The organism is Thermosynechococcus sp. (assembly GCF_046299655.1).
Classification (GTDB): domain Bacteria; phylum Cyanobacteriota; class Cyanobacteriia; order Thermosynechococcales; family Thermosynechococcaceae; genus Thermosynechococcus.
Map to the genome: position 1 here is coordinate 1 of NZ_JBKBHZ010000005.1, position 111334 is coordinate 111334.

Annotated in this window: 113 protein-coding genes, 1 other RNA gene, 3 pseudogenes and 1 CRISPR repeat array (1 of these 118 cut by a window edge); of the genes and pseudogenes, 65 read left to right on the plus strand and 52 right to left on the minus strand. The window is 53.6% G+C overall.

Annotated features, from left to right (window positions below; genetic code table 11):
• Positions 1 to 84 (plus strand): annotated as a pseudogene (locus tag ACK4HN_RS04635) (photosystem II protein D2); the annotation flags it as partial.
• 56 nt (positions 85 to 140) lie between these two features.
• Here ACK4HN_RS04635 and rfbC read toward each other — a convergent pair.
• From rfbC to rfbB, 3 genes are read right to left on the minus strand one after another with little or no spacing between them, the layout of a single operon-like run.
• Positions 141 to 689 (minus strand): dTDP-4-dehydrorhamnose 3,5-epimerase, encoded by a 549-nt coding sequence (gene rfbC / locus ACK4HN_RS04640; RefSeq protein WP_409877286.1) that lies wholly within the window; start codon positions 687 to 689, stop codon positions 141 to 143.
• The gene (gene rfbA, locus ACK4HN_RS04645; protein ID WP_409870044.1) at positions 658 to 1569 is read right to left on the minus strand and encodes a glucose-1-phosphate thymidylyltransferase RfbA; all 912 of its coding nucleotides are present in this window, start codon (positions 1567 to 1569) and stop codon (positions 658 to 660) included. Before rfbA ends, rfbC begins: the two co-directional genes overlap by 32 nt.
• Positions 1566 to 2645, minus strand: coding sequence for a dTDP-glucose 4,6-dehydratase (gene rfbB / locus ACK4HN_RS04650; RefSeq protein WP_409870046.1), 1080 nt, complete (start codon positions 2643 to 2645; stop codon positions 1566 to 1568). Before rfbB ends, rfbA begins: the two co-directional genes overlap by 4 nt.
• A gap of 102 nt (positions 2646 to 2747) precedes the next feature.
• On the opposite strand from rfbB, the gene ACK4HN_RS04655 reads away from it, so the two are divergent.
• Positions 2748 to 3197 carry a nucleoside deaminase gene (locus ACK4HN_RS04655; RefSeq protein WP_409870048.1) on the plus strand — a complete coding sequence of 150 codons (450 nt, stop codon included), beginning with the start codon at positions 2748 to 2750 and terminating at the stop codon, positions 3195 to 3197.
• Positions 3198 to 3203: 6 nt separating this feature from the next.
• Here the strand turns inward: ACK4HN_RS04655 and alr are convergent, their stop codons facing one another.
• The gene (gene alr / locus ACK4HN_RS04660) at positions 3204 to 4355 is read right to left on the minus strand and encodes an alanine racemase (RefSeq protein ID WP_409849849.1); all 1152 of its coding nucleotides are present in this window, start codon (positions 4353 to 4355) and stop codon (positions 3204 to 3206) included.
• A 302-nt stretch (positions 4356 to 4657) separates the two neighbouring features.
• Between alr and murI the strand changes: the two genes are divergently transcribed.
• Both murI and ACK4HN_RS04670 read left to right on the plus strand, forming a co-directional pair.
• Complete coding sequence (murI, locus tag ACK4HN_RS04665; RefSeq protein ID WP_409877287.1) at positions 4658 to 5551, plus strand: glutamate racemase; 894 nt, start codon at positions 4658 to 4660, stop codon at positions 5549 to 5551.
• Positions 5552 to 5628: 77 nt separating this feature from the next.
• Positions 5629 to 6351: a Bax inhibitor-1 family protein gene (locus ACK4HN_RS04670; RefSeq protein ID WP_409877288.1), complete on the plus strand. Its 723-nt coding sequence runs from the start codon at positions 5629 to 5631 to the stop codon at positions 6349 to 6351.
• Here ACK4HN_RS04670 and aroC read toward each other — a convergent pair.
• The 6 genes from aroC to rimI form a co-directional block, all read right to left on the minus strand.
• Entirely contained in the window at positions 6348 to 7439 is a 1092-nt protein-coding gene (gene aroC / locus ACK4HN_RS04675) for a chorismate synthase (protein ID WP_409870054.1), read from the minus strand. The two genes, ACK4HN_RS04670 and aroC, sit on opposite strands and share 4 nt — an antisense overlap.
• Before the next feature lie 15 nt (positions 7440 to 7454).
• Positions 7455 to 7793, minus strand: coding sequence for a HesB/IscA family protein (locus ACK4HN_RS04680; RefSeq protein ID WP_409849857.1), 339 nt, complete (start codon positions 7791 to 7793; stop codon positions 7455 to 7457).
• 11 nt (positions 7794 to 7804) lie between these two features.
• A complete protein-coding gene (locus ACK4HN_RS04685; protein WP_409870055.1) occupies positions 7805 to 8743 on the minus strand; it encodes a TIGR01777 family oxidoreductase in 939 nt (312 codons plus the stop codon).
• Positions 8744 to 8749: 6 nt separating this feature from the next.
• Entirely contained in the window at positions 8750 to 9193 is a 444-nt protein-coding gene (locus ACK4HN_RS04690) for a ChuX/HutX family heme-like substrate-binding protein (RefSeq protein ID WP_409849861.1), read from the minus strand.
• A gap of 78 nt (positions 9194 to 9271) precedes the next feature.
• Entirely contained in the window at positions 9272 to 10447 is a 1176-nt protein-coding gene (locus ACK4HN_RS04695; protein WP_409870057.1) for a transaldolase, read from the minus strand.
• 99 nt (positions 10448 to 10546) lie between these two features.
• Positions 10547 to 11089 carry a ribosomal protein S18-alanine N-acetyltransferase gene (rimI, locus tag ACK4HN_RS04700; protein WP_409870059.1) on the minus strand — a complete coding sequence of 181 codons (543 nt, stop codon included), beginning with the start codon at positions 11087 to 11089 and terminating at the stop codon, positions 10547 to 10549.
• Positions 11090 to 11150: 61 nt separating this feature from the next.
• Between rimI and ACK4HN_RS04705 the strand changes: the two genes are divergently transcribed.
• The 5 genes from ACK4HN_RS04705 to ald all read left to right on the plus strand — a co-directional run bounded on the left by ACK4HN_RS04705 (position 11151) and on the right by ald (position 14413).
• On the plus strand, positions 11151 to 11528 hold the full coding sequence (locus ACK4HN_RS04705) for a DUF2996 domain-containing protein (protein WP_409870060.1): 378 nt from the start codon (positions 11151 to 11153) through the stop codon (positions 11526 to 11528).
• 6 nt (positions 11529 to 11534) lie between these two features.
• The gene (locus ACK4HN_RS04710; protein WP_409870062.1) at positions 11535 to 12008 is read left to right on the plus strand and encodes a peroxiredoxin; all 474 of its coding nucleotides are present in this window, start codon (positions 11535 to 11537) and stop codon (positions 12006 to 12008) included.
• 30 nt (positions 12009 to 12038) lie between these two features.
• Positions 12039 to 12403, plus strand: an RNA gene (gene rnpB, locus ACK4HN_RS04715) — RNase P RNA component class A.
• Between the two features lie 62 nt (positions 12404 to 12465).
• Positions 12466 to 13314, plus strand: coding sequence for a prephenate dehydratase (pheA, locus tag ACK4HN_RS04720; RefSeq protein ID WP_409870064.1), 849 nt, complete (start codon positions 12466 to 12468; stop codon positions 13312 to 13314).
• Between the two features lie 7 nt (positions 13315 to 13321).
• Positions 13322 to 14413: an alanine dehydrogenase gene (ald, locus tag ACK4HN_RS04725; RefSeq protein WP_409877289.1), complete on the plus strand. Its 1092-nt coding sequence runs from the start codon at positions 13322 to 13324 to the stop codon at positions 14411 to 14413.
• Positions 14414 to 14672: 259 nt separating this feature from the next.
• Positions 14673 to 15213: direct repeats of the CRISPR family, unit length 37 nt; unit sequence GTGCTGGGGCTTGTCCCCAGCCGATTAAATGGAAACT.
• Positions 15214 to 15217: 4 nt separating this feature from the next.
• Here the strand turns inward: ald and ACK4HN_RS04730 are convergent.
• Positions 15218 to 16075 carry a phosphatidate cytidylyltransferase gene (locus ACK4HN_RS04730; RefSeq protein WP_409877291.1) on the minus strand — a complete coding sequence of 286 codons (858 nt, stop codon included), beginning with the start codon at positions 16073 to 16075 and terminating at the stop codon, positions 15218 to 15220.
• A 268-nt stretch (positions 16076 to 16343) separates the two neighbouring features.
• Here ACK4HN_RS04730 and ACK4HN_RS04735 point away from each other — a divergent pair, with 268 nt between their 5' ends.
• On the plus strand, positions 16344 to 17009 hold the full coding sequence (locus ACK4HN_RS04735) for a sigma-70 family RNA polymerase sigma factor (RefSeq protein WP_409877292.1): 666 nt from the start codon (positions 16344 to 16346) through the stop codon (positions 17007 to 17009).
• Between the two features lie 45 nt (positions 17010 to 17054).
• Entirely contained in the window at positions 17055 to 17597 is a 543-nt protein-coding gene (locus ACK4HN_RS04740) for an anti-sigma factor family protein (protein WP_409870379.1), read from the plus strand.
• On the opposite strand, the gene ACK4HN_RS04745 is transcribed toward ACK4HN_RS04740, so the two are convergent.
• The 6 genes from ACK4HN_RS04745 to ACK4HN_RS04770 all read right to left on the minus strand — a co-directional run bounded on the left by ACK4HN_RS04745 (position 17575) and on the right by ACK4HN_RS04770 (position 22384).
• Entirely contained in the window at positions 17575 to 18507 is a 933-nt protein-coding gene (locus ACK4HN_RS04745) for an NAD(P)H-dependent glycerol-3-phosphate dehydrogenase (RefSeq protein WP_409870377.1), read from the minus strand. The two genes, ACK4HN_RS04740 and ACK4HN_RS04745, sit on opposite strands and share 23 nt — an antisense overlap.
• Before the next feature lie 12 nt (positions 18508 to 18519).
• A complete protein-coding gene (locus ACK4HN_RS04750; protein ID WP_409853640.1) occupies positions 18520 to 18840 on the minus strand; it encodes a hypothetical protein in 321 nt (106 codons plus the stop codon).
• 121 nt (positions 18841 to 18961) lie between these two features.
• On the minus strand, positions 18962 to 19816 hold the full coding sequence (locus tag ACK4HN_RS04755) for a DUF6671 family protein (protein WP_409877293.1): 855 nt from the start codon (positions 19814 to 19816) through the stop codon (positions 18962 to 18964).
• On the minus strand, positions 19809 to 20579 hold the full coding sequence (locus ACK4HN_RS04760) for an ABC transporter ATP-binding protein (RefSeq protein WP_409877294.1): 771 nt from the start codon (positions 20577 to 20579) through the stop codon (positions 19809 to 19811). Before ACK4HN_RS04760 ends, ACK4HN_RS04755 begins: the two co-directional genes overlap by 8 nt.
• Positions 20580 to 21626, minus strand: coding sequence for a serine hydrolase (locus ACK4HN_RS04765; protein WP_409877295.1), 1047 nt, complete (start codon positions 21624 to 21626; stop codon positions 20580 to 20582).
• A gap of 5 nt (positions 21627 to 21631) precedes the next feature.
• Positions 21632 to 22384, minus strand: coding sequence for an RNA methyltransferase (locus tag ACK4HN_RS04770; RefSeq protein ID WP_409868870.1), 753 nt, complete (start codon positions 22382 to 22384; stop codon positions 21632 to 21634).
• Positions 22385 to 22816: 432 nt separating this feature from the next.
• On the opposite strand from ACK4HN_RS04770, the gene ACK4HN_RS04775 reads away from it, so the two are divergent.
• The gene (locus tag ACK4HN_RS04775) at positions 22817 to 22984 is read left to right on the plus strand and encodes a hypothetical protein (RefSeq protein WP_409877296.1); all 168 of its coding nucleotides are present in this window, start codon (positions 22817 to 22819) and stop codon (positions 22982 to 22984) included.
• Between the two features lies 1 nt (position 22985).
• Here ACK4HN_RS04775 and ACK4HN_RS04780 read toward each other — a convergent pair whose 3' ends face one another.
• Both ACK4HN_RS04780 and proB read right to left on the minus strand, forming a co-directional pair.
• Complete coding sequence (locus tag ACK4HN_RS04780; RefSeq protein ID WP_409868871.1) at positions 22986 to 23993, minus strand: GntR family transcriptional regulator; 1008 nt, start codon at positions 23991 to 23993, stop codon at positions 22986 to 22988.
• 151 nt (positions 23994 to 24144) lie between these two features.
• Positions 24145 to 25272 carry a glutamate 5-kinase gene (gene proB, locus ACK4HN_RS04785; RefSeq protein WP_409868872.1) on the minus strand — a complete coding sequence of 376 codons (1128 nt, stop codon included), beginning with the start codon at positions 25270 to 25272 and terminating at the stop codon, positions 24145 to 24147.
• 79 nt (positions 25273 to 25351) lie between these two features.
• Here proB and ACK4HN_RS04790 point away from each other — a divergent pair, with 79 nt between their 5' ends.
• The 4 genes from ACK4HN_RS04790 (at position 25352) to ACK4HN_RS04805 (ending at position 26913) form a co-directional block, all read left to right on the plus strand.
• A complete protein-coding gene (locus ACK4HN_RS04790; RefSeq protein ID WP_409868873.1) occupies positions 25352 to 26155 on the plus strand; it encodes an inositol monophosphatase family protein in 804 nt (267 codons plus the stop codon).
• A 65-nt stretch (positions 26156 to 26220) separates the two neighbouring features.
• On the plus strand, positions 26221 to 26334 hold the full coding sequence (locus ACK4HN_RS04795) for a DUF29 family protein (protein ID WP_409868874.1): 114 nt from the start codon (positions 26221 to 26223) through the stop codon (positions 26332 to 26334).
• Positions 26335 to 26351: 17 nt separating this feature from the next.
• A complete protein-coding gene (locus ACK4HN_RS04800) occupies positions 26352 to 26678 on the plus strand; it encodes a DUF29 domain-containing protein (protein WP_409868875.1) in 327 nt (108 codons plus the stop codon).
• On the plus strand, positions 26644 to 26913 hold the full coding sequence (locus tag ACK4HN_RS04805; protein WP_409868876.1) for a hypothetical protein: 270 nt from the start codon (positions 26644 to 26646) through the stop codon (positions 26911 to 26913). Before ACK4HN_RS04800 ends, ACK4HN_RS04805 begins: the two co-directional genes overlap by 35 nt.
• On the opposite strand, the gene ACK4HN_RS04810 is transcribed toward ACK4HN_RS04805, so the two are convergent.
• Positions 26910 to 27494, minus strand: coding sequence for an L-threonylcarbamoyladenylate synthase (locus tag ACK4HN_RS04810; RefSeq protein ID WP_409868877.1), 585 nt, complete (start codon positions 27492 to 27494; stop codon positions 26910 to 26912). The two genes, ACK4HN_RS04805 and ACK4HN_RS04810, sit on opposite strands and share 4 nt — an antisense overlap.
• Before the next feature lie 9 nt (positions 27495 to 27503).
• The gene (gene ggt / locus ACK4HN_RS04815) at positions 27504 to 29231 is read right to left on the minus strand and encodes a gamma-glutamyltransferase (RefSeq protein ID WP_409877297.1); all 1728 of its coding nucleotides are present in this window, start codon (positions 29229 to 29231) and stop codon (positions 27504 to 27506) included.
• A gap of 98 nt (positions 29232 to 29329) precedes the next feature.
• Here ggt and ACK4HN_RS04820 point away from each other — a divergent pair, with 98 nt between their 5' ends.
• The 10 genes from ACK4HN_RS04820 (at position 29330) to ACK4HN_RS04865 (ending at position 39931) form a co-directional block, all read left to right on the plus strand.
• Positions 29330 to 31159 (plus strand): NAD(P)H-quinone oxidoreductase subunit F, encoded by a 1830-nt coding sequence (locus ACK4HN_RS04820; protein ID WP_409868879.1) that lies wholly within the window; start codon positions 29330 to 29332, stop codon positions 31157 to 31159.
• Positions 31144 to 32640 carry an NADH-quinone oxidoreductase subunit M gene (locus ACK4HN_RS04825; protein WP_409877298.1) on the plus strand — a complete coding sequence of 499 codons (1497 nt, stop codon included), beginning with the start codon at positions 31144 to 31146 and terminating at the stop codon, positions 32638 to 32640. The genes ACK4HN_RS04820 and ACK4HN_RS04825 overlap by 16 nt, the downstream gene beginning before the upstream one ends.
• Positions 32637 to 33782 carry a CO2 hydration protein gene (locus tag ACK4HN_RS04830; RefSeq protein ID WP_409868881.1) on the plus strand — a complete coding sequence of 382 codons (1146 nt, stop codon included), beginning with the start codon at positions 32637 to 32639 and terminating at the stop codon, positions 33780 to 33782. The genes ACK4HN_RS04825 and ACK4HN_RS04830 overlap by 4 nt, the downstream gene beginning before the upstream one ends.
• Positions 33783 to 33848: 66 nt before the next feature.
• On the plus strand, positions 33849 to 35126 hold the full coding sequence (gene glyA / locus ACK4HN_RS04835) for a serine hydroxymethyltransferase (RefSeq protein WP_409868882.1): 1278 nt from the start codon (positions 33849 to 33851) through the stop codon (positions 35124 to 35126).
• A 28-nt stretch (positions 35127 to 35154) separates the two neighbouring features.
• A complete protein-coding gene (locus ACK4HN_RS04840; protein ID WP_409868883.1) occupies positions 35155 to 36201 on the plus strand; it encodes a glycosyltransferase family 4 protein in 1047 nt (348 codons plus the stop codon).
• Between the two features lie 4 nt (positions 36202 to 36205).
• The gene (locus tag ACK4HN_RS04845) at positions 36206 to 37456 is read left to right on the plus strand and encodes a competence/damage-inducible protein A (RefSeq protein ID WP_409868918.1); all 1251 of its coding nucleotides are present in this window, start codon (positions 36206 to 36208) and stop codon (positions 37454 to 37456) included.
• Positions 37453 to 37869, plus strand: a complete 417-nt coding sequence (locus ACK4HN_RS04850; protein WP_409868884.1) for a hypothetical protein — start codon at positions 37453 to 37455, stop codon at positions 37867 to 37869. The genes ACK4HN_RS04845 and ACK4HN_RS04850 overlap by 4 nt, the downstream gene beginning before the upstream one ends.
• A 13-nt stretch (positions 37870 to 37882) precedes the next feature.
• Positions 37883 to 38845 (plus strand): glycosyltransferase family 9 protein, encoded by a 963-nt coding sequence (locus ACK4HN_RS04855; RefSeq protein ID WP_409868885.1) that lies wholly within the window; start codon positions 37883 to 37885, stop codon positions 38843 to 38845.
• Complete coding sequence (locus ACK4HN_RS04860; RefSeq protein ID WP_409868886.1) at positions 38838 to 39428, plus strand: D-glycero-alpha-D-manno-heptose-1,7-bisphosphate 7-phosphatase; 591 nt, start codon at positions 38838 to 38840, stop codon at positions 39426 to 39428. Before ACK4HN_RS04855 ends, ACK4HN_RS04860 begins: the two co-directional genes overlap by 8 nt.
• A gap of 2 nt (positions 39429 to 39430) precedes the next feature.
• Positions 39431 to 39931, plus strand: a complete 501-nt coding sequence (locus ACK4HN_RS04865; protein WP_409868887.1) for a hypothetical protein — start codon at positions 39431 to 39433, stop codon at positions 39929 to 39931.
• Here the strand turns inward: ACK4HN_RS04865 and ACK4HN_RS04870 are convergent.
• Both ACK4HN_RS04870 and ACK4HN_RS04875 read right to left on the minus strand, forming a co-directional pair.
• A complete protein-coding gene (locus ACK4HN_RS04870) occupies positions 39920 to 40615 on the minus strand; it encodes a Crp/Fnr family transcriptional regulator (RefSeq protein WP_409868888.1) in 696 nt (231 codons plus the stop codon). The two genes, ACK4HN_RS04865 and ACK4HN_RS04870, sit on opposite strands and share 12 nt — an antisense overlap.
• A 5-nt stretch (positions 40616 to 40620) precedes the next feature.
• Positions 40621 to 40854, minus strand: a complete 234-nt coding sequence (locus tag ACK4HN_RS04875; protein WP_409868889.1) for a hypothetical protein — start codon at positions 40852 to 40854, stop codon at positions 40621 to 40623.
• A 567-nt stretch (positions 40855 to 41421) separates the two neighbouring features.
• On the opposite strand from ACK4HN_RS04875, the gene ACK4HN_RS04880 reads away from it, so the two are divergent.
• Genes ACK4HN_RS04880 through ACK4HN_RS04890 form a run of 3 tightly spaced genes read left to right on the plus strand, consistent with a single transcriptional unit; the run spans position 41422 to position 42478 of the window.
• The gene (locus tag ACK4HN_RS04880; RefSeq protein ID WP_409849357.1) at positions 41422 to 41628 is read left to right on the plus strand and encodes a DUF2997 domain-containing protein; all 207 of its coding nucleotides are present in this window, start codon (positions 41422 to 41424) and stop codon (positions 41626 to 41628) included.
• A 19-nt stretch (positions 41629 to 41647) separates the two neighbouring features.
• Entirely contained in the window at positions 41648 to 42034 is a 387-nt protein-coding gene (locus tag ACK4HN_RS04885; protein WP_409868890.1) for a DUF1257 domain-containing protein, read from the plus strand.
• Between the two features lie 24 nt (positions 42035 to 42058).
• Positions 42059 to 42478: a ferredoxin gene (locus ACK4HN_RS04890; RefSeq protein WP_409868891.1), complete on the plus strand. Its 420-nt coding sequence runs from the start codon at positions 42059 to 42061 to the stop codon at positions 42476 to 42478.
• On the opposite strand, the gene ACK4HN_RS04895 is transcribed toward ACK4HN_RS04890, so the two are convergent.
• The gene (locus ACK4HN_RS04895) at positions 42456 to 42896 is read right to left on the minus strand and encodes an NfeD family protein (protein WP_409868892.1); all 441 of its coding nucleotides are present in this window, start codon (positions 42894 to 42896) and stop codon (positions 42456 to 42458) included. The genes ACK4HN_RS04890 and ACK4HN_RS04895 overlap by 23 nt on opposite strands.
• A gap of 205 nt (positions 42897 to 43101) precedes the next feature.
• On the opposite strand from ACK4HN_RS04895, the gene ACK4HN_RS04900 reads away from it, so the two are divergent.
• Genes ACK4HN_RS04900 through ACK4HN_RS04910 form a run of 3 tightly spaced genes read left to right on the plus strand, consistent with a single transcriptional unit; the run spans position 43102 to position 44819 of the window.
• Positions 43102 to 43278 carry a hypothetical protein gene (locus ACK4HN_RS04900; RefSeq protein WP_409868893.1) on the plus strand — a complete coding sequence of 59 codons (177 nt, stop codon included), beginning with the start codon at positions 43102 to 43104 and terminating at the stop codon, positions 43276 to 43278.
• Positions 43279 to 43318: 40 nt separating this feature from the next.
• A complete protein-coding gene (locus ACK4HN_RS04905; RefSeq protein WP_409868894.1) occupies positions 43319 to 44083 on the plus strand; it encodes an EI24 domain-containing protein in 765 nt (254 codons plus the stop codon).
• Entirely contained in the window at positions 44064 to 44819 is a 756-nt protein-coding gene (locus ACK4HN_RS04910) for a DUF429 domain-containing protein (protein WP_409868895.1), read from the plus strand. Before ACK4HN_RS04905 ends, ACK4HN_RS04910 begins: the two co-directional genes overlap by 20 nt.
• Here ACK4HN_RS04910 and ACK4HN_RS04915 read toward each other — a convergent pair.
• Complete coding sequence (locus ACK4HN_RS04915) at positions 44816 to 45109, minus strand: DUF6825 family protein (RefSeq protein WP_409868896.1); 294 nt, start codon at positions 45107 to 45109, stop codon at positions 44816 to 44818. The two genes, ACK4HN_RS04910 and ACK4HN_RS04915, sit on opposite strands and share 4 nt — an antisense overlap.
• Before the next feature lie 298 nt (positions 45110 to 45407).
• Between ACK4HN_RS04915 and ACK4HN_RS04920 the strand changes: the two genes are divergently transcribed.
• On the plus strand, positions 45408 to 47108 hold the full coding sequence (locus tag ACK4HN_RS04920; RefSeq protein ID WP_409868897.1) for a SulP family inorganic anion transporter: 1701 nt from the start codon (positions 45408 to 45410) through the stop codon (positions 47106 to 47108).
• On the opposite strand, the gene ACK4HN_RS04925 is transcribed toward ACK4HN_RS04920, so the two are convergent.
• From ACK4HN_RS04925 to dnaK, 4 genes are read right to left on the minus strand one after another with little or no spacing between them, the layout of a single operon-like run.
• The gene (locus ACK4HN_RS04925) at positions 47099 to 47677 is read right to left on the minus strand and encodes a DNA-3-methyladenine glycosylase (RefSeq protein WP_409868898.1); all 579 of its coding nucleotides are present in this window, start codon (positions 47675 to 47677) and stop codon (positions 47099 to 47101) included. The genes ACK4HN_RS04920 and ACK4HN_RS04925 overlap by 10 nt on opposite strands.
• Positions 47658 to 48743 carry an acyl-CoA dehydrogenase family protein gene (locus ACK4HN_RS04930; RefSeq protein ID WP_409868899.1) on the minus strand — a complete coding sequence of 362 codons (1086 nt, stop codon included), beginning with the start codon at positions 48741 to 48743 and terminating at the stop codon, positions 47658 to 47660. The genes ACK4HN_RS04925 and ACK4HN_RS04930 overlap by 20 nt, the downstream gene beginning before the upstream one ends.
• A gap of 3 nt (positions 48744 to 48746) precedes the next feature.
• Positions 48747 to 49727, minus strand: a complete 981-nt coding sequence (locus ACK4HN_RS04935) for a DnaJ C-terminal domain-containing protein (protein ID WP_409849302.1) — start codon at positions 49725 to 49727, stop codon at positions 48747 to 48749.
• Between the two features lie 49 nt (positions 49728 to 49776).
• Positions 49777 to 51801, minus strand: coding sequence for a molecular chaperone DnaK (gene dnaK, locus ACK4HN_RS04940; protein WP_409868900.1), 2025 nt, complete (start codon positions 51799 to 51801; stop codon positions 49777 to 49779).
• A 287-nt stretch (positions 51802 to 52088) separates the two neighbouring features.
• Here dnaK and ACK4HN_RS04945 point away from each other — a divergent pair, with 287 nt between their 5' ends.
• Together ACK4HN_RS04945 and ribD are read left to right on the plus strand one after the other, a co-directional pair.
• Complete coding sequence (locus ACK4HN_RS04945; protein ID WP_024125163.1) at positions 52089 to 52403, plus strand: DUF6679 family protein; 315 nt, start codon at positions 52089 to 52091, stop codon at positions 52401 to 52403.
• Positions 52404 to 52412: 9 nt separating this feature from the next.
• On the plus strand, positions 52413 to 53552 hold the full coding sequence (gene ribD, locus ACK4HN_RS04950; RefSeq protein WP_409868901.1) for a bifunctional diaminohydroxyphosphoribosylaminopyrimidine deaminase/5-amino-6-(5-phosphoribosylamino)uracil reductase RibD: 1140 nt from the start codon (positions 52413 to 52415) through the stop codon (positions 53550 to 53552).
• Here the strand turns inward: ribD and ACK4HN_RS04955 are convergent.
• The gene (locus tag ACK4HN_RS04955) at positions 53524 to 53994 is read right to left on the minus strand and encodes a hypothetical protein (protein ID WP_409849295.1); all 471 of its coding nucleotides are present in this window, start codon (positions 53992 to 53994) and stop codon (positions 53524 to 53526) included. The two genes, ribD and ACK4HN_RS04955, sit on opposite strands and share 29 nt — an antisense overlap.
• A 1512-nt stretch (positions 53995 to 55506) precedes the next feature.
• Between ACK4HN_RS04955 and ACK4HN_RS04960 the strand changes: the two are divergent.
• The 3 genes and pseudogenes from ACK4HN_RS04960 to ACK4HN_RS04970 all read left to right on the plus strand — a co-directional run.
• Positions 55507 to 55938, plus strand: a pseudogene (locus ACK4HN_RS04960) (M23 family metallopeptidase); the annotation flags it as partial.
• Positions 55939 to 55941: 3 nt separating this feature from the next.
• Entirely contained in the window at positions 55942 to 57462 is a 1521-nt protein-coding gene (gene cobA, locus ACK4HN_RS04965) for a uroporphyrinogen-III C-methyltransferase (RefSeq protein WP_409868902.1), read from the plus strand.
• Positions 57463 to 57523: 61 nt separating this feature from the next.
• Positions 57524 to 58114: a chromophore lyase CpcT/CpeT gene (locus tag ACK4HN_RS04970; RefSeq protein WP_409868903.1), complete on the plus strand. Its 591-nt coding sequence runs from the start codon at positions 57524 to 57526 to the stop codon at positions 58112 to 58114.
• Here the strand turns inward: ACK4HN_RS04970 and lgt are convergent.
• The 3 genes from lgt to rpmI are packed head-to-tail and all read right to left on the minus strand — an operon-like array spanning position 58111 to position 59518.
• Entirely contained in the window at positions 58111 to 58917 is an 807-nt protein-coding gene (gene lgt / locus ACK4HN_RS04975) for a prolipoprotein diacylglyceryl transferase (RefSeq protein WP_409868904.1), read from the minus strand. The genes ACK4HN_RS04970 and lgt overlap by 4 nt on opposite strands.
• A gap of 14 nt (positions 58918 to 58931) precedes the next feature.
• The gene (rplT, locus tag ACK4HN_RS04980) at positions 58932 to 59282 is read right to left on the minus strand and encodes a 50S ribosomal protein L20 (RefSeq protein WP_409868905.1); all 351 of its coding nucleotides are present in this window, start codon (positions 59280 to 59282) and stop codon (positions 58932 to 58934) included.
• 38 nt (positions 59283 to 59320) lie between these two features.
• The gene (gene rpmI / locus ACK4HN_RS04985) at positions 59321 to 59518 is read right to left on the minus strand and encodes a 50S ribosomal protein L35 (protein ID WP_409849285.1); all 198 of its coding nucleotides are present in this window, start codon (positions 59516 to 59518) and stop codon (positions 59321 to 59323) included.
• 65 nt (positions 59519 to 59583) lie between these two features.
• On the opposite strand from rpmI, the gene ACK4HN_RS04990 reads away from it, so the two are divergent.
• The 3 genes from ACK4HN_RS04990 to ACK4HN_RS05000 are packed head-to-tail and all read left to right on the plus strand — an operon-like array spanning position 59584 to position 61510.
• On the plus strand, positions 59584 to 59982 hold the full coding sequence (locus ACK4HN_RS04990) for a hypothetical protein (protein ID WP_181494379.1): 399 nt from the start codon (positions 59584 to 59586) through the stop codon (positions 59980 to 59982).
• Positions 59983 to 60714 (plus strand): photosystem II S4 domain protein, encoded by a 732-nt coding sequence (locus ACK4HN_RS04995; protein ID WP_409877299.1) that lies wholly within the window; start codon positions 59983 to 59985, stop codon positions 60712 to 60714.
• Between the two features lie 4 nt (positions 60715 to 60718).
• Entirely contained in the window at positions 60719 to 61510 is a 792-nt protein-coding gene (locus ACK4HN_RS05000; protein ID WP_409868907.1) for a YdcF family protein, read from the plus strand.
• Here ACK4HN_RS05000 and ACK4HN_RS05005 read toward each other — a convergent pair.
• The gene (locus ACK4HN_RS05005; RefSeq protein WP_409868908.1) at positions 61507 to 62394 is read right to left on the minus strand and encodes an alpha/beta fold hydrolase; all 888 of its coding nucleotides are present in this window, start codon (positions 62392 to 62394) and stop codon (positions 61507 to 61509) included. The two genes, ACK4HN_RS05000 and ACK4HN_RS05005, sit on opposite strands and share 4 nt — an antisense overlap.
• 270 nt (positions 62395 to 62664) lie before the next feature.
• On the opposite strand from ACK4HN_RS05005, the gene ACK4HN_RS05010 reads away from it, so the two are divergent.
• From ACK4HN_RS05010 to ACK4HN_RS05045, 8 genes are all read left to right on the plus strand, one after another.
• Positions 62665 to 63675 (plus strand): PstS family phosphate ABC transporter substrate-binding protein, encoded by a 1011-nt coding sequence (locus tag ACK4HN_RS05010; protein WP_409868919.1) that lies wholly within the window; start codon positions 62665 to 62667, stop codon positions 63673 to 63675.
• A gap of 107 nt (positions 63676 to 63782) precedes the next feature.
• On the plus strand, positions 63783 to 64796 hold the full coding sequence (gene pstC / locus ACK4HN_RS05015) for a phosphate ABC transporter permease subunit PstC (RefSeq protein WP_409868909.1): 1014 nt from the start codon (positions 63783 to 63785) through the stop codon (positions 64794 to 64796).
• Entirely contained in the window at positions 64796 to 65743 is a 948-nt protein-coding gene (gene pstA / locus ACK4HN_RS05020) for a phosphate ABC transporter permease PstA (protein WP_409849271.1), read from the plus strand. Before pstC ends, pstA begins: the two co-directional genes overlap by 1 nt.
• 17 nt (positions 65744 to 65760) lie before the next feature.
• Complete coding sequence (gene pstB / locus ACK4HN_RS05025; RefSeq protein WP_409868910.1) at positions 65761 to 66564, plus strand: phosphate ABC transporter ATP-binding protein PstB; 804 nt, start codon at positions 65761 to 65763, stop codon at positions 66562 to 66564.
• A 314-nt stretch (positions 66565 to 66878) separates the two neighbouring features.
• A complete protein-coding gene (locus ACK4HN_RS05030) occupies positions 66879 to 67535 on the plus strand; it encodes a Uma2 family endonuclease (protein WP_409868911.1) in 657 nt (218 codons plus the stop codon).
• Between the two features lie 22 nt (positions 67536 to 67557).
• A complete protein-coding gene (locus ACK4HN_RS05035; RefSeq protein ID WP_409868912.1) occupies positions 67558 to 68526 on the plus strand; it encodes a cyanophycinase in 969 nt (322 codons plus the stop codon).
• 92 nt (positions 68527 to 68618) lie between these two features.
• Positions 68619 to 71309, plus strand: a complete 2691-nt coding sequence (cphA, locus tag ACK4HN_RS05040; RefSeq protein WP_409868913.1) for a cyanophycin synthetase — start codon at positions 68619 to 68621, stop codon at positions 71307 to 71309.
• A gap of 32 nt (positions 71310 to 71341) precedes the next feature.
• A complete protein-coding gene (locus ACK4HN_RS05045; RefSeq protein ID WP_409868914.1) occupies positions 71342 to 75001 on the plus strand; it encodes a hydantoinase B/oxoprolinase family protein in 3660 nt (1219 codons plus the stop codon).
• Here ACK4HN_RS05045 and ACK4HN_RS05050 read toward each other — a convergent pair.
• Complete coding sequence (locus tag ACK4HN_RS05050; protein WP_409868915.1) at positions 74998 to 75399, minus strand: AbrB family transcriptional regulator; 402 nt, start codon at positions 75397 to 75399, stop codon at positions 74998 to 75000. The two genes, ACK4HN_RS05045 and ACK4HN_RS05050, sit on opposite strands and share 4 nt — an antisense overlap.
• A 678-nt stretch (positions 75400 to 76077) precedes the next feature.
• On the minus strand, positions 76078 to 76683 hold the full coding sequence (locus tag ACK4HN_RS05055) for a Uma2 family endonuclease (RefSeq protein ID WP_409868916.1): 606 nt from the start codon (positions 76681 to 76683) through the stop codon (positions 76078 to 76080).
• 105 nt (positions 76684 to 76788) lie between these two features.
• Between ACK4HN_RS05055 and ACK4HN_RS05060 the strand changes: the two genes are divergently transcribed.
• Entirely contained in the window at positions 76789 to 79800 is a 3012-nt protein-coding gene (locus ACK4HN_RS05060) for an AAA family ATPase (protein WP_409877301.1), read from the plus strand.
• Positions 79801 to 79888: 88 nt separating this feature from the next.
• On the plus strand, positions 79889 to 81145 hold the full coding sequence (locus tag ACK4HN_RS05065) for a vWA domain-containing protein (protein WP_409877303.1): 1257 nt from the start codon (positions 79889 to 79891) through the stop codon (positions 81143 to 81145).
• Here the strand turns inward: ACK4HN_RS05065 and ACK4HN_RS05070 are convergent.
• From ACK4HN_RS05070 to ACK4HN_RS05090, 5 genes are read right to left on the minus strand one after another with little or no spacing between them, the layout of a single operon-like run.
• Positions 81137 to 81913, minus strand: a complete 777-nt coding sequence (locus ACK4HN_RS05070; RefSeq protein ID WP_409870420.1) for an S-adenosyl-l-methionine hydroxide adenosyltransferase family protein — start codon at positions 81911 to 81913, stop codon at positions 81137 to 81139. The two genes, ACK4HN_RS05065 and ACK4HN_RS05070, sit on opposite strands and share 9 nt — an antisense overlap.
• Before the next feature lie 5 nt (positions 81914 to 81918).
• The gene (locus tag ACK4HN_RS05075) at positions 81919 to 82653 is read right to left on the minus strand and encodes an SDR family oxidoreductase (protein WP_409870418.1); all 735 of its coding nucleotides are present in this window, start codon (positions 82651 to 82653) and stop codon (positions 81919 to 81921) included.
• Positions 82650 to 84008 carry an FAD-dependent oxidoreductase gene (locus ACK4HN_RS05080; RefSeq protein WP_409877305.1) on the minus strand — a complete coding sequence of 453 codons (1359 nt, stop codon included), beginning with the start codon at positions 84006 to 84008 and terminating at the stop codon, positions 82650 to 82652. The genes ACK4HN_RS05075 and ACK4HN_RS05080 overlap by 4 nt, the downstream gene beginning before the upstream one ends.
• Positions 83986 to 84393: a GtrA family protein gene (locus ACK4HN_RS05085; RefSeq protein ID WP_409877306.1), complete on the minus strand. Its 408-nt coding sequence runs from the start codon at positions 84391 to 84393 to the stop codon at positions 83986 to 83988. The genes ACK4HN_RS05080 and ACK4HN_RS05085 overlap by 23 nt, the downstream gene beginning before the upstream one ends.
• A complete protein-coding gene (locus ACK4HN_RS05090) occupies positions 84390 to 85802 on the minus strand; it encodes a UbiA family prenyltransferase (RefSeq protein ID WP_409877308.1) in 1413 nt (470 codons plus the stop codon). Before ACK4HN_RS05090 ends, ACK4HN_RS05085 begins: the two co-directional genes overlap by 4 nt.
• A gap of 176 nt (positions 85803 to 85978) precedes the next feature.
• Between ACK4HN_RS05090 and ACK4HN_RS05095 the strand changes: the two genes are divergently transcribed.
• From ACK4HN_RS05095 to ACK4HN_RS05140, 10 genes are all read left to right on the plus strand, one after another.
• Positions 85979 to 87247 carry an FGGY-family carbohydrate kinase gene (locus tag ACK4HN_RS05095; RefSeq protein ID WP_409877309.1) on the plus strand — a complete coding sequence of 423 codons (1269 nt, stop codon included), beginning with the start codon at positions 85979 to 85981 and terminating at the stop codon, positions 87245 to 87247.
• A gap of 212 nt (positions 87248 to 87459) precedes the next feature.
• Positions 87460 to 88020, plus strand: a complete 561-nt coding sequence (locus ACK4HN_RS05100) for a protoglobin domain-containing protein (protein ID WP_409877311.1) — start codon at positions 87460 to 87462, stop codon at positions 88018 to 88020.
• Positions 88021 to 88045: 25 nt separating this feature from the next.
• Positions 88046 to 88441: a roadblock/LC7 domain-containing protein gene (locus tag ACK4HN_RS05105; protein ID WP_409869746.1), complete on the plus strand. Its 396-nt coding sequence runs from the start codon at positions 88046 to 88048 to the stop codon at positions 88439 to 88441.
• Between the two features lie 12 nt (positions 88442 to 88453).
• A complete protein-coding gene (locus ACK4HN_RS05110) occupies positions 88454 to 89002 on the plus strand; it encodes a GTP-binding protein (RefSeq protein WP_409877313.1) in 549 nt (182 codons plus the stop codon).
• Between the two features lie 29 nt (positions 89003 to 89031).
• Positions 89032 to 89901: a DUF4388 domain-containing protein gene (locus ACK4HN_RS05115; protein WP_409877314.1), complete on the plus strand. Its 870-nt coding sequence runs from the start codon at positions 89032 to 89034 to the stop codon at positions 89899 to 89901.
• A gap of 116 nt (positions 89902 to 90017) precedes the next feature.
• Entirely contained in the window at positions 90018 to 90977 is a 960-nt protein-coding gene (locus tag ACK4HN_RS05120; protein WP_409877316.1) for an SPFH domain-containing protein, read from the plus strand.
• 3 nt (positions 90978 to 90980) lie between these two features.
• Positions 90981 to 91250, plus strand: a complete 270-nt coding sequence (gene purS, locus ACK4HN_RS05125) for a phosphoribosylformylglycinamidine synthase subunit PurS (protein WP_409850368.1) — start codon at positions 90981 to 90983, stop codon at positions 91248 to 91250.
• A gap of 2 nt (positions 91251 to 91252) precedes the next feature.
• Positions 91253 to 91861 (plus strand): hypothetical protein, encoded by a 609-nt coding sequence (locus ACK4HN_RS05130; protein WP_409877317.1) that lies wholly within the window; start codon positions 91253 to 91255, stop codon positions 91859 to 91861.
• The gene (gene purQ / locus ACK4HN_RS05135) at positions 91858 to 92577 is read left to right on the plus strand and encodes a phosphoribosylformylglycinamidine synthase subunit PurQ (protein ID WP_409869754.1); all 720 of its coding nucleotides are present in this window, start codon (positions 91858 to 91860) and stop codon (positions 92575 to 92577) included. Before ACK4HN_RS05130 ends, purQ begins: the two co-directional genes overlap by 4 nt.
• A gap of 31 nt (positions 92578 to 92608) precedes the next feature.
• A complete protein-coding gene (locus ACK4HN_RS05140) occupies positions 92609 to 93283 on the plus strand; it encodes a C40 family peptidase (RefSeq protein WP_409869756.1) in 675 nt (224 codons plus the stop codon).
• On the opposite strand, the gene ACK4HN_RS05145 is transcribed toward ACK4HN_RS05140, so the two are convergent.
• From ACK4HN_RS05145 to ACK4HN_RS05165, 5 genes are all read right to left on the minus strand, one after another.
• Positions 93280 to 94443 (minus strand): GuaB3 family IMP dehydrogenase-related protein, encoded by a 1164-nt coding sequence (locus ACK4HN_RS05145; protein WP_409850360.1) that lies wholly within the window; start codon positions 94441 to 94443, stop codon positions 93280 to 93282. The two genes, ACK4HN_RS05140 and ACK4HN_RS05145, sit on opposite strands and share 4 nt — an antisense overlap.
• Positions 94444 to 94555: 112 nt before the next feature.
• Complete coding sequence (locus ACK4HN_RS05150) at positions 94556 to 95467, minus strand: hypothetical protein (RefSeq protein ID WP_409869758.1); 912 nt, start codon at positions 95465 to 95467, stop codon at positions 94556 to 94558.
• 154 nt (positions 95468 to 95621) lie between these two features.
• Positions 95622 to 97805 (minus strand): glycine--tRNA ligase subunit beta, encoded by a 2184-nt coding sequence (glyS, locus tag ACK4HN_RS05155; RefSeq protein ID WP_409877318.1) that lies wholly within the window; start codon positions 97803 to 97805, stop codon positions 95622 to 95624.
• Positions 97806 to 97817: 12 nt separating this feature from the next.
• Positions 97818 to 99965 (minus strand): polyribonucleotide nucleotidyltransferase, encoded by a 2148-nt coding sequence (locus ACK4HN_RS05160; protein ID WP_409869762.1) that lies wholly within the window; start codon positions 99963 to 99965, stop codon positions 97818 to 97820.
• 70 nt (positions 99966 to 100035) lie between these two features.
• Positions 100036 to 101061 (minus strand): hypothetical protein, encoded by a 1026-nt coding sequence (locus ACK4HN_RS05165; RefSeq protein WP_409869764.1) that lies wholly within the window; start codon positions 101059 to 101061, stop codon positions 100036 to 100038.
• A gap of 628 nt (positions 101062 to 101689) precedes the next feature.
• Here ACK4HN_RS05165 and menA point away from each other — a divergent pair.
• Complete coding sequence (gene menA, locus ACK4HN_RS05170) at positions 101690 to 102598, plus strand: 2-carboxy-1,4-naphthoquinone phytyltransferase (RefSeq protein WP_409869766.1); 909 nt, start codon at positions 101690 to 101692, stop codon at positions 102596 to 102598.
• Here the strand turns inward: menA and ACK4HN_RS05175 are convergent.
• From ACK4HN_RS05175 to thrS, 4 genes are all read right to left on the minus strand, one after another.
• A complete protein-coding gene (locus ACK4HN_RS05175; RefSeq protein WP_409869768.1) occupies positions 102586 to 102852 on the minus strand; it encodes a DUF5340 domain-containing protein in 267 nt (88 codons plus the stop codon). The two genes, menA and ACK4HN_RS05175, sit on opposite strands and share 13 nt — an antisense overlap.
• 43 nt (positions 102853 to 102895) lie before the next feature.
• Complete coding sequence (locus tag ACK4HN_RS05180; protein ID WP_409869770.1) at positions 102896 to 103510, minus strand: GNAT family N-acetyltransferase; 615 nt, start codon at positions 103508 to 103510, stop codon at positions 102896 to 102898.
• Positions 103511 to 103573: 63 nt separating this feature from the next.
• Positions 103574 to 104230: an NAD(P)H-dependent oxidoreductase gene (locus ACK4HN_RS05185; protein WP_409869772.1), complete on the minus strand. Its 657-nt coding sequence runs from the start codon at positions 104228 to 104230 to the stop codon at positions 103574 to 103576.
• Between the two features lie 128 nt (positions 104231 to 104358).
• Complete coding sequence (thrS, locus tag ACK4HN_RS05190) at positions 104359 to 106176, minus strand: threonine--tRNA ligase (protein ID WP_409869774.1); 1818 nt, start codon at positions 106174 to 106176, stop codon at positions 104359 to 104361.
• Positions 106177 to 106411: 235 nt separating this feature from the next.
• Between thrS and ACK4HN_RS05195 the strand changes: the two are divergent.
• A pseudogene (locus ACK4HN_RS05195) lies at positions 106412 to 106951 on the plus strand (response regulator); the annotation flags it as partial.
• Between the two features lie 166 nt (positions 106952 to 107117).
• On the opposite strand, the gene recR reads toward ACK4HN_RS05195, so the two are convergent.
• Positions 107118 to 107726 carry a recombination mediator RecR gene (recR, locus tag ACK4HN_RS05200; RefSeq protein WP_409850338.1) on the minus strand — a complete coding sequence of 203 codons (609 nt, stop codon included), beginning with the start codon at positions 107724 to 107726 and terminating at the stop codon, positions 107118 to 107120.
• A gap of 7 nt (positions 107727 to 107733) precedes the next feature.
• Entirely contained in the window at positions 107734 to 109359 is a 1626-nt protein-coding gene (gene prfC / locus ACK4HN_RS05205) for a peptide chain release factor 3 (RefSeq protein WP_409869776.1), read from the minus strand.
• 44 nt (positions 109360 to 109403) lie between these two features.
• Between prfC and galE the strand changes: the two genes are divergently transcribed.
• Together galE and ACK4HN_RS05215 are read left to right on the plus strand one after the other, a co-directional pair.
• Positions 109404 to 110432 carry a UDP-glucose 4-epimerase GalE gene (gene galE / locus ACK4HN_RS05210; protein WP_409877320.1) on the plus strand — a complete coding sequence of 343 codons (1029 nt, stop codon included), beginning with the start codon at positions 109404 to 109406 and terminating at the stop codon, positions 110430 to 110432.
• 36 nt (positions 110433 to 110468) lie between these two features.
• Positions 110469 to 111334, plus strand: the 5' portion of a protein-coding gene (locus ACK4HN_RS05215) for a hypothetical protein (RefSeq protein WP_409877321.1). It continues 418 nt past the right edge of the window; only the first 866 of its 1284 coding nucleotides appear in the window; it begins with the start codon at positions 110469 to 110471; its stop codon lies beyond the right edge, outside the window.

A 111334-nucleotide genomic window follows, 5' to 3' on the forward strand; every position in this document is an offset into this window, starting at 1 on the left:
CGTGCTTGGATGGCGCCCCAAGACCAACCCCATGAAAACTTTGTCTTCCCAGAAGAGGTACTCCCCCGTGGTAACGCGCTGTAGGGCGTAATCGTATCCTCATCTGAGTGTCCCTCTCCACGTGGGGAGGGATTTTTATCTCAAGCAAATAGGGGAAGTTCGTTGAAAGACTTGCCCTGCTGATCCTTGGCAGAAAGGCGGGGTTCGCTATCAATCGGCCATTGAATGCCGATGGTTGGATCATTCCACAGCAATGTGTATTCATCCCTTGGATTGTAGTAGTCCGTTGTTTTATAAAGTACCTGAGCAGTGGCTGATTGCACCCAGAAGCCGTGGGCAAAGCCGGGGGGAATCCACAGTTGCTGGAACGTGTCTGCACTGAGCCAGACCCCTACCCATTGGCCACAGGTGGGTGAGGAACGCCGCAAATCAACTGCGACATCAAAAATTTTTCCCTCGATGACGCGAATGAGTTTGCCTTGGGGCTGCTGGTGCTGGTAGTGTAATCCCCGTAGCACACCTTGTTGGGAGGCAGAGTGATTGTCTTGGACAAAGGTCACGTCTAAGCCTGTAGCGGCCATAAAAGCCCGTTGATTAAAGCTTTCTAGGAAAAAGCCCCGCTGATCGCGAAAGACACGGGGTTCTAAGAGGAGAATATCAGGAATCGCCAGCGGTTGTACCTTGAGCATGCATACCTCCTGTGGCTTCTGCCCACACCTGCAAGAGATATTGGCCGTAGCTACTTTTGCGCAGGGGTTGGGCGAGTTCATACAGTTGCTCTGGGGTAATGTAGCCCTGCTGCAGAGCAATTTCCTCTAGACAGGCAATTTTTACCCCCTGCCGTTCCTCGAGGGTGCGAATGAAGCTACTGGCCTGTTGCAGCAGCTCGTGGGTACCGGTATCCAGCCATGCATAGCCGCGCCCGAGTAATTCCACCCGTAGTTGCCCCTTGTCGAGGTAAAGGCGGTTGAGATCAGTGATTTCCAGTTCTCCCCGCGCTGACGGTCGCAGTTGGGCTGCTAGGTCACACACTTGATGGTCATAGAAATAAATACCCGGCACGGCATAGTGGGACTTGGGGACTGCTGGCTTTTCCTCAATATCAAGAACGCGACCGTTGGCATCAAATTCAATTACGCCGTACTGCTGCGGATTGGCCACCCGATAGCCAAAGATCAACGCTCCTTCTGTGAGTTGCGCTGCCCGTTGCAATTTTTTTGACAAATCATGGCCGTAGAGGAGATTATCGCCAAGGGTGAGGCAGACGGGTTCTTCCTGCAAAAATTCCCGCCCTAAGATAAAGGCTTCCGCTAGGCCATTGGGCTGGGGTTGCACACAGTAGCTCAGGGATAAGCCCCACTGATGACCATCCCCCAAGAGCTTTTCAAAGAGATAGAGGTGCTCTGGGGTAGAAATAATGAGAATTTCCCGAATCCCCGCCAACATCAAAATTGAGAGGGGATAGTAAATCATTGGCTTGTCGTAGATGGGCATCAGTTGTTTACTGACCACCCGTGTCAGGGGATAGAGGCGGGTTCCAGAGCCACCCGCCAAGATAATTCCTTTCATGGGCAAGGGGTTAAGAGACCGCCATAGTTGGTTGCTAGCCAAGCGCTATAGTCGGTGGTGCGCGCTGCTTCTACCCAATCTTGATGGGCAAGATACCACTGCACCGTTTTTTCGAGGCCAGTGCTAAAGGTTTCTTGGGGCTGCCACCCCAGTTCTCGCTGGATTTTACCAGCATCAATGGCGTAGCGGCGATCGTGACCGGGGCGATCGCTCACGAAGGTGATCAAATCGCGGTAATTCACATCAGAGCGAGGCACAAGGATTTGCAGCAGATCACAAAGAGTTTGCACCACCTCAAGGTTAGGCTTTTCGCAGTTGCCGCCAATGTTGTAGGTTTCGCCCACCTGTCCCTTTTGCCAGACGGTATAGACCGCGCGGCAGTGATCCTCAACATAGAGCCAATCCCGCACATTTTGACCATCGCCATAAATGGGTAGCGGTTGCCCCGCCAAGGCTTGGCAGATCATCAGGGGAATCAGTTTTTCGGGGAACTGGTAGGGGCCGTAGTTGTTGGAGCAATTGGTTGTCAGGGTGGGCAGGCCGTAGGTGTGGTGGTAGGCGCGCACAAGGTGATCTGAGGCGGCCTTTGAGGCGGCATAGGGACTGTTGGGGGCATAAGGGGTGTCTTCCCGAAAGGGCGGATCCTCAGGACCAAGACTGCCATAGACTTCGTCGGTGGAAATGTGAATAAAGCGGAACTGCGCCTGTGCGCCAGTGGGTAACTGTTGCCAGTAGGTTTTGACCTCCTCTAGGAGATTGGCTGTACCGACAACATTGGTTTGGATAAAGTCTTGGGGACTATTGATGGAGCGATCCACATGGCTTTCGGCAGCAAAGTGAATCACAGCATCGGGCTGAAAGGTTTGCAATAGCTCTTGAACAAGGGGGCGATCGCCCACATCCCCCTGCACAAATTGATAATTAGGCAATTGCTCGAGCATGGCCAAAGTGCCGGGATGACAGGCATAGGTCACTCTATCTAGGTTGAGTACCGCTCCCCAGCCTTCCGTCAGGGCTAAGCGCACAAAGTTGGCGCCAATAAAACCACCCCCACCCGTTACCAAAAACTTGGTCATGGACACTAAGACCACCAGACTTTGGCTTGATCATATCAAGACTAGACGCCGATTCAAAAAAAGATGTTTACTGGGAATGAACATTTGCTCAGGCGGACAACCATGGATGAATTTATGGCGGCAGCGATCGCCGAAGCAGAGCAAGGACTCAAAGAAGGCGGCATTCCCATTGGCTCCGTTTTAGTGCGCAATGGCCAAATCATTGGTCGCGGTCACAACCAACGGGTACAGCGGGGCAGTCCGATTCTGCATGCGGAGATTGACTGTTTAGCCAATGCCGGTCGCATCGGTCGCTATGATGATACGGTGCTGTACTCAACCCTGATGCCCTGCTATCTCTGTGCGGGTGCTGTGGTGCAGTTTGGCATCAAGAAAGTCATTGCGGGTGAATCCCAAACCTTTGCGGGGGCACGGGAGTTTATGGAAGCCCACGGCGTTGAGGTGATTGATTTGAACTTGGAACGATGCCAACAGTTAATGCGGGACTTTATTACGCAGTATCCCCACCTCTGGTTTGAGGACATTGGTAAACTCACCCCTGAAAGAGAGTAGCAAAATTTAAGACACGGGAATGCGCGGCAAGCGGTTCTTAAAGCCACAGAGAATTTCCCAAGTAATCGTGCCTAGGGTATTTGCCCAAGTCTCCACAGTTAGGCAGTCCTCGCCATCTTCACCCAAGAGCGTGACGACATCCCCCTCCTGCAAGCCGTCAATGTCACTGACATCAATCATCAGTTGATCCATCGTAATTGCTCCCACTTGGCGCACCCGTTTTCCCTGTACCAGAACTTCGAGCTTGTTGGAAAGAAGCCGCGGCACGCCATCAGCGTAGCCAATGCCAACAACCGCAATTTTCATCGGCTTGGGAGCAATGAATTGGTGACCATAGCTAATGCCCGTATGGGCAGGAATATCCTTCAACAGCGTAATGCGCGATCGCACCTGCATCACCGGTTGCAGCGGCACCACATCCCGTAAGTGGGGGGCAGGATACACACCGTAGAGACTCAAACCAATGCGCACCATGTCATAGTGGCTACTGCGATTGGCCAAGGTGGCTGCTGAATTGGCCATGTGACGCCGCACTGACCCCAACCCAAGGGAGGCGAGTTCTTGGCACACCTGCTCAAAATAGGCCTGTTGCTGCCACATCAAACTGGGGTCAGGATCATCAGCACTGGCAAAGTGGGAGTAAATGCCTTGGATGCGCAGGTGGGGTAACCGCTGCACAAACTGCACAAAACCGACTGCATCCTGCCACGGGCAGCCCAAGCGCGACATGCCCGTATCAATCATCAAATGGACATCAAGGGGTTCCCGGAGATGATCGGCGTAGTCGGAGAAAATCAAGGCTTGCTTGGGGGTAGAGAGGGTAGGCTGAAGCTGCCACTCAGCCATCATCTGTACCTGCACCGGCAAATTGACGGATCCCAAGACCAAAATTGGCGCTGTAATCCCTGCCTGCCGTAGAGCAATCCCTTCGGGAATCGTTGCCACCCCTAGCCAAGTGGCGCCGTGGGCCAAAACCGTCTGTGCCACCGTGACCGCGCCATGACCATAGGCATCTGCTTTCACCACGGCTAAAAGTTCTGTTGTGGGTGCCAGCCATTGGCGAAGATGTTGGGTATTGGCTGCCAAGGCGCCTAAATCAATTTCAATCCACGCGCGCTCACACTCATGGGAACTGGTGAGCTGTTCCTGACTGAGCATTGTTTTCCGATCCTCACACCATAATTCCCCAGTAGGGGGTGACGAAACTTACACGGGTGCTCTGTGATTCAATGTATAGCACTCTATGTTCAGTCTTAGCGTCAACCATTCGGTTCTTAGCAAAACCTGCTAGAGTGACACTACAGCCCTTTTCTAAGACCTAGAGCCTATCAAGGGAATGCCTTGTGGCTCTCACGGTTTTGAGCGTGTTCCATCTCCGTAAAAAGGGCGGTAGATTGGCTGTGGTTGCCCTCTGTCTGAACGGGGGAATGTCATCTTTGTCGGTGTGAGGTCGAGTTCGAGTGAACAATTGGCACAAGACATCCCTAGGACTCAATCCGCTGGGAGCCATTGGCGTGTTTGACAGTGGGGTGGGGGGCTTAACGGTTTTAAAGGCACTCCAAAGCCTTTTACCCCAAGAAACATTTCTCTACTTTGGTGATACGGCACGGCTGCCCTACGGAACTCGCCGCCGCAGTGAAATTCTTCAATATGTGCGGGAGATTCTAATGTGGATGCATTCCCAAGGCATCAAGATGGCGGTGATGGCCTGCAACACCAGTTCGGCCCTTGCCTTGGCACAGGTTCGCAATGAGTTTCCCTTTCCGATCCTTGGTTTGATTGTCCCTGCTGCCAAGATGGCGGTCACGTTGGGAAAGCGCATTGCTGTCATTGCTACCCCCGCAACGGTTAAAAGCGGTGCCTATGCACGGGCACTTCAAGAACTTTCCCCCACGGTGGCGATCGCCCAAGTGGCTTGCCCTGAGTTTGTCCCCCTTGTGGAGAGTAATTGCCTAGAGGGCGATCGCGTCCATCGCATTGTGCGTCGCACCCTAACTCCCTTAGTTGAATTTGAACCTGAGGTTCTTATCTACGGCTGCACCCACTACCCCCACCTGCGCCATGTGATTGAGCAGTATTTGCCCGCAACCGTTCATCACCTTGATCCGGCTCACGCCGTTGCCCGTGCCGCCGTGCGGAAATTAGAGGCCATGAATTTAGTGACTCCCTGCCCCCAAGGACAAGTGCAATTTTATGTCAGTGGGATACCCGAACAATTTGCCCAATTAGCCAGCCAATGGCTGGGATACTACCCAACGGTGGAGCATCTGTCCTTGAGTGTCTTGGCCCAATTCTATCCGCCATTAGAGATAACCGCCCCGCCACTAGAGGTCTCCGTGGTTGCGGCGAGTTAGGCACCCTAGGGAATTTTGGCACAATAGAACTATGCCATCTGGCTTTGTTCTCTATTCACCACCCTTGGAGGATTCCCGTGAGTAGTACCAGTAACTTTCAAGAGGCGATTCGCGAGGCGCGCAGTAGCGCGATCGTCGGTCCCAATGTCATTCGCAATGCCCTGCCCTTTGTGGGGGGTGGCCTCCTCCTAACGGCTGTGGGTAGCTGGGGTGGTCTGGGTGTGATTGCTGCTGCTCCCCAACTCTTCATGCCCACGTTGATTGTGGCCATTATTGCTGAACTGGTGCTCTTTTTTGTGGCGCAGGGAGCCGCTCGCAAAGGAAATAATGGGTTGGCGCTGCCGCTGTTGGCCACCTATAGCTTGCTGTCGGGCTATACCCTTGCTGGTTTGATTGCGGTTGCCCTCAGTACTGTGGGCATCATGGGCATTATCCTTGCTGCGGGGGGCTGTGGGATCACGTTTATGGCCGCAAGTCCCATTGGTTCTAATCTGTCGGAACGCGATGGCTTTGCCCTTGCCAAAACCGTGCAACTGGGCATTATTGCCCTGCTGGTGGTACTGGTTTTGCAATTGCTCTTTGGCTTCTTTGGTGTCTTTACGCCCACGTTTCTGGAAATCGCGATTTCTGGCATCGGCGTGGTGCTCTTTGTCGGGGCGGCGGTGGTGGACTTCTTTGTGCTACCCCGTACCTACCGCGATGATCAGTATCTCTCTGCTGCCCTTTCGATGTACCTGACCTACATCAACCTGTTTATCTTTATCCTGCGGTTACTGATTGCCCTCAATCGCGAACGTTAGACCAACAGATGACATTGGGCATGATCTCGTAGCAAATGGTCACAGAGCACCAAAGCTACCATGGCTTCGACCATGGGCACTGCTCGGGGCAGTACACAGGGATCATGCCGCCCTCTAGCCGCCAGAATAGTTTCCTCTCCCGCTTGGGTCACGGTTTTCTGGGCTTGGCCGATGGTGGCCGTGGGCTTAAAGGCAACCCGTAGGATAATGTTTTCGCCATTGGAGATGCCCCCCTGAACCCCCCCAGAGCGATTGGTGCGGGTACGAATTCGCCCCTGTTCATCGGTGTAAAACTCGTCATTGTGCTCTTGACCTGTGAGCAGGGTACCAGCAAAGCCAGAGCCAATTTCAAAGCCTTTACTAGCGGGCAACGACATCACCCCCTTGGCCAGATCCGCTTCCAGTTTGTCAAATACAGGGGAGCCTAGACCGACAGGGACATTGCGAACCACGCACTCAATGACGCCACCAATGGAGTTGGCCTGCCGCCGCACTTCATCCACAAGGGCAATCATCTTTTCTGCGGTGCTGGCATCGGGACAGCGCATGATATTGGCTTCAACGGCGGCAGCTTCTACCGTATCAGGATCAACCACGGCTTCAATGTCCTTGACCCGCTTGACGTAGGCAATAATTTCGGTACCCGCGACTTGAGCTAGAATTTTGCGGGCGATCGCCCCCGCGGCAACCCGCCCAATGGTTTCCCGCGCCGAGGCACGCCCACCCCCTTGCCAGTTGCGAATTCCATATTTGCCGTCATAGGTGGCATCCGCATGGGAGGGACGATAGACCTGCGCCATTTCGGCATAATCTTCGGGGCGAGTGTCCTTGTTGCGCACCAGAATGGCAATGGGTGTACCAAGGGTTTTGCCCTCAAAGACCCCAGAGAGAATTTCACAGCGATCGCTCTCTTGGCGAGGCGTGGTGAGACGACTTTGGCCGGGGCGGCGGCGATCCAGTTCCTTTTGAATGTCCGCTTCCGATAGTTCCAAGCGGGGAGGACAGCCATCCACCACGACCCCCACACCGCCCCCGTGGGATTCGCCAAACGTGGTGACGCGAAACAGATGTCCAAAGGTATTGCCCATAGCGATTCCTGAACCCTACGATCTGCTCACCCGAAAGGCCATGCCACAGCCACAGGTTTGACTGGCATTGGGATTATGGAAGCGAAACGCACCCCCCATTAGGTCTTCGATGTAATCCACCCGTAAACCGCGCAACAACTCAGCCGCGTCAGCCGCGATCGCGATCGTCCAACCTTGGGACTGAGTGAGCACATCCGTTGGTTCAGGTTCAGCCACAAGGGCAAGATCATAGCGCCAGTCACTGCACTCACTGGGTTGCACCTGAATTCGCAAAATTGCTGCCCGGCCTCGACTCACACCGTGGGCTTGGAGACGTTCCAACTCTTGAATGGCTGCGGGCGTTAATTCCACCATCTTGCACAAAACTAGCGGGAACCATCAGTATATCGTGGTTTGAGGAGGTTGGTGAGTGCTGCTTTGGCGTTGGGGTAGTCAAATTGAAAACCCGTCGCCAGTGTCCGCTCCGGTAAGACCCGCTGCCCCTTGAGCACCACATCGGCGCCTTCCCCCAGCAGGAGTTGCAGGACGGGAGCAGGTACCGGCAACCATGAGGGACGTTGCATCACCTCTCCTAAGACGCGGCAAAAGTCGGCCATCGTCAGTGGCTCCGGGGCGGTGGCGTTATAAACCCCCTGCATTGCCGCTTGATCCACTGCCGCCAGAATCAGACGCACCAAATCCTGCTGATGGATCCACGAAAACCACTGCTGACCGGAGCCAAGGGGACCCCCTAGATACAACTGAAAGGGCAACAGAAGCTTGGCCAGTGCCCCCTGCTCGCCGAGGACAATACCAAAACGGAGAATCACAAGGCGTACCCCTAAATCCGTCACCTCTTGGGCAGCCGCTTCCCAGTCGGTGCAGACCTTAGCGAGAAAATCTGTCCCCGCGGCGTGGGTTTCCACAAAGGTTTCTGTCTCGCTGGTGCCGTAGTAGCCAATGGCCGAGGTGGAAACCATCACTTGAGGCCGCTGTTGGCACTGGGCGATCGCCTGTACCAGTTGGCGCGTTCCCACCACGCGACTCTCGTAAATCTCTTGCTTGCGCTGAGCCGTCCAACGGCCATTGGCTAGGGGTTCACCCGCCAAGTTAATTACCGCATCTGCCCCCTCAAGGGCAGCAAACCAATCCCCAGGGGCTTTGGGGGTGTAGCCCACTGCTTCAACATGGGCAAGGCCAGCGAATTGTTTGGTAGCTTTTGCCGGCGAGCGTACCAAGGCAACCACCTGATCACCGCGATCGCTCAAAGCTTTGACGACCTGTTGCCCCACAAATCCAGTAGCACCAGTAACAACGACTCTCATAAATGCCTATCCATGGGTTGCGCTGGACGTTTTCGCCTCAAGAGCTGCTACCACGGGTTGCCACTCTGTGCCGTAGCGCTGCCGCAGGGCGTACCAAGCTGCCACTTGACCTTCGGCGTATTCACCGGGTTTGCCCCATTGCAAAAAGGCACTGAGGACAGATTTCTCATTGGCATCGAGAAAGCGAATGGCGTAGGTGGGAAAGTTGCCCCGCTTGGCTTGTCCCTCTTCAAAGCGGATTTTAGCCACCTGATCCATATTCAGGTGAAACTCAAAGTCCTCCGTGTGCATATTGGCATAGCGCCCTTTGGGCAGTTCGGCATAGAAGACCTTGGTGAGGGGCGATCGCACCTCCAAAACCGCAACATCGTTGGTGACGACAAGGCGCAGTAGCCCCAGTTGCTCACAGTCACTGAGGAATTGCTGAAGGGAGGCAGAGGTATCGGACATCGTTGGTGCATCAGTTATGAAGGCTTCTTCCACTGTGACGCACAGGGGATGCCGATGCAAGCCTGCCGATTTAACTCTTTATTTTGCCTTAGCCAAATGCAGCACCACTCCCAGACCTGCCCCCATATCCTCTGGCGTGACCTTACCATCGTGATTGGCATCGAGGGCATCAAACACGGCATCGGTTCCTAGCCACTCTTCGCGGGTAATAATGCCATCGCCATCGAGGTCATAGACATGGAAGAGTTCTTCTGCTGCGTGGGTGAGGGTTTCAGCCCCTTCTAGGCGTGCCAGTCGCCGTGCCAACAAGTCTTCAAGGGTCTCCAGCGCCTTGGTGAAGCCCTTAATGCCCTCATCGAGTTTTTCACTGGCCATCTCATCAGCCGCGTGCATCCTGCGGAAGGTGGCTTCATCCATGGCGACTTTTTCAATGTCAAGGGTGGCGGCGATCGCCGGATCCAACTTGCGCTGAAGTTCCCCCGCGGTGTTTTGTAGCTCTTGTAGGAGCGCTGGTGAAATCGTCAGCAGATCACAGCCCGCCAGTTCAATAATTTCGCCAATGTTGCGGAAGCTGGCGCCCATCACTTCGGTGGGATAGCCAAATTTCTTGTAGTAGTTGTAGATTTTGGTAACGGAAATCACTCCTGGATCCTCAGGCCCCGGATACTCCGCACGGCCGGTTTTTTTCTTGTACCAGTCAAGAATGCGACCAACAAAGGGGGAAATCAGTGTCACACCCGCCTCAGCGCAGGCGATCGCCTGGTGAAAGCCAAACAGCAGCGTTAAATTGCAGTGAATGCCCTCTTTTTCGAGAATTTCGGCAGCGCGGATGCCTTCCCACGTCGAGGCAATTTTAATCAGCACGCGATCGCGCCCCACACCGCCAGCTTCGTACTGGGCAATCAAGTCCCGCGCCTTTTCCACCGTGCCCGCCGTATCGTAGGAGAGGCGCGCATCCACTTCCGTTGAGACCCGACCGGGGATAATCTGCAAAATTTTCAAGCCAAAGGCCACGGCCAAGCGATCCACAGCAAGGGAGACAATCTCACGGGAAGTAGCACCAGACCCCAAATCCGCTTTGACTTTGCGCAGGGTTTCATCCACAATCGGCTGATACTCCTTCATTTGAGCCGCAGCCGTAATCAACGAGGGATTCGTGGTGGCATCGCGGGGGGTGAATTTTTCGATGGCGAGGATGTCTCCCGTATCGGCGACCACGACTGTCATTTGTCGCAACTGTTCCAGCAAGTTCATCAGACAGATCTCCCAAACGTGTCCCTTTCATTATCGTTCGCCAGCCCAAGGGTCGGGGAAAGCACCGTAACAAAGCGCAATATGTCATCTCTGGACTCTCTAGGTGCGATCAATCAGCAACCAACCTTGCGCCTCGACCCGCGATCGCCAATGCTGCCAGTGCTGCTGAAGTTCTTGACCCGTTTGTGGCGTATTGAGGTGATTGCGCCAAAAAATCAGGGCATCCTCTTCGGGGTTCTCGTAGTAGTGGGGACGGCGTCCCACCAGTTCAAAGCCAAACCGTTGATAGAGCTGTTGGGCGGCTTCATTACTAGCCCGCACTTCGAGGGTTGCCCACTGGCGATCGCCCCGCTGATGGGCTAGTTGCAACAACCGACACAGAAGCAATCCTGCCAACCCCTGCCGGCGGTACTGCGGGTGCACCATCAACAGCACCAAGTGCAATTCCTCGGCAATCCCCCAGCTCACACCGCAGCCGCATATCCCCCCAAGGGTGGCCACCACCAGCAGCGTATGTTGCGAATTCTCCAGCTCACGGGCATAGCTTTGGTGCGACCAAAAGCCCCCTAGACACACCTGATCCAGTTGAACGATGTTATCTAAATCCTTAATCGTTGGCCGTCGTAATTCTAATTGCGCCATGGCCGTTGCCTGTAAGGGAGAGTGCTATCATGCAGAGGAAATGGTACCGTTTAGCAGCGCTATGGCAGAAGAGACGCCCACCAAGCCCGCCAAAAAAGAAAAGCCCGCCGCCATTGAAGATAAACCGTTTGCAGAATTCATTCAGGAGGCTTTTTTACCTGCTCTTGAGAAAGCCCTCAGCGCTAAAGTGGGGGATGTGACCCTACGCCTCGAAGGCAATACCGTGATCGGTGAGTGGGGCAAGGGGATGTATCAGTTTCGCCTCTACTTCCTAGAGGGGGATATCCAGGGGCCAAAGGCCTTTGTCTGTAGTAGCGGCGGTATTGCCCCCAGCACCATTGAGCCATTTTTGGGGGATGAGCGCAAAGTGACGCTTGATCTACTGGTCTTTGGGCTGATGCAGCGCTTGAATGGTCAAAAGTGGTTGGGAGGCAATTAGGGCAAGATGGGCACAGCAATTCAAGTGGGCGATCGCGCCCCTGACTTTGAACTTACGGCTGCCGATGGCCGCAAGGTAAAGCTCTCCGATTTTCGTGGTCAAAAGAATGTCGTCCTCTACTTTTACCCCGCTTCAGAAACCCCCGGCTGCACAATGCAGGCCTGTGCCTTTCGCGATGCCTACAGTGTTTTTCAAGAACTGGGTGCCGAAGTGATTGGCATCAGTGGCGATCCTGTGAGCCGTCAGCAGGGCTTTCAAAAAAATCACCAATTGCCCTTTCTCATCCTCAGTGATCCCGGCAACAAGGTTCGCCAGCAGTATGGCGCCTCCGCCCTCTTTGGTCTCCTTCCCGCACGGGTCACCTATGTGATTGATAAAGAAGGGGTGGTGCGCTATGTCTTTGACAACATGCTGAATTTCAAAGCCCACGTGGACGAGGCACTCAAGATTCTACGCCAGTTGACCAGTACCACAGATTAAAACCAGTCTCCCTAGTACAATAAAAATGAATGAGTTAGCGCGGTGGTTGCGGGAGTCTCCCACTCCTGAGGAAAGTCCGGGCTTCCGAAAGACCAAGCTTGCTGGGTAACGCCCAGTGCGGGTGACCGCGAGGAAAGTGCCACAGAAATATACCGCCGATGGAGGGAAACCTCACAGGCAAGGGTGCAACGGTGCGGTAAGAGCGCACCAGCAACACCGTGAGGTGTTGGCTCGGTAAACCCCGGCTGGAAGCAAGGCGTGCTAGCGCTAAGGAACCAGGGTTGGTCTTTTCCCCAGTTCTTTGCTAGCCAGAGCCGCTAGAGGCGCTTGGTAACAAGTGTCCCAGATAGATAACCACCCTTTGAACAGAACCCGGCTTATGTCTAACTCATTCATCTCTCAAATCCCTTGGTGAGGATGTGTCCTTGAGTCTTCGCTTCCCCTATCTGGATCGTCTATGGTGAAGCTGGGTTATCTTGGCCCAGTGGGCACCTACAGTGAAGAAGCTGCTCAAAGCTATGCCCAATGGCAACAGGGCGAACCCCTAACATTAATTCCCCTGACGACGATCGCTGGCTGTTTGGAGGCATTGGCTGCTGGCGACTTGGATTTGGCACTCGTGCCCAGTGAAAACTCCGTTGAGGGCAGTGTCAACATTACCCTTGATTCGCTGTGGCGACTGGATACCCTCCATATTCAGCACGCCTTTATCCGCCCGATTGTCCATGCCTTCATTGCCCAGACCGCAGATCTAGCCCAGATTGAAGTAGTCTATTCCCATCCCCAAGCCCTTGGCCAGTGCCAGCGCTGGTTACAGGTCCATCTTCCCCATGCGCGCCAGTGTGCGGTGACCTCTACCGCCGAAGGCCTACACTACGTGGCTCAATCCAATCGGGTAGGGGCGATCGCCTCCGTGCGGGCAGCGCAACTGCATCAACTGCCCATTGTGGCCACAGAGATTCAGGACATCCCCGACAACTGTACCCGATTTTGGGTGGTAAGTCGCCAACAGGGAGCAGGCTGGCCGCAGGCGGGGGATACCCACACCTCCATTGCCTTTAGCCTCAAGGCCAATGCGCCCGGTGCGCTGCTCAAGGTGCTGCAACTGTTTAGCGATCGCCAGATTAACCTCAGCCGCATTGAATCGCGCCCCAGCAAACGTGCCTTGGGGGATTATCTGTTTTTTGTTGACCTCGAGGTGAATGGTCGCCCTGAGGTAGTGGCTGATTGCCTTTTGGCTCTCAAGGAAGCCACGGATGTGTTGAAAGTCTTTGGGAGTTATCAATTTCTAGACCTAGGAGAATAGCTTAACCATGCGTATCGGTGTCCCCAAGGAAATCAAAGATCAGGAATTGCGGGTAGGCTTGACCCCCGATGCAGTGCACAGGTTACGAGAGCGCGGCCATGAAATTTTAATTCAGGCGGGAGCTGGGGAAGGTGCCGGTTTTAAGGATCTAGACTACAAAGCGGCGGGAGCGAAAGTGGTGGTAACGCCGGAAGCTGCATGGGATGCTGATTTGGTCATCAAGGTCAAGGAACCCCTGCCCACTGAATATGGCTATCTGCGCCCCGGTCAACTGTTGTTTACCTACCTCCACCTTGCCGCCAATCGCGAGTTGACGGTGACCCTCATGCAGTCGGGCGTGACTGCCATTGCCTACGAAGCCGTAGAGGAAACCCAAAACGGCCAACGCCATTTTCCCCTGTTGACGCCAATGAGCAAAATTGCTGGACGTCTGGCAGTACAGTTTGGCGCTCGCTTTCTGGAGAGTCCCCAGGGCGGTCGGGGTGTGCTGTTGGCAGGAATTCCGGGCGTGGCACCAGGGCGAGTTTTGGTGTTAGGGGCAGGGGTAGTGGGTACTGAAGCGGTGCGCATGGCAGTGGGACTGGGTGCCCGTGTCACTGTCGTGGATATCAATGTGGAGCGGCTTTACTATTTGGAAACCCTCTTTGGTGACCGCGTCGAGTACCTGTATAGCACGCCGGAACTCATTGCTTATTTAGTGCCCCTCAGCGATCTGGTGATCGGCGCTGTCTTGGTGCCGGGGCAGCGCCCCCCCTGCTTAGTTCCAGAGTCGGCAGTATCAGACATGCCCCTAGGGTCAGTGATTGTGGATGTCACTGTGGATCAGGGGGGCTGTGTAGAGACGATCCGCCCCACCACCCACTCACGACCGGTTTACAGCGCTTGTGGGGTGCTTCACTGCGGTGTACCCAATCTGCCAGCAGCGGTGCCGCGCACAGCCACCCAAGCCCTCACAAATAGCACTTGGCCCTATATTCTTTGCCTCGCTGACCATGGCGATCGCGCCTTTGAACTCTCCCCTGCCCTTGCCAAGGGACTGGTGGTTAAAGACCATCGTTTAGTGCATCCGGATGTGCGGGTTGTCTTTCCCGATCTTTAGGCGAACAATCAAGCACCTCTGGACAAAAATATTCTCCCATCTCAGCAATTTTGCCAAAGCCAGATGCAGTGCTGATTTGAGAAATTTCTAACAGATTTAGAGGTGCTTGAATTTTCCTGAAAGTGGCCTGTAGAGAGGATTTGACACCTCTGATGATCGGAAATCTAAAAATTTTACCAAAACAAATAAAATAAAGTCGGTAGGTGCTTGAAAATGACCTGTGCTATAGTAGTCGCAGAGCACTTTCTAGGGGTGCACAGTGCTGGGGCTTGTCCCCAGCCGATTAAATGGAAACAGGCAAACTACACGCCAGTCATAATTAAATTCTGGATACGTGCTGGGGCTTGTCCCCAGCCGATTAAATGGAAACTACTCCAGGGATACGATACGGATTGGCTTCCCTAGTGTGCTGGGGCTTGTCCCCAGCCGATTAAATGGAAACTGATTCGTACATGGAGGATTGGCTTGGTCTTTAACGTGCTGGGGCTTGTCCCCAGCCGATTAAATGGAAACTCCACGACCGCAATAGGCTTCCCTGTAAGCTGGTTGTGCTGGGGCTTGTCCCCAGCCGATTAAATGGAAACTATGGGCATTGCTAAATCCTCTCTGATCTTTTCCACGTGCTGGGGCTTGTCCCCAGCCGATTAAATGGAAACTACTCTTCTTCCTCGTAGTCTTCATCGGCATTGTTAGTGCTGGGGCTTGTCCCCAGCCGATTAAATGGAAACTAGGCTTCTAATGCAACCGCATCCCGGGCGACCGGGTGCTGGGGCTTGTCCCCAGCCGATTAAATGGAAATTCTTTTCATTCACAAAGAGGCAATAACAAAGTGATGAAGTAAAACACAAGCGGCGCTGTAAAAACATAGCTATCGGCGCGATCCAAAATACCTCCATGCCCCGGAATCAACTGTCCGGAATCTTTGACCCCGGCATCGCGCTTCATCATTGACTCTGTTAAATCGCCCAATAGGCTGGCAATACCGATCATCAGCCCAAACATTGCGCCCAAAAGCCAAGGTAGTGGCCAGCCGAGGGAATGTGCTCCCCAAAGGGCAACGCCCAAACTCCCTAAAACGCCAAACACTGCCCCTTCCACCGTTTTCTTGGGACTGATGTGGGAAAGTCGTGTTCGACCAAAGAGCTTGCCAACCGCGTAGGCACCAATGTCCGCTGCCCAAATACAAACAAAAGCCAAGAGCGTCGCCTTTAATCCCAAGGGCAAGGCTGTCAATTGAAACTGCCCTGGCCAAAATCCCCCCAAAGGTAAGGTCGCCTGTTGCTCTAGCCCCCGCAGTCGCACCCAATAGCTTGGCAAATAGCCGCCATAAAACAGCCCCATGATTGAAGTGGAAATATCGGCGATCGAAGCCAGCTTAGGCTGAAACAGTAAGTAGAAGCAAATAAAAGTACCCGCGACGGGAAACACGGCATCGGCAAGGTCTGGACGCAGCAGAGAAGTGATAAGGAGCACTTGACTAACCACAAGGGTCGTTTTGGCTGCCGGCGCACTCCCTTTGGCACGAGCCAGTTCAAAGTATTCCAGTTGACCCAGATAAATTAGCGCCCCAATCCCTAAGCAAAAATACCAACCACCTAGCACGGTCATCAGTAGCGCGAGGGCGATCGCGACAAGTCCACTGGCAATGCGGATCCAGAGCATAATGGTGAGGGGCGGTGGCAGGAAAAAGGGTTACATTAAACCGTGTGTTTAGCGTTCGCGTAGCACGCTGAAGTCAATCGCGTTGTGCAGAACGATCGCCGCTACAATGAAAAGTTTAATCTAAATTCAGCAATGTTAAGGGAACATTAACAGACTCACAGCCAAAATAGAATGTATGGTTACGTCCTTGGCAAGCTATAACGGATCAGGGAACATCATGGGAGCAAGGGCGTCATGAAAGGCGATTGGTCTGAGGTCGATCGTATCCATGACATCCAGTCTTCCCCTTGCTTGGACACGTGTTGAGGAGACCAGTGCTCGGGTGACACTGCCGCTGACAAAACTTACACCCCAAGAGTTGGTTGTCCGCTGTCAAGCCGGCAGAACCCCAGATCGCGCTGCCTTTACGGAACTGCTGCGGCGATACCAATCCCATGTGGAGCGAATTATTTATCACCTCGCACCCGACTGGGACGATCGCGCCGACCTTGTGCAAGAAGTCTGGATTCGGGTCTATCGGAACATTCACAAACTGCAAGATGCCAGCAAGTTTCAAGGGTGGCTCAGCCGCATTGCCACCAATCTGTTTTACGATGAATTGCGCAAACGCAAACGCCATCAACCGCCCCTCTCGCTGGATGCCCCCCTGAAAACCCAAAAGGGTGAAATGAATTGGGAACTTGCCGCCAGTGATGCCAGTCCCGATGACCGATTGCATACGGATGAATTCTATGATCAATTACGGCGGGCGATCGCCAACTTGCCAGAAACCTTTCGGACAACGATTGTCCTGCGGGAAATTGAAGGCCTCTCCTACGAAGAAATTGCCCAAATCACTGGCGTTTCCCTCGGAACCGTGAAATCGCGAATTGCCCGTGCCCGCCAGCGACTGCAAGTCGAACTCCAACCCCACCTCGATCTCCCTTCGACCTAATGCGAATCACCCCTACCCTTTTTCTGCAAGGACAGACCCCTACCTATGATGGACGAACTGGATCACTGCAAACGCGATACCTTTGAACTCCTGAGCGCCTACCTCGATGGTGAAGTGACGGCGGCAGAACGGCAACAGGTGGAAGCATGGCTTGCCACCGACCCCGAAGGCCAACGCCTCTACCAGCGACTCCTAACCCTTAAGCAGCACATGCAAGCCCTGCCCGTACCCCTGACCCCCTGTCCGGCGGATCATTTAGCCGCTCAAGTGATTGCCAAGGCCAATCGCCCCCGTCGTATTTGGATCTGGGGGAGCGCGGGGGCAACACTGGCAGCCTCCCTTGTGGCTCTACTGACAGGTCTAATTCCCAATAATCCCCTGCCCAATCTCCAACTGGCTGTGACTAGCCCAGCGCGCCTTGAGGGGGAACCCTCTCCCTTGCCAATTGAGCCTGCGGCAGCCGGTTTGATGCTCAGTCTCGATCGCCCCCCTGTTGCTATTCCTGTGAGTGAAACAGCTCCTGCAGCCCTAGGGGAACCTCCTGCAGAATCAACGCCTAAAACAACTAAAACCCCTGCCCAGGAATAATCTCTGGCTTGAAGGGGCGCTCCAAAAGACACTTGAGGGCAGCGTGGGGAGTGAGGTTGCCGCCAAGAACGGCATTCACCATTGCAGTAATCGGCAGGTCTAACTGATGCTGCTGGGCATAGGTGTACAGAACACGGGCGGTATTCACCCCTTCGGCAGTCCCTTTGGTCAAGGCTAGAGCTTCGGCGAGGGATTTGCCGTGGGCAAGATGCCACCCCACTTGATAGTTGCGACTGAGGGCACTGGTACAGGTGGCAAGGAGATCCCCTAGCCCGGAAAGACCGTAGAAAGTTTCCACTTGGCCGCCCCAGTGGGTACCCACCCGCACCATTTCCACCAACCCGCGGGTAATTAGGGCAGAGCGGGCATTGACGCCTAGACCCAGACCATCGTTGACGCCACAGGCGATCGCAATCACATTTTTGAAGATGCCCCCCATTTCGACGCCCCGCCGATCCGCATTGCTATAGAGGCGAAACGTGGTACTGCCTAAACAGTCCTGCACTTGTTTGGTTGCGCTTAGATTCCCCCCCACCACTGCCGCTGCCGGTAGTCCCTGCTGAATTTCACTGGCTAAATTGGGACCTGAAAGCACAACAAGATTGTGGTGGGGGCAGTAAGTTTGCCAAATATCCGCCGCTGTGGCAAAGGTTTCCGATTCTAAGCCTTTTGTGGCACTGACAAGGATGATGCCTAAGGGCGGTTGAAGGACAGCGACTTGAGCCGCCACTTCCCGTACCGCTTTGATGGGGAGCGCCGAAACCAGTAACTGAATGTCTTGGAAAAGATCAGCCGAGAGGGTCCCCTGCGATCGCCCCCAGCAGGAGACCGTACAGCCCTGTTGCTTAAATAGATATGCCAGTGTCTGTCCCCAATGACCTAAGCCTAAAATCAATACCCTTGGGGACATGCTATCCCCGTCCTAGGGCGTAACCGTTAAATTTTGGAATTGTTGCTGCTGCCGCTGCCGAAAGGCTTCTGCTTGGGCACTGAGATTTTCCATCTGATCGGCGATGACTTCATTGGGATCGCGGCCATCCATCAACCGCAGCCGATTCATTAATCCCGGCAAAGACAAGTTGCCATTCTGCGGACTAAGAATGGCGCCCAAATCACTGGCAGTACCGCTTTGCTGCCAGCCCTCCATCGGGTTATTCGTGTTTACACTCTGGGCAAGGGCAAGACTTCCCAGGTTGAGACTCAGGGCGGCTAGGGCAAGACTGGTTAGGTAGCGAGGTGTCATAAATCACTCCTCAAAGTTGCTCTAGGGAGGCAGACGGCAAATTTGCTTGGTAGGTGCCAGAATGAATTACTTTTTAGTTAACGATGTGGGGTTGAATGCAAAGATTATACCAAGCCTTTGCCTAGGGGTTACAGAAGAAACATTGACTGGCAGCGGCCACGGTTTCAGAAACAGCTACGGTTTGTTCATAGAGACAGCGTTGACAGCGGTAGCGATTGGCTTTAGTGGCAGCAGTGGGTGCACCACACAGTTCGCAGGGTAATCCGGGCACGCTCTCGCACGCCACAAACCCCGGCCAACCACACTGCGGACAGCCCTGAGCCATTGCTTCAGCTAAGTGAGCAGCCGCTTGAGCAATCACCCGCATGCGCGTTGGGTTCATATGGGCACGCATATCGGTTTCAAGGTGAATGGTGGGGCTATTGGTTTGCAGGGTGGCGATCGCCCGTTGCAACGCTTCCTCGCTTTGAATTCCTTTGAAAATTGGCGTATTGGGCAGAGGATCAGCCTGGGCCATGGCAATCAAACCGTGCTCTGGAAAGCCCACCCGTGCGGCAAAGGCCAAGGCCTCTTCAAGATTGCTCACGGTGGCATGATTAAAGTTTGTTTCAAGGGAGAGCACCTCCCCCCGCAGGACAAGATCATGGCGGCGATCCACCAGCAGGACAAGTTCGCGATCGCTCGGCAGCAGTGGAAATTGCGGATGGTGGCCAAAGCTGCCCTCACTGGCAAGGACTAAGTCTGCCCCCGTTTGCGCCAGCACCGCTTTTGCCTTGGCAAGGGCCGCCTCCTCTTGGGTACCACAGCGGGGAATTTCACGGCTAAACGTGCCAAAGCGATCGCTATCAAACTCTAAGGCCACCACTACCTTTACCCCTAGAGGAGCCAGAGCCGGGGCGATCGCCTGTTCTTTGCCATGCTTGGTGGCAAGCATCGCCGTGCGTCCTTGGAAGTAGTGATCTGTGGGTCTAAACATCACCGCCAAGATAGGCCTCAATCACCTTGGGATCATTTTTAACGGTCAGAGGGTCGCCAAGGGCAATAAGCTGACCAAAGTCCAGAACGGCAAGGCGATCGCACAAGCGCATCACCAAGGGCACATGGTGCTCAATCAGAATCACCGTCAGTTCAAAGGTTTCCTTAAGGCGGCGAATTAACTCACAAAGGTCTTGCTTTTCCTTGGGATTCATGCCCGCCGCTGGTTCATCCAACAAGAGCAGTCGGGGTTGCAGTGCCAAGGCACGCGCCAGTTCAAGGCGGCGCTGTTCACCATAGGGTAAGTTGCCTGCCCGCTCGTGGCGCCGCTCGTAGAGGTTCACCCAGTAGAGGAGTTCCTTGGCGCGGTTCTCCAAGCACTCCTGCGCATAACGTACAGGGGGTGCTCCCCAGAGGTTTGCCCAGAAACTAGCAGGGGCATGGAGATGTTGCCCCATGCGCACATTCTCCCAAACCGTCATTTCTGGAAAGAGGCGAATATTTTGAAATGTGCGGGCAATGCCCAAGGCCGCAATCTGGTGGGGCTTGAGTTGGTGCAGGGGCTGCTGCTGAAACTGAATCTGCCCTGAAGTGAGGGGAATTAACCCCGTCAGCAGGTTAAAAAGGGTCGTTTTACCGGCACCATTGGGGCCAATAATGCCAAAAATTTCCCCAGTATCAACGCTAAAGGACACCCGATCAACGGCCTTGAGACCGCCAAAATAGCGGCACACATTCTCTAACTTCAGGAGTGGCTGTGACATCTAGGGCTGCGTGGGCATCATTTTCTCAAAGGCTTGGTAGGTCATGCGCGAAACTTGGCGAATGAGTTCACTGCCGCGGGGATCGTTGTAGGGGCGCTTCACCATCATTGCTGCCACATAGCGTTGGCCATTGGGCATATCCACCATGCCTGCATCCCCCACCACAATCCCAATATCCCCGGTTTTGTGGGCAATCGTGGCTCCTTTGCCCAGACCAGCGGGCAAGAGCGTATTGGTGACCGTGCGCCGCATCATGTCCAGCAGGCGATCGCGACTACGGGGCGAAACAATTTCTCCCTGACCAATTTTCAGCATCAGGGTGGCCAAATCGCGGGGGCTAGTGGTGTTGGTTCCCTTCATATCCGGTAGCAGATTGTTGATCACCGTGTGTTCTAACCCCCATTCCTGAAACTGTTGGTTCAGCACGGCGGCGCCCCCAAGGCGATCAATGATCATATTCGTTGCTGTGTTATCACTAATCGTAATCATTAAATCGGCCACCTCAAGGGCGGGATACTGGGAGTTGGGCTTTTGGTATTGCAATGTACCGGCCTCAGAGGCAATGAGATCGGGTCGCATCGTCAGGCGTTCCTGGAGCGTGACTCGTCCCTCATCCACCGCCTTGAAAAAGGCAACAAGAATGGGAAATTTAATCGTAGAGGCGGCGGGAAAAACCTCATCCCCCCTCACATTGAGGGAGGCCCCAGAGTCCAAGTTAAAAAAGTACAGCCCCGCCGTTAGATTGGGTTGACGGGCAATCAATTGCTGAATTTGCTGTTGCAGAGTTGGGAGGGGACGTTCTGGGGGCAAGTTGGGGGTTGGTGTTTCAGGAGCGATCGCCTGACTGGCAGTGATCTCTAGGGACAGTTCTTCAGGCTGCAACACCGACAGCAGCGTTCCCACCATTGTGGCAAGCGCCACCACACTCACCCCAAAGCGAAAAGTTATTAAGAACAAATTGGGACGAGTAGGCGTCGGGGGTGTCGCTGGACGAGGCAGTGAGGAAAGACCAGAGGACTGAACCATTGAACGAGACTGAGCAACCATGCCATTTACTGTGGAGGGAAGGTGCCGGAAGAAATCGTGGCTGCGTGCTGAATCGCCCACTCCACCTGACGCACCATGCCCCGCAACAGCGCCACTTCAGCATCCGTGGGGTAGGCGCGCCCGAGGAGCGATCGCACCTTGGCCATACGACTAGCAGCGGTATGGGGATACAAAAAACCAATCTGGAGCAGCACTCGCTCTAAATGGTCATAAAACCCCTGCAACCGCTCAAAGGAAACAGCAGCCCCTTGGGGAAAAGTTCCCCCGCTGTCGCAGGCCGTCAACCACAACTCATAGCAGCATACGGCAACAGCTTGCGCCAGATTCAAAGATGGATAGGCATTGGCCGTAGGAATCTGCACCAAACCATGGGCACAGTCCAATTCCGCATTTGTGAGTCCCCGATCCTCGCGACCAAAGACCAGTGCCGACTGCGGGACAGCCAACAGTTGCGGTGCTGCCTGACGCGGTGTCCACAGGGGCAAGACTAAGTCTGCCACCTCTCGCCCCACTGTGGCAAAGACCCGCTGACAATCTGCCAGCGCCGTTGCAAGGGAGTCTATGATTCTTGCTTGCTGGAGCACATCCTCTGCATGAACCGCCCAGCGACGGGCTAGCTCTCCCTTGGGATCACAGCGGGGACTGACAATCCACAACTGCTGTAACCCCATATTTTTCATCACACGGGCAATGCTGCCGACATTGATCTCCCCTTGGGGTTCGACGAGGACAATGCGCACCAAAGGTAGGGTATCCACGCTTGCTAGGTGAGCCAAAATAAAAAATAATTAACATTTTCTAGATGATTTTAGAAGACTTTTTTGGTCTTTCTCAAGTTCTTACAAATTCAGGACTTTGCCGCATATTTCATAAACTTGATAACTGTAACACTCTGAATACGTTTCTTAGCTCAATCAGTAAAATTGGAAATAATTTTTGAGGTGTGACCCCTACTCGCAAACCACTTTCCCTCCTTTAGGAAGTTCTCCAGAGATTTCCTAGGTACAGTCCTGTTCTAAAACATGGGGTACACAAAAGGGGATGCTTCTCTTCTATAGAGCCTATAGAGACTTTGACTGTTTTGAATGTGTTCCATCCCTGTGAAGTGGGCTGTGGTTTTGGTGCAGCAGCAGGGGTCTTGATTGAGTGGTGTGGTTCTGTCAACGAGGAGTCAACTCATGTGGTGTTTTATGAGCTTGCATTGGCCAAAACTCAGTGTTGTTGGCATCCTGTACTGTGGTCTAGCCGCGGGTCTAGGTTATCCTACGAACCTACAACTGGACGCCATGCACAATCAAGCAAAAAATCAGGCAATCAGCGTGCAGTTGTCCCATAGCTTGAACGACATCAATCCCTGAGTCAGGAGGCTTTGGCTTCGAGGGGGAGATCCTCAGTCAGGCCAATTTCCCGTTTCAGCAGTTCAACTGAGCGCGGATCAATGTAGCTTTCGCAGCAAATGAGACGAGGGATGCGAATCAATTCATGGCGAGCCGCCGCAATAGCCGCCTTGACCCGTTCACCACTGGCCCGATCGCAAATGATCGTGTGGGCACGGTGAACCAAGGCATTGAGCTTATAGCTATCGTTGGCTTGAGCGGTGACCAAAAGTAGCTCATCCCCCCGCAAACTGTGGATCATCACCTCTGCCACACCGAGGGTACCGGAACTGAGGCTAACTAGCCCCAAGCAGGAGCCTTTGGGCAATTGGCGTACTACTTCCAGTTCCCGCTGGTAGTTGTAGATGTCGATGAAAAATACTCGCACGTCCTTATCACGGGTGATTGCTTCCGTCATGCTGGCAAAATAGCGCACCGTTACCACGGTTGCAGAGGTATCCCCATCGAGAACGGTTTCCAAATCTTCAAGAAAAATCAGTTCTACGGGAATGGGCAGCAGTTGTTGCAGTTCCTGAACAATGAGTTCGCCAGCCCCTTGATCGTGGCGGGGCACGGTTACCAAAACCCTCACCCCCGCTTTTTGGCGGGCATCAATCTCCGCAAGGAACAACTCGCGAATTTGATTGAGGGAGTAGCCCATTTCGAGGAGGGTGTCCACACTTTCTTGGACAATGCGGTGGACAGGTACAACGGCAGGTCGGCGTTGACGAGGACGGGTTTCTTTTTGGCCGAGGGCGCGCACATAGATGCCTGACCCCACTTGCGGCACGACTAAACCAGCGGCTTCAAGGCGTTCATAAACTTTGCTGATCGTGTTGCGGTGCAATCCGGTTTGCATAGCAAGCTGCCGCGTACTGGGCAAGCGATAGCCCGGTGGAAATTGCCGTGCAGCGATCGCAAAACTAATTTGATTAAAGAGCTGTGTTGAAGCAGGAATTTCGCTATCGGGTTGGATGTGAAATTGCACCATACTTTTTCCACCAATCAGGTACTGTCCTTATTTGGCCTAATACGCCTTCCTTAGTGTGGCTATGCCAGATGCAAAACCGACCCCTAGCTCCTGCATAAACTGTCGCAGTTAATGTGTAATTTTACCGCACTCGCTCCCTGCCGTCCCTCATTTACGGCGAGAGAACACTTTCAGAGATCAGTACCAAGTTATCGCGGTGGACAATGGTATCAGCACCGGCATAGCCGAGGATGTTGGCTAATTCCGTAGATTGTTGCCCCTGCACGCGGCGGATTTCTTCACTGTTGTAGTTGACAAGGCCACGGGCAATTTCAGTGCCTGTGGGGTCACAAAGCTTGACGGCATCTTGGGCTTGAAACTCTCCTGCAACACGGGTGATGCCTGCTGCTAAGAGGGACTTGCCCCCCACAGTAATAGCCTTAACGGCCCCCTCATCCAGCCACAACTCGCCTTTGGGGATCAGGGCACGGGCAATCCAGCGTTTGCGGGCATTGAGGGTTTTAGGACGAGGTTCAAAGTGGGTGCCGATGGGTTCCCCGGCGAGAATTTTCAGGAGGTTGGTGGGCGATCGCCCATCGGTAATCACCGTGCGCACTCCAGCTTCGGTGGCAATCTCGGCAGCTCGAATTTTGGTGGTCATGCCCCCGGTGCCCCAAGGGGAGCCAGCAGCCCCAATTTGAATGGTTTGGGTTAACTCGGCTAAGGAGACCACCCGCTCAATGGGAACGGCTGTTTTATCAATGCGCGGATCCGCTGAGTAGAGGCGATCGACATCCGTGAGCAAAAACAACCAATCGGCCTCCACAAGGCTCGCCACAAGGGCTGAGAGGGTATCATTATCGCCAAACTTAAGCTCATCCACCGCCACTGTATCGTTTTCATTGACAATGGGGATGACACCCAGTTCAAACAGCGCTTGGAACGTGTTGTAGATATTCAAGTAACTTTGGCGATCCACAAAGTTTTGCCGCGTCAGTAGGATTTGGGCAATGGGCTGGCGCAGGACAGAAAAGAGATCATCGTACATGCGCATTAAGTGTCCTTGTCCTACCGCCGCTACGGCCTGCTTTTGGGCTAATTGTTGGGGACGCTCGCTCAAGCCCAAGCGCACAGCCCCCACACCCACCGCCCCGGAGGAGACGAGTACCACGCGATCGCCCCGCTGCCGACAGTGACACAGAACCTCCACCAATTGGGCAATGGTGGCCAAGGCCAAATTCCCTTCTTTGCCCCCTGTTAAGCTTGATGTGCCAATTTTGACGACCAGTGTTTGTACCATGGGGAGTCAAGACGAAGATCAACCAGTGGGTATAGGATCAGGGGCGACGTGCCCATTGTATCGCGGTGGGAGACAGCCAATGAACGCAGGGTTTTGGTCTGAGGTGCTGGCAACCTGTCAACAGATTCAACAGGTGATTGCCCCCTGTTTGCTGGAGTGGGCAGGACAGTCCCCCAGCGATCGCAAAGCCGATGGCAGCCTTGTTACCCGCGCTGACCTTTGGGCCGATCAGAAAATTACTGAGATCCTTCACAAGCGCTTTCCCCACCACGGCTGTCTGAGTGAAGAGGGAAACCATACCTATGGCGGTGAACGGTGGTGCTGGATCATTGATCCCATTGATGGCACCACTAACTATAGTCATGGCTTGCCCATTTGGTGCATTGCCCTCAGTCTGCTCTACGAAGGTACACCTGTATTTGGCTATGTGCACGTTCCCGGCTTGCAGCAAACATTTCATGGTTTCTATCAAGCCCCCGACCATGCCAACGGTGCTTACTTAAATGAGAAACCCATTCGCGTTAAGGTCAGTGAGCCAAATTCGCAGACATTTTTTAGTCTCTGCGCCCGCAGTACCGATGTGCTCAAGCGCCCCTTTCCCTGCAAAATTCGCATGCTGGGTTCTGCTAGTTACAATTTATTGACCGTTGCTGCGGGTTATACCCTCGGTGCCGTAGAGCGTACCCCTCGACTTTGGGATGTTGCCCCCGCTTGGCCGATTCTCCATGCTGCTGGTGCCCACTGGCAATGGTTAGACCCGCCAGAACCGTGGCAGAGAATGTTTCCGATTCAGCCGGGACATGAAGCGGGGAGTCGTATTTTCCACACCTTGGTGAGTGCTAGCCCCAGCTTGGGGCAATTTTTTGCTGCCTACATTATCTAGTTAGTGTTTAGTGCATATTTAGTGCATTATCAATCTAGCTTGAGGGGATAAGTTAACAAAAAACCATGCAAAGCAATCTTTATGGAAGCGACTTTTATGCTTGGACTCTAGAGGAAGCAAAGTTCTTGAAGGCGGGAGACTTTGACCACCTTGATATTGCCCATATATTGCCCACTTAGGAGAGGAAATCGCAGCCTTGGGACAGCAGGAGCGTCGGGAACTAGAGCATTGCCTCGGGATTCTCATTGGACATCTCCTGAAGTGGGACTATCAGCCGCAAAAACGTAGTAAAAGCTGGCGAGCAACCATTCGCAAACAACGGCGAGCTGTGGAGAAGCTGATCCATCAAAACCCCAGCCTGCAACCCTACCTACCACAGGCGATCGCTGAGGCCTATGAATCTGGCAAAGATTCAGGGGGTCGTGACATCCCCTTGAACTACTCGCATTTCCCTGAAGCCTGCCCTTATAAATTAGAGGACGTGCTTGATGCCAAATTTCTCAGCAATGGGAGAAACCTTTAGCTTTACCAAGGGTGAGGCTATACTGGCAGTGACGACGTGGAGTCGCGGTATGGATACAGCCCAAATTAAAGCTTTAGTGGAAAAAGCCCTAGAAGATAAAATTCTTACCCTCGAAGAGCATGGCCAAATTATTGACGCAGTGCTTTCCGATGGCCAAATTTCCGAAGAAGAGGAAAAAATTCTCCAAGAACTCCTCGAACGGGTTGCTTCTGGGGAAATTGATTCGCAGTATTAGGGTGTTTTAATCTCCACTCGCCCTTGGCGCAGGACCTGCCATTCCCCCCCTTGCCATTGCACCACGGTTGAGGGTTGTGGCGGGCTAGGGGGTAACTGCCAAGGGTGGAGCGTCAACACTTGGGGAAACGCTTGGGCGATCGCCCCCAATTCAACGAGCGGCGGCTGTCCCGAACGATTAATACTGGTAGTGGCCAACGGTCCTGTTTGCTCGAGGAGGGCTTGAGCAGGCGGCCAGTCGGGAACCCGTAAGCCAATGGTGCCGGTGCCGAGGGGGTTCAAGCCGGGGGGAAGTTCAGCAGCGGGTAACACCAAGGTCACTGCCCCCGGCCAATAACGCGCTGCCATGACAGACCACTGCTCCCATTCGGCGGCACTGCCACGCACAAACGGCCAAAGTTGCTCAGGATTGGCGCCCATGAGGATCAAGGATTTATCGCGTTGACGCTCCTTGGCGGTGTAGATCAATTCCCCGCGATCGCAACGACTGGCCAAGGCCGGTACAGTATCCGTGGGAAAACTGATCAACCAATTGCCTGTGCGCACTGCGGCCACCAAGGCGGCCATACTCACCTGTGCCATATTTTTCCTCTACCAACCCATGGCAGCCCCTTCGCCCCGCGGATCCGCTGCCCCTTCCAATTGTCCCTGATCCAAAACGCGAATTAAGCTGGCATTGCCCCAAGGACGGGTTTGCTCAACCCGATAGCCCCACTGCTGCCACGCTTGAATCCAAGCCCTAGGAATGGTTGGCTCGACAAAGAGGGTATCCGGTACCCACTGCTGATGAATCCGAGGACGAGCAACGGCGGTGGCGGCATCCTGCCCTAAATCAACGACATTCAAAAACAGTTGCAGCACAGTGGTAATAATGCGACTGCCGCCGGGGGAGCCTAAGACCATATTGAGGCGGTTATCCTTTAGAACAATTGTCGGACTCATGCTCGAGAGAGGACGCTTGCCGGGTTCAATACCATTAGCAAGGGGAGCGTTGTCCGATTGAATACCGACGACCCCAAAAAGGTTGGGTTGATTGGGGGCAATGGCAAAATCATCCATCTCATTGTTCAGGAGAATCCCCGTTTGTGGTACAACCACCCCGGCTCCAAAGGGGCCATTGATGGTAAACGTGAGACTGACGGCATTCCCTTGAGCATCCACCACATTCAGGTGACTGGTGTTGTCCGACTCTGCCAGTTGGATCGGGGTGGCGGCACTCACAGCCGCTTGGGGACGGGCACGACGAGGAAGAATTTCAACCACCCGCTGTTGGGCATAGCGAGGATGGGTGAGGGCAGCTATAGGCACAGGTACAAAGTCACTATCACCGAGGTAACGGGCGCGATCGGCATAGGCAATTTGCATCACGCTGGCTAAGTAGTGACCGCGATCCACTGGCGTACGAGTGGGAGGAAGCAGCTGCCAGAGGTTGAGCATTTGTACAAGGGCAACACCACCAGAAGAGGGGGGTGGCATTGAACAGACCTGAAACCCACGGTAGGTGCCACAAATTGGCTCTCGCCAGACGGGGGTATAGGTTCGTAAATCCTCTGGGGTGATTTTGCCCCCTTGCTGCGCCATAAAGTCTGCGATCGCACTGCTAATCCAACCCTGATAAAAGCTTCGCGGATCACGGGCGATCGCCCCCAAGGTTTTTGCCAACTCTGGCTGTTGAATTATCGTGCCCAAGGGGGGAACTTGGCTATCTTTGAGGAAAATGCGCGCGGCGGTGGTATCCTGCTGCAGAACGGCTTGGCGCATTGTTGCCCACTGCTGATAACGCGGAGTAACCACAAATCCCTGCTGAGCCGCCTGAATGGCAGGTGCCACCACCTGAGACCAAGGCAGCTGACCATAGCGCTGGTGCAAAGCGGCTAAGCCAGCAACGGTGCCGGGGGTACCTGCGGCCAAGACCCCATCCAAACTGGCGCGGGGCATCACCTTCCCCTTTTTGTTCAGATACATCGTTGGTGTCGCTTGTAGGGGTGCCCGCTCCCGAAAATCAAGGGCATGCATGGCTTGGGATGGGGCGTGATAGACAAGGGCAAAGCCACCACCACCAATTCCAGCGGCATAGGGTTCAACCACTGAGATCATAAATGCCGTTGCCACGGCGGCATCCACAGCATTGCCCCCTGCTTTGAGGATGTCTCTTCCTACTTTTGCTGCTGCGGGTTGAGCTGCTGTGACCATTCCCCGCTGGCTAATGGTTTGAGCTGGGGCGGGTGGGGTGGGCAAGAATATAACCGCTAGGACGATAGCGAGGAAGGGCGATCGCCCCCGCTGCTCAAGCTTCCCTAGACTAAACCCTTGTCCCATGATTGATTTGCTCAAAACTGCTGCGGAGCGCCAGCCTGTAAAATACACGAGAAGAGCATTATCGCAAAGTCTATCAACCGCCAAGGTTCATTTTTGCCATGCCAAATTCACTGTTAGAAACCAGTTGGTGGGTGCCCTGTTATGGCTTAGTGGGTGCAGCCCTGACATTGCCGTGGGCCACCGGTCTTGTGCGGCGCACCGGGCCTCGACCCGCAGCCTATTTCAACCTCTTGATGACGATTGCGGCTTTTATTCACGGCTTTTTCCTATTGCAACAAACTCGCAGTGGCGCCACTGCAACGATTGTTTGGCATTGGCTACAAGCTCCTGGGCTAGATTTATCTTTTTCAATTCTTGCGAATAGTGTCACCACAACAGCAATGGAATTGGTGACGGGTCTGAGTATCCTTGCCCAGATTTTTGCCCTTGGTTACCTCGAAAAGGACTGGGGCATGGCGCGGTTCTTTGCTCTCATGGGCTTTTTTGAAGCAGCCCTCAGTGGCATTGCCATTAGTAACTCGCTTCTGCTCAGCTATGGACTACTGGAGATGCTGACGCTCTCCACCTATTTGCTCGTTGGCTTTTGGTATGCTCAGCCCCTCGTGGTCAAAGCCGCACGGGATGCCTTTCTCACGAAACGGGTAGGGGATATTCTCCTGCTAATGGGGGTTGTTGCTGTGGGAAGCCTTGCGGGCAGCTACGATTTTCCTGATCTCTATGAATGGGCAGAACAGGTCAACTTAGCGGATGGTTGGGGCTTTTTACTGGGCTTAGCTTTAATTGCTGGCCCCACCGGTAAATGCGCCCAAGTACCTTTACACCTCTGGCTTGATGAAGCGATGGAAGGCCCCAACCCTGCCTCAATCATGCGCAACTCAGTCGTGGTAGCTGCGGGAGCCTATATTCTCATTAAGCTACAGCCAATTCTTGTGGCCTGTCCGGGGGCAAACATTGCGCTGATCCTGATTGGGGCAGTGACCGCCATCAGTGAATCTCTTGTCTCCATTGCCCAAATTGACATTAAGCGAGCACTATCCCACTCGACGAGCGCGTATCTGGGATTGGTCTTCATTGGTGTCGGCACGAACTGGACGGATTTTGCCCTGTTTGTATTGCTCACGCACGCGATCGCCAAGGCATTGCTCTTTATGAGTGTTGGCAGTGTGATTATGACCACCAACTGTCAAGATTTGACGGAATTGGGGGGCTTAGGCGGACGAATGCCAGCCACCAGTTCAGCCTTTGTCATCGGCGGTCTATCCCTGATTGGCTGTCTGCCCTTGGGTGCCTTTTGGTCGTTTTATCGCGGCATTGACTACTACTGGCCAGCACTGCCGGGGTTGGTAGGTGTGATTTTGGTTGTGAATCTGCTGACGGCTGTGAATCTCACCCGTGTCTTTCGCTTGGTCTTCCTAGGGCCTGCTCAGCCGAAAACCCGCCGTGCCCCTGAAGTGCCTTGGCCTCTAGCGGTGCCGATGGTCACCTTGAGTATCTTGAATTTGCTGGTGCCCTTTATCTTGCAGCGAGTGCAGTTGTTACCAGAGACTATCGATTGGACGATTGTGGCGCTCCTTGTGGTGTCGGGCTTTGTCGGGATTCTTCTGGGTGGGTTTGTGACGCTCAAGCGTAGTTGGACGCGCTCCATCAAGGTGCCCCTGCGCTTTGTGCAGGATCTGCTAGCCTATGATTTCTATATTGAAGAACTCTACCGTTATACGGTGGTTTGGGCGGTGCGATCGCTCTCGCAGTTGAGCGCTTGGGTGGATCGCCACATTGTGGATCGAATTGTGAATACAACAGGTGTGGCGTCCCTTGTGGGGGGTGAGTTACTGAAGTACAGTGCCAGCGGTCAATCCCAAGCCTACTTACTGCTGGTATTTGTTGGTGTCGCGATTCTCGGAGGGGCGATCGCATGGCTACTCCTGTAATGCCGCTGTTGAGTTTTCTCCTCTGGGTGCCTTTGCTGGGTGCGCTTGCCCTAACCCTGTTACCCACTGAAACCGCAGGTCGCACCTACCGTAGCTTAGCGGCTATCATGGCAGCGATCGCCCTTGTCGTTAGTCTCGCGATCGCCCGTTTGTTTGATCCCGGCAATGCAGCCCCACAACTCATAGAGGTGATTCCTTGGCTAGAGCCATTGGGCTTGAGCTATCGCCTGAGTGTGGATGGCCTGTCGCTGCCGCTATTGGTCTTAAATAACTTCCTGACGCTGATTACCCTGTTGGCCAGTTCTGGCAATCTGCCCCGTCCTCGGTTGTATTACCCGCTGGTACTGCTGTTGAATGCGGGCGTCAGTGGCGCCTTTTTGGCTGACAATTTGCTGCTCTTTTTCCTCTTTTATGAGTTGGAGTTGATTCCCCTGTATCTTTTGATTGCGATTTGGGGTGGGACACGGCGCAGTTATGCGGCCACCAAGTTTTTAATTTACACGGCGATTTCCGGGGTGCTGCTCCTTGCTGGCTTCTTGGGACTAGTGTGGCTTGCCCATGCCCCCTCCTTTGACTTTGACCCTCAGTTATCCACCCTCTTGCCCCTGAGTTCACAGCTTGTTCTGTTGGGTCTGATTTTGGTGGGGTTTGGCATCAAGATTCCCCTTGTGCCCTTCCATACCTGGCTACCCGATGCCCACGTCGAAGCCTCCACTCCCATTTCAGTTCTGCTAGCGGGGGTACTCCTGAAATTGGGTACCTATGGGCTAGTGCGCTTTGGCGTGCAGTTATTCCCGCAGGCATGGCAGGTCTTGGCACCAGTGTTGGCCACTTGGGCAGTGGTGAGTGTTCTCTACGGTGCCCTGATGGCGATCGCCCAAACCGATATGAAAAAAATGGTGGCCTACAGTTCCATTGGGCACATGGGGTTTGTGCTCTTAGCCACTGCCACTGCCACCCCCTTAAGCATTCTGGCAGCCATTGCCCAAATGATGAGCCACGGGTTAATTTCCGCCCTCCTCTTTTTGTTAGTGGGGGTTGTCTATGAAAAAACCGGTAGCCGCAACATTGAGGTGCTGCGGGGATTGCTCAACCCTGAGCGGGGATTGCCTCTGATTGGTAGTCTGATGATTGTCGGCGTCATGGCCAGTGGCGGTATTCCCGGCATGGTGGGGTTTGTGGCAGAGTTTTTAGTCTTTCGTAGCAGTTTTCTCACCTATCCTGTCCAAACTCTCCTGTGTATGGTAGGTACAGGCTTAACCTCGGTGTATTTTCTCTTACTAGTAAACCGCGTCTTTTTTGGTCGTCTGCCCCCTGAATTGAGTGATTTACCACCGGTTGCTTGGGGCGATCGCCTGCCGAGCCTCCTATTAGCCACGCTAATCTTGATCTTAGGGATTGTTCCCAACTGGCTAATCCATTGGAGTAAAACCACTGTTAGCCTTCTCACCACTGCTGTTGCTACGCTGCCTGCACCATGACCCTGACTACCACTGCTCCCACCTCTCTGCATCAAGAACTGCGTACCGCCATCCTAGAGCGCTTGCTCCACGGTCAAGCCCTGTTACCGGATACGCCCACCCATGTGATGGAAGTGGTGGGCATCCTCAAAAGCTATGGGGTCGTGCTCAAGGCCTATGCCGAAAATCTCTGCGACATTAGTGAGCGGCAATTTCTGGTTCTCTTCCCCTTTTTCAAATACTTTAATGGCGAGATTACCATTCCCAAGCTGCTGCGCCACTGGTGGCACGACCGCATTAACTACGAATACGCCGAATACTGTATGCGCGCCATGATGTGGCACGGGGGCGGTGGTCTGGATGCCTTCTTGGATTCGGCAGAATTTCGGCAATTGGCGAGCAAGGCGATCACTGCTAAGCTGCGGGGCAACCCCCTGATGCAACTAGTGAACCAGCTTTTTCCAGAGTTTTTGCTGGAAACGGTGCGGATGCTCTGCTACTACAGTGGCTTGGGTCAGTTTTGGACGGTGATGTATCCCATTTTTTTGACGCTGAGCGATCGCTACGATGCAGGTGAAATTCGCAGCATCCCCGATGTCGTGGATCACATTCGCGCCGGTCTGATTGCTGCGAGCGATCGCCCCATTACTTACAGTGTTAAAATTCGCGGCCAAACCTACGAGATTCTCCCCGCTAGTGCTGGGCTGACCTTTCTACCAGATACTGCTATTCCCTATGTCGAGGCGGTCTTTCTACGGGGCACCCCCTTCTTTGGTCTCGTTTCCTTCAATGCCCAAGCCCAGCAAATTTCCCGCGACCCAGCCGAATTTACCTATGGTGCGCTCTTTGCCGATCCCATTCCCACAGGTGCTGCTGGCATTCCCCCCACCCTCCTCATGCAGGATATGCGCCACTATCTTCCTCCCTATCTCCTAGAGTTCTATCGCTGCCAAGGCCGCGGCGAAGACGATCTGCGGGTCAAAATCTGCCAAACCTTCCAAAAATCAATGTTTTGCGTCACCACGGCGGCAATCACTGCCCTTGCCCCCTATCCTTGGACCACCACTGATCCCCAAGAGCAAGCCGCCAATCGCACCTTCTACGAAACGTGGCTGGATCGCCTCGCAACCTCCCGCCTCTGGAACGTCCAACTGAGCAATTAACCAAGGTTCAGGCAGCGATCCGCGATAAGATAGTAAAGCAGTTCATCTCCCTCCATTGACAATAAAATGACCCATATTGATTGGCTTGCGCAAACGGATCCGTTGGTTGCTGAAATGGTGCAACGCGAAGTCCAACGGCAGCAGCAACACCTTGAACTGATTGCCAGCGAAAACTTTACTTCTCCTGCGGTCATGGCTGCTCAAGGCACAGTTCTCACCAATAAATATGCTGAGGGGTTGCCCGGCAAGCGCTACTACGGTGGCTGTGAATTTATAGATGAAGTCGAGCAGTTGGCCATCGATCGCGCCAAGAAACTTTTTGGTGCCGCCCACGCCAATGTGCAACCCCACTCCGGTGCACAAGCCAATTTTGCCGTCTTTTTGGCACTGCTGAATCCCGGCGACACGATTATGGGGATGGATTTATCCCATGGCGGACACCTGACTCACGGTTCCCCCGTCAATGTTTCGGGTAAATGGTTTAACGTGGTGCATTACGGGGTTCATCCTGAAACCGAGCGCCTCGATATGGATCAGGTGCGGGATTTGGCACGGCAGCACCGTCCCAAGCTGATCATCTGCGGCTACTCCGCTTATCCTCGCGTCATTCCCTTTGCCGAATTTCGCCAAATTGCCGATGAAGTGGGTGCCTACCTCATGGCTGATATTGCCCACATTGCCGGTTTGGTTGCCACGGGTCACCATCCCAATCCTGTGCCCCTTTGCGATGTAGTCACCACCACAACCCACAAAACCTTGCGCGGTCCCCGCGGTGGCCTGATTCTTACCCGGGATGAAGAGTTGGGCAAAAAATTCGATAAAGCGGTCTTTCCCGGTACCCAAGGGGGACCCTTGGAGCACGTCATTGCCGCCAAGGCGGTGGCCTTTGGTGAAGCCCTCAAGCCCGAGTTCAAAGCCTATTCTGGCCAAGTGATCCGCAATGCCCAAGCCCTCGCTGCGGGGCTACAAGCGCGACAACTGCGCCTTGTTTCTGGGGGCACCGATAACCACTTGATGCTGATTGATCTGCGATCGGTAAATCTAACGGGCAAAGAGGCCGATCGCCTGATGGGGGAAATCAACATCACCACCAATAAAAATACGATTCCCTTTGACCCCGCTTCTCCCTTTGTCACCAGTGGTCTGCGCTTGGGGACGCCGGCCTTGACTACCCGTGGCTTTACGGAAACGGAGTTTACAGAAATCGCCGAAATTATTAGCGATCGCCTGCATGCTCCTGCGGATGAAACCATCAAGCACCGCTGTCGCGAGCGGGTAGCTGCCCTCTGCACCAAATTTCCTCTCTATCCCCACCTGCAATTGCCGCAACCAGTGCTAGCCTGAGGGGGAATCCTGCCAATACCCTGAGCAGATGCTGTACCACCTGATTGCCTTTCTTGCTGCCATTGCCGTTGTCCTCTTGGTCACCCCCCTTGTCAATGACCTTGGACACAAGGCGGGGTTTGTGGATCGCCCCAATGAACGCAAGATTCACACTCGTCCGATGGTGCGCCTCGGTGGCATCTCTATCTTTCTCGGTAATCTGGTGGCACTGCTGATTGTCTGGAATGCTGGCGGTTTCGGTGTCCTGCCCCAGCCGGCGGAGTATGAAATTTGGGGAGTCACCCTTGGGGGGGTGGCTTTTTTTCTCATTGGCCTAGCGGATGATCTGCTGACTTTACCAGCACTCCTACGCCTTGTCCTGCAATTTCTCGTGGCGGCGATTGTCTGGGCGGTGGGGGTGAAAATTCGCATTATTACCGTGCCCTTTATGGGCATTGTTGACCTCGGCTGGCTCAGTTTGCCCTTGACCACCGTGTGGCTGGTGGGGATTGCCAATGCCATTAACTTTATTGATGGTGTGGATGGTCTGGCAGCGGGAGTGTCCGGTATTGCCGCCTCCGCGATGTTTTTTGTCTGTATGCTGATGGGAGAGCCAGAAGCAGGACTCTTAGCCGCCGCCTTGGCGGGAGGGGCACTGGGGTTCCTGCGCTACAACTTCAATCCCGCCCAAATTTTCATGGGAGATGGAGGCGCCTACTTCATGGGGTTCACCCTCGCCGGTTTGGGGGTGATTGGACTCGTCAAGGCCTATACGGCGGTGGCCATTCTGCTGCCTCTCTTAATTTTGGCGGTACCCATTTTGGATACGTCAACGGTCGTTTTTCACCGCCTTCTGAAAGGGCAGTCTCCCTTTGCGCCCGATAAGCGACACTTACACCATCGCCTTCTCAAAGCGGGGCTTTCGCAGCGGGTGACGGTGCTGTTTATCTATTGCTTGACACTGTGGGTGGGCAGTCTTGCTTTGGGTTTAGCGGGTTTACCAGGAGGATGGGGGTATGCCGTGGCAGCCTCTCTTTTGATGGGCTTTGCCTCGTGGTATGTCTGGCAACGGGTACGCAGCAGCGAAAATGACTGAAGTAATGAGTGCAGAAATTATTTGCGTGGGCACGGAATTGCTGCTGGGGGAGATTCTCAACAGTAATGCCCAGTTTTTGGCACAGCAACTGGCAAGCTTGGGCATTCCCCACTACTATCAAACGGTGGTGGGTGACAATCCCACGCGGATTAAGAAAGTCGTGGCCATTGCCTGCGATCGCGCCCACCTATTAATTTTCACGGGAGGTCTTGGCCCTACGCCCGATGATCTCACCACCGAAACCCTCGCCGATTTCTTTCAAGTGCCCCTTGAGGAACGCCCAGAAATCATCGCTGACCTAGAGCGCAAGTATGCCCATCGCGGCGGCTTTAGCCCCAGTAATCGCAAGCAAGCCCTTCTGCCCGTGGGGGCGCAGATTCTCCCCAATCCCTTGGGGACTGCCCCCGGCATGATCTGGCAGCCACGCACCGGTCTGACTATCTTGACCTTTCCCGGTGTCCCTGCGGAAATGAAACAAATGTGGCAAGAAACGGCGGTACCCTTTTTGCGCTCCCAAGGCTGGGGCAAAGAGGTCATTTACAGCCGTGTGCTGCGTTTCTGGGGCATTCCGGAATCCGTGCTTGCCGAAAAAGTGGCTGCCCAAATTGCCCGTGAGCATCCCACTGTAGCCCCCTATGCTGGCAATGGCGAAACCCGCCTCCGCATTACCGTACGCGCTAAGGATGAAGCGGAAGCTCAGCAGTTAATTCAGCCCGTCGAAGCAGAGATTCGCCAAATTGTTGGCCTAGATTGCTATGGTGCCGATGAGGATACCCTCGCCAGTGCGGTGGCTCGCCTCCTCCAAGAACGACACCAAACAGTGGCCGTGGCAGAGTCCTGTACCGGCGGTGGCCTTGGCGAAATGCTGACGCGACTTCCAGGGAGTTCCCTCTACTTCAGGGGGGGCGTCATTGCCTATGCCAACGAAGTGAAGGTGAATTTACTGGGGGTGAATCCTCAGGATCTTGAGCAAGAGGGGGCTGTGAGTGCCGTGGTGGCGGCTCAAATGGCATTGGGGGTCAAGACTCGTTTGGCCAGTGATTGGGGCGTGAGTATTACAGGCATCGCTGGTCCAGGGGGAGCGACGCTCACGAAACCAGTGGGACTGGTCTATATTGGTGTGGCACTGCCCAACGGCGAGGTGATTACCCGTGAATTTCGCCTCAGCGGTCAACGGGGACGGGATTGGGTGCGGCATCTGAGTGTGATGAATGCCCTCGATGTCTTACGGCGGCAGTTATTGGTGAATCCATGAGTCACGGTTTGCTTTGGTTACCCCTATTGGCGGTTTTTATTGTCCTAGCATGGTTGGGCTGGGTCGAGTACCGCAAGCTGGAACACTATCGCCAGTGGGCACAGCAGTTTGAGGCCAGTAAGTATGATATTGCCGCTGTCCTCGGTCAGCAGGGCGATCGCCTGACGTGGGGGCGACCGACGCGACAGGGCATTGTTAATTTACAAACCTGTGAGTTATCGACCCTGCAGCGCGTCTGGGTCGAGGGGGGTGGCCAGCGGCTTGAGACAGAGCGCGATCGCTTCAAGGGAACGATTCATCTAGTGCTGCAAACTACTACAGGAGAGTGCTATCGCATTTCCTTTACGGAGCTTCCCCTCGCCTTAGCGTGGCGCGATCGCCTTGCGGGTAAAATTAAGGGCGAGTTTGCATAAGTTCTCAACCCCTATGAAACGTATCGTGGCGCTGGTGCCCGGCGGCATTGGTGATCAAATTCTCTTTTTTCCCACCCTTGATGATCTCAAAGCCCATTTTCCAGAGACGCAGCTAGATGTGGTGGTTGAACCCCGTGCTGTTGCCGCCTACCAGCTCAGTGGCAGTGTCCACCAAGTTATTCCCTTTAACTTCAAAGACCGCAACGCCCTAGCGGATTGGGCCAACCTCATTGGCACCCTGCGGGAGGGAGAGTACGATGCCATTCTCTCCTTGGGACGGAGTAAAGCAGTGCGCTTTTTGCTGTGGCTGACAGGGATTTCCAAGCGAGTCGGCTTTGCCAAACTCAATCCCTTGGGATTTCTCACTGATGCTGTACCCGTCAACCTTGATCAGTACAGTGCCGCCACCTACCACGATCTGCTCAAAGCCTTTGGCATCACCACCCCCTGTCCTTTGCCCAAAGCTCTCATTACTGCGGAAGATCAAGAGTGGGCAACGGCAGAGCAGCAACGCCTAGGAATGACTGGCAGGTATCGCCTCTTGCACGGTGGCTCGAGCCAGATGGCACTCACCAAGGGAATTAACAAAATTTACCCCCCCGCTGCTTGGGTTGAGGTGATCCAGACCTTGCAACAGCAGGAGCCACATCTGCCCTTTATCGTCGTCTGTGGCCCTGAAGATCAAGCATGGGTGAGTGCGCTAACGCAGGCGCTACCAGAGATAAAGATTAGCCGTCCCCCGGACTTACGCAAACTGGCGGCTCTAATGCAACAGGCACAACAAATTCTCTGTACCGATAGTGGTCCAATGCACATTGGCGTGGCGGTGGGGACTCCCCTTGTGGCGCTTTTTGGCCCTACGGATCCCGCTAAACTCCTGCCCGCCGATCCCCGTTTTCGCGCTGTCAAGTCCGCCACAGGCAACATGGCCGATATTCCCGTCTCGGCAGTGATTGAGGCGGCTCGCCATGGCTAGGCCGGCTGTCTTTCTTGATCGCGATGGCGTGCTGAACCAAGAGGTAGGCTATATTCACCGCCTTGAGGATTTGCAGCTCATCCCCGGTGCGGCTCAAGCGGTGCGGCGACTCAATGATGCGGGGTGGTTTTGCTGCTTAGCCTCCAATCAATCGGGTCCCGCGCGGGATTATTACAGCATCGAGCATGTTCATGCTCTGCACCACAGACTCCAAGAGTTACTTGCCGCAGGTGCCGGTGCCGTGTTGGATGCAGTGTATTTCTGTCCTGATCTCAGCCGTCCTGAAGGGGGTGTGGTTGCCGACTATGCAGGCTGGACGACATGGCGCAAACCCAATACCGGCATGCTTGTAGCAGCCGCTTGGGATCATGATTTAGATCTCAGCCGCAGTGTCATGGTGGGGGACAAAGCCACCGATATTGATCTGGCACGGAATGCCGGCTGCTATGGCATTTTGGTACAAACAGGCTTTGGCGATCGCGTTCTTGAGGGGAGCTACCAGCATGCCAGTCAGCCCGACTACATTGCAGCCGATTTAGCCGCTGCCGTAGAGTGGATTTGTACTCACCTTGCGCCCCGCTAGCGATGACTTCATCGCCAGACCATACCAAGTTTCCCTTAGCCTTACTCTCACTTGTGGTATTGGGCTACGTCCTCGTGGGCTGGTACTTATCTGCCTATCCTTGGATGTGGTCAGCCTATGCCTCTTTTTTGGCGGCCATTCTGACAGTATTTATTGTTGGAGGTACCTCCAGCCTGTTGCGATCGCGCCAGAGCAACCCTAAGGGCATCTTTAGTAACCTAGTCATGCGCGTAGGCACCCCCAGTCTCTTTACAGTGCTAGTGCTCAGTACTGCTGTTACCCTTGCCATTATTGCCTTTCATATCTTTAGTGTGATTGCTATTCTCATTGGCACCGAAATTCTCGTGCGCATTGAAATGAAAGCTGCGGGCTACCGGAACTGGCAAATTATGGTAGTGCTGATTCAAATGGCGATTTTAGGGGTGCTTATTGGCTGGAGTATTGGGCACTACTTACCTTCTTCCTCAGACGGAGCATCATTGTTTCTGGTGCTAAAGCAATAAACTTTCTAAGGCGCGTAGATCCGTAATGCACAGCCTCTCTTGGTTACGGCGAATAATGCCCTTGCGCTCCAGTTTCCCTAGCACCCGTGTCACTGTTTCCCGCGCCATGCCACTCAGACTGCTTAACTCACGGTGAGGTAAATTGGGAATTTCCAAGCCATCGGCTCCCTGTCGCCCTTGACCATCTGCCAAAAACAGAAGAACATCCGCCACCCGTGACGTACTATCGGATTCCCGTAGCCGCAGCCGCCGGTTCAGTTGCCGTAGCCGTCGTGCCATTAGCTTAGCAAGGCGGATTCCCGCTTGGGGTTCAGTATTGATGAGATTGACAAAATCCGTTGCAGGCATATTGGCCACGACCGTCGGCGTTAGGGTAATGACATCCGTTGAGCGGGGCACTTCCTCTAGGGGAGCCATTTCGCCAAAAAGTTCCCCGGGTCCGAGGATATTCAGGGTGACTTCCTTGCCATCAATGTTGTAGGTGCGAATTTTGACCCAGCCACTGAGGATAAAGTAAACCGATGTGCCCCAATCATTCTCCAGCAAAATCACGCGGTTGGCGGGATGTTGACGGGTGACCACATGGGCGAGGGCCTTTTCCACCACTGCCTGCGGTAAGTCGCGAAAAAAGGGCGTATTTTGTAAGGATAATTCAGGTCTAGGAGAATTACGCCGTTCTTGCATAAAGGTCAAGGCCGAGAGGGCGAGGGCAAAGGCTGAGCAGACAGCTCGTCAGGCGTTGCGGGGAAATTAATACCTGTGATCTTACCATTGCTATGCATGATCACAATCAATGTATCGGTCACCTTAGCAAACGCTACCTTGACACTAACAATATTGCCGTTGCTTTCGCTGCCAAGACGCTCTTTGTAGGCGCCTACTCGCTTTAGAAACCTTTCTTTGCTTTGCTTTGCTTTAATCATTTGGGCGGAAACTCTTCTTGCAGTTGCGAGTGCAAATAACTCCACGCTACGTCAAAGTTATTGCTAAACAGGGCATCAATAAATTGTTCGGCAATTGGAACCTGAGTTTGCTCACTGATATTGATCACGGCTGGAGACTCTCCACGGGCGATCGCTGGCCACAGGGAGGAAGATACCCCCCTAGCAATGCCCAGACCAAGAGTGCTAATGGTGAAAAAAACTGCTCCATCACTTTTCTATAGCTTTTTATTGTTTTTTAGGTTTAAGGTGAAATGCATTTCTGAATATCATATGGCTTTTTCCAGAGGGATTGAGTGAGGCCGCCGTCTCGTCCAAGAAAAGCAATTGACATATCTCTTATCAATTCTGCGCGCAGACTTGGCTCTATAGATGACTAATCTTTCAGCTTTTCAGGCATGCGGGGAAAATTACTGCGGAGTGTAAAGTTTATTAAAGACCTTGACTCTTTTGGTTAGCCTTCGTCACAATGAGTTTCATAGGTTAGGACTTCAATTTTATCCTCGTGGGTCATTTGTAGCAATTGCGAGTGAGACGGTTGTGCCAATGCTGGAAACCCTTGAATTTGTGATTTATCCCGATGGCCGTGTTGTTGAAACGGTGACGGGAATTTCTGGGGCATCCTGTGCTGAGGTGACTGCTGCCATTGAAGCGCAACTGGGGTGTGTCATTAGCCAACAGCCCACCGCAGAATACTACGCTCCCCAAGAGGAAGAAAATCAATTGGTTGTTCAATCTCTCCCCTCCCAGTGGTAATCGTTGAGGATTGGTGTCCATGTCGCACTTCAGCCAAATTAAAACCCAAATTCGGAGTTTACCCGCCCTACAGGCTGCCCTAACGGACTTGGGCTTACCGTGGCAATCTGACTCCCAAGAAGTGCGCGGGTTTCGCGGTCAAACCCAAACGGCTCAAGTCGTTGTTCCCCAAGACAATGGCTATGACATTGGCTTTCGCTGGAATGGCACTGAGTATGAGCTAGTGGCCGATCTCGAATTTTGGCAGCAGGCATGGTCAGTGGATCGCTTTTTGAATAAAGTCACTCAGCGCTATGCCTACCATGCGGTGTTGCAATCGGCTACGGAGCAAGGCTTTCAAGTCCAGACCACAGAACAGCAGGCTGATGGTAGTCTCAAGGTTGTGCTGCAACGCTGGCGTTCCTAGACGCTAAGGACAATGGATAGGCAGATGGATCAGCCCCTTGGTTTAGAGCCAGAGCTTGGCGGTCACCTGCGCCAAAGTACACCCCGCAGCGGCTACGAACCTGAACTCGGGGGAACCCATCGCCAACGCGGTGTCTATGTGGATGAGATTACCTGCATTGGCTGCAAACACTGTGCCCATGTGGCGCGAAATACGTTTTACATCGAGCCGAACTACGGGCGATCGCGGGTGGTGCGCCAAGATGGTGATCCCCTTGAATTGATTCAAGAAGCCATTGACACCTGCCCCGTGGATTGTATTCACTGGGTAGATTACACGGAATTAAAACGGCTTGAGAAAGAACGCCTCGAGCAGGTGGTTCCCCTTGCTGGCTTTCCCATTGATCCGGCTACGACGCGCCGCAAGAAACGGCGATCGCCCCCTAGGACTGATAGGACTGAATAGCATCTTCGGGCATCACAATCAGCGTCGTTCCCTGACGGGCAATGATAATCACCCGCTGATGTTCGGGAATGGTCAAGCGGGGATCATCGCAGCGAGCTTGCCAAGAAATCCCTTCATAGAGTACTCGTCCTGTTTTACCCGCAGGAATTTTCGTAATTGTTTCTGCTTCAGCCGCTTCCTTGAGCGCAGGCGAGACTCGTTTTGGCTGATACCGCCGCAAGAGAAAGGCCACTAGCACTGATAGAACAATCCAAAGTGCAATTTGCACCGAAAGGCTGGGAACGAGAAACGAGAGAAAGGCAACAATGAGAGCACTGAGGCCAAGGGTGGCTTCCACAAAAGCCGTCGGCAACAAAAGCTCCATCACAAAAAGAATGATGGCAACAATTAACCAGATCCAAAAGGGAGACAGGGGCATTGCTCTTATCACCTAAGGTGGCCACTTCAACGATAGCTCAAACTCTGCGGCTACAGCGAGCCAGTTTAACTGTTTTGAATGCCTGCAATTCTTACGCAAGGATCTGTACTGGAACTTATAGGAGTGACCCTGCGTCAAGAGAGCCAACACTAAAGAGAGATTCCTCCGATTCTGTACAATAATGAACTCAATGAGGCAAACAACGATGATGGATCTATTTATTCCCCTGCTGGTGGGACTGCTCACCCTTGGACTCTTGACCAGTTGGCTGTGGCGACCGACAGCAACGCCGATTTCCCGTGCTGAACAGGTCAATACCCCTGATTTTGTCGCCGATGCGCCCCCTCCCGATGATGAAGGCACACCACCCCGCCGTGGATAGGCTAGGATTTTCCTAGGGGCTTCTAGAACTGACTAATTGAGTGATCAAGCAGCTTTGGTCAGCAGGACAGCGGTTTCAGGCCGGTTTCTTTGCCTTTGGTCGTGGTCTTTTTTTTATCGCCCGTTATCGTCTTTGGGGCTATCTGCTGTTACCTGCCTTCTTGAGCCTTGTTCTGGGGGTAACGCTTATCATTGCTGCTTTCTGGGCTGTTCAAGTCGTTGGCGATTATTGGTTTGTGGGTGGGGAATGGCAGTGGCTTTACCAAGGGTTCATTGATATTTTGGCCACCCTCATTGCTATCTTTTTAGCCCTAATTGGCTATCAAACGCTAATTCCCCTTGTGGTGATTCCCTTTCTTGGTCCGCTGCTGAATCGTGTCGAAAAAATTACCACAGGACAAACGATTGAGGTGGGGTGGCGGCGCGATCTATTGAACGCCATTGTCGGTGGTTGGTTTGCGCTGCGGGATGCGGTGTTGCAAGTGATTTTTCTGCTGCTTTCATTTCTAACAGGGCCGCTGCAACCTATCGTGATGGCGATCGTCAACAGTTTCTTTCTAGGGCGAGGCAGTTTTGATTACCTCCTTGAAAAACACAGCACTTCCTTGAGAGAGCGCAAACTTTTGACCCTTGCCTATACGCCACAAATCTATGGCCTTGGTTTGGCGCAGTTTTTGGGGCTGTTGATCCCCTTAGTTGGCTTAGTGCTTGTACCACCTGTGGGGGTGGTGGCTGCTGCTTTGCTGATTCAAGATCACCCACCGCAACAACAGTTGATGGCAGCAAATGCGGTTTCTCGGCGTTGATTTGGCGTGGCAGGGAGGGGCGTCAGGGTACTGCTGTTTGCAGTGGCAGGGGCAAGGTTTGGCGTTGGTCGCTCGCGATCGCTCCCGCGATACGGATGAACTCTTGGCATGGATCGATCGCGATGCCCCCCCTGCGCAAGTAGCAATGGTGGCAGTGGATGCCCCCCTCATTATTCCCAATTCACGGGGAATGCGTACCTGCGATCGCCAGTCCCATCAAGTCCTTGGGCGGTACCATGCCGGCTGTTATCCTGCGAATCAGCAGTCTCCCTTTGCGAGTTACACCACGGGGTTTAGTCAAGCCCTCCGCCAGCGGGGGTTTCACCATGCACCTACGATCATCCCCCAAGAACAAGGGCGATTTCAAATTGAAGTCTTCCCCCATGCCACGGCGATCGCTCTCTTTCAGCTTGACCAAATCATTAAATACAAAAAAGGCCGCCTTGCCGAGCGAGCCAAAGGGCTGGCCAAGCTTAGGGATTTAATGGCTACCCATCTTCCCCACTGTGAGCCACCCTTAGCATTGGAACTAACTACCGAAACCCCCACCAACGGGCGAGACCTCAAGGCGCTTGAGGATCAACTAGATGCAGTTCTCTGTGCCTATACGGCAGCCTATTGGTGGTATTGGGGGCGCGATCGCCACTGGGTTTTAGGTGGTGAGTCTTTTTCGCGAGAGCCAGCAGCAACCGATGCCTACTTAAAAACTGGCTATATTGTTGTTCCACGTGCCTAGCTTTCGCGATTGCGGTAGCGTTGCAGTTCCGTGCGCAGAGCAGCAATTTCCGCCCGCAAATCATCAATCAACGCCTGCCAATCCACCCCACTCCGAGGCACCACCATTTCTGCCTCCTGACGGGCGCGAGCTTGCACCTCTTCCATGAATTGATGGAGCCGCTGCTGCTGTTCGGCATCAAATCGCCCCAGTTGACTCAGAAGTTCCACAAATAGATGCTGCGCCTGATCACGCAGGAGCGTTGCGGTTGCTCGACCAAGGAAAAAGGCATCCAGCGGCGATTGACTCATAGAAGCAGTCTTCCTCATCAGTTAGGTCTCTCAATCCCTGAGTGTAACAAAGTTTTACAGGAAACAGGTCTTGCTCTTCTCCGATTCTCGACCTTTTTCCTATAGGACAATTTCCTATAGGACAAATAAGAAAATTTTTGATCTTCCACTAGACAGATCGCGCCCACAAGAACATAGAATTATTTCAATTAAATGCTTTCTTAGCATAGCCATAAGTCATGGGGATGCTCTGCCAAGGTAGTTTCCTGACACTGATTTAGCTATGAAAACCGTTCTAGATTTGCCAAAAGGGGCAGGGATGCTAACAAATTTCGTTAACCGAGTTCATTTTAAGTATTGGCGTGGCGATCTCTTTGGTGGGTTGACTGCTGCCATTGTTGCCTTACCAATGGCTTTGGCCTTTGGGGTCACCTCTGGCGCGGGTGCAACGGCGGGACTCTATTGTGTCGTCTTTCTCGGCTTTTTTGCCGCCCTCTTTGGGGGTACGCCGACGCTCATTTCCAATCCCACAGGGCCGATGACCGTCGTGATTACGGCAGTGATCACCCGTCTAACCAGCGAATACCCCGAACAGGGACTCTACATGGCCTTTACGGTGGTGATGCTGGCAGGCTGTTTTCAAATCCTCTTTGGCCTATTGCGACTGGGCAAGTACATCACCCTCATGCCCTACACCGTGATCTCCGGCTTCATGTCGGGGATCGGCCTGATCATGATCCTGCTGCAAATTGGCCCGCTGTTGGGGCACAGCAGTAAGGGGGGTGTCCTAGGGGCAGTGTACAACTTGCCAGAGTGGATTCAAACGCTGAACCCCACCGCCCTTATTTTAGGACTATTCACCCTTGGTGTCATTTATTTCACACCTCAGAAAATTCGCCGAATTGTGCCGCCACAGCTTTTGGCGCTGGTTTTGGGTACGATTCTGTCAATGGTCTTTTTTGCGGATGCCGGTTTAACCCGCATTGGCACAATTCCTACCGGCCTGCCCCAGTTTGTCCCTCCCACCTTTACGCTGCCAGCGCTGAAAACAATGCTGGTGGACGCAGCCATGCTGGGGATGCTCGGCTGTATTGATTCCCTCTTAACCTCAGTGATTGCCGACAGTATTACCCGCACTCAACATGATTCGGATAAGGAGCTAATTGGTCAAGGTATTGGCAACCTGCTGTCCGGTCTTTTTGGCGGTTTGCCCGGTGCTGGTGCCACGATGGGTACAGTGGTGAATATCCAAGCGGGGGGACGCACTTGCTTATCGGGGATGATTCACGCTGTCATTCTGCTGATGGTGATGCTGTGGGCTGCCCCCCTAACAGAACCGATTCCCAATGCGGTGCTGGCGGGGATTCTGATCAAGGTGGGGATAGACATCATTGACTGGAATTTTCTCAAACGCGCCCATGTGCTTTCTTTGCGAGCCGCCTTCATTATGTATGGCGTGATGCTGCTGACGGTCTTTGTGGATTTGATTGTGGCGGTGGGTGTGGGTGTCTTTATTGCCAATATGCTGACGATTAAGCGCTTGGCGGATCTGCAATCGGAGGATGTCAAGGCGATTACCCATGCCGATGATCAAACCCCCCTCACTCCAGAGGAAAAAGAACTCTTTCGGCAGGCTAAGGGGCAACTGTTGCTCCTCCACCTCGGCGGCCCGATGAGTTTTGGCTCCGCTTGGGCGATTTCGCAACGGCAGGCCATCATGTCGGACTATAAGGTGCTGATTCTCGATGTCAGCAGTGTGCCCCTATTGGGGGTGACAGCAGCCTTAGCCATTGAGTCGTTGATCCAAGAGGCGCAAAAGCATCGTTTGGCGATTTTTCTGGTGAATGGTGCAGCGCAGAAGGCGACTAAAGTGCAACAGCGGCTCCAACGCTTCCGTATTTTGGATCGGTTGCCCGCTGATCATGTGGTGAGCGATCGCCGGCAGGCCCTTGAAAAAGCAATCCAGTTTCTACAGCAAACGGAAGAGCAGCCCACAATCGTGACGGGCAGCTACGAATAGCGGGACACTGCAGGGTTGCCCTGCACGTACCACCGCCAGGGAATCTCCTGCCCTTGGGAAATACCAATGCGAGTGGTCTGTACCACAGGGTCTGTCAACGGCTGGGGCGGGGTTTCCACCCAGATGCCGCTGTCTTTCCCTAGTCGCAAGCCAGAAAGCCGGCGATCAATCCCTAAGAGTTGGCACAGTTTCCCCGGCCCAGCGGCACTGCGGGGAGGCAAGGGCGGGCTGAGCATCTCAAGGGCACGAATCAGAACTGCGCTGGCAAAGTTGGAGCGATCGCTGGCGATATTTAAGCAGTGGTGAATGCCATAGATTTGATAGACATAAATGGTGCCGGGGGCTGCAAACATGGGAGCATTGCGAGGCGTTTGGCGACGATAGCCATGACAGGCGGGGTCCCCGGCCATGTAGGCTTCAGTTTCCACAATGCGGCCTCGGTAGAGTTCACCACTGGCCTGCTGCCGCACGAGAACACACCCCAGTAACTCCCTAGCCACTACCGGTGCAGGGCGGGCAAACCACTCAAGGGGCAGACCCTGATCTCGCTCAATGGGAACCCTGTTCAAAGAGCAATCCCTCCATTAAAGCATAGCGTAGGGGAGCATTCAGGCCAGAGACAGTGTAGAGCATGGCTTCCCGATAGAGACGCTGCACCGTGTGACTGAGCACTAAAGCACTGCCCCCGCTGGTCACCAAGGCGGCTTGGGCAGTTTGAACAGCAAGCTGAATGGCGGCAGCCCGCAGTTGCGCATGGTAGGGGAGATTAATAGTCTCTAGCTCCCCTTGAATCTGGTCGTAAAGGCGCTGCCAGCGATCGCGAAAGGCGTAATAGAGGTTTTTGGCATCGGCACGCTCAGCGAGTATCTGTAAACTCCGACGGGCACAGCCCATAGGGGGAGCACTGCCCCGCAGCAGTTGCTGGCGATCGCGCACGGCCATCCAATCCGCTGCACCTATCCCCACCACATCTTCGGATGGCACAAACCAATCCACCACTTCCGCTTGCACCGTTTGGGTAGAGGGGATCACCGCCAAAGGCAGGGGCAGAGAGAGGTGCAAAATGCCGCCACTGGCCTGTTGGGCATTGGTAAAAGGCAGAAGGGCAAAAAGAATCCGCCGATCCGGCAAGGGGGCAGCAGCGACAAACCTTGTCATGTGCTGAAAGCCACTGAGCCAAGGCAGCGTGCCCCGCAGGAGATAGCCGCCACTGGTGGGTTGAGCTTGTAGCTCCGCTGGGGTATGGCGTAAATGGGAAAAGCTGACCCCAATCAACACCTGCCCTTTCATCAAATCCCCTAAGTAGGTTTGGGCAACGTTCCCTTCAGGATGTTCAAGAATCATCCCCAAGGCGGATTGGTGTTGTGCCACCAAAAAGGCAAGGGCACCAGAGGTTTGCGCTAGTTGCAAGCTCAAATGCCACAGGGTACGGCGATCGCACCCCAATCCCCCCATTGCCTTGGGTACCGCCAAACGGAAAATGCCTAAGTTCCCTAGGGCTTGCAGACTTGCCGATAAAAGGGACGTTTGCTGATCAATACGGTTGGCAATTGGCGCGACAACGGTAGTGAGGTAGGTCTGAATGTCCTTTAGGAGAGGCTGCGCTGCGGGGTCAGCAAAGACCAAGGCATCCATAGTTTAGGAGTACGCCAGATGGGCACGGGGGTTGTAGGACTCAATGGCCTGAAGTTGCCGATAGAGGTCGCGTTCAGCATCGCTCAGTTGGGGCGGCAGGGTAATGACAATTTCCACCAGTTGGTCACCGCGATCGCCATCGGGGCGAGGATAGCCTTTGCCGGCCAGTCGCAAACGTTGGCCTGTGCGTACCCCTGGGGGCACCATCATTTTCACCCAACCATCGAGGGTAGGGGCTTCAATTTGGCCGCCGAGAGCAGCCTCACTGGGGGTCACAGGGAGTTCACAGACAATGTCGTAGTCCTCAAGGCGAAAGAGGGGATGGGGCGTCACCTGAATTTTGAGGTAGAGATCACCGCCGCCCGTGCCCTGCCCCCGTAGCCGAATTCGTTGACCCGTAACCATTCCCGGCGGTAGGGTTACTTCCAAAGAGCGCCCATCTCCAAGGCGAATTCGCTCCCGTCCCCCTGCGTAGGCCTTTTCAAGGGGGATTTCGAGGGTAGCTTCAGCGTCGCGGCGACTCACAGCGGTATAGGCAGTTTTGACGGTGCCAGGGCGAAAATAGTCTGTCTCTATCGTAGGCGAGCGACGGGGGGGATCCGCAGGAACTGTAGAGGTGCGGGGCGATCGCCGACCCAACAGTTGATCCAAAAACTCTTGAAAGTTATCTTCACTGAGGTCGGGTTCTTCCCGGACACTGGTGCCATTGCGCCGAGCCACCGTGGTGCGTTGGGAAGGACGAGTGCGAAAACCGGGTTGTGACCAATATTCACCGTAGCGATCGTATTGCTCACGGCGAGCCGGATCACTTAGAACTTGGTAGGCTTCACTAATGTCTTTGAACTTCTCCTCAGCAGCGCGATCGCCTGGGTTCATATCGGGATGGTACCGCCGCGCCAGCCGCCGATAGGCACGTTTAATCTCCTCCGTACTGGCACTCCGATCCACGCCCAAAAGCTGGTAGTAATCTCGAAAATTACGCATTGACCGTCCTATTCACACTCGCATTTCCAGCCAAGAATGCAACGCAGCTCTACCAGTCGTCGTCATCCCAATCATCCCATGCAGCTGAATCACTGCGCTGGGAGTAGCTGCGGGAACGCCGCGTCCGGGGCGGCTCATCCCACTCATCCTCATAATCGTCGCGCCGCCGCTCTCGACCCCGTACCGCATTAAGACCTTTATTTACTGCTTCCTTGAGGTTGGGCAGCTTAAAGACATCTTCATCCTCTTCCAGTTCCTCTTCGCTGAGGCGCAGTTGACGAACAAATTCGTAGAGCCGCTCTTCAAGGGCCGCATAGGTGAGGTCAATCTGGCGATCGTCCTCATTGCGAATGGCTTCCTGCAATTGCCGCACCAAGGCCTCAATACTACGGCGCTGATCAGCGGCAAATTGATAGCCAAATTCCTGAGCTGCTTCCCGCAATTGACGTTCAGCGCGGTTAATTAAATCTTGGGCGCGGTTGCGCTTCTCAATGCGTGCCCGCCGCTGGCGATCGCTCGCTGCATTGGACTCCGCATCCAAGAGCATCTGCTGAATTTCCTCTTCACTCAGAGTTGAGGCCCCCTGAATCACCACACTTTGCTCACGACCACTAAAGCGATCCAAGGCCACCACCTGGAGCAGGCCATTGGCATCCAAGTCAAAGGAGACTTGAATTTGGGGCACCCCGCGAGGTGCTGGCGGAATTCCCGTTAACTTAAAGCGTCCCAAAGACTTGTTGTGTTCTGCCAGTTCCCGCTCCCCTTGAACCACGTGGATTTCCACTTGGCTTTGGTTATTTTCTGAGGTTGAGAAAATATCGGAGCGACGCACAGGAATTGTTGTGTTGCGGGGAATCAGCACCTTGGTCACCCCACCAATGGTTTCCACACCCAACGAGAGGGGAGTTACATCCAGCAGCAGAATGTCCTTCATTTCCCCTGCCAGAATACCCGCTTGAATTGCTGCCCCAATTGCCACCACCTCATCGGGGTTGACGTTTTGGTTGGGTTCCCGGCCAATCATCTGCCGGACTAGATTCTGCACCATGGGCATCCGCGTCGCACCACCCACCAGCACTACCGCGTCAATTTGACTAGGGGTTAAATGGGCGTCCATCAGTGCCTGTTCGACCGGATAGCGCAGTCGTTGCAGCAGGTCCTGGCTCAGGTCTTCAAATTGGCGGCGACTAAGGGTGGTTTCAATGTGCTTTGGCCCATCCGCTGTGGCGGTAACAAAGGGCAGATCAATGTGGGTTTCCAGTAGGCCAGACAGTTCAATTTTGGCCTTTTCGGCGGCATCGGTGAGCCGTTGTAGGGACTGGCGATCGCGCCGCAGATCAATGCCCTCTTTGGCAAGGAAGTCTTCGGCGAGCCAGTCCACAATTAACTTATCAAAGTCATTGCCCCCCAGTTGGGTATCGCCGCTCGTGGCCTTCACCTCAAACACGCCATCGCCAACTTCGAGAATCGAGACATCAAAGGTGCCACCGCCAAGGTCAAAGACGAGAATTGTCTGCTCCTTCTGGCGATCCAGACCATAGGCCAGAGCCGCCGCCGTGGGTTCATTAATAATTCGCCGCACATTTAAGCCCGCAATACGCCCCGCATCACGGGTGGCCTGCCGCTGGGAGTCATTAAAGTAGGCGGGCACGGTAATCACCGCGTCGGTGACGGGTTCCCCAAGATAGCGACTAGCATCCTCCACCAGCTTGCGCAAGACCATAGCGGAAATTTCCTCGGGGGCAAATTCCCGTTGCAGACGGGGGCACTTGATGCGCACCTTCCCCGATTCATCGCGGCGAATCGTATAGGGTACCCGCTTGGACTCAGCCGTCAGTTCGCTATATTCGCGGCCAATAAACCGCTTCACGGCATAGAAGGTGTTTTGGGGATTGAGCACCGCCTGTCGCCGTGCCAACTGACCCACAAGGCGCTCGCCATCTTTGCCAAAGGCCACCACAGAGGGGGTGGTGCGGGAGCCTTCTGCGTTGGCAATCACAACGGGCTTCCCCCCTTCCAACACAGCAATGACGGAATTGGTTGTCCCCAGATCAATGCCAACAATTTTACCCATGCCGTTTGAACGACTCCGCACTGGTTAGAATAAATGAATAGCGTTATAGTAACGGATTATTTACCCTTCGTTACGCTTATTCGATTGTACGAGATCTACCCCAGACCGTCAGAATCACTCTTTCCCCTGTGCTGCGCGATCGCTACAACGGTATGGACAACCTCAGTCTTCACACCTTCCATTCACCGCTGCTCATCTGTGAAGTCTAGCAGTAAGATAACAGGCAAGAGGTTGCAGCACAGCCTATCAACTGTTGCTACGCCCAATTCCGAAAAGGAGACCGTTCTATGTTACACCGCAAGCTTTATCAACTCTATACCGACGGCCAAGAAGTCTGGATTTACTTGCGGGATCAACAACGCCTGATTGACCGGGCACGCATTGTGGACATCGAAGGAAACGTTGTTACCATTCGCTACGAAACGGAGGAAGACGACGAAGTGTGTGCTTGGGAAGAGATCGTCAATATCGAAAGCATTGGCTCGATCTCACGACGGCTCGCCGCAGTCCCGCGGGGCTATGCGGAGTTACCCATTGCGGATGAATGTCCAGAGGCGGAGCAACTGCCGAAGCATTCCTCGGAAACCGAACACGAGCGTTGATTCTTACCCATGCGCTCAGCCCCCGTTGTGGAGGAGACAGCCACGCTTGATGCCCAGTATATGGGGCACTGCCTTGAGTTAGCGGCTCGTGCCAAAGGCTGTACGGCTCCGAATCCCCTCGTGGGCTGCGTGATTGTGGCGGAGGGACGGGTGATTGGGGAGGGGTTTCATCCCAAGGCAGGGGAACCCCATGCCGAGGTTTTTGCTCTGCGCAGCGTCAGCGAGAGCGATCGCCCCCTCCTCAGCAAAGCCACCCTCTACGTCAATCTTGAACCCTGCAACCACTATGGCCGCACGCCCCCCTGTACCGAGGCGATTATAGCGGCGGGTATTCCCAAGGTGGTGGTGGGCATGATTGATCCGAATCCCCAAGTGGCTGGGGCGGGGGTAGAACGGCTGCGCTCAGCGGGCATCAAAGTCACCGTCGGTGTGCGGGAAGCAGAGTGTCAACGCCTTAACGAAGCGTTTGTTCATCGGGTGCGCTATCAGCGTCCCTTTGGCATTTTGAAATACGCCATGACCCTCGATGGCAAAATTGCCTCCAGTGCCGGCCACAGTCTCTGGGTCAGTGGTGAAGCTGCACGAGCCATGGTGCACCAACTGCGCTCTGAGTGTGATGCAGTGATTGTGGGGGGCAATACCGTGCGCCTCGATAATCCCCTTTTAACCTCGCGCCATGAGCGCAATCCCCTACGGGTGGTGATGAGTCGTACCCTCGATTTGCCCCCAAATGCCCTTTTGTGGGAAACGACCACGGCTTCGACCTTGGTTGTGACTTCTGCTTCGCCCCAGCATCCCCTGATTCCCCAGTTGCAGGCGCGGGGGGTGGAGGTCATTCACCTAGACTCTTTAACACCTACAGCGGTGATGGAGCAGCTTTATCAACGGGGAATGATGACGGTACTTTGGGAGTGTGGCGGTTCCTTGGCAGCAGCCGCAATTGCAGAAGGGATGGTGCAGAAAGTCTGGGCCTTTATTGCACCGAAAATTATTGGCGGCTCCCGTGCTCCCGTGCCGGTGGCGGATCTGGGCTTCACTAAGATGGATGAGGCGCTGTGCCTAGAGGACGTGAGCTGGCAAACCGTAGGCGAGGATATTCTTGTGGTCGGCTACCTACCGTCTAGGTCTCCGGCTCCGTCACCTCAATAATGGTGCAACCCGTTTCTGGGGGAGGCGTATCCGCCTGCTCATAGAGCAAATCAATCCACAGCGACTCCGGGTAGGGCTTGCGACTAGAGACATAAAAAAGCCAATGCTGGCTGACATTGAGTGCCTCTCGCCGCAGCTTAGCCATTGCAGGGGTTGTAATGAGTCGGAGGGCAGTGTTGGCATTGCGCCACTGCTCAATAATTCCAGCGGCAACCCGCAGGGTTTCCCCCTCGCTATTTTCTAGTTCCAGAATGCCGTCAATGTGGATACTCTCCCACCAGTGCTGTGGATCCCGGAGATCCAATCCTTGGCCATCCATGTAGTCAATCAGGTTGGGAAGATATTCACGAATGAAGTTTTGGACAACACTAAAGGGGGGAAAAGGACGCAAGACTTTGAGGCGGCTTGCTGTTTGTTGAAACCACAGCTTGTGGTAAGTCATGGGGATAACGCTCCGTCAGAAAGGCGATCGCCAAAAATCGTTACAAACTCGTTTATTCTACCAAGCAAGCTTGCTCTAATCGTCTCTGAGAGTGAAGATAAATATGTGCCACTTTTGGCCCAATTTGGCACAAGTGTTATAGGACAATTTTGGTTTAAGGAGCAACAATCAGAAGGATGTAAGCCGACTTACATTATTAAAAAAAACTATACATACTGATTAGCTAACTTTGCTCTACTTATTCATTTATTCGAAATAGTGATTTTTCTTTCATGAGCAGCAATTAAGCCCAAGGCGCCATGAATTCAGGTTTTTTGATTATTAACCAGTAGGCAGAAAATTCTTATTTTTATTTTTTGGAGAAAAAATTTACTTCCCAGAGATGGCAGGGCGAGGTAGGGGGAAGGCTTGTCATTTGGTTGTGGATTGGGTAAAGTCACCTAGAAGTTTCGTCGTGGTGCCAAAACACCCTTTGCATAAACAACAGATTGGGACAGTTTTAGGCATAGATGCGGCGAGTGGCCTCTGGCTCCCTTGAACGATTGCTCATGATGTGTGTTCTCAATTCACCCCTTTGTCGAATCACTGTAAATTTCGTGTGCGAGGAGGATTACCTTGAGGAACGATAGTCGTACCCCTACCGCCTCTCAGGATGCACCTCTTGCGTCTGCTTCTATGCTTGGTCGTTCGCTGCGCTCCCTTTGTTCCTGTCTGCCTTTGCTAGGCACCTTTGCCCTAGTTCAGCCCACCCAAGCCCTTGACTTGACCACCCTTGCGGGCGATCGCGATCTGGGTTCAAAGGACGTTCGCTCCGACTCTCTCAACCTCCCCTCCCTCTTCAGCACTGAAACCCAAGACCCGATTGCTGAGTTTGAAAATCTTTTATCCGCCGACAAAACTGAATTACTTTTGGGCGTCACCCAAGCGGCATGGCAACGCACTATCCAGACGGAGGTGAGTTTTGCGCCCCTCACCCTAAAAAGACCAGCACCGACCCTCTCTGCCTTTGCTTCCTTTGACCGTCTCAGCCCTCCTTCTGAACCCACTTTCAAGGTGGTAGATCATCGGGTTCGCACCGATAGCTTGGCGGATTTGGTGACGCAAGCCACCACCTCGGTCGTTGCCTCCTTGATCACCGATGCCCCGTTAGGAATGGGCGGCTCCTTAGAACAAACTACAACGGAAATTGAACTAGAAGCAGCGGTGGGAGAAGCTACCGAACCTTCCCAACCATCAACACTTGTTAGCTATCGGCCACTGCCCACCTCTGCCCCAAGGCCAATCCTACCACCTGTGCCTCTGGGGCGTGCTTCTGAGGGACAACGTCACCCGACTCCTGTACCTGTTTCAGTTCGAACGCGCCTTACCTCATCTGCTTTCCCCCAGCCCACAATTGCCCCGCAAGCAACAACCGTAACGGCATCGCCACCCGCTACTGTGCTGACCATTGTGTCTCCTATCCCCGTCAAGGTGGCACGCTCAATTGTGGCTCCCCCTTTACCCAGTAATCTTGACCTGCCCCCTCTGCCCAACTTCGATCGCTTCCTGCCTAGCCTGACGACAAACTTTATTTGGCCGGCGCGTGGTGTGTTGACTTCTGGCTTTGGCCCCCGCTGGGGACGGATGCACCGCGGGATTGATATTGCAGCTCCTGTAGGTACGCCCATTTATGCTGCGGCTGCCGGTGTGGTGACCTACTCCCAATGGAACGACGGTGGCTATGGCAATCTGGTGGAAATTCGCCATGCCGATGGCACGCTGACGCTCTATGCCCACAACCATCGCAACTTGGTGCGCGTAGGCCAATACGTTGAGCAGGGTCAGCAAATTGCCGAAATGGGCAGTACGGGTCGCAGCACAGGCCCCCACGTCCACTTTGAAATTCACCCCCCAGGGCGGGGTGCTGTTAACCCGATGATCTTCTTGCAACGTAGTCAAGGCTAGTCGTTGACGGTCTATTTTGTGGGTGCGGGACTGGGAACTCCCGCCTCGCTCACAATTCAGGCAGGGACTTGTCTGCAGCAGGCGCAGGTGGTTCTCTACGATGCCCTGCTCTCCCCTAACCTCTTAGAACTCACCCCCTGTGATTGCTTGCGGGTGGCGGTGGGCAAACGAGCGGGAGCTGAGGCAGTTCCCCAAGCGGAAATCAACCGCCTTTTAGTGGAGTACGGCCAGCAGTATCAACGGGTTGTGCGCCTTAAAAGTGGCGATCCGGGGCTGTTTGGCCGTTTGCATCAGGAGCTTGAGGCTGTTTTGGCAGCGGGTCTTGAGGCTGTGGTGATTCCGGGGGTATCCTCAGCGCTAGCAGCACCCTTATTGGCGGGTCTCTGTGTCACTGCCAAGGACATGAGTCAGTCGGTAGCGATTTTGTCGGGGCATGCGCCAGAAAGCCTTTCTTGGTCAGCGATCGCTCAAATGGAGACGCTGATTTTTTTGATGGCTACCCGTTCCCTGCCATATATCGTCGAGGAATTGCTCAGGCAGGGGCGATCGCCCACTGAGGGATTGGCCATTCTGCAATGGGTCGGGCAACCGCAGCAACGATTCTGGTTTGGCACCCTAGAGAGTTATCTGAAGACGCCTGACTTTCCAGACATGGCTCCTGCGGTCATTGTCATTGGCGCGATCGCCCAAAAACGTTACCCTTTGGCTAGTCTAGATCTGGCCTTCCCTGAGTTTTTGAGGACTTTCCCACCATCCATGTCTCCGCTCCACGGCAAAACCATTCTCGTCACCCGGGCAGCAACTCAAGCAAGTGAGTTTACCCAACAACTCACTGCTGCCGGTGCGCGAGTTGTAGAAATGCCGACACTGGAAATCGTTCCTCCCAGTTCTTGGCAGCCCCTTGATCGAGCCTTGGCGCAACTCGATACCTTTGACTGGCTGATTCTGACTTCCCACAATGCCGTTAGCTTTTTTATGGAACGGCTACAATATCACGGCAAGGATAGTCGTGCCCTTGCGGCTCTCAAGATTGCTGTTGTTGGCGAAAAAACCGCCCAAACCCTCAGCCGTTATGGCCTATTGGCTGACTTTACCCCCAGGGAATTTGTTGCCGATGCCCTCGTGGCGGAATTCCCAGAACCGGTTGTGGGCTTGCGTTTTCTTTTTCCACGGGTTGAAAAAGGGGGACGACCCGTATTGGTAGAAACCTTTACGGCTGCGGGCGCGGAGGTTGTTGAAGTGCCCGCCTATGATTCCCGCTGTCCCCAAAGCGTTGATGCTCAAGTCTTAGGAGCGCTGCAGGCGGGTGAGGTAGATATCGTCACGTTTACCAGTTCTAAGACAGTGAAACATTTTTGCCAACTGCTGGGTGCTCAGGCAGCAGAGTTACTTCAGAAGGTGCAGATTGCCAGTATTGGCCCGCAAACTTCGCAAACTTGCTGCGAACTCTTGGGGCGAGTGGACGTTGAAGCCACAGAACATACCCTAGAGGGACTGCTACAGGCGCTGTTACGCATAACTTAGTGCTTTGGGTGCACCAATCCGCTAGTGTGAAAAAAGGACTATTCTAAGGGAATTGCCGAGCATGACCCACGCAACTGATGTGGTAACCCTTGCGCGTTGGATGGCAGCGGATTTTAGTAACCAAGCCCAAGCCTTTGAGAATCCACCCTTCTATGCCCATATTCGGGTGTGTATGCGACCCCTGCCCAATGGGTTTTTGGAGGGCATTGCCCTGTATGTGGAACAGGCCTACGACTACCTCCTAAATATCCCCTACCGCACACGGGTTTTGGAACTACTGCCCGCCAATGATCACATTGTGATTAAAAATTATGTGCTCAAGGATGAAAAGCGGTTTTTTGGGGCAGCGCGCGATCGCCAGCGACTTCAGGCCATGACAGCCGATGATCTAGAACTTCTCTGTGGCTGTAATATGCTCACCTACTGGACAGGGCACAGTTTTCGCGGCGAAGTGGAGCCAGGCAAAGCCTGCAAAGTCGTGCGCAAAGGACGGGAAACCTACTTAGACAGCACCTTTGAAATTGATGCTGAGCGCTTCATTAGCCACGATCGCGGACGGGATCCGGAAACCGATGAGCACGTTTGGGGATCTGTGGCAGGCCCTTTTCACTTTGTACGCTGGCAGAGCTTTGCCGATGAAATTGCGGTTTAGGCCGTTTGCCAATCGGGTAGGGGCTTTCCTTGGTAATAGAGGCGAAAGAGTCCCCAACTGCCGAGGGCGATCGCAACCAAGCTAACCACTTGGGCAATTCGCAGCGGGCCCAACATCAGGCTATCCATGCGCAGTCCTTCAATCCAGAAGCGACCGAGGCTGTAGACAATGGCATACACCATTAAGAGCGTGCCGGGCTTTTGATAGCGAGGGTGACGAAAGAGCCACAGCAGGAGAAGAAACACCCCCAGATTCCAAAGGGACTCATAGAGAAATGTGGGGTGATAGTAGGCTTCGTGCATCAATTGAGGAGGCCGCTGCGACACGGGAATGTAGAGTTTCCACGGCAAATCAGTGGGAGCGCCAAAGGCCTCAGAGTTAAAGAAATTGCCCCAGCGACCAATAGCCTGTCCCAAAATCAGGGCAGGGGCAATGACGTCGGCCACTTGCCAAAAGGAAAGCCGCTGCACATAGGTAAAGACTGCCAGAGCCAGCATGCCGCCCAAAATGGCACCGTGAATGGCAATGCCCCCTTTCCAAACTTGCACCACTTGATCTAAGTGTTTTTGGTAAAAGCCCCAGTGAAAGACCACGTAATAGAGCCGCGCGGTGGGAATTGCCGCCACCACTAACCAAATTGCTAGATCTGCGATCAGATCGGGATTGATCTGCCGCTGGCGCGCCAAGCGTTGACTCAGCCAAATGCCAACAAAGACAGCAAGGGCAACCAATAGCCCATACCAGCGCAAGGTGATAAACCCCAGTTCAAGGGTGGCCCCAGGGGATTGGAAGGTGGCAATCATGCCTAAAACAGCTTCTAAGCGGCACGCGCTGTTTGAACGACCGTGGCAAAGGCGTTAGCATCCAGCACGGCAAGTTGAGCCAGCATTTTGCGATTCAGTTGAATCTCGGCTTTCTTCAGGGCGCCCATGAGTTGACTGTAGCTCATGCCGTGTTGACGGGCAGCCGCGTTAATCCGTGCAATCCAGAGCCGCCGAAAGTCCCTTTTGCGCCGCCGGCGATCGCGATAGGCATTGCAGAGTGCTTTCATGACCACCTGATTGGCGGTGCGGAAGAGCTTGGAGTGCCCCGCCCGATAGCCCTTGGCCAGCTTAAGAATTTTTTTGCGCCGTTTGCGGGCAACGTTACCTCGTTTGACCCTTGCCATAGTTCAATTTCACCCTTGATCAAAAACTGAAAATTTATTTAAGCGTAGGGCAGCATCAGTGACACCCGCTCAAAGTCCCGTGGATCGACAAGAGCTTTGTGAGACAAACGATTCTTGCGATCGCTGGACTTGTGTTCGAGTAAGTGGTTTTTGTTGGCCTTGCGGCGGACAAACTTACCACTGCCCGTCGTCCGAAATCGTTTGGCAGCAGCACGACGTGTTTTTAGCTTTGGCATAGCTTTGCCCTATTTTAGACACAGCTTACTAGTGTACTATGTTGAAGAGAGTCTTAGCAAGCTGCATGGAACTGGAGTTTATTCCTGTCGAAGAGTTTTATTTTGCCCTTACCTTGGCCATGCGCACCCTTGAAGATTTGGGAGATGCAGCATTTGTAGAACGGGTGCGATCGCGCTTGCAGGAGCGGTTTGGCCAAGCCTCAACGGTTGCTGCTGCTAAGCAAAACACCTTTAATTATGTCTTTCGCGTCAAGGGAGTGGACAATAGCCCCGCCCCACAGCTCATCCTATCCATCGCCGACTGGCAAGGGAAAATCCGCCTCAGCAGTGACTATGGCTGGACATTGGATGCGCAGCGTAAAACAATCCGCACGGAGAAATTTGGCGATCGCCCCCAATTTTGCCAACAGGTGAAAGCTCACCTTGCCCAGTGGCTGGCACTGCCGGAATTTCTTGAGGTGTGAATGTTTGATCTAGAAACCACCCTTGACACAGCCATTAAAACTTGGTCGGTGGTGCATACCCCCTTTTTACCCCCAGATCAGGTTGTGCAAGCCCTGAGCACCCTTGAGCAACGGGCTGATGTTCATGGTCTCGCTTGGGGGGGCTACCCTCAAGCAGAACGTTGTCGGCTGGCGATCGCTCCCATTGACCTCAGTCTTGAAGAGCAACAGCCGCCCCTTGCTTTGGTGCGAATCACAGGCAACTTTCTTTTTGATCCGGCCACCTACAGTGATTTTGAGCGAGCGATCGCCGATGCGGGTCTCGATGAAGGGGATTATGGGGATGTGATTCTCCTTGGAGAACGGGGAGCACAGGTCGTTCTCATCCCTGAAATAGTCCCTACTTTACAAGAACACTTAAAACAGGTGCGAACCGTACCAGTGACTGCGGATGTCTGTGACTGGTCAGAACTGGCCGTAGCGCCCCCGCAACGGAAATCCCTCAGTACCGTCGAAGCATCATTGCGCTTGGATGCTGTGGCTTCAGCCGGGTTTGGCGTTTCCCGTAGTAAAATGAGCGAGTGGATTAACCAAGCGCTAGTGCGGGTAAATTGGCAAATTGTGCAGCAACCTCGGCATCTGCTCAAAGTGAATGACCTCATTGCCATTCGCGGCAAGGGGCAATTGCAGATTCAAGACATTCAAGTCACCAAGAAAGAACGCTACCGCATTCAGATGGAGCGCATTCGCTAAAGCCATGGACCTGCTGCTGTCGAAATTACTGCCGCCCCTGCTGTATCCATTACCCTTGGCCTGTTGGGCATTGATTTTTGCCATTGTTCGTTTTTGGCGCGCCCCCAAACAGGCAGCGATCGCCCTTGTGATTGCCCTGAGCATTTTACTCTTGAGTGGCAATGACTATGTGGCAACGGCTCTCATTGCTTCCTTGGAGCGGCAGTATTTACCCCCTAATCCTATGCCCAAAGCTGCCGCCATTGTCGTTCTGGGTGGTGCTGTTGTCCCGCAGACTGCGCCGAGACCTTGGGTAGAGGTCACCGAAGGGGGCGATCGCATTCTCTACGGTGCCCACCTCTTTCGCCAAGGCTATGCCCCCTATCTCATCCTTAGTGGTGGTCGCATTAAGTGGCTCGGCGAAACCTTTCAGCGGGGAGAAGCAGCAGATATGGCCGAAATTGCCACCACCTGCGGTGTCCCGAGAGACAAGATTCTCCTAGACACTACCTCACTGAATACCTATGAAAATGCCGTGAATGTCAAAGCGCTTCTTGAGAAGCATCAAATTCAGGGGGATCTGCTGCTGGTGACATCCGCTTACCACATGCCTCGCTCCGTCGCCATTTTTCGCCGTTTGGGGATGAATGTGATTCCAGCACCCACCGACTATCGGTATCTCTCGATCGCGCGATCGCCCACGTGGCAAAACCTTCTCTTGAGCCTGATCCCCAATCCCTACAACGTGGACATCACCACCATTGCCCTGCGGGAATACCAAGGCCTGCTCGTCTATAAACTACGGGGTTGGCTCTAGAGGCCTTGGGCACGCAGAAACCCTTGACATACCTTCACAAAAGCAGGGGTTGATTCATAGGGCAATACATTGCGGCCCGGAATCACAACCCCCTGAGCATTGGGAAATGTCTTCGTATAAAACTGCAACCGTTCTTCAGGCGATTCAGCCCCACCATCGCGACTGATACTAGAGGCTTGATCCCCCATCACCACAAGCACTGGCTGCTCAGTCTGCTGCATTTTCTGACGATAGTCCCGCCGCCAAAAGCCCGATAGGAATGAATACACCGCATAGCGACTCTCCAAGTCAGCACAACCGGCGGCCAGCATTTTTAGCCACTCATCATCTACATCCTCAGGCTTGGCAAAAAGCTGATTGATTGAAAACTGCCGCAGGAAACTTTCTTGGCGGGCATAGAGATAAAAGCCCCAACCCAAGGGAGAGTCAAAGAAATTCCAGCGCACCTTTTGCCACGTGGGATCGGTGTTTTCAGACACCAAAGAAGCTGCTGGTGGGCCACTGAGGATCATTGCCTGTATCCATTGAGGATCAAGATGTACTAGCTCCATCGCTACGGGAAACAAGGCTCCTTGAACAATCAGAATTACTGGTTGGCAAATCTCAGAGGTGATAAAGAAATGTAACTGCGCTGCCCAATCTTCCGGATAGTAGGCGTAATGGGGCAAGGCACTTTGTCCGCAGCCCAGCAAGTCAGGGATGTAGAATGAGCAACTTTGCCCTTGGGAGTGCCAATGGCTCACACAGCGATCCCAAAACTGACCAGAGAGACCAACCCCCACTGGATGGATAAAAAGAATGGGTTTTTGCCCTTCTTCGGCACAACAGCGATAGGCGCAGGAAAGATCCTGCCACTGATAGGTTTTAGAGGCGAACGACGACATTCCTGACGCTCCTGCCAATTTCTTGAAAAAACTCTTGCAACGCGGTCAACAGTAAGCTTGTTACCCCTCTCAACAATATGACTGATCCCTAACATTCGGTAGCAATTTTAACCAAATTTTTCCCTTGCCTTAACCTAATCCCCCGAATCTGTTGCTTATTCTGACGAAAGGGTAGTTTGATCGGTTTGCCCCTTTGCAATGTCTGGGCAACCGTTACCCCGAAGGTACTTTACTTGCAAAACGTTGTTTACTCCGCTAGGAAAGATCACCATGTTTACAACTACAAAAAGCTATGCCCGCCTAGGGGTGGCTGCAGCCGTTGCAGCTCTCTCGGCTAGCCTAATTCCTGCTGCTTTTTCTCAGCAAGGTGCACCTGTGGTTCGGATTGATGGTTCCAGTACCGTTTACCCGGTAACTGAAGTTGCTGCCGAACAATTTCAAAAAGCGCAGGGGGGTAAAATCCGCGTCACCGTCGGGATTTCAGGAACAGGCGGTGGCTTTAAGAAGTTCTGCCGCGGTGAAACTGACATTTCCAACGCCTCCCGCCCAATTCTGGCTAAGGAAATGGAGGAGTGTAAGAAAAACAACATTCAGTACATTGAGTTGCCTGTTGCCTATGACGCCCTGACCGTGGTGGTCAACCCCCAAAATACCTGGGCCAAATCCCTCACTGTTGCCGAGCTCAAGAAAGTCTGGGAGCCTGATTCCAAGATCAATAACTGGAACCAAATTCGGAGTGGATTTCCCAACTTACCCTTAAAACTTTTCGGCGCAGGGGCAGACTCCGGTACGTTTGACTACTTTACAGAAGCCATCAACGGTAAGGCCAAAGCCAGCCGTAAAGACTACACCGCCAGTGAGGATGACAACGTCCTAGTACAAGGGGTGAGCCGCGAGCGCGGTGCGCTTGGCTACTTTGGCTATGCCTACTACGCAGAGAACAAAAACAAACTTAAACCGGTGGCAATTGATAACGGTAAAGGCCCCGTCATGCCTTCGGAGAAAACTGTGCTTGATGGGACCTACCAACCGCTGTCGCGCCCAATCTTTATCTATGTCAACGCCAACTCTGCGAAGCGGCCAGAAGTGCGGCAATTTGTTAGCTACTACCTCAGCAATGGCCCCGCAATCGTTAAAAAATCGAGATATGTGCCCCTGCCCAGCAGTGCCTATAAAGCAATCTTGGCCAGGTTTAACAAAAACCAAGTGGGTACTGCCTTTGGTGGCAAAGAGGCCATTGGCTTGAAGATAGATGATCTCCTGAAACGAGGTCTGCAATAAGCGAGCAGAACTTAACCGTACCGAACAGGGTGTTCGGTTTTGTTTAAGCCAGCACCCTGTCTTATAGTTTTAAGAGAGTTAGGCTTAAGATTTGAGATTCTGCTCCTATGGCACAGGATACTTCTTCATTGAAGACCAATCTCCCTGTTTCTTTACCCTCGCGGGCAGTGCGTGTTTGGCGCGAGCGAATCATTGCCTGTATCTTATTCCTAGCAGCCATCTCCTCGGTTTTTACAACCCTCACGATCACCTACATCCTATTTTCGGAAACGGTGATCTTCTTTGAGAAGGCAATGGAGAGACAGAAAATACCGCTTGGGCAAGCGCTGCTGGAGTTCTTCACAAGTACTGATTGGTCTCCCTTGATTGAGCCGATAGGCATCGGTATTTTACCGTTGCTGTCTGGAACGCTGACAACCTGCTTCATTGCTAGCTGTGTGGCGGTACCGCTGGGTACGATTGCTGCTATCTATCTCAGTGAATTTGCGCCAGCCAAAGTGCGGGAGATTCTAAAGCCCATTCTAGAAATTTTGGCCGGTATTCCCACTGTTGTCTATGGTTACTTTGCGCTTCTATTCATTACACCTTTACTGCAAAAAGTCATTTTAGGCGCACAGAAGTTCTTCCTGCCAGGTAAGGAGGAATGGGAGTATTTTCAGTTGCCTGGCTTTAACATGCTAGGTGCTGGCATTGCGGTAGGTCTCATGGTGCTGCCCTACATCTGTAGTCTTGTGGAGGATGCTCTCCAAGCTGTTCCGCTGGAGTTACGAGAAGGCTCCTACGCCATGGGAGCAACGCGCATCCAAACAGCATTTAAAGTACTCTTGCCGGCTGCGACTTCCGGCATTGTTGCCGCCTATATCCTTGGTTTTTCGCGCGCAGTTGGCGAAACCATGATTGTGGCGGTCGCTGCTGGTTTACAACCCCGCTTTACCTTTAACCCCTTGGAAGCGGCAGCCACAACAACGGCATTCATTGTTTCTGTTAGCTTGGGGGATTTGCCCCACGGTTCTTTGGAATACCAGTCTATTTTTGCTGCGGGGATCATGCTCTTCTTTGCTACCCTGCTCATGAATGTCATTGGCTACTTCCTCAGTCGGCGTTATCGCGAGGTTTACTGATGATCCGCAACCCAAAGCTCATCGCTGTTCTCCACAACCCGATTGCGATTGCTGAATCCATCCAACAGCGCAAGCGTTGGGAACAGGTTTTTATTGTGTTTGGCTGGTTTTCCCTTTTGGTTGCCCTGCTTACATTGGTGCTCCTTGTTGCTGATCTGTTTATTCGCGGCTGGCCCTTACTTAACCTGAAGTTCTTTTTATCCCCTCCTAGCAGTGATCCAGAGGAAGCAGGAGTTCTCACCGCGTGGGTGGGAAGCTTGTTAGTTATTCTGGTAACAATTGTGGTGGCAGTCCCGCTTGGAATTGCTGCGGGCATTTACTTAGAAGAATATGCCCCCAAAAACTGGCTGTTGGACTTTATTGAAATCAACATTACGAACCTAGCAGGGGTGCCCTCGATTATCTATGGTCTTTTGGCTCTTGGCTTCTTTGTTTATATCCTCAATTGGGGGGAGAGCATTCTTACGGCTGGCTCAACGCTGGGTCTGCTCATTTTGCCGGTGGTGATTGTCACGACTCGTGAGGCTCTACGGGCAATTCCGGTGGGGATTCGAGAGGCCGCTTATTCTGTAGGGGCTAGCCGTTGGCAAACGATTTCTGACCATGTGCTGCCCTATGCCATGGGGGGAATCTTGACGGGGATTATTATTGGTATCTCTCGTGCAATTGGCGAGACTGCACCGCTGGTCACAATTGGTGCCCTGACTTTTATTACCTTTTTGCCAGATGCCCCAATTAAAGGGGAGTTTCCCTATATTTCCTTCAACTGGATATGGTCTCCCTTTACAGTTCTGCCAATTCAAATGTTTAACTGGGTTTCGCGGCCCCAAGAGGCATTTCAGGTCAATTCGGCAGCAGCGGGTATCATTCTATTGGTGTTAACTTTGGCGATAAACGCAACAGCGATTTATCTGCGCTATCGCTTTAGGAAAAGTATCAAGTTCTAGTTTTGGGGATTGTTACAATGGTTAAGTTGACCGAGGGAAGTGAGATGACTCAGGAAGGTCCTCTGCGAAAGCTGGCAGAAGTGCGGGATCTTAACTTTTACTACGGACGCAACCATGCCCTCAAGAACATTAACTTACCTATCTATGATAAAAAGGTGACTGCTCTCATTGGACCTTCAGGCTGTGGTAAGACCACGTTGCTGCGCTGTTTTAACCGCATGCACGACCTCTATCCAGGCAACCGCTATGAGGGAGAAATCTGGCTAGGCCATGAAAATCCACGCAATCTTTTGCAGATGGATCCCATTGAAGTGCGGATGCAGATTGGCATGGTGTTCCAAAAGCCAAACCCCTTTCCAAAATCAATTTATGAGAACATTGCCTACGGATTGCGGGTGCGCGGTATCAACAACCGTAGCATTCTCGATGAGGTGGTGGAGCGATCGCTACGCAATGCTGCCCTCTGGGATGAAGTGAAAGACCGCCTAAAGGAGCCAGGAACTTCACTCTCAGGGGGGCAGCAACAGCGCCTGTGTATTGCCCGCGCCCTTGCCACCGACCCAGAAATTATCCTGTTTGATGAGCCAACATCGGCACTGGATCCCATTGCTACGGTTAGCATTGAAAACTTAATTGTAGAACTTAAGGATCAAGTGACGATCCTGATCGTTACCCACAACATGCAACAGGCCATTCGGGTGTCGCAATTTACTGCGTTTATGTACCTTGGGGAGTTGGTCGAGTACAACGACACAATGTCTATTTTCACGAAGCCAGTAGAGCAAAAAACAGCAGATTATGTCAGCGGCCGTTTTGGTTGATTGCCTTTAGAGGCTTAAAGCTCACCTGAGAATACCATTCAAGGGTTGATTGGTGCTGAGGGGTAGAGGGCGTTGCTCCTAGAAGTTCAGCCTCATGGGTAGAGTCAGTGGAGCAGCTTGAGCAGGCATACCCATCTTGCTCTACCTGTTTATTCTTCCTGAAGAAGCAAGGGGGTACCGCTTGAGTTGTTCTCTGAAGTTCTGCCCCAAGGAGGGGATAGGGAGCGTTTTGCTGAGGAATCCTCTTTGAGTTTATCGAAGCAAAGGTGCACTCACTACAATAGAGGCAGCACGCAAAGCTCTGAGAGCCTGCCATGATAAAACTGCCCCCGCTGGAGAGTGGCGATCGCCTGACGCGGGACGAATTTGAGCGGCGCTATGCCGCCATGCCCCAGTTGAAAAAAGCAGAACTCATTGAAGGAGTGGTTTACGTGGCGTCCCCCGTTCGCGTTAGCCATAGTCAACCCCATGCGGAAATGATGACGTGGCTGGGGTTTTATAGAGCAGTGACGCCGGGAGTTCTCCTCTATGACAATCCGACGATTCGCTTGGAGGGGGACAATGAACCACAGCCCGATGCTGTTTTGCGCCTTGAAAAGGGGGGCAGCTCCCGCATTAGTGAGGATGGCTATATTGAAGGGGCACCGGAACTGGTGGTGGAAATTGCAGCCAGCAGTGCTGCCTACGATCTTCACGACAAGCGCAGGGTGTACCGCCGCAATGGGGTTCAGGAATACCTCGTCTGGTGTACCTACGAGCGCCAAATTTATTGGTTCTCACTGGAAGCGGGGGAATATCAGACCCTTACTCCCGATGCTGAGGGCATTATTCGCAGTCGCCAATTTCCCGGCCTCTGGCTTGCCACGCAGGCCTTACTGGCACAGGATTTAGGGACGGTCTTGCACATCCTGCAACAGGGAATTGCCACCCCTGAACATCAAGCATTTGTGCAAATCTTGATCGAAACTTAAAAAATTTCCCTGATCTGGCATTATGCTGTATAGAATCCCCGTGTCAATGGGGGAGTATTGGCATCGCCCTTGCCAACTGCATTCATTCTGTCTGCCGATTGAACGTTTCATTTACCGTAACCCTATGTTGCAATTAGACCCCATTTCCAAAACGACCAATCCACATTCTGGTCACAAAGGTTTAGTGATGGCGATCGGGGGAGCAGAAGACAAGGTACGTGGGCGACAAATTCTCACCACCTTCTGCCAGCGCGCTGGTGGCCTAGATGCAATCATTGGTGTCATTCCCTCGGCGTCCCGTGAACCCGATGCCATGGGGCGACTCTACCACGATATCTTTCGTGAAATTGGGGTCAAAGAAGTGGACGTTCTACTGGTGAGCGATCGCGCCGATGCCGAAGAGGAAGAGATGCTGGCTCGCCTGAGTCGCTGTACCGGCATTTTCATGTCCGGTGGGGATCAACTGCGCTTGTCTGCGCTGCTGGATGAAACCCCCCTCCTGTACCAATTGCGCCATCAAGTCTGGGAAGGCAAATCCATCCTTGGGGGTACCAGTGCCGGTGCTGCGGTGATGGGAGAATGCATGATTGCTAGTGGGGGTAGCAACGAAGCACCTAATCGTTCCCTCGTGGATTTGGCCACAGGTCTAGGTATTCTTCCCGATATTTTAGTGGATCAGCACTTCCACAACCGCAATCGTCTGGCACGCCTCATCAGCGCCATTTCCGCTCACCCCGACAAGCTGGGGGTCGGCATTGATGAAGATACCTGTGCCATGTTTGAAGCCGATGGCACACTGCGGGTTTTGGGTCGTGGCTCTGTCACGATCATTGATCCTCGGGATATCAGCTACACAAACTATGCCCATGTGGATGTCAACGAACCCTTGAGTATCTACAACTTGCGCCTGCACATCCTCAGTGATGGAGATTGCTACAATCTGCGTACCCATCAAGTGCAGCACAAATGTATTTTGCCTCCCCTGAACTAAGTTTTCAGGAAAGTGTTGCTTAAGATACAGTTTATTGCGTCACTCACCTCAAAACTAAAAATGGTAAGTTGTCCTTAAAAAGCCACTCTTCTATGAAGATTCTCAAATTACAAACGCTGCGGGGTCCCAACTACTGGAGCATTCGGCGTCACAAGCTGATTGTCATGCGTTTAGACCTAGAAGAGGTGGCCAACACCCCCTCCAATCAAATCCTTGGCTTTGTGGATGGCCTAGTGCGGGTGTTACCCAGTCTCTACAATCATTTCTGTTCCCTTGGCCATGAGGGCGGCTTTCTTACCCGCCTCCGTGAAGGGACGTACCTCGGTCATGTGGTAGAGCATGTTGCCCTTGAACTGCAACAGTTGGCAGGGATGTCCGTTGGCTTTGGGCGTACACGGGAGACTTCCACAGCAGGGGTGTATCAGGTGGTCTATGAATACCAAGTCGAGGAAGCCGGTCGCTATGCCGGGCGAGCAGCAGTGCGACTTTGCCAAAGCATTATTGATACGGGCACCTATCCGCAGCGAGAACTAGATCAGGATCTCGCGGATCTGCGCGAGTTGAAAGCAAAAGCCTCCCTTGGTCCCAGTACAGAAGCGATTGTTCGTGAGGCGGAAGCGCGCAATATTCCTTGGTTTGAATTGAGCAGCCGTTCGATTATTCAACTGGGCTATGGTGCCCGTAGTCATCGCATGCAAGCCACGTTGAGCGATCGCAGTAGTATCTTGGCCGTAGAACTCGCAGGAGATAAAGAGGGAGCAAAGCGACTGCTTCAGGAGGCGGGAATTCCTGTGCCCAAGGGAACGGTCATCCGCTATATCGAAGACCTCCCTGAAGCCATTGAGGACATCGGCGGCTATCCCATTGTGATCAAGCCCCTCAACGGCAACCACGGTCGCGGCATTACAATTGACATCAACAGCTTAGAAGAAGCGGAAGAAGCCTTTGAAATCGCCAGCGGTGTCTCCAAATCAGTGATTGTGGAACGCTACCATGCAGGTCGAGACTTTCGAGTGCTCGTGGTGAATGGCAAAGTGGTTGCTGTGGCTGAACGGGTGCCAGCTCACGTCATTGGGGATGGCCACTCCACCATTGAAGAGCTAATTGAGAAAACAAACCAAGACCCGCAGCGGGGAGAGGGTCACGATAATATTCTCACCCGCATTGAGATCAACCACGACACTTGGACACTGTTGGAAAAACAGGGCTATACCCTGAATACGGTGCTGCCACTAGGAGAAATTTGTTATCTGCGCGCTACGGCCAACCTAAGTACAGGTGGCATTGCTGTGGATCGCACTGACGAAATTCACCCAGAAAATGTCTGGATTTGCCAACGGGCGGCGCGGATCATTGGCCTAGATATTGCGGGAATTGATGTGGTCACTGCCGATATTCGTCAGCCCCTTTCCAAGGTTGGTGGTGTGATTGTCGAAGTCAATGCTGCCCCCGGCTTTCGCATGCACACGAACCCCAGCCAAGGGATTGCCCGCAATGTGGCCGAACCGGTGCTCAATATGCTTTTTCCACCGGGAACACCCTGCCGCATCCCCATATTTGCGATTACAGGCACCAATGGTAAAACCACCACTACCCGCCTCATTGCCCATATCTGCAAACAAACGGGACAAACCGTTGGCTACACTACCACCGACGGCATTTATATTGGTGACTATTTGGTGGAAAAAGGGGACACTACAGGACCGCAGAGTGCCCAATTGATCCTACAAGACCCCACCGTTGAGATTGCTGTCCTAGAAACAGCGCGCGGCGGTATTCTCCGCTCTGGGTTGGGCTTTGACCACTGCGATGTGGGGGTGGTGCTTAATGTGCAGGCAGACCACCTTGGCTTGGGTGATATTGACACCATTGAGCAGTTGGCAGACTTGAAAGCAGTGGTGGCGGAATCCGCTTGGCCAAATGGCTACGCTGTCTTGAATGCCGATGATCCCCTTGTCGCGGCGATGGCACGCCAAGTCAAAGCGCAGGTGGCCTATTTTTCGATGAATCCCCAGAATCCCATCATTCGGCAGCACATTCAGCAGGGGGGACTGGCCGCTGTCTATGAAAATGGCTATCTCTCCATTTTGAAAGGGGACTGGACGCTACGCATTGAACAAGCAGAGAATGTGCCCATCACCCTTGGGGGGCGAGCCAGCTTCATGATTGCCAATGCCCTTGCTGCGAGTCTCGCCACCTTCGCCCAAGGCATCAGTATTGAACATATTCGCGCTGCTTTGAAGACATTTCACACCTCGGTAGAGCAGACCCCCGGTCGGATGAACCTCTTTGATTTGGGGCAATTTAGTGTTTTGGTGGACTATGCCCACAATCCAGCAGGATATGAGGCGATTGGTGAATTTGTGCAAAAATGGCCGGGGCAGCGCATTGGGGTTGTGGGTGGTCCGGGCGATCGCCGCAATCAAGACTTAGAACAACTGGGGGAACTCTCAGCGAAAATCTTCGATTGGATCATTATTAAAGAAGATGACGATACCCGTGGCCGGCCGCGCGGCGATGCCGCCTACTGGATTGAACGGGGAGTACATCACCACAGTGTCCAACGGCAATACGACATCATCCATGACGAGGTGGCAGCCATTCAATTTGCCCTTGATCGTGCCCCCCAAGGCTCTTTAGTGGTGATCTTTCCGGCAGAGGTCAGCCGCACAATTCAACTGATTCGCCAGCATCATCAACGCCTCCAAGGGGAAATGACCAATGGCTTTCACAGTGGGGGGATTCCCACCAGTGGTGATCTCAACCCGTCCGTCTCTCATTAGGTAGTTTTTCTGCCCCCTCAATGAGCAGTGGGATGCAAGGGAAATGGCAATTTTGGGTTGATCGCGGTGGCACGTTTACGGACATTGTTGCCCGTCGTCCCGATGGCCAAATTGTCGTACACAAGCTGCTTTCGGAGAATCCAGAGCAGTATCGTGATGCGGCAGTTGCGGGGATTCGCACTCTCATGGGGCTAGGGCCAGACGCCCCCATTCCCAGCGAAGCCGTAGAAGTTGTGAAGCTGGGAACCACGGTGGCCACCAATGCCCTGTTGGAGCGGAAGGGGGATGCAACGGTTTTGCTCATCACCCAGGGCTTTGGCGATGCTTTGGCCATTGGTTACCAAAATCGTCCGGAGCTGTTTGCCCTCGCCATTCAGCAACCGCCTCCCCTCTACAGCCATGTCATTGAAGTTAAAGAACGGGTGAGTGCCCAAGGGGAAATTCTTGTCCCCCTCGATCTCGAAGCCCTAAAGCCCCAATTGGCTGCGGTTTATGAGCAGGGCATCCGCAGTTGTGCCATTGTGTTGGTGCATGGTTATCGTTACCCTGACCATGAGCGACAGGTGGCCGCCTTGGCACGGGAGATGGGGTTTAGCCAAGTGTCGGTCTCCCACGAGGTGAGTGGCCTCATCAAGCTGGTGAGTCGGGGGGATACAACGGTGCTGGATGCCTATTTATCACCCGTCCTCCATCGCTATTTGCAGGGGGTGCAGCGGGAGCTGGGGGAAATTCCCCTCTACTGTATGCAGTCCAATGGTGGCGTGGTGGCGGCTTCCTGTTTTCGCGGCAAGGATAGTTTGCTTTCGGGTCCAGCGGGGGGGATGGTGGGGGTGGTGCGAACGGCTTTAGCCGCAGGGATTGAGCGGCTGATTGGTTTAGATATGGGGGGCACCTCCACGGATGTCTGCCACTATCGTCACGATCCCACGGCTCCTTGGCCGCAGTATGAGCGGTGGCAGGAAACCACTATTGGCGGGGTGCGCTTGCGATCGCCCCTCTTAGCGGTGCACACTGTCGCTGCCGGCGGCGGCTCCATTTTGCGATTTGATAAGGGGTGCTACCAAGTGGGGCCAGACTCTGCGGGGGCCAATCCTGGACCTGCCGCCTACCGTCGTGGCGGGCCTCTCACGGTGACTGATGCCAATATCCTCTTGGGAAAAATTCAGCCCGCCTATTTCCCCGCTGTGTTTGGCGATGATGGTCAACAGCCTTTGGATCGCCAGATTGTTGAGCAGAAATTTAGCCAACTGCGCCAAGAAATCTACGAGCGCACAGGAGATGCCCGCAGTGTTGCTGAGGTGGCCGCTGGCTTTATTGAGGTGGCTGTGAATACAATGGCTCAAGCCATCAAGAAAATTTCCCTTGAGCAAGGGCACGATGTGCGCGATTATACCCTCTGCTGTTTTGGCGGTGCAGGGGGGCAGCACGCCTGCTTAATTGCCGAGGTGTTGGGAATGCCGCAGGTGTATCTCCATCCCTATGCGGGGGTGCTCTCGGCCTACGGCATTGGCCAAGCGGAGTTGCGGGTGTTAAAGGAACAAACCGTTGAACAGCCCCTGAGTGCTGAGGTGCTGGCGGAGGTGCAAGGGCAGATTGCCCACCTGAAAGATCAAGCCGTGGCTGAACTCCTCGCCCAAGGTGTGGATCGCTCCCAGATTCAAACCCAAGTGCGCATTGGCCTAGGGTATGTGGGGACCGATACAACCCTCTGGGTGCCCTGGGCAGATTTGGAAAGGATGGTAGCAGCCTTTGCCCAAGCCCACCGCGATCGCTATGGATTTAACTTGAAGGGGCGATCGCTCCGCATTGGTCAAATTGCCGTTGAAGCCGTTGCTTTTCAAACAGTGCCCGCAGTCCCAATTCTCCCCGCCGCCACAGAACTTACTCCCCTCGCCCATGTCGCGGTGTACAGCAAAGGCCAATGGCACACAGCGCCTGTCTATGCGCGCGATCGCCTGCCTCCCCATCGCGTCATCAAGGGAGTTGCCCTGATCCTAGAGGCCACAGGAACCAATGTGGTAGAAGCCGGCTGGCAGGCGGAGGTGGATGAGCAGGGGGGACTCTGGCTGCGTCCCCAACCGGAATTCCTACCATCCCCAAAGTCCATCGCCCCCACCGTTGCCGATCCCGTGCAGCTTGCCATTTTTCAGCAGTTATTTCGCGCCATTGCTGAGCAAATGGGGGTCACGCTCCAGCAAACCAGTGCCTCGGTGAACATTAAGGAACGCTTGGATTTTTCCTGTGCCCTGTTTGATGCCGCTGGCAACCTCGTGGCCAATGCCCCCCATATCCCTGTCCATTTGGGGTCAATGGGCGAAAGTGTCAAAGCCCTGCTGGCTGAGAAAGGCAACGCCCTGCGGCCGGGTCAAGTCTTTGCAACCAATAATCCCTACCGCGGTGGTACCCACTTACCGGATATCACCGTGATTACCCCGCTGTTTTTCGAGGGGGAGGCGTACCCTGCCTTCTTTGTCGCTTCGCGGGGGCACCATGCCGATATTGGCGGGATTAGCCCAGGATCCATGCCCGCCCACAGTACTGATGTGCGTCAAGAGGGTATTCTCTTTGACAATGTACTGCTGGTGGAGGACGGTGAGTTTCAGGAAGCTGCCATTTATCGCCTGCTGACCCAAGCGCCCTGGCCAGCTCGCTATCCTGAGCAGAATTTAGCAGATCTGCAGGCGCAAGTTGCCGCTAACCAGCGCGGCGTACAGGAGCTAAGGGCGCTGTGCGATCGCTATGGTCGCGAGGTGGTGGCCGCCTATATGGAATTTAGTCAAGTCAATGCCGCCGAGTGTGTGCGCCAATGCCTGCGATCGCTCCAAGGGGGACGCTTTTGCGTGGCCATGGACAACGGCAGCCAAATCCAAGTGCAAATCACCATAAATGCTGATCAAGGCACGGCCTGCCTCGACTTTGCGGGCACCTCACCCCAAACAAACGACAATTTCAATGCTCCCCTTGCCATTACCAAGGCGGCTGTGCTGTATGTCCTCCGAACCCTCGTGCAAGAGGACATTCCCCTGAATGCGGGCTGTTTGCGTCCCATTGAACTGCGGGTGCCTGAAGGCTCACTGTTGAACCCCAAGTTTCCGGCAGCGGTGGTGGCTGGCAATGTGGAAACCTCCCAAACCCTCGCCAATGCCCTCTATGGTGCGCTGGGCATTATGGCCGCGGCGCAGGGAACGATGAATAACCTCAGTTTTGGCAATGAGCGCTATCAATACTACGAAACCCTCTGTGGCGGCGCTGGAGCAGGAGCCACCTTTGCCGGCGCCAGTACCGTGCAAACCCACATGACCAACTCTCGGCTCACGGATGTCGAAGTCCTAGAAAAACGCTACCCCGTGATTGTCTGGGAGTTTTGCCGTCGCCGCGGCAGTGGGGGCAAAGGGCAGCAGCCGGGGGGAGATGGCGCCATTCGTGTCTTTGAGTTTTGTGAACCCATGACCATCAGCCTCCTCAGCCAGTCGCGGAAAATCCCCCCTTTTGGCCTTGCGGGTGGTGAGTGCGGTGCGGTTGGTGAAAATCAATGGCTAAAACTTGGACACATTCCCCATCCCCTGGCAGGAACCGCCACAATCCATGTTGAAGCGGGCGATCGCCTGCGTATTTGTACCCCTGGTGGGGGTGGGTTTGGGGGAATTAATCCATCAAATTTAGAGATATCAGGTTTAGAGATATCAGGCTAGTCTTCGTCATCGGTTGGGTGACCGTTACTGCTCACTTGTTTGAGGTAAATGTGCTTACGACCAAGGGTGATTTCAAATTCATCCCCCGGTTTGAGATTCATTTGCCTAGTATAGGCTGACCCAATGAGCAAGTTGCCATTGGCTTGGACGGTGATTCGATAACTGGCACTGCGACCACCCCGACTGCCCTTGCGTCCCGACTTACCGTCAAGATCAAGACCTAAAGCTTCAAGAAGCGCCTTATTGAATTTTAGTTTGCTGATGCGCTCCTTGCCACTCTGAGTCACTGTGTAGTAGCCGCAGGCTTTTGCCTTTTCCTCGTAGCTGAGATGTTCGAGTTGTTTGTACTTCTCTAATAAAGCAGCGCCTGTCAAGGGTTCTACTTGCTTGCGTCTCATTTTAACCTACCTTTTGAAGAATCAAATACTGCCTACCCATTGGCGATTTGCTTGAAGATTGCCAAAGTTCGACAGCAAACTCGGAATCAATGAGTCTCTATTCTTAGCAAACCATAATTTTTTTCAGAATTCAAGTTGCGATCGCCCCTAGGTCAGGGTTTTACACTTCTTTTAGATGAGTTACATTTACACCCTTTTGCACAAGGATGGAAGACGGTCAAAAAATGCGAAGACTAGTGTAAGAAAGTACTCCGCCTCTTTTACAGCCCTTTTCACAGGGGTAGCACAGGCTGAAAACTGCAAAAGTCACAATGGGCAAGAGGTTTCCATCCTCTTTATATCTCCCATATTTAAGAAACGAGCTCTATATGCTCCATGCTTCAGAAAGTAACTTTTATAAAACTTACGGTGCTTTTTGCAAGAATTGAATATACTTACAACAGTCCCTTCACTGTGAGGTGGAAAAGCCCGAAGGTGACTTTAGTCCCCAAATCACCACAATTAGAGAGCAAGGCGGTGAGAAAGTCAGCAGAACCCTGAGGTTAAACTTTGAGGAACTAAACAGAGGCAGTTTGACAACCCTGTTACACATCTAGCTATCAACTGCGTAAGCAGCCTATAACTGTCGTCGTAAGAGTGTCAAACCCTAATTGGCTCGTCAGTCATTATATGTAATTATTATGAACCACTTGGAAAAATGGAAGCAATCTCAAGCACTTGTTCCGGAAACTGCGGCAGTTGCACAACGCCCTTGGCCGGGACAATTCTTTTGCTCAGATACCCAAACTGCTGCGGTGTAATTTCAGCAGGTTCGCTATAGACTTCCAGCGTGCGATCGCTGACATTGAACAACCAGTAATGGGGAATCTTGGCTTCAGCATAAAGCGATAGTTTCACTGTGCGATCGTACTCTAGGGATGAATCCGCCACTTCTATCACAAGGAGCGTGTCCGCAGGCGTGGGATGGGCTGAGGCATAATCATCTTCGCGATTCAGGACAATCGCTATATCGGGTTCTGGCTCACCGTCAAAGGCAATCGTAATAGGCGACTGGCACTGAAGCGTGGCACGATCGCCCACAATCTTCGGTAAAACTCGCAACAATCGCCGCAGACAGCTTTCGTGCGCTGTTCCCTTAGCAGCCATTCGCACCAGTTCCCCCCGAATTAGCTCAATGTGGTCATCTTCATTCAGAAAGCCAAGTTCCACTAAACGGTGATAGTCCTGCACCGTAAATCGTACTGGTTGGGGGGATGAAGCAGGGTGGCCAGTAGTAGTGATCATGATCTTAATTGTAGGAAAAGCCTGATTCGGTTGAGGATTAGTGGGTTTAGCTTTTTAGGACGTAGAATGCCCTAAACTGTGCCAACATGAGGGGTATGGTGCCCTATGATTCCACGTCAACTGGTATTGCGCAATTTCCTCAGCTACCGCCAGGCCACTCTTTCCTTTGCAGGGTTACATCTGGCTTGTATTTGTGGTGCCAATGGGGCGGGTAAGTCGTCGCTCCTTGAGGCGATCGCTTGGGCACTGTGGGGGCAAAGCCGCGCTAGCCGTGAGGATGATGTGATCTACTACGGCGAAATGGAAGCCCAAGTGACGTTTGAGTTTAGCGTCCAAGGGCAGACCTATCGGGTGGTGCGGTTGCGGCGACGGGAGCAACAGACGGTTTTGGAGCTACAAGTTCAGACGGCGGCAGGCTATACCTCCCTAACGGGGCGATCGCTACGGGCAACCCAAGACAAAATTATTCAAATTCTGCGCCTTGATTACCACACCTTTATCAACAGCGCCTATTTGCGCCAAGGCCGTGCCGATGAATTTATGGCCAAGCGCCCCAGCGAGCGCAAGCAACTCTTGGCAAGCCTTTTGGGGCTAGATCAATACGAGACCCTTGCGGAAGCAGCCCGCGATCGCGCCCGTGACTACAAAGCCCAAATCAATGTTCTGGAACAACACCTCCAAACCCTAAGGGAGCAAATCGCCCAAGAACCCACCTTGCGCGCCCAACAATCAGCCGTAAGCCAGCAGATTCAACAGCAACGGCAGCAGATCGAGCAGTGTCAACAACGACTCCAGGAGCAACGGGCCGCCTACCACGTCCATCAACTGCAACAGCAGGACTACAAACATCTGCAACAACAGCGGGACACCCTAGCAACAACGATCGCCCATTTGGAACAGCAGTGCCAGACGCTCCGCCAAGAACAGGCAACCATTGCGGATTTGGAAGCCCGTGCCCCCCTCTTGGAAGCTGCCGTCAGCCAATGGCAGAGCTTGAAAACTGCTGAAGCTCAATTGCAGCAGTGTTTTGGTGACTATCAACGGCTGCGCCAAGAGCGCGATCGCCACCAGCAGCAGCTCGACCAACAGCGCCAAGACCTCCTGCGTACCCTCCACAGCTTGGAGAGCCAGCAGCAATTTCTTCAGCAACAATGCCAGCAGTTGGAAAAGCTCCTCAAGCAAGAACATCAGATTGTTGCCGCCCTTGAACAGTTACAGCGATCGCGCGCTCAGCTCCAAGCCCAAGAAGAACTTCAGCAAAAAGTCTTTCCCCTCCTGCAAGCCAAACAGCGCCTTGAACTGGAACGGCAACAGCAGGAGCAACGCCTCCGCAGCCGGCGCGATGAATTGCAACAGTTATGGCGGCATCTCCATCAACAGGTGGAACGGCAACCCGCTCTCCAAGAAGCGGTAACACTGATTACTGCCCAGATTGAAACTCTTGAAAAACAGCGCATCTATCAAGATCATGTGCGGGAAAAGGGACTAGAGCGCCGCCGTTTCTTAGAGCAACTCCAAGCCCGCCAGCGGGAGTATGAGCGGCAAATTAGTCAACTGGAGCAGCGCTTAGAACTACTGAATCAGCCAGGAGCCATTTGCCCCCTTTGTCAGCGTCCCCTTGATGCCCAGCACCATCAGGCAGTCCTACGCCGCAATGCCGCTGAAAAAGAAGAACTCCTCAATCAAGTGTGGGTGATTCGCGAGCAACTGGCAGTCACGGAGCGGGAAATTCAAGTCCTGCGGCGGGAATATCTCAATATTGGCTATGAGATCTCACAACTGACGCAACTGTTTGAGCAGCGGGGACAACTTCAGCAGCAACTCCAGAGTACGCAGGATTTAGAACCACAACTAGATCGCTTGGCTAAGGAAATTCAGCAAATTGAGCAGCAGCTTGCCGACGGCCCTCAGGAGACGCTGGAGGAATTACAAGTAATTGAGGCGGAACTGGTACGTCTGAACTATGATGAAAAAAATCTGGCGATCGCCCGCGCTCAAGTGGAAAAATGGCGCTGGGCCGAAGCCAAAGAACAGGAACTCCGCCAAGCGCAGCGACAATACCGCCAGACTCAGCAGCAACTGCCGGCCCTGATGACTCAACAGGAGAAACTGCAACGGCAACTCAATGCCCTTGAAACCACCTCTCCCTTGGCTCAAACCCTGGCTAGCATTGATCAGCAGTTGGCAGCCTTAGCCTACGATCCGGCGCAGCATGCCCAAATCCAAGCACAACTGGCTGCATTAGAACCGGACTATGAGGCCTATCAGACCCTGCAACGGGGGCGATCGCGTCAACCCCAACTCCGCCAAGACCTCCAACACCTAGAGGAAACGCTTCAGCAACAACGGGAACAACTGCAACGCATTACTGACAAACTCGCTACCCTTGAGGACACGGCTCGCACTGCCAGCCGCCTTGCTGCTGAGCTGAATCAACGTCAACAGGAACTCCTGAAACAGCAGCAGACCCTTGAGGCCAACCTCGCCCAGCACGGTAAACTCACCGCTGAACTGGAACAACTCCATCGCTTGGCTCAAGAATACGCCCAAGGAGAGCAAACCCTTGCCCATCTGCGCCATCAATATCGCCTTTACTGTGAGCTAGCCCAAGCCCTAGGCAAAAATGGCATTCCCGCTATGCTCATTGAAACCGTTCTCCCCCATCTGGAGGCAGAAACTAACCATATCCTTGGGCGCCTTAGCAACCATCAACTCCACGTACAGTTCATTACCCAGCGCAGTCGCCGCCGCAATGGAGCTGACACCAAGCCCATCGAAACCCTCGATATTCTCATTGCCGATTGCCAAGGGACTCGTCCCTACGAAAGTTACTCTGGCGGTGAAGCCTTTCGCATTAACTTTGCTTTGCGTTTAGCCTTAGCGCGCCTGTTGGCACAGCGTTCCGGGAGTGATGTCCAATTTTTAATTATTGATGAGGGCTTCGGTACCCAAGATGCCCAAGGTTGCGAGCGACTCATTGCCGCCTTGAATGCGATCGCCCCCGAATTTCACTGTATCCTAGCCATTACCCACGTCCCTGCCCTCAAGGAAGCGTTTCAAACCCGTATTGAAGTCACCAAAACAGCGGGAGCTTCCCAACTCACTATCATTGCATAGGACATCATTACTCATCATTACTTAGGACAGATGTGGCAGTTTTCGGCAAAATGGTAGAGTAGGGTCAACAACAGCACACTTTGCCACAATGACCGTTGAACTTATTGCCAAACTTAGCGATCCCATTGTCAGCGTTGGACAGGGCGCACAACGCCAACTAGAACTGACCATAACGGCACAGCGGCAACAGCAGCAGCGGCCTCCCCTGAATCTCTGCCTGATTTTGGATCACAGTGGCTCCATGGCCGGCGTGCCCTTAGCAACAGTAAAGCGAGCGGCACAGTCGTTGGTGGATCGCTTGCTGCCTACAGATCGGCTGAGTGTCGTGGCCTTTGATCACAAAGCTCAAGTGTTAGTACCCAATCAATGGGTCGAGGACAAAGCTGTAATTAAAGCCCAAATTGAGGAACTGGAGCCGAGTGGCGGCACGGCGATTGACGCGGGGATGAAATTGGGTTTGGCGGAGCTAGCTAAGGGCAAACAGGGAACAATCTCTCAAGCTTTTTTGCTCACCGATGGCGAAAATGAGCACGGCGATAACCAACGCTGCCTTGACCTAGCCAAGCTAGCGGCGGAGTACAACATTACCTTTAATACTTTGGGGTTTGGTGTTTACTGGAATCAGGATGTGCTTGAGCAAATTGCCGATGCGGGGGGAGGGCGGCTGATGTTCATTGAGTATGCCGAGCAGGCGATCGCCTGTTTTCAGTCGCTTTTTAGTCACATCAGCAGCGTGAACTACACCAATGCCCATGTCCTGCTCACCTTGGGTGAAGCGGCGCAACTGGGGAACTTCAAACCAGTGAACCAAGTGGCTCCCGATACAATTGAACTCATCTATGAAAGCCCCCACCCCCATGAGTATGTGATTCGCGTTGGCGACGTCTCTGCTACTGTTAAACGCACCCTTCTCATTACCCTCAGTATTCAACCCTTGCCGTCGGGGTCGCACCTGATTGGTTTTGTACAAGTCCGCTACGACGATCCAGTGCAGCAATCCAAGGGTCTTTTCTCTGAAAGAATTCCCCTAACACTTACCGCAGAACCAGAACACCTTCCTCAAGTGGATCCAGAGGTGCAACAAAGTATTCTCACGCTGGAAAAATACCGCAAAACCAAGCTCGCGGAAACCAAACTGCAAGCGGGGGACACTGCTGGTGCGGCGACTTTCCTTCAAAGTGCTGCCAAAACCGCTTTACAACTGGGGGATACAGAGGCAGCAAAAATCCTCGAAGCCTCTGCCCAAGAACTACAGCAACAATCTACCCTCAGTGAATCGGCTCTCAAACGCACACGCATTGCCTCCAAAACAGTCTTGAGCAGTCCCCCCTCCCCCTCAAACTAGCCAGAGAGCATCGCCGTTACGGCAGCCCAAGACCAGTTGGGCACTGCCACCATTCATTGCTAGCTCAATAAAGCCATGACTTCCTACCAAGGCCATCAATTGTTGAGGTGGGGCGTCGCCATAGGTGTGGACAAGGGGAATCTGCTGTCCCTGAATCTGGATCCGGTGATAGCCCTTGGCTAAAAGAGCCGCCGGCAGTGTGGTAATGACATTGCCAAAGCGATCAATGGCCTGAATCCACCCTTGGACGCCTTGGGGGGTGACTTCATAGGTGAGGTGAGGCAAGCGCATCAAACTATAGGGGTCAATGGCAGAACCCAAGAGAGCGAAATCTGTTCCTGCGGCCAAGTGGGCAGCCACGGGGGCAAAAATATCCCGCCCATGGAAGGTGGCACTGGGATGGGGGGTACGCCAAAAGTGGGGTTGGGTCAGTTCCACAACTCGCTGGGGGGGATAGCGATCGCACACTTGGCTAAAGACGCCATTATCTGGCCCTACGCCATAGGCATGGCCAAAATCAAGAGCGATCGCCCGCCGGCTTGTCCCCACTCCCGGATCCACCACGACCAAATGAACCGTGCCCTCAGGAAAATAGGGAAAGGCCTGCAGGAGCTGAAAACTGGCCGTGCGGCAATCCTGCGGTGGAATTTCATGGCACAGATCAATCACCTGTGCTTGGGGATGAATCCTGCAAATCACCCCCTTCATCACCCCCACATAGGCGTCCTGATGACCAAAATCCGTGAGCAGGGCAATCCAACGCGTCATGGGGTTTAGAGAGCCAATCGCTTAAAGAGGGGTTCAGGAATGCAACGAATAATGACCATGATCCAGCGCCAACTGGGTCGCACATAGATCACGTCCTTCTTTTTGGCTATGGCGGCGAAAATTGCTTTGGCCACTTCCTTTGGCTGAGCGGTGAGGAGAGGAGGTAAGTTCATGCCTTCGGTCATGCGCGTATTGACATAGCCCGGTAAAACCGTTAGAACCTGCACCCCTGATTTGGCAAGGCGCTGCCGCAATCCCGACAAGAATGCCGTGAAACCGGCTTTGGCAGAGCCATAAAAGTAATTGCTGGCACGTCCGCGTTCTCCTGCTACGGAGGAGATGCCCACGAGGGTTCCCCAGCCCCGTTTCTCAAATAAATTGGCAAATACGCTGAGAATGAGAGCCGGGCCTTCATAATTAGTACGCATCACCTCAAGGGCAAGGGGCAGATTTTGCTCACATGCTTTCTGCGCTGGCATGAAACCCACAACGCAGACCACGATCGCGGGTAGCTCTGGCAACTGCTGGACAAAATCGGCATGGGTTTCCACGGCCAAAACATCAAACTCATGGACACTGACGGGTACCCCGTAGCGGATTTCCAAGTCAGCTTTGTCTGATTCTAGACGGTTCACTTGCCGCGCCGCCAATTGAATGGGATGGCCTTGAGCTGCAAAGCAGTGGGCGATCGCCCGCCCAATATCAGAAGTTGCACCCAAAATTAAAACAGGAGCTTTCATAGATTGAGCCGCCGAGACTGTTCGGAAGCAAAGTTTACTGCCCAGCAATGGGTCTGCCTAGCTTGCACAAAGCTCTCAACCCGCGCATCGGATTGCCGCAGCCGCAGCGGAGTCAAATGGCTATCCTTGGCAAGGTAAAAGCGCCCCCCATGCTGGAGAGTGATCTCCTCCAGTTGATCTAACACCTGGAGGGTGCGTCGGGACATTGGAAAGTCCATAGCCAGCGTATAACCCGCCATCGGAAATGAAAAATAGCCCTGGGAATGTCCCAGCTTCTTCAAAACCGCCAGAAATGACCCTGCACCTGCGGCGGAGGTGCAATGGAGTAACGCCGCCAAGCCTTCCCGTGCCCTAGCAAGGGGGAGAACACATTGAAACTGCACAAAGCCACGCCGCCCGTAGATGCGATTCCACCCCAACAAACCATCCAAAGGATAGAAAAACGTCTCCCAATCCACCAAGGACTGGCCGGCTTTGCGTTGACTCTTGAGGAAATACAGTTGATTAAACGCCCGCACCGTCAATGCATTCAAGGCACCATTGGGAAAGTCTAGCGGAATTGAGACCTTGCGTCGTTGCGGAATTTGCAGGGGCGTTTGCCGATATTCAGCGGGCAGTTCCTCCCGGGTGGCATGTTCCCCTAGCATGACCACAGAGCGCCCTAAATGAGCGCCACCCGCTAGACAATCAATCCAAGCCACAGAGTAGGTCACCGCTTCAAAGGCCTCAAAGAGATCGAGAGCCTCGTCTAAGTTTTTGGCGATATGGATAGTCTGGCGAATCCAAGCAGTTTCAATGGGACGCAGGCGAAAGGCGGCTCGCAGAATCACCCCCGTCAAGCCCATGCCCCCCACCGTCCAGTAGAAGAGATCCCGATTCTCAGACCGCGAGCAGCGATAAACCTGACCCTCCGCTGTTAGGAGATCTAACCAATCCACGCTATTTAGGAAGCTGCCCTCTTTGTGGTGGTTTTTGCCATGGACATCGGCAGCAATCATGCCCCCTACCGTGACAAACTTCGTCCCCGGTGTGATTAAAGGAAACCAACCCCTTGGCACAAAAATGTCCAGAATCTCGGCCAGCAGCACACCTGCCTCGGCAATCAACTGACCCGTTTGCGGGTTGAATCCCAAGAGGCGATTGAAGTGCTTCATCTGGAGCGTGGCTTCCCGATTGAGGGCGCTGTCTCCGTAGGCACGGCCATTGCCTCGAGCAATCAGCGGCAGACCACGCTGAAGAAGCTGGAGAATCTCCCCTTCTGAGCGCGGGGAATACACCTGGCAGGTCTGTACCGGATACCGTCCCCAGCCGCTGAGTTTTTTGAGTTTGGCCTTAGCCGTGAGGGGAGAAGACATATCGCTTATCCAAGTGATACTTGAGTACATAACCAATGGTTAAACCAATGATGGCACCGATTTCCCGCAGGAAATGGCTTTGCCAAATCAGCCAAAATACCGTCTCAAATCCCCAAAAAATTGCCGTTGTGAAAACTCCCATGACCGCGTAGAGACTAAATTGACGACTGTCGTGCCGAAGACCCTTTTTATGATCAAAGAAAATCCAGCGTTTATCCAAATAGTACTTGACGACTAACCCCCCAAGGGTTCCCACCACCACTGCGGTTACAAAATAAGGCAGGCTCTGCCCCATCAATAGGATGACGCGTTGGGAAAAAAGATTCATCAAGGTGGCAATCACAGCAAAAGCTGTGTAGCGAATCATGAGGGTTTGTAGCCTCATAAACTCTTACCCAAAATAAAGAGACCAAGGCAGATCAAGAGGCAGAGTTGGCTCTGGCGGTCTTTAATGGCATAAACAATAGGATCATAGTGCATCAGCCCTCGATGGGTGAGGAAAATGGTGCGCGTCAGCCAGTAGAGAAGGACAGCGCAAACTCCCCAAAGTATCTGGGGTCTGGTGTAGAGCAGGCGGACTTGGGGAGAGTGAATATAAAGCGCCAGCACTAGAACCGAAACATAGCCCGCACTGAGTGCCATCATGGTGATAATCGGCAAATCATCGGTGTGGTAGCCCCGTCCCTTCGTCTTGAGTTCCTTACGCCTTTGATGATCCACCAGTTCGGCTTGCCGCTTGACGGTCGCTAAGCAAAAGAAGAAGAACATGGAGAAGGCCAACAGCCACGCGCTCAAGGAAATGCCAGTGGCAACGGCACCGCCAAGCATACGAATCGTGTAAAGGGCAGCCAGCGTGCAAATGTCAATGACAATCCGCCGCTTTAAGAAGAAAGAGTAGGCCGTGGTGAGAGCATAGTAGGCCAGTAGAATCCCCAAAAAAGGCCAACCAAGGGTGGGGGCGATCGCCATCCCAGCGCCAAGGAAGATAAAAAGCATCCAGAGGCCGTGGGCAAGGGGAAGATCTCCAGCGGCAAAGGGGCGATGACGCTTACGCGGGTGGGCGCGATCGGCTTGTAGATCCAACAGATCATTTAAGACATAGACACTGGAGGCGGTGAGACTAAAAGCAACTGCTGCCACCAGCGAACTCCAAAAGGTTGGCAAGTTAAACTGATGCCCCGCCAGCATGGGTACAAACACCAAGCTATTTTTCACCCACTGATGGGGACGAATTTCCTTCAAGTAGGGCTGAATGCTTCGTTTTGCGCTGCCTAGATGTTCCGCATGGGGATTGAGCTGCTCGACCTTCTGGCGTAGCCATGGCGGTGCATTGACCGTAATTGCCTTAGCTGCCACTGCCCAGACGGGTAAATCGGCGGCGGCATCCCCCATGTAGATAAATTGCTTTTCGCCAAATTGCTTGAGCAAAAACTGCGCTTTGGTTGTTCCCTTAAGGTTGACTTGGCCATTGGAACCATAGACCGCATCAAAAAGCCCCAAGTGAGCGGCAACTTTTTCGGCCAAAATTTGATCCGTAGCCGTGGCCAGAGCCGCCTTTCCCCCTTTTGCTTTCCAAGCTTGAATATATTGAATGACTTCAGGGTTGTAGGGCAAGCTGGCAACATCCAGTGGGCAGGCGGTTGCCAAGAGGCGTTTTATCGGTGCTCGCTTCCAAGAATTGATGCTGAGCCACGTTTGGGGAGCTTGGCGCCAACAGAACCAGAAACATTCAAAAAGAATGTCTGTTTTTAGCAGCGTCTGATCGAGATCAACAACAAGATACAGCCCGTTCATGGATGGCGACTTGAAGGCTTCGTGTTAGAATACTAACAACTCGTGTTAGAATACTACCAACAAGAGGGTGGTGCTGTTCACGACAGAGGCAAAGCGAGTTCAGTCAGGCAGCGCCAAATTTTTCCAGACTTTAGCACACCAAAATCTGTCTAGCAATGCTAAAACGAAAGTAAAATTTGTTTACAACTATCGGCTTTACACCCATGCCCCCTCCCGCCCTCGGCATTGATTTTGGCACCTCTGGCGCGCGAGCCATTGTGGTGGATGGTGAAGGCAAGAGCTTGGCAAGGGCGCGGTTCCCTTTACACCAGCCGGATTCTCCGAAGGCTTGGGCAGAAACACTGTGGCACCTCATTTTGGCGCTGCCTCTCTCTGTGCGGCAACGGGTGGAACGGATTGCGATTGATGCCACCTCCAGCACAGTTTTGCTCTGTACGCCCCAAGGGGAGCCTTGCTCGCCGGTGCTCCTATACAATGACAATCGCGCTCAGGGGTATGCGGCTCAATTAGCCCAACTGTTGCCAGCGGAGCAGCCGGCGGTGAGTTCAACCAGTAGCCTTGCTAAACTCCTGTGGTTAAGGGAGCATTGTTCCCAAACAGCGGCGGTCTTGGTGCATCAAGCGGACTGGTTGGCCTTTTTACTCCACGGTCAACTGGGCGTTTCCGATTGGCATAATGCCCTGAAGTTGGGCTACGACCCTGCCCAAGAGACCTATCCCGCTTGGTTTGAGCATCCTGAGCTTGCGCCTTTACAACCGTTTTTGCCACGGGTTGTCCCCCCGGGTACGGTAGTGGGTGCTGTAAGGAGCAAGGAGTTTGGTTTTCCTCCCACTTGTCAAGTCTGTGCTGGTACCACCGATAGCATTGCTGCGTTTTTGGCCAGTGGTGCTCAAGGGGTCGGGGAGGCCGTCACCTCGCTGGGGTCAACTTTAGTCCTCAAATTGTTGAGCGATCGCCCTGTGTCCGAGGCCAAAAGTGGCATTTATAGTCATCGGTTGGGCAACCGTTGGCTTGTGGGGGGTGCCTCCAACTGTGGCGGGGCGATTCTCCGCCATTTCTTTAGCGAGGCAGAACTCGTTGCCCTCAGTGCCCAAATTGATCCCCAACAGCCCACGGGGCTAAATTATTATCCCCTCCTTGAAGCGGGAGAGCGCTTTCCCATTGCCGACCCTCACCTCCAACCCCGATTGGAACCCCGCCCCGCGGAACCTCATCGCTTTTTGCAGGGATTGTTAGAGAGTCTTAGCCGCATTGAACAGCAGGGCTATCAGCGCCTTCAGGAGCTGGGTGCTTCCCCTCTAAGGCGGGTCTGGACAGCAGGCGGTGGTGCCCACAATCCCGTTTGGTTGGCAATTCGCCGTCAACAATTGGGCGTGCCCGTAGAAGTTGCTGCTCAAACCGAAGCCGCCTATGGCGCTGCTCGCCTAGCCCAAGGGGTACTCTAGCTGCCCATCGAGCGCAGTGTCTAAGAAACTCTAACCAGTAGGGTAAAACCCAGAGCAGGAAAGCATTTCACTTAATTTCAGCAAATCTGGAAACAGTGCTCTCTCTGTTCAGTCTAACTAATTCCGTATCCAGTGATACTTTACATCTTTTCAAAAATCTTCTAAGCTAGGCGCCGTTTACCTTTTATCCTTGTACCTAAGTACGGATACTTATGGCTATTGACCCTAGCGCCTTTATGACAACAATGGTGCGCCGTGTACAGCTCACGGACACCGATAAGGCAGCCCTTAAGGAAGCGGCTGCGTGGGGAAAGGAAATTGCCCCCGCAATGGCAGACATTTTCTATGACTACCTCGGACGCGACGAGGAAATGAATGCCATTCTCAATGCCACCGAGGGGCGGGTGCACCGCCTGCGGCAAACCTTTGTGGATTGGTTTGCTGAAATGTTTACCGGCATGGATGAGTGGGGTAAAAGCTATGCGGAGCGCCGCTGGAAAATTGGTCTGATTCATGTGAAAGTTGGCATTGGCCCTCAGCATGTGGTGCCGGCAATGGCAGTTGTGGTGAATGCCGTGCGGCAAAAACTCCGCCAAGATGGCAAGTCTGAAGCCCTTGGCGATGCCCTTGGCAAAATTTGCATGATTGACCTTGCGTTTATTGAACAAGCCTACTTCGACGTCTCGTCCCAAGCCGTGCTTCAAGAAACCGGTTGGACTCAAGCCCTTTTCCAGCGTCTCATCGCCACCGGTGCCGCTTCCATGCAGTCCTGATCACTTAAGCCAAGAGGAAGACAACATGCCAATTGACGTTTCTAAACTGGAAGCCACCCTGCAAAGCTTTGTTGCCAATGCTAGCAATGTGCAAGGTGCGGCCCTAGTCTCTCCTGATGGTTTGACCCTAGCAGCAGTGTTGCCGGGCGCCATGGATGAGGAGCGGGTTGCCGCCATGTCAGCCGCCATGCTGTCGCTGGGGGAGCGGATTGGGCGTGAACTCAGTCGTGGTCAAATTGAGCGAATTCTCGTGGAAGGCGGCAGTGGCTATGGCATTCTCACCAGTTGCACAGAGGATGCGGTGCTATTGGTTCTTGCCGATGCCTCAGCCAAACTGGGGATTCTTAATTTAGAGATCAAAAACGTCTTGGCGGAACTCCAGCCCCAACTCAGCAGCTTAAACCCAGCCTTGGGGGTTTAGAGGGGGTTGCCCATGGAGATCATGCGCATTGTGGTCACGGGTCCAGTGGGTGCCGGCAAGTCCACCTTCATCCGCACGATTAGTGAAATTGAAACCGTGGACACGGACCGCAAAGCAACGGATGAAACGGCTCAGCTTAAGCCTAAAACTACAGTGGCCATGGATTTTGGTCGGCTCCAATTCAGTCCCCAGATGGCACTGCATTTGTACGGTACACCAGGTCAGGAGCGCTTTGACTTTATGTGGGACATCCTGATTCGCAAAGCCCATGCCTTTATTCTGCTGGTCAGCTCCCACCGCCCCCAAGACTTTCGTGCGGCCCGGCGGATTTCTGCCTTTATGCGCCATCGCACCAAAGTGCCCATGATTATTGGCTTTAGCCATGCAGACCTCCCTGAGGCATGGCCAATGGAAGAGATTGCCATTGCCCTTGGCTATCTCAGTCCCCACGGACGACCTCCCATGGTTGCCCTAAACGCATTAGATCGCTCCTCTGTGGCCACAGCCCTTATGACCTTAATTCAAACCTACGCCGAGTCCCAAGCAACTTCTCTTCGTTAGCAACAAAATCACGAAACTAGGGGGAACTGATGAAAATCAGTGGCTATCTTTCAGAATTTTCTTTGGGTGAGGTTTTTCGTTTCCTAGAGCAAGGCCAAAAGACGGGATGCCTTTCCCTGAAGTCAATGGATGAATCCCACGCGCTACCCTTTCTGTCGGCGGCGTCAGAGCACTACCTCTTCTTTCGCTATGGTCAAATCGTTGCTGCCACAACCACATTGAATCATCAAGGTCTGCGCCAACTGATTGAGCAGCGCGGTTACCTTCACCCCTTGACGGTGCAGCGGGTGATGAATCGCTATCCAGGGAATATGCCCCTTGGTGTCTTCTTAAAATCTCAAGCTATCCTCGATAGCCAGCAAATCCAATTGCTGTTTAAGCAACAGGTGCTCACGCCGATTCCCTATCTTTTTGCCCTTAAGGATGGATATTTTCATTTTGATGCCCAGCACCCGCTGCCCTTAGCTGAAATGACGGGGCTGAGTGCTTCCCCCCAAGTCATTACCCTAGCCGGATTGCGGCTATTGCGGGATTGGACACCGCTGTTGGATAAGCTGCCCCTTGCCGATTCCACTATTGTGAGTCTCGTCAGTGAGCCACCCTCGGTTCAATTGGGCAAAATTGAGTGGCAGGTATGGGAGCACATTGATGGCACAACGACCATTCAGGAAATTGCTCAAAGGCTCAACATTGCAGTCTTAGAGGTGCAAAAAGTCTGTTTCCGCCTGATGGTCATGGGCATTGTCGAGGAAGTGATAAATATCCCATCCTCATCCCCAGACAACGCATCGCCCGCCCAAGACATGGCTTCTGACCTCTCGACTACTTCCAGTACAGGGCTGAGTTCTTCGTTTCTCAATGAGATTATTGGCTTTTTGAAAACAAAGGTTAGTCGCTAGAATCTCTGCTTGCCAGATTAATTGATTAATTAGATTAAGGAATACACAAGACCCCTGGACCCTAGCGTGAAAATTAGACGCTACAGTAGTAGTGGCCTTGTTGGGTAACAGCAATTATGGGTGAACTCTTTGGCCTGCTCTTTCTACTGGGGTTTGGGGGTTGGGGTGTTGCTAACTCTGTACGGATTGTGAATCAGGGTAATATGGCCTTGGTGGAGCGGTGGGGCCGCTATAGCCGTCGCTTAGAACCGGGGCTAAATTTTACGATACCGTTCGTTGATCGCGTGGTCTTTGAGGAAACGATTCGGGAAAAAGTATTGGATATTCCGCCGCAGCAGTGTATCACCCGCGACAATGTGACAATTACGGTGGATGCCGTCGTTTACTGGCGGATTATTGATATGGAGCGCGCCTACTACAAGGTGGAAAACCTGGAGATGGCGATGGTGAATCTGGTGCAAACGCAGATTCGGACAGAAATGGGGAAGCTAGAACTAGATGAAACTTTTACTGCTCGTACTCAGGTGAATGAGAATCTGCTGCGGGATCTAGATATTGCCACAGATCCGTGGGGGGTGAAGGTGACTCGTGTCGAACTGCGGGATATTGCGCCTTCCAAAGCAGTTCAAGACTCGATGGAACTGCAAATGTCTGCGGAGCGCAAAAAACGCGCGGCGATTCTCACCTCAGAAGGGGAGCGGGAAGCTGCCATCAACTCTGCGCGGGGCAAAGCAGAAGCCCAAGTGTTGGCCGCCGAAGCAGAACAAAAAGCAGCCATTTTGGCAGCGGAAGCGGAACAGAAAGTGGTGGTGTTGCGTGCCCAAGCCGAGCGCCAAAATCAGATCTTGCGCGCCCAAGGAACCGCAGAAGCAATGAAAATTATTGCGGCAGCACTGCACGAAGATCCGAAGGCCAAGGAAGCGCTCCAGTTTCTCCTTGCTCAGGGCTACTTGGATATGGGGCGCACCATTGGCCACAGTGATAGCAGTAAAGTACTATTTATGGATCCCAGCAGTATCCCGGCAACGATTGAGGGTGTGAAGTCCCTCATCGAGCAGTCGCCTCGCGAGGTATAGTCCATGGCACAATTTCAGGCACAGGTTTTTGTTACGTTGCGACCCTCGGTGTTAGATCCCGCAGGGGTGGCCGTACAGGCGGGAATTCATCATCTGGGCTACACCAATGTGCAAGCGGTGCGCATTGGCAAACTGGTGGAAGTGACTTTAGAGGCCAGCGATCGCGCCACTGCCGAGGCACAGCTTACCCACATTGCCGATCAACTGTTGGCCAATCCGGTGATTGAAACCTTTCGCATTGAATTACAGGAACTGGCAACTACCGCAGGGTAGGCATGATGTTCAACTGGTGGGAGGATCTATTAGCCAGTATCGAGGCGGGCATCAAGGCTGGGATTGAATCGGGATTACAGTCCTTGGCGGACACCCTTGCCCCTTTGCTTCAAGTACCGGAACCGACAGCCCCCTTCCAACGCATTGCCCTTTTTCGGGCGGGTGTAGATCAACCGATCGCTGGTTTTGGCCTTCGGGTTGAAGGTGCTGCTTGGTGTCTAGAGTCCCACTGGCCGCAGACGATTCCCCTCTTTGAACTCCCGGAAGCCCACCTGTGGCTTGAAGTGCCCTCTGCCCAAGGGGGGGATCAACTGCTCCTGTGCCGTGCCTTAGTCAAAACTGGGGCATTGCCCGAGGGGGGACAACTGTTCCTCAGCCGCAGTCAACCTTTTGGTTGGACATTTTCGCGCACCGTTTCCCTCGTCGGCGATCGCGACTGGCACCTGTGCGAAGTGCCTTTTCACCTCAAACCAGAAGCCCAGACCCCCGGCTTGATTAAAATTGGGGTGGAATTCATGGGACGCGGTGTGGTCTGGCTACGGGATATTGAGCTACTCCATGCCCCTGCCAAGTTAAAGCCGATTACTGATGTGATGGATGGATTGCTGTGAGTCATGCCCTAAACGTGGGGATTGTTGTTTTTCCCGGATCCAATTGCGATCGCGATGTGGCCTACGTCACGAGTGAAATTCTGGGGTGGCCAACGGAGCTGCTATGGCACGAAGAAACCAATTTGAGCGATTATGATTTGATTGTGCTGCCGGGGGGCTTTAGTTTTGGCGATTATTTGCGCTGTGGGGCGATCGCGCGCTTCTCCCCAATTATGGCCGCCGTCAAAGACCATGCCGCTGCCGGCAAATGGGTACTGGGCATTTGCAATGGGTTTCAAATTCTCACCGAGGCGAAGCTGCTACCGGGTGCCCTAGTGCGCAATCGCGACTTGCACTTTATTTGCGATCGCGTGCATTTACGCTTAGAGGCCAAAGAGCGTCCGTGGCTCCAAGCCTATGGCAATCAAACCGTGATTCGCCTGCCCATTGCCCACGGTGAAGGCTGCTACTATGCTGATCCTGTCACCCTCGCTGAACTGGAAGCCAACCGCCAAGTCCTCTTTCGCTATGCCGATGCCCAAGGGAATGTCACGCCTGAGAGTAATCCCAATGGCTCCCTCAACAATATCGCCGGCATTTGCAACGCGGCGGGCAATGTGTTGGGGATGATGCCGCACCCTGAGCGCGCCGCTGACCCCACCTTGATCCACTCCCCCAGCGAGCATATGCTAGACGGCTTGCTGTTATTTCAGTCTCTTTTAGTTAGTCCCTTTTAGATGAGTAGAGTAGTAAGCAAATTCTCCCATCATGCAGCTCTACCAACTCACCGCAACAGTGAATCTCTACGACGCCCCCACAGGCGATCGCTTGGCAACCCAAGGGGCAGCAGGACGCTTTCTCTGGGCACCTACTTTGGAGACTGAACGTACCTACGTGCAACTCGCGGAGGATGAATACTGGGGCTGGCTGGATCCCCAGGATTACCGCCATCTCACACCCGCCACTCAGCCCTATCAGCCCATTGCCCGCGATCGCGCCTACATCGAGGCTGTCCTTGAAGAGGTTATTGCCTTTTGCCTTGCGGCACAGCAGGTTCCCCATGAATATCTCTGGGGCGGAACTGTTGCCCCCAATTACGACTGCTCGGGCTTGATGCAGGCTAGCTTTGCCAGTCAGGGCATTTGGCTGCCCCGTGATGCCTATCAGCAGGAGGCCTTTGCCACCCCCGTGGGGAGTCCTTCTATTGAGGAAACCCTACCCCAGCTCCAGCGGGGGGATTTAGTCTTTTTCGGTACGGGTGACAAGGCCACCCATGTAGGTCTCTATCTAGGGCAGGGGCAGTACATCCACAGCTCTGGCCAAGGGTATGGTCGCAATGGCATTGGCATTGATACTCTCTACCCCAGTGAGGATGCCGTGAGCATCGCCTATCAGCAGCAGTTTCGTGGCGGTGGCCGCATTGACTGTAGCTATCTGCCCTAGCGACCCATCCCCAGCTTTTGCGCTTTTTGATAGACCTTGCCTTCCGTGAGGAGGGAGGGGGCAATGACGATTTCTACCTGCTGCATTTCCCGTAGATCCTTGGCGCCAAGGGTACCCATGCTGGTTTGCAGTGCCCCTAGGAAGTTGTGGGTGCCATCGTCCAACTGAGCCGGTCCGCGCAGAATCTGCTCAAGGGTGCCAGTGGTGCCCACATGAATGCGCGTTCCGCGGGGGAGTACCGGACTAGGTGTGGCCATCCCCCAGTGATAACCGCGACCGGGGGCTTCTTTGGCACGGGCAAAGGGGGATCCCATCATCACCGCATCTGCGCCACAGGCAATACATTTGCAAACATCGCCACCCGTGACAAGACCGCCATCAGCAATCACCGGCACATAGCGTTGCGTCTCTTCAAAATAGGCTTCCCGCGCTGCAGCACAGTCGGCGATCGCTGTCACTTGCGGCACCCCCACCCCCAGCACGCCGCGGGAGGTACAGGCCGCCCCTGGCCCAATCCCCACCAGAATTGCTGCCGCACCACAGTGCATGAGACTGAGAGCCACCTCATAGGTGACGCAGTTCCCTAAAACCACAGGCATGGGCATGCGTTCACAAAAGGCAGCGAGGTCGAGGGGTTCTGTGCCCTCAGGGGCAAGGTGAGCCGGTGACACAACCGTGGCTTGGACAAAGAGCAAATCGGCTCCCGCCGCTGCCACCACATCCCCAAACCGACTGGCTCCCGCTGGGGTTAAACTGACGGCGGCAATTCCCCCTTGGGATTTGATTTCTTGAATGCGTTTTTCAATGAGGTGGGGCTGAATGGGCTGCGCATACAATTGCTGCATCAGGGGTACAAATTCATCGACACTGACGCTGGCAATGCGTTCAAGAATTGGATCGGGATCTTCGTAGCGGGTTTGAATCCCCTCAAGGTTGAGGACGCCTAGTGCCCCCAGTTGGCTGAGTTTGACAGCCACTGCCACATCCACAACCCCATCCATGGCACTGGCAATAATGGGAATTTCCCGTTCAATGGGACCAATGCGCCAGCGGGTATCCGCCAGTTGGGGATCGAGGGTGCGGTTGCCGGGGACAAGGGCAATTTCATCAATACCGTAGGCGCGACGGGCGGTGCGATGTCCCCCTAGTTGAATCGTCATGGTGTTCCTCGCAGTAGGTGGGCTAAATGATCAAGTACGGTGCCTAAGTTGTTGTTGATAGTGCAACAAATTTACAAAAATTTACAACACCTTGACAAGCCATGCCTTGGCACTAGTTCGATGGTGGGTTGGGCGATCGCCGAACCGGAGGAACGGAGGCCGAACGCGGCGATGTGGGCGATGAACCGGGACGCTGAGACTGCCGTCTTTGGGGACGGGCTGGCCTTGCCTTGGCTTTCTTGCGCTTCTTGATTTTGCGGGGGGGCAAAATACCCACCGTGGTTGCCTCCTGAACCACTAAACTGGTCCCCTGTCGCTGCACCTGAAAGTCCCAAAAGTACCCCGGCGACTTCATGGGGACTGTTCCGACCAGTTTGAGTTTGAAGGCTTTGGGTTTCTCGCCCCGCCGCCGCGGCAACTGTTGGATTTTAACGACGACAAAGTTCTTTTCTTGGGAGTTGAAGATCACTTCTCCTCGTACAGAAAAGTAGCCGTCATTGACACCGGGATCCGCTGCTATGGCATTGGCCTGTTGCAGGCGTTCCGGTTCCCATACACCGACAATTTGTAGGTGCAGTTTCACCTCTTCTTTGTTCACTTCGCGGGTGCGGGGATAGACTACCCAGAGGTGGGGTTCATTCAGGTCGAGATACTTTTTAATCAGGTTCATCACTTGCCCCAAAAGGACGGTTTCAATTTCCACGCCATCCTCGGTAATCATTACCCCTCGGTTGAACTCTGCCTCCGAAGCGGGCACATAGCGACCGCGTACTACCCCGATCGCTCGATATTGCATCCGTTCACTGGGGGGTGGGATCGGTTGGGGGCGGGATAGGACTTCTGCCTGCTGAGAAACAGATTCTTCAGAGACAACGCTGGGTTTTGGGGCTGAGCTACCCGCTGCGGCCACACCGAGAATTTCCGGACGAGGCTTGGGGGGCGTTGCTAATTCAGAGGAAGGCTTTGGCGGCGTCGCTGGGGTCTTTTTGGCGCGGGGGCGCTTGGGCGGGGGTTCAGCAGTCATGGCAATTCTCGCAAACAGTCTAAGCACCAATTGAGCGACTGTTCAGATAAACAGGCCACGGCAATCCTCAATTGGGGTACTCTCAATTATGCGTTATTATGCGTTGCTGCTGTGAGCTAAGCAAGACTTTTACACGTTGCCAAGGTAGTGAGAGCTATGGGCTTGATACAACGCTTTCTGTTTGCACGATCGACCCAAAATCGCCAATAATTGCCGCACAGTTGCGCAACAAACTAAGGAGCGCTAAGCGATTGGCACGCACGGTTGCATCCTCTGCCATCACTAGGACACTTTCCTCGCCATCGAAGAAGCGACTAACAATCGGGGCAAGGGAGACTAAGGCAGCCACAATTTCCCCATAGGCACGCTGCTCCTGCGCCTGTTGCACCCTTGGCAAGATGTCTTTGAGGGCAGCATAGAATTCCTTTTCAATGGGGGCTTCGAGGTGCTTGGCCTTGACGGCACGGATATTCAGGCAGTCTGTCCCTAGGGTACCTTGACGTGCCAAGCGAGCAGCGCGGTTTACCGTCGGGTAAATGGCCATGAGTTCACCGGACTGGCGCAGTTTTTGCAGAAATTGGGCGCGATCGCGGGCATCCACCACATCCGTGAGGGCACGGCTTTGCAGCGCCGGCTGATCCTCTGGAATGACGGCATTCACCAAGTCATACTCAATGCCCAAATCTTCTTGCAGTAAGGTTCGCAGCCGTTGGCTAAAAAACTGCCGCAGTTGCTGCGCTAAGTCAGCAGCACTGAGCTTGGCGGTAAATTGGCGACAAAAGGCTTGAGCCTGCTCCTCGAGGAAAGCCAAAAGATTCAGGTGATGCTCCCCCTGCCAGAGAATGGTGATCACGGCATTGGCAGCCCGCCGCAGGGCAAAGGGATCTGATGAACCCGTGGGACACAGGCCGATGCCAAAAAGGCAAACCAAGGTATCCAAGCGATCGGCCAATCCCACCACCTGACCCGTGAGACTTTGGGGCGGGCGATCGCCCGCAAAACGCGGTAGATAATGCTCAAAAATCCCCGTGGCCACCGCTGGGTCTTCCCCGCAGACCGTGGCATACACTTGCCCCATGTAACCCTGCAGTTCGGGAAATTCCCCCACCATCTGGGTCACCAAATCCGCTTTGCACAGGGCAGCGGTGCGTTCAATGGCAGCAACGTCCGCAGCCGCACAATTTAAGGCGGTGGCAATTTGGCGAGCTAGTGCGGTTAGCCGCTCCACTTTGTCGGCCATCGATCCCAATTCATCTTGGAAGGTGACCGTGGCTAGTTTGTTGCGGTAGTGCTCCAGGGGCTGTGCCGTATCCGCCTTGTAAAAGAACTCGGCATCCGCAAGACGGGCACGAATCACCCGCTCATTCCCAGCACGAATCAAGGGGGTGGCCGCAGGATCGCCATTGCTAATCGTGATGAACAGGGGGAGCAGGGCTTGGCGAGTCGCATCGGTGTACACCGGAAAATACCGCTGATGGGACACCAATACGGTCGTAATCACCTCAAGAGGCAGGGCAAGAAACTGCGCTTCAAAACTCCCCAAAACCGCCGTTGGCCATTCCACGAGGTGGGTCACTTCCTCCAAAAGGGGTACCTCTAAATCCACCCATCCGCCTGCTTCTTGAGCAAGAGTGGTAATTTGCTCGCGAATTCGTTGCTGGCGGACTTCTGGATTCACCACGACCCCTGCCTTTTCAAGGGCAGCTTCATAGTCTTGGGCATGGTTGAGGACAATGGCTCCTTGGGAAAGCACGCGATGGCCATAGGTGGCGCGATCGCTGGCAATGCGCACAGAATGGCTCTCTAAGACGAGGGGCAGCACCTGATCATTCCACAGCAAGACCAGCCAACGAATGGGACGCGAAAAACGCAGCTCCCCATCCCCCCAGCGCATGAAGCGACTCCCCTCAAGGGCAGTAATCCACTGCTGCGCTAACTCAGTCAAGAGTTGGCAGGTAGGTTGGCCAGGGCGGACTTGCTTGAGATAGACCACCTCCCCTTTTTCGGTGGGGCGGATTTCGATGTCCTCGAGGCGGCCTTGGCGCGATCGCAGAAAGCCCAATAGGGCAGGGGTGGGTTCCCCCTCCCGAAAAGCCACACTGGCTGCGGGCCCCTTAATTTCAATGGCTTGATCCGGCTGCTGCGGCGGCAGTCCCTCAATCAGTACGGCTAAGCGGCGCGGTGTCGCCCAGACCTTGACTTCTCCCATTAGTCCCTGTTCTTTGAGGGTTTGGGGAATCAGGATGTGCCACTGGTGCAGGGCGCTACTGACAAAGCGGGCGGGGAGATCCTCAGTTCCCACCTCTAGGAGGAACGTATGCGGTGATGACTTGGGCATGGTGACCATTTACTAGAAAACTGCGCTACTGCGGGCGGCTTCGGCCTCGTCGGGATGAATCCCAAGACGGGTCAGGTTAATGCGGCCTTTGCTGTCCACCTCACGGATTTTGACAACAATTTCATCGCCAATTTTCACTTCGTCCTCGACTTTGCCGACGCGATACTCCGCCAACTGGGAAATGTGGATCATCCCCTCCTTGCCGGGGAGAAACTCGACAAAGGCACCAATGGGAATAATCCGTGTTACCCTGCCTAGATAGACATCACCTGCGTTGATCTTTCGTGTTAAGCCCTCAATGGCGGCGCGGGCTTGCTTGGCGTTGGTTTCATTGGGGGCAGTAATGGTGAGTAGCCCTTCTTCGCTGATGTCCACCTTGACGTTGTATTGCTCACAGATACTGCGCACGGTTTTGCCCCCCGGCCCAATCACGACGCCAATCATATCGGGAGAAATTTGCAACGTCAGCAGCCGTGGCGCACTGGGGGGCAGTTGGGGACGGGGTTTGTCGAGCACTGCCAGCATTTTCTCAAGGATATGCAGCCGTGCCGAACGTGCCTGCTCGATCGCCTGCTTGATCACCGCAACCGGCAAGCCAGTGATTTTCATGTCCATTTGCAGGGCAGTAATGCCACTATCGGTGCCCGCCACCTTGAAGTCCATATCTCCTAGGAAGTCCTCAATCCCCTGAATATCAGTGAGGATGCGCACCTCATTGCCCTCCTTGATCAGACCCATGGCCGCACCACTGACGGGCTTGCGGATTGGCACCCCCGCATCCATCAATGAGAGGGTGGAACCACAGACAGATCCCATAGACGTAGAACCATCGGAAGAAAGCACCTCCGACACCACCCGAATCACGTAGGGAAATTCCTCTTTCGGGGGAAGGACGGGTTCAAGAGCACGCTCCGCAAGGGCACCATGGCCAATCTCACGCCGTCCGGGGGATCGCAAGGGGCGGACTTCGCCCACAGAGTAGGGGGGAAAGTTGTAGTGGTGCAGATACCGCTTGCTGTCCTCAGGATGCAGATCATCAAGGGCTTGGGCGTCGTCAGGAGAACCGAGGGTGACAACAGACATTACCTGCGTCAAACCGCGATTAAAGAGGGCACTGCCGTGAACCCGCTCTGGCAGAACCCCCACCTCACACCAAATGGGTCGCACTTCATCGAGACGGCGGCCATCCACTCGCACCCCCTCCTCAATAATTTGCTGCCGCATGAGTTTTTTCGTCACGGCCTTAAAGAGAGTGGGCAGGGCTTTGGGGTTTGCCGCCGCCGCCACCGCCACTGGGTGATCCTCGGGCAGGGCTGCAATGTCTTGGGCGATCGCCCCTTGCACCTCATCGAGGGCAGCATCGCGAACATTTTTGTCCTTTTCAAAGCGTTTGAGAATGGCTTTGACCGGTTCAACGGCGCGATCGTAGATGAAGTTTTCCAACGTGGGGTCGATCGCGGGCGGTTCAGCTTTGACCATGTCAATGCCCAGTTCCTTAAGGAGATCCCGCTGCGCTTGAATCAGGTCTTGGATCACCTCATAGGCAAAGTCAATGGCCTCAATCATGTCAGCTTCCGGCAGTTCATTGGCACCGGCTTCCACCATGACTACCCCATCGGGAGAACCGGCCACAACGAGATCTAAACCACCGCGCTCAATTTCTTTGTAGGTCGGGTTGATCACAAACTCATCCCCCACAAGGCCAACCCGTACCGCCGCCATTGGACCATTAAAGGGAATTTGTGCCAAGAGAACGGCAATCGAGGCACCGGTGACCGCCAATACATCGGGGGGAACATTTTCATCCAAGGAAACTGTCGTAGCCACCACTTGCAGATCGTCCCGCAGCCATTGGGGAAAGAGGGGGCGCAGCGGTCGATCAATCAGACGACCAATGAGAATGGCTTTTTCGGGGGGACGACCCTCACGGCGTAAAAAACCGCCGGGAATTCGCCCAGCAGCATAGAGACGCTCTTCGTAATCCACCACAAGGGGTAAAAAATCAATGCCTTCGCGCGGGGCGGCACGATTCGCCGTCACCAGTACGGCCGTTTCCCCTGAACTAATGAGAAGGGAACCGGCGGCTTGGGGGGCAAATTTTTGCAGTACTACTTTGATATCCCGTCCATCTAGGGGGATAATCTTTTCTAGACCCTTCATTTGCGTTCTATTTCGTCCTTCTTCCTATTTCTTTCTCTCTACTAGGATAGCCGCTTCTGCCACTCATCCGCTAAAGTTCAAGGATCAGCCGTGTGCCCCTGAGGGCGGCAAGACTAGGGGTGGCTGACCAGCTTTGCGTTAATAGGATTTGTAGAAGTTCTGCCGATCGCTGGCTGCTAGCGCTGTCCTGTAACCCCAAGTAGAAACTGGCGGAGTGGTGGCTATCTTGCCCCAAAACTTTGAGCAGATCATCGGCGTAGTGAAGGGCTTTTTCCATCTGGGTTTGCAAGTTCGTCCATAAATCCACATTGCGGAGATTGCTCAGGGTTTCGGCCACCACATCTTGACGGTGTTGAATTAGAATAGTTTGTGGTTGTAGCTCTGGCGGTAAATCGGCAAAAAAAATGGCCGGTCCGTAGCCAATCAGATAAACAGTCTCCATCCATTTTGTTTGCGGCGGCAGCAATTGCCGCACAATGTGACAGGCAAGGGCAGTAATAATTAACCCTTGGCTATGGGCGACAAGGTACAATTCAGCCCCCGCTTGTAGCCCCTTGATGATTTCATAGGCCAAGCGTAGGGTGGGGCGCGGCGCACCGGCTGGAAACGTACCGTAGAGATATTGGGCAAAATCCCCCCAACCCAATTTTTGCAGGAATGACAGGTCAAGGAGTTTTGTTAAGTCGGCGGCACTATTGATATCGAGGGGGCGTTGTTGCAATTCGCTGGGTTGGGCGATCGCCAGAATATCGGCATCATCGGCAAGATCCTTGCTCACCAGTTGGCCAAGGAGTTTGGCATACCCATAGCGGCGATCCTTGCTGGGGTCTGGGGCTGGCGTCTGGGGCCAAAAATGGTAGAGTTCTGCCTTACCGAGGAAACTTTCCAAGAGATCCGCTTGAAAGCCATGGGTCTGATTGTGAATGCCGCGAATTTCCAAAGGGTGAGTTGCTGTGAGTTTGGCAAGCTGGTTCAAATCCCGCCGTTGCTTGGCAGCATCGCTACCTATCCCATTGACATGGAGTAACCGCCGTCGCAGAGGCGCACTCAGGGGGTTTTGCGGCAAAAGAATTGTACCGTCTAAAGTAGAGGTCATAGGAGATTCAAAAATTCTAATGAGAGACTTTGGTGAAGGGCAATAAAAAGCGGCTAAGTTGTGATCATCGTCACAGTCATTCTAACGGCGGATAGGTCATGCTAAATAGTGACTCAGTACTATCCGAGTCATCAACAGGGAACACACAACGAGCCGACAGACTGTAAGTAAGTTTGTCGGTTTTTTTTTAGAATTTTCGGCATGCCCCCCAAAAAGATCACGGTTCGTTTAGATACTGAACTCTATGGCCAACTCCAACGCTGGCAAGTGCAGCAGGGATGCCGTTCCCTCAATGAAGCAACTCGTAAAATTTCGCAATAATCTCTTCAGTCAGTGGAGATTGCTTGTCCAACAGTCTTACGGCGCTTGAGTGCTCTAGAACAGTGAGTGGTGACCCTTGAACGCCAACTGTGCCCACCCTAACCCACTATTAAAACACGGACGATCGCGGAGCTAGAGCGGCTGACTCACCCATAGCTGGTGGCCTTAGCGCGGGACTTGGGCATCTCTGGTTATAAGCTGAATCATCCAGCGTTGCGGCAAGGGATTTGGGCAGCAAAACAAGCAAGCCATCGATGGGCAGGAGCGACAATGATATGCTGACGAAGGTGATTCAAGTATAGGTGGGATGGCTAGTCCGTCAGAATCAACGTCAGAATCCATAGATCGCTCCCGTTTGTGGTGGGCGGCAATTAAACTTCCCATGTACAGTGTGGCGGTGATGCCCATTTGGTTGGGCACGGCAGTGGCGATCGCCGAGACAGGCAAGGTGCACTGGTGGCCTTTTAGTCTGTTTCTCATCGCTGCCGTGTTGATTTTGGTCTGGCTGAATCTGAGTAATGATGTGTTTGATGCTGAAACCGGGATCGATCGCCACAAGTACCATTCCGTGGTCAACCTCACGGGCAAAAAGGAACTGATCTTTTGGCTGAGCAATGTCTGCTTACTCTTGGGGCTACTGGGGATTGCGGCGATTAGTTGGCTGCAACAGGATGCAACAGTTTTAGGGTTGGTATTGCTCTGCTGTGCCCTCGGCTACAGCTACCAAGGCCCACCCTTTCGCTTGGGTTATTTGGGCCTGGGGGAGCCGATTTGTTTTCTCTGCTTTGGCCCATTGGCGATCGCTGCCGCCTACTATAGCCAAGTGCAAACCTTTAGCCCCAGTATCTCGGCGGTGGCTATCCTCAATGGTCTCGCCACAACGCTGATTCTCTTTTGCTCTCACTTTCACCAAGTGGCCGATGATCTAGCGGCCGGCAAACGTTCTCCGGTTGTGCGCCTCGGAACGGCTCGCAGTGCCCAACTGGTCTATGGTGCCTGTGGTCTCTTCTATGGTGTGTTGCTAGCCAGTGTCGCATGGGGAATGCTGCCGTGGCCAACGTTACTCGCTTTAAGTTCGCTGCCTTGGGCGATTTATCTGTGCCAGCGGATGGCCCAATTTCACAGTGTGCCTGAGCAGATCAAGAACTCGAAATTCATTGCCGTGCAACTGCACTTTTGGAGCGGCCTACTCTTGGGACTGGGCTATTTGGTTTGAGAGGCAGGGCGATTGCGATTCAGCGACCACCGGTATTCGACACTGCCGCCGCTCAATTGCCATTCCTCCTCAAACTGCTTTTGCAGCCGCAGAGCCTTGCGCAGATGAATGACCGCACTGTGGAGCTGTTGATAGCCCCTGGAGTTGGGGGAAAGAGCAGGTAAGGAGACCTGTTCTAAAATTTGCAACACTAGCTCGTAATGAATATGGGCAGGAACGGGAACCTCACCGGGGGGGGCAGAAGAAAGAGTCACCAGAGCAGACACCTCCAAGGAACGACATTTAGATTCAGAATTTCTAGCGGCGGCGGGGACGGCGATAGGTCAGCCGTTCGGAGCGATCGCGCTCGTAGGCAATGAGCCGGCCATAGATTTCATGCTTGGTTAAGTTTAACGAAAAAAAGACATGTCGCCGAGGATTGCCAAAGCCCTTACGGGTAAAAAACTTCACTGCGGCGGTATTAGCAGGGTCAGTGTCCACCAGCATAAACCGTGCCCCTTCTTCAATCATGCGTTCAATGAGCTTATCCACCAGCTTGTCGGCAATGCCTCGCCGTTGATACTGCGGATGTACCCCCAGCCAGTTAATGTAGCCATAGACCCAAGGGGCTTTGCTAATAATTGTGCCTAGGATAAACCCTGCCACTTGCGAGTCGGCTTCGGCCACAAGACAATATTCTGGATCGGTGTTGTAGAAACCAATCACCTCCCACTCATCCCAGATGCGATAGAGGGAGGGATACAGATCACTGGTGAAAAGTTCCTCGCCAAGATGAAATACGGGGGCAATGTCATCAATGCCCATCTCGCGAATAATGATGTTAGTGGGTTCAAAGCGCTCTTCTTCTTTGGCGGGAACGATGTCTAAATCAACTAAATTGTGGTCAATGGAATCATCGGTGTGCAAAGACATACAAGCGTGTGTAGCGAGCTATTTCTAGCTTAGCCTATGTCCAGCGGGGTTACTGAGTGAACCTTAGCGTACTTCGACAACCGCCTCTAGAGGATAGCGCACCTTGGGTAGGGTGGCATAGTTGTCATCGGCCGCACGATAGCCTGCCGCACACAGAACGACTGCATGATAGCCCTGGGCGGGTAGATCGAGAATACGATCATATTCCTGCGGCAGAAAGCCCTCCATCGGGCAGGTGTCAATGCCCAGCAGAGCCGCCGTCACCATAAACTGCCCCAAGGCAATATACACTTGGCGGGCTGACCATTCATCAACATTGAGGGGGTAGGGGGGTGACTGCAAAAAGCCCTTGACCAAATCCCCGTATTTTTGCAGGTTTTCTACTGCGGTATGTTGGACTTCTGCTTGCCGCGCAAGGTAGCGATCGACATCCGTAGCATTGAGATTGGTCTTAATAGCAAATACCACTAAGTGGGAAGCATCCACCACCTGCCGCTGATTCCAAGTGTGGGGGAGCAGGGCTTGGCGCAGCTCAGGCGTCTCGATGACGTAAAACTTCCATGGTTGCAGACCAAAGGAGGAGGGAGCCAACACAAGGCTTTGCAGGAGCACTTGCCACAGATGCGCAGGAATTTTGCGATCGGGGTCAAATTTTTTCGTGGCGTAGCGCCATTGCAGTTGTTGCAAAACCGTTGTTGGTGAAATCGGTGTTTCAGTCATTCTGTTCACTGGAGAATTGATTAAAGCGATTACCCACAGGATACGTTACGCGATCGCGATTACCACTTGCCGCTGATTTTGACAAACTATTAAAGGTGAGGTCAACCATCCTGTAGATCAATTGCCCACTATTGCCACTGAATATTGGCATTCATCGCAGTCATAGCAGAGGTAAGTTTTTCAATCAGTTCCTTAACGGGGAAGGTGCCGACATCTCCGTCTGCACGGGTTCGGATACTCACGGTCTCGCTTTCGACTTCCTTGGCACCGATAATGCCCATGACGGGAATTTTCTGAGTTTCGGCGTTGCGAATCTGTTTGCCGAGGCGATCGCCACTGCGATCCACACTGACACGCACACCCTGCTCTCGCAGTTGAGCCGCCACACGTTCGGCATAGGGACGTTGCTCATCCCCCACAGGCAACAGGCGTACCTGCTCCGGTGCTAACCAAAAAGGGAAATCTCCCGCATACTCCTCAATGAGAATGCCAATGAGCCGCTCTAGGGAGCCAAAGGGGGCACGGTGAATCATCACTGGTCGGCGGCGGGTATTGTCCTCAGCAACGTATTCCAAATCAAAGCGCTCCGGCAAATTGTAGTCCACCTGAACCGTTCCCAACTGCCACTCCCGACCCAGGGCATCTTCAAAGATAAAGTCCAGTTTAGGGCCATAGAAGGCCGCCTCGCCAATCCCCAGAAAGTGCTCCATGCCCAACTGTTGCACAGCTCGCTGAATTGCGGACTCAGCCTTTGACCAAGCCTCATCGGAGCCAATGTACTTGTCGGATTTGGGGTCGCGGAAACTTAGCCGTGCCTTGAATTTATTCAACCGTAGACAGCGAAAGACCGAGAGAATCAGATCAACCACATTCAGAAACTCAGCATCCAACTGCTCGGGCGTCACAAAAAGGTGGGAGTCATCCACCGTAAAGCCCCGCACCCGCGTTAGACCCCCCAGTTCTCCCGACTGTTCATAGCGATAGACGGTACCAAACTCCGCCAAGCGCAGGGGCAAGTCGCGGTAGGAGCGCAACTCGCTTTTATAGATTTGAATATGGAAGGGACAGTTCATGGGTTTGAGCACAAATCCCTGCTCCTGGGCTGCGGCCTCGGCATCTTCGGCCATGAGAGGAAACATATCCTCTTTGTACTTCTGCCAGTGGCCAGAGGTTTTGAACAGATCAACGCGGGCAATGTGGGGCGTCACCACGGGGAGATAACCGCGCTTGAGTTGCTCCTTCTTAAGAAAGTCCTCCAAGGTTGAGCGCAGGATTGTTCCCTTGGGTGTCCATAGAGGCAGGCCTGGCCCGACTGGATCTGCAAAGATAAAAAGTCCGAGTTCTTTGCCCAGTTTGCGGTGATCGCGGCGGAGGGCTTCTTCTTTGCGGCGTTTATATTCCGCCAGTTGTTCTGGAGTTTCCCATGCGGTACCGTAGATGCGCTGAAGTTGGGCTTTGGTTTCATCGCCGCGCCAGTAGGCACCGGCAACACTTTCGAGGGCGATCGCCTTGGGGTTAATCTCGCCCGTATTTTCAACGTGGGGCCCGGCACAGAGATCCCACCACTCATCCCCCAAGTGGTAAATCGTAATTGGCTCCTCGAGGTCTTGGAGAATTTCTAGCTTGTAGGGTTCCCCCAGCTCCCGAATGCGGCGCTCGGCCTCCTCACGGGTCACTTCCTCGCGGATCACCGGCAACTTGCGCTTAATGATCTTGACCATCTCCTTTTCAATCAGCTTCAGGTCTTTCTCGCTGAAGGGTTCTGGGTGGTCAAAATCATAATAAAACCCATTCTCAATCCAAGGGCCGATCGTCACCTGTGCCTTGGGAAACAGCTTCTGGACTGCCATGGCCAAGATATGGGACGTGGTGTGGCGAATACGCTTAAGCCGGTCCGACTCACTGGTTTTGGGGAGGTGGATAGGGGCAGCAGCAGACTCTGGCATAGGGGGTGATGTATCTAACAAATCTTTAATGAAGGCTAGAGTTCTATTGTGACATTCTGTCGCCCTCAAGGGGGGTGCTTGGCAGCCAATTTTTTCGGAGCAGGTGGGGTCGCCTGTGGTCAACTGGCAAAGACAGGGCTATGCTAAGGTTGGAATCACATAGTGCTCATGCCACTACCGCCCTCTATTCACAATCTCTTGCTATAGGAATCTTGTATCGGAATGGAGTGTTTCCGTGACTAACCGCAAAGTTGTTGTCATTGATGACAGTAAAGTAATCCGGATGCGCGTCCGTGAGATGTTGCCAGAGGGCGACTATGAAATTCTGGAGGCCAAGGACGGCCGCGAGGGCTTGCAACTCATCGAGGACTCTGATCCAATGCTGATCATGCTAGATTTTCTCCTGCCAAGGGTAAGCGGTTGGGAAGTCTATCAGGAACTGGAGAAAAAAAATCTTTTAGGGGCAATTCCCCTCGTCATTATGTCGGGGCGCAAGGAAGAAGTCACCGAAAAGCTCCAAGAACCCTTTGAGTGGTTTGAATTTATTGAGAAGCCCTTTGAAAAGGAACAACTCGAAGTAGCAATTCAAGAGGCCTTTCGCAAAGCCCGTAAGCCCAGACCCGTTAAAGCGGCAGCACCTGCGGATGTAGCGGCTCCCGTTGCTGTGGATCTCAGCCCGATCTATGACAAACTGGCCGCCCTTGAAGGCGCCATTCAAGCCTTGCAGGCACAATCTGTCAATGCAAATGACTTTGCTCAACTCCAAGCAACAGTTGCTCAACTGCAACAGCAACCTGCGGCAACTGGCAGTGGTGGGGATGAAAATCGCCTTGCCGTTTTGGAAGCTGAAAACCAACGCTTACACCATGAGGTCGAGCAACTGAAGCGAGTCATCCACCAAGTTGTGGCAGCATTGCGGCGATTGCAGGGGGGGCACTAAGCTACTGCCATTCAATTTCACGACGACCGGCAAGAGCACGGGCAAGGGTCATTTCATCGGCGTAGTCGAGGTCGCCGCCCACCGGTAGGCCAAAAGCAATGCGGGTCACTTTGACAAAGGGGCGTAAAAGTTGGCCGACATAGAGGGTGGTGGTTTCCCCCTCAATACTGGGAGGAATGGCAAGAATCACTTCTTGGACGTGGGATTGACTAGCGCGTTGAATTAGGGGCTGGATGTGCAGATGTTCCGGCGTAATGCCCTCAAGGGGAGAAATCAGACCTCCTAAGACATGGTACTTGCCGTGGTACTCGCGGGTTTTTTCGATGGCAATCACATCGCGGGAGTCAGCGACGACGCAAATCGTGTGATCCTCACGGGCAGGGGAGGCACAAATCTCACAAATGCGTTCTGCCGAAAGATGAAAACAGATTGAACACAGTCCTACCTGCTGTTTGGCCTCAAGGAGGGCTTGCGCTAGGGCTTGAATGTCGGCCTCAGGTCGCTTGATCAGATGGAGGGCAAGCCGCTGCGCTGTTTTTGGGCCAATGCCCGGCAGGCGTTGCAACTGCTCAATCAGACGCGCCAGAGGACGGGTATAAACACTACTCATGGAACACTTAGGCAGGCACAGCAGCAGTAAGGGGGGCGATCGCGCTCAGGCGCAGTTTGGGATGATCCGCCATGGTCTGTTGTAGATTCCACTCGTTCTTAAAGAGCAGCACCGGCCGTCCCCAACTGTCTTTGACGGTGACAGCATTAAAGATGCGGCCGATGGCTTCAAGGGCTTCCCAACCATCCAGTACCCAGCGCGCAACCGTATAGGGGAGAGGGTCAAGACGAGTTTCTACACCGTATTCATGCAACAAGCGAAACTGCACCACTTCAAACTGCAATTGGCCGACTGCGGCGAGGATGGGTTCCCGTTTGGACTCATCGGTGGAGTACATGATTTGCACGGCACCCTCCTCGCGTAGCTCATTCACCCCCTTTTGGAAGGATTTGAACTTGGAGGGGTTGGGGTTGCGCAGATAGGCAAAAAGTTCCGGCGAGAAGCAGGGAATGCCCTCATACTCCAATTTCGGACCGACATAAAGGGTATCCCCAATGGCAAACATCCCCGGATTATTCAGCCCAATGACATCGCCAGCATAGGCAACCTCAAGGGATTCGCGACCTTGGGCAAAGAGTTTTTGGGGGCGAGAGAGGCGAATGGTTTTGCCAGTGCGGGCATGGCTCACGGTCATGTCCTTTTCAAACTTGCCGCTACAGACCCGCACAAAGGCAACGCGATCGCGATGTTTCGGATCCATATTGGCCTGCAACTTAAACACAAAGCCAGTGAAATGCTCCTGAGTTGGATCAATCGCCCCGCGATCGCTCTTGTAGGCCACAGGCGGCAGCGCATAGGTCAAAAAGTGCTCCAGAAATAGGCGCACGCCAAAGTTGGTCATGGCACTGCCAAAGAACACCGGGGTCATTTTCCCCTGATGCACGAGATCGAGGTCTAGCTGGGCACCCACCCCATCGAGCAGTTCCAATTCATCCTTGAGTTGGTTATATTCTAGGCGGTAAGGCTCAATATAGGAATCCAGAGCGGGATCCCCAAGGGAAATGACGGTTTCCGCCGCCGCACGGCTACCGTGGGTGGTGCGCTCAAAGAAGTGAAAATTCTGCCGCAGGCGATCATAGACGCCGCGAAAGCGATCGCCCATTCCCAGAGGCCAGTTCACAGGATAGGGAATCAGCCCCAGCTCCTGCTCGATTTCATCAATGAGTTCAAGGGGTTCCCGCCCTGGGCGATCCAGCTTGTTGATAAAGGTAAAAATCGGCAGACCCCGCAGTTGGCACACCTCAAAGAGCTTGCGGGTTTGGGGTTCTAGCCCCTTTGCTGCATCCACAAGCATTACGGCATTGTCAGCCGCTGCCAAGGTGCGGTAGGTATCTTCACTAAAGTCTTGGTGGCCAGGGGTGTCCAAAAGGTTAATCTGATAGCCTTGATACTCAAACTGCAAGACCGTGGAGGTAATTGAAATCCCCCGCTGTTGCTCCATGGCCATCCAGTCGGAGGTGGCTTGCCGCTGTGCTCGCCGGGCTTTGACGGCTCCCGCCTCGTGAATGGCTCCACCGTAGAGCAGTAACTTTTCCGTCAGCGTCGTTTTACCGGCATCCGGGTGGGAGATAATGGCAAAATTACGACGTCGCTTCACCTCTTGGGTGATTTCATAGTGCAAGTCACTGGTCATGGCAGAATCGGTAGCAGTTTTCCTAGTGTAACAGATAGACTTTAATGACAACTAATAATGATTATCGCTCACCCCTCATTCTGGTCACTGGGGGCGGGGGCTATGTTGGCAGCCATACCGTTTTGGCGCTGCAGCAAGCTGGCTTTCAGGTGCTGATTTTAGATAGCCTTGAGCGGGGCCACCGCGACTTGGTGGAGGCTGTTCTCAAAACAGAACTCATTGTGGGTGACATTGGCGATCGCCCCCTCTTAGATTGGATTTTTCAAACCTATCCTGTGACGGCAGTGATGCACTTTGCTGCCTACATTGAAGTGGGCGAGTCTGTACGGTATCCCGATCGCTTTTATCAAAATAATGTCCATGGCGCCCTGACCCTATTGCAGGCGATGGTGGCGGCCAAAATCCCCTATTTTGTCTTTTCCTCCACCGCCGCGGTCTATGGCTTGCCCCCAGAGGTACCAATTCAGGAAACTTGCCCTTGTGCCCCCATGAATCCCTATGGTCGCTCCAAGTGGATGGTAGAGCAAATGGTGGGTGATCTAGGCAGTGCTTATGGCCTTAAGTCGGTGATTTTCCGTTACTTTAATGCAGCGGGTGCGGATCCCCACTCTCGGTTGGGGGAAGATCACCATCCAGAAACCCACTTAATTCCCCTTGTGTTACAAGCGGCCATGGGACGACGCCCCCACGTTGTTATCTACGGCACAGACTACCCCACAGCCGATGGCACGTGCATCCGCGATTACATCCATGTCGTGGATTTAGCCCAAGCCCATGTGCTGGGATTAAAGTACCTCTTGAGCGGCGGCGACTCGGAAGTTTTTAACTTGGGGAATGGCCAAGGCTTCTCGGTGCGGCAAATTATTGAAACGGCTCAGAGGGTCACCCGTTGCTCGATTCCAGTCCTTGAGGGCGATCGCCGAGAGGGAGACCCCGCAGTTCTCATTGCCAATAGCGATCGCGCCCGCCGTGTCTTAGGCTGGCAGCCCCAGTATCCCGATATTGAGCAGATAATTCAGCACGCTTGGCTATGGCACCAACACCGCCATGGATCGGCAAGGGCTGAAGAGTAGGCAATATAAAGCTGTAGCCCCCTTGGACAAGTTACTATGGCCTGTAGCATTCTCCTGTCTTTTGTGGGTCATCAGGATCCCTACTCTGAGAAAACCAACCAAGAAGGTTCGATTGTTTCACTGGCAAAATTTCTAGTCCAGCAGCAGCGCATCAAAAGGGTTATATTGCTCTATACAGAAGATTTTCAACAACGGGCGATAGACACCAAGGACTGGCTTCACAGTGAGTTGCAAATCCCAGATGAGACCATCCACCTAGAAGCCGTCAGCCCTGATCTCTCCGCAGACCCCATTAATCCTGCCCTTGCCGTTCAAGAAGCAAAACGCGCCTTAGAACTCGCCAAGTATCAGCAAGACAGCACAGACTGGCTAGACCTAAATAGTTCTTCTGGCACCCCAGTGATGAAAGCAGCTTGGGGCATTCTCCAGGCCATTGAGACGCGACCCCGACTTCGCTTATGGCAAGTACGCAATCCTGAGGAAATTCGACCCGGTCAAGAGCGAGTGTTTGCTGTCGATTTGAATATCTTTCGCCAAGAGCTAGACCGTCAAGTCATTCAACAGCAATTAGACAGCTACAACTACCAAGGGGCTGAAATTTCCCTTTGCAATAGCTCCATTGAGGCACCCTTGGCATTGGCACTGATCCGCTATGGCAAATATCGTCTTGCCCGCAACTACGATCAAGCCTTTAATGCCATCAACCCCTACTGCACCGAAATTGATAAGCAGTGGTTTCAGGAAATTGCCCAACTGCGGCAGAATAATCGCTCTGCCCTCTTTCGGGACATTTACTTTCAAGTCGTTGGCCTATTTGGGGTGGGGCGCTACGCCGAAGCCCTGATCTTAGCCATGAGTTTGTACGAAAACCTATTGCAATACTTTGTGCAAGAAAAGGTAGG

Excerpts from the sequence above, each read along its gene's own strand:
- rfbC (WP_409877286.1), bottom strand. The coding sequence starts at position 689 with ATGCTCAAGGTACAACCGCTGGCGATTCCTGATATTCTCCTCTTAGAA.
- rfbA (WP_409870044.1), bottom strand. The coding sequence starts at position 1,569 with ATGAAAGGAATTATCTTGGCGGGTGGCTCTGGAACCCGCCTCTATCCC.
- rfbB (WP_409870046.1), bottom strand. The coding sequence starts at position 2,645 with ATGACCAAGTTTTTGGTAACGGGTGGGGGTGGTTTTATTGGCGCCAAC.
- ACK4HN_RS04655 (WP_409870048.1), top strand. The coding sequence starts at position 2,748 with ATGGATGAATTTATGGCGGCAGCGATCGCCGAAGCAGAGCAAGGACTC.
- alr (WP_409849849.1), bottom strand. The coding sequence starts at position 4,355 with ATGCTCAGTCAGGAACAGCTCACCAGTTCCCATGAGTGTGAGCGCGCG.
- aroC (WP_409870054.1), bottom strand. The coding sequence starts at position 7,439 with ATGGGCAATACCTTTGGACATCTGTTTCGCGTCACCACGTTTGGCGAA.
- ACK4HN_RS04680 (WP_409849857.1), bottom strand. The coding sequence starts at position 7,793 with ATGGTGGAATTAACGCCCGCAGCCATTCAAGAGTTGGAACGTCTCCAA.
- ACK4HN_RS04685 (WP_409870055.1), bottom strand. The coding sequence starts at position 8,743 with ATGAGAGTCGTTGTTACTGGTGCTACTGGATTTGTGGGGCAACAGGTC.
- ACK4HN_RS04690 (WP_409849861.1), bottom strand. The coding sequence starts at position 9,193 with ATGTCCGATACCTCTGCCTCCCTTCAGCAATTCCTCAGTGACTGTGAG.
- ACK4HN_RS04695 (WP_409870057.1), bottom strand. The coding sequence starts at position 10,447 with ATGAACTTGCTGGAACAGTTGCGACAAATGACAGTCGTGGTCGCCGAT.
- rimI (WP_409870059.1), bottom strand. The coding sequence starts at position 11,089 with ATGGCGCAATTAGAATTACGACGGCCAACGATTAAGGATTTAGATAAC.
- ACK4HN_RS04705 (WP_409870060.1), top strand. The coding sequence starts at position 11,151 with ATGGCAGAAGAGACGCCCACCAAGCCCGCCAAAAAAGAAAAGCCCGCC.
- ACK4HN_RS04710 (WP_409870062.1), top strand. The coding sequence starts at position 11,535 with ATGGGCACAGCAATTCAAGTGGGCGATCGCGCCCCTGACTTTGAACTT.
- pheA (WP_409870064.1), top strand. The coding sequence starts at position 12,466 with ATGGTGAAGCTGGGTTATCTTGGCCCAGTGGGCACCTACAGTGAAGAA.
- ald (WP_409877289.1), top strand. The coding sequence starts at position 13,322 with ATGCGTATCGGTGTCCCCAAGGAAATCAAAGATCAGGAATTGCGGGTA.
- ACK4HN_RS04730 (WP_409877291.1), bottom strand. The coding sequence starts at position 16,075 with ATGCTCTGGATCCGCATTGCCAGTGGACTTGTCGCGATCGCCCTCGCG.
- ACK4HN_RS04735 (WP_409877292.1), top strand. The coding sequence starts at position 16,344 with ATGACATCCAGTCTTCCCCTTGCTTGGACACGTGTTGAGGAGACCAGT.
- ACK4HN_RS04740 (WP_409870379.1), top strand. The coding sequence starts at position 17,055 with ATGATGGACGAACTGGATCACTGCAAACGCGATACCTTTGAACTCCTG.
- ACK4HN_RS04745 (WP_409870377.1), bottom strand. The coding sequence starts at position 18,507 with ATGTCCCCAAGGGTATTGATTTTAGGCTTAGGTCATTGGGGACAGACA.
- ACK4HN_RS04750 (WP_409853640.1), bottom strand. The coding sequence starts at position 18,840 with ATGACACCTCGCTACCTAACCAGTCTTGCCCTAGCCGCCCTGAGTCTC.
- ACK4HN_RS04755 (WP_409877293.1), bottom strand. The coding sequence starts at position 19,816 with ATGTTTAGACCCACAGATCACTACTTCCAAGGACGCACGGCGATGCTT.
- ACK4HN_RS04760 (WP_409877294.1), bottom strand. The coding sequence starts at position 20,579 with ATGTCACAGCCACTCCTGAAGTTAGAGAATGTGTGCCGCTATTTTGGC.
- ACK4HN_RS04765 (WP_409877295.1), bottom strand. The coding sequence starts at position 21,626 with ATGGTTGCTCAGTCTCGTTCAATGGTTCAGTCCTCTGGTCTTTCCTCA.
- ACK4HN_RS04775 (WP_409877296.1), top strand. The coding sequence starts at position 22,817 with ATGAGCTTGCATTGGCCAAAACTCAGTGTTGTTGGCATCCTGTACTGT.
- ACK4HN_RS04780 (WP_409868871.1), bottom strand. The coding sequence starts at position 23,993 with ATGGTGCAATTTCACATCCAACCCGATAGCGAAATTCCTGCTTCAACA.
- proB (WP_409868872.1), bottom strand. The coding sequence starts at position 25,272 with ATGGTACAAACACTGGTCGTCAAAATTGGCACATCAAGCTTAACAGGG.
- ACK4HN_RS04790 (WP_409868873.1), top strand. The coding sequence starts at position 25,352 with ATGAACGCAGGGTTTTGGTCTGAGGTGCTGGCAACCTGTCAACAGATT.
- ACK4HN_RS04795 (WP_409868874.1), top strand. The coding sequence starts at position 26,221 with ATGCAAAGCAATCTTTATGGAAGCGACTTTTATGCTTGGACTCTAGAG.
- ACK4HN_RS04805 (WP_409868876.1), top strand. The coding sequence starts at position 26,644 with ATGCCAAATTTCTCAGCAATGGGAGAAACCTTTAGCTTTACCAAGGGT.
- ACK4HN_RS04810 (WP_409868877.1), bottom strand. The coding sequence starts at position 27,494 with ATGGCACAGGTGAGTATGGCCGCCTTGGTGGCCGCAGTGCGCACAGGC.
- ggt (WP_409877297.1), bottom strand. The coding sequence starts at position 29,231 with ATGGGACAAGGGTTTAGTCTAGGGAAGCTTGAGCAGCGGGGGCGATCG.
- ACK4HN_RS04820 (WP_409868879.1), top strand. The coding sequence starts at position 29,330 with ATGCCAAATTCACTGTTAGAAACCAGTTGGTGGGTGCCCTGTTATGGC.
- ACK4HN_RS04825 (WP_409877298.1), top strand. The coding sequence starts at position 31,144 with ATGGCTACTCCTGTAATGCCGCTGTTGAGTTTTCTCCTCTGGGTGCCT.
- ACK4HN_RS04830 (WP_409868881.1), top strand. The coding sequence starts at position 32,637 with ATGACCCTGACTACCACTGCTCCCACCTCTCTGCATCAAGAACTGCGT.
- glyA (WP_409868882.1), top strand. The coding sequence starts at position 33,849 with ATGACCCATATTGATTGGCTTGCGCAAACGGATCCGTTGGTTGCTGAA.
- ACK4HN_RS04840 (WP_409868883.1), top strand. The coding sequence starts at position 35,155 with ATGCTGTACCACCTGATTGCCTTTCTTGCTGCCATTGCCGTTGTCCTC.
- ACK4HN_RS04845 (WP_409868918.1), top strand. The coding sequence starts at position 36,206 with ATGAGTGCAGAAATTATTTGCGTGGGCACGGAATTGCTGCTGGGGGAG.
- ACK4HN_RS04850 (WP_409868884.1), top strand. The coding sequence starts at position 37,453 with ATGAGTCACGGTTTGCTTTGGTTACCCCTATTGGCGGTTTTTATTGTC.
- ACK4HN_RS04855 (WP_409868885.1), top strand. The coding sequence starts at position 37,883 with ATGAAACGTATCGTGGCGCTGGTGCCCGGCGGCATTGGTGATCAAATT.
- ACK4HN_RS04860 (WP_409868886.1), top strand. The coding sequence starts at position 38,838 with ATGGCTAGGCCGGCTGTCTTTCTTGATCGCGATGGCGTGCTGAACCAA.
- ACK4HN_RS04865 (WP_409868887.1), top strand. The coding sequence starts at position 39,431 with ATGACTTCATCGCCAGACCATACCAAGTTTCCCTTAGCCTTACTCTCA.
- ACK4HN_RS04870 (WP_409868888.1), bottom strand. The coding sequence starts at position 40,615 with ATGCAAGAACGGCGTAATTCTCCTAGACCTGAATTATCCTTACAAAAT.
- ACK4HN_RS04875 (WP_409868889.1), bottom strand. The coding sequence starts at position 40,854 with ATGATTAAAGCAAAGCAAAGCAAAGAAAGGTTTCTAAAGCGAGTAGGC.
- ACK4HN_RS04885 (WP_409868890.1), top strand. The coding sequence starts at position 41,648 with ATGTCGCACTTCAGCCAAATTAAAACCCAAATTCGGAGTTTACCCGCC.
- ACK4HN_RS04890 (WP_409868891.1), top strand. The coding sequence starts at position 42,059 with ATGGATCAGCCCCTTGGTTTAGAGCCAGAGCTTGGCGGTCACCTGCGC.
- ACK4HN_RS04895 (WP_409868892.1), bottom strand. The coding sequence starts at position 42,896 with ATGCCCCTGTCTCCCTTTTGGATCTGGTTAATTGTTGCCATCATTCTT.
- ACK4HN_RS04900 (WP_409868893.1), top strand. The coding sequence starts at position 43,102 with ATGATGGATCTATTTATTCCCCTGCTGGTGGGACTGCTCACCCTTGGA.
- ACK4HN_RS04910 (WP_409868895.1), top strand. The coding sequence starts at position 44,064 with ATGCGGTTTCTCGGCGTTGATTTGGCGTGGCAGGGAGGGGCGTCAGGG.
- ACK4HN_RS04915 (WP_409868896.1), bottom strand. The coding sequence starts at position 45,109 with ATGAGTCAATCGCCGCTGGATGCCTTTTTCCTTGGTCGAGCAACCGCA.
- ACK4HN_RS04920 (WP_409868897.1), top strand. The coding sequence starts at position 45,408 with ATGCTAACAAATTTCGTTAACCGAGTTCATTTTAAGTATTGGCGTGGC.
- ACK4HN_RS04930 (WP_409868899.1), bottom strand. The coding sequence starts at position 48,743 with ATGGATGCCTTGGTCTTTGCTGACCCCGCAGCGCAGCCTCTCCTAAAG.
- ACK4HN_RS04935 (WP_409849302.1), bottom strand. The coding sequence starts at position 49,727 with ATGCGTAATTTTCGAGATTACTACCAGCTTTTGGGCGTGGATCGGAGT.
- dnaK (WP_409868900.1), bottom strand. The coding sequence starts at position 51,801 with ATGGGTAAAATTGTTGGCATTGATCTGGGGACAACCAATTCCGTCATT.
- ACK4HN_RS04945 (WP_024125163.1), top strand. The coding sequence starts at position 52,089 with ATGTTACACCGCAAGCTTTATCAACTCTATACCGACGGCCAAGAAGTC.
- ribD (WP_409868901.1), top strand. The coding sequence starts at position 52,413 with ATGCGCTCAGCCCCCGTTGTGGAGGAGACAGCCACGCTTGATGCCCAG.
- ACK4HN_RS04955 (WP_409849295.1), bottom strand. The coding sequence starts at position 53,994 with ATGACTTACCACAAGCTGTGGTTTCAACAAACAGCAAGCCGCCTCAAA.
- ACK4HN_RS04970 (WP_409868903.1), top strand. The coding sequence starts at position 57,524 with ATGACCCACGCAACTGATGTGGTAACCCTTGCGCGTTGGATGGCAGCG.
- lgt (WP_409868904.1), bottom strand. The coding sequence starts at position 58,917 with ATGATTGCCACCTTCCAATCCCCTGGGGCCACCCTTGAACTGGGGTTT.
- rplT (WP_409868905.1), bottom strand. The coding sequence starts at position 59,282 with ATGGCAAGGGTCAAACGAGGTAACGTTGCCCGCAAACGGCGCAAAAAA.
- rpmI (WP_409849285.1), bottom strand. The coding sequence starts at position 59,518 with ATGCCAAAGCTAAAAACACGTCGTGCTGCTGCCAAACGATTTCGGACG.
- ACK4HN_RS04990 (WP_181494379.1), top strand. The coding sequence starts at position 59,584 with ATGGAACTGGAGTTTATTCCTGTCGAAGAGTTTTATTTTGCCCTTACC.
- ACK4HN_RS04995 (WP_409877299.1), top strand. The coding sequence starts at position 59,983 with ATGTTTGATCTAGAAACCACCCTTGACACAGCCATTAAAACTTGGTCG.
- ACK4HN_RS05000 (WP_409868907.1), top strand. The coding sequence starts at position 60,719 with ATGGACCTGCTGCTGTCGAAATTACTGCCGCCCCTGCTGTATCCATTA.
- ACK4HN_RS05005 (WP_409868908.1), bottom strand. The coding sequence starts at position 62,394 with ATGTCGTCGTTCGCCTCTAAAACCTATCAGTGGCAGGATCTTTCCTGC.
- ACK4HN_RS05010 (WP_409868919.1), top strand. The coding sequence starts at position 62,665 with ATGTTTACAACTACAAAAAGCTATGCCCGCCTAGGGGTGGCTGCAGCC.
- pstC (WP_409868909.1), top strand. The coding sequence starts at position 63,783 with ATGGCACAGGATACTTCTTCATTGAAGACCAATCTCCCTGTTTCTTTA.
- pstA (WP_409849271.1), top strand. The coding sequence starts at position 64,796 with ATGATCCGCAACCCAAAGCTCATCGCTGTTCTCCACAACCCGATTGCG.
- pstB (WP_409868910.1), top strand. The coding sequence starts at position 65,761 with ATGGTTAAGTTGACCGAGGGAAGTGAGATGACTCAGGAAGGTCCTCTG.
- ACK4HN_RS05030 (WP_409868911.1), top strand. The coding sequence starts at position 66,879 with ATGATAAAACTGCCCCCGCTGGAGAGTGGCGATCGCCTGACGCGGGAC.
- ACK4HN_RS05035 (WP_409868912.1), top strand. The coding sequence starts at position 67,558 with ATGCTGTATAGAATCCCCGTGTCAATGGGGGAGTATTGGCATCGCCCT.
- cphA (WP_409868913.1), top strand. The coding sequence starts at position 68,619 with ATGAAGATTCTCAAATTACAAACGCTGCGGGGTCCCAACTACTGGAGC.
- ACK4HN_RS05045 (WP_409868914.1), top strand. The coding sequence starts at position 71,342 with ATGCAAGGGAAATGGCAATTTTGGGTTGATCGCGGTGGCACGTTTACG.
- ACK4HN_RS05050 (WP_409868915.1), bottom strand. The coding sequence starts at position 75,399 with ATGAGACGCAAGCAAGTAGAACCCTTGACAGGCGCTGCTTTATTAGAG.
- ACK4HN_RS05055 (WP_409868916.1), bottom strand. The coding sequence starts at position 76,683 with ATGATCACTACTACTGGCCACCCTGCTTCATCCCCCCAACCAGTACGA.
- ACK4HN_RS05060 (WP_409877301.1), top strand. The coding sequence starts at position 76,789 with ATGATTCCACGTCAACTGGTATTGCGCAATTTCCTCAGCTACCGCCAG.
- ACK4HN_RS05065 (WP_409877303.1), top strand. The coding sequence starts at position 79,889 with ATGACCGTTGAACTTATTGCCAAACTTAGCGATCCCATTGTCAGCGTT.
- ACK4HN_RS05070 (WP_409870420.1), bottom strand. The coding sequence starts at position 81,913 with ATGACGCGTTGGATTGCCCTGCTCACGGATTTTGGTCATCAGGACGCC.
- ACK4HN_RS05075 (WP_409870418.1), bottom strand. The coding sequence starts at position 82,653 with ATGAAAGCTCCTGTTTTAATTTTGGGTGCAACTTCTGATATTGGGCGG.
- ACK4HN_RS05080 (WP_409877305.1), bottom strand. The coding sequence starts at position 84,008 with ATGTCTTCTCCCCTCACGGCTAAGGCCAAACTCAAAAAACTCAGCGGC.
- ACK4HN_RS05085 (WP_409877306.1), bottom strand. The coding sequence starts at position 84,393 with ATGAGGCTACAAACCCTCATGATTCGCTACACAGCTTTTGCTGTGATT.
- ACK4HN_RS05090 (WP_409877308.1), bottom strand. The coding sequence starts at position 85,802 with ATGAACGGGCTGTATCTTGTTGTTGATCTCGATCAGACGCTGCTAAAA.
- ACK4HN_RS05100 (WP_409877311.1), top strand. The coding sequence starts at position 87,460 with ATGGCTATTGACCCTAGCGCCTTTATGACAACAATGGTGCGCCGTGTA.
- ACK4HN_RS05105 (WP_409869746.1), top strand. The coding sequence starts at position 88,046 with ATGCCAATTGACGTTTCTAAACTGGAAGCCACCCTGCAAAGCTTTGTT.
- ACK4HN_RS05110 (WP_409877313.1), top strand. The coding sequence starts at position 88,454 with ATGGAGATCATGCGCATTGTGGTCACGGGTCCAGTGGGTGCCGGCAAG.
- ACK4HN_RS05115 (WP_409877314.1), top strand. The coding sequence starts at position 89,032 with ATGAAAATCAGTGGCTATCTTTCAGAATTTTCTTTGGGTGAGGTTTTT.
- ACK4HN_RS05120 (WP_409877316.1), top strand. The coding sequence starts at position 90,018 with ATGGGTGAACTCTTTGGCCTGCTCTTTCTACTGGGGTTTGGGGGTTGG.
- purS (WP_409850368.1), top strand. The coding sequence starts at position 90,981 with ATGGCACAATTTCAGGCACAGGTTTTTGTTACGTTGCGACCCTCGGTG.
- ACK4HN_RS05130 (WP_409877317.1), top strand. The coding sequence starts at position 91,253 with ATGATGTTCAACTGGTGGGAGGATCTATTAGCCAGTATCGAGGCGGGC.
- ACK4HN_RS05140 (WP_409869756.1), top strand. The coding sequence starts at position 92,609 with ATGCAGCTCTACCAACTCACCGCAACAGTGAATCTCTACGACGCCCCC.
- ACK4HN_RS05145 (WP_409850360.1), bottom strand. The coding sequence starts at position 94,443 with ATGACGATTCAACTAGGGGGACATCGCACCGCCCGTCGCGCCTACGGT.
- ACK4HN_RS05150 (WP_409869758.1), bottom strand. The coding sequence starts at position 95,467 with ATGACTGCTGAACCCCCGCCCAAGCGCCCCCGCGCCAAAAAGACCCCA.
- glyS (WP_409877318.1), bottom strand. The coding sequence starts at position 97,805 with ATGCCCAAGTCATCACCGCATACGTTCCTCCTAGAGGTGGGAACTGAG.
- ACK4HN_RS05160 (WP_409869762.1), bottom strand. The coding sequence starts at position 99,965 with ATGAAGGGTCTAGAAAAGATTATCCCCCTAGATGGACGGGATATCAAA.
- ACK4HN_RS05165 (WP_409869764.1), bottom strand. The coding sequence starts at position 101,061 with ATGACCTCTACTTTAGACGGTACAATTCTTTTGCCGCAAAACCCCCTG.
- menA (WP_409869766.1), top strand. The coding sequence starts at position 101,690 with ATGGCTAGTCCGTCAGAATCAACGTCAGAATCCATAGATCGCTCCCGT.
- ACK4HN_RS05180 (WP_409869770.1), bottom strand. The coding sequence starts at position 103,510 with ATGTCTTTGCACACCGATGATTCCATTGACCACAATTTAGTTGATTTA.
- ACK4HN_RS05185 (WP_409869772.1), bottom strand. The coding sequence starts at position 104,230 with ATGACTGAAACACCGATTTCACCAACAACGGTTTTGCAACAACTGCAA.
- thrS (WP_409869774.1), bottom strand. The coding sequence starts at position 106,176 with ATGCCAGAGTCTGCTGCTGCCCCTATCCACCTCCCCAAAACCAGTGAG.
- recR (WP_409850338.1), bottom strand. The coding sequence starts at position 107,726 with ATGAGTAGTGTTTATACCCGTCCTCTGGCGCGTCTGATTGAGCAGTTG.
- prfC (WP_409869776.1), bottom strand. The coding sequence starts at position 109,359 with ATGACCAGTGACTTGCACTATGAAATCACCCAAGAGGTGAAGCGACGT.
- galE (WP_409877320.1), top strand. The coding sequence starts at position 109,404 with ATGACAACTAATAATGATTATCGCTCACCCCTCATTCTGGTCACTGGG.